Source organism: Homoserinibacter sp. YIM 151385, assembly GCF_027912415.1.
Classification (GTDB): domain Bacteria; phylum Actinomycetota; class Actinomycetes; order Actinomycetales; family Microbacteriaceae; genus Schumannella.
In genome coordinates this window covers 905,199-1,018,934 of the sequence record NZ_CP115175.1, presented here as the reverse complement: position 1 = coordinate 1,018,934, position 113,736 = coordinate 905,199, and the positions used below count along the sequence as shown (strand labels likewise).

General features: G+C 72.4%; 107 protein-coding genes, 1 tRNA gene and 3 rRNA genes (2 of these 111 running past the window's edge). 86 read left to right on the top strand and 25 right to left on the bottom strand.

From position 1 onward, the window contains the following. Positions 1-190: the final stretch of a GDSL-type esterase/lipase family protein gene (locus tag OF852_RS04900; RefSeq protein ID WP_271120686.1), read on the top strand. Its footprint begins 1,832 nt before the window's first position; the window shows 190 of its 2,022 coding nt (coding positions 1,833-2,022); its start codon lies off the left edge, out of view; its stop codon occupies positions 188-190. On the opposite strand, the gene OF852_RS04895 is transcribed toward OF852_RS04900, so the two are convergent. Beyond that, entirely contained in the window at positions 163-867 is a 705-nt protein-coding gene (locus OF852_RS04895) for a response regulator (protein WP_271120685.1), read from the bottom strand. The genes OF852_RS04900 and OF852_RS04895 overlap by 28 nt on opposite strands. After that, positions 864-2,486: a sensor histidine kinase gene (locus OF852_RS04890; RefSeq protein ID WP_271120684.1), complete on the bottom strand. Its 1,623-nt coding sequence runs from the start codon at positions 2,484-2,486 to the stop codon at positions 864-866. The genes OF852_RS04895 and OF852_RS04890 overlap by 4 nt, the downstream gene beginning before the upstream one ends. 65 nt (positions 2,487-2,551) lie before the next feature. On the opposite strand from OF852_RS04890, the gene OF852_RS04885 reads away from it, so the two are divergent. From OF852_RS04885 to OF852_RS04870, 4 genes are all read left to right on the top strand, one after another. Next, complete coding sequence (locus OF852_RS04885) at positions 2,552-3,970, top strand: cation:dicarboxylate symporter family transporter (protein ID WP_271120683.1); 1,419 nt, start codon at positions 2,552-2,554, stop codon at positions 3,968-3,970. 82 nt (positions 3,971-4,052) lie between these two features. Continuing rightward, entirely contained in the window at positions 4,053-4,670 is a 618-nt protein-coding gene (locus OF852_RS04880; RefSeq protein ID WP_271120682.1) for a CE1759 family FMN reductase, read from the top strand. A 297-nt stretch (positions 4,671-4,967) separates the two neighbouring features. Beyond that, positions 4,968-7,259 (top strand): polyribonucleotide nucleotidyltransferase, encoded by a 2,292-nt coding sequence (locus OF852_RS04875; protein WP_271120681.1) that lies wholly within the window; start codon positions 4,968-4,970, stop codon positions 7,257-7,259. Positions 7,260-7,506: 247 nt separating this feature from the next. Then, positions 7,507-8,502 (top strand): aldo/keto reductase, encoded by a 996-nt coding sequence (locus OF852_RS04870; protein WP_271120680.1) that lies wholly within the window; start codon positions 7,507-7,509, stop codon positions 8,500-8,502. A gap of 37 nt (positions 8,503-8,539) precedes the next feature. Here the strand turns inward: OF852_RS04870 and OF852_RS04865 are convergent, their stop codons facing one another. Continuing rightward, the gene (locus OF852_RS04865; protein WP_271120679.1) at positions 8,540-9,133 is read right to left on the bottom strand and encodes a TetR/AcrR family transcriptional regulator; all 594 of its coding nucleotides are present in this window, start codon (positions 9,131-9,133) and stop codon (positions 8,540-8,542) included. A gap of 178 nt (positions 9,134-9,311) precedes the next feature. On the opposite strand from OF852_RS04865, the gene OF852_RS04860 reads away from it, so the two are divergent. Continuing rightward, the gene (locus tag OF852_RS04860; protein WP_271120678.1) at positions 9,312-10,664 is read left to right on the top strand and encodes a M16 family metallopeptidase; all 1,353 of its coding nucleotides are present in this window, start codon (positions 9,312-9,314) and stop codon (positions 10,662-10,664) included. A gap of 23 nt (positions 10,665-10,687) precedes the next feature. Further along, positions 10,688-11,290: a histidine phosphatase family protein gene (locus OF852_RS04855; RefSeq protein WP_271120677.1), complete on the top strand. Its 603-nt coding sequence runs from the start codon at positions 10,688-10,690 to the stop codon at positions 11,288-11,290. A gap of 1 nt (position 11,291) precedes the next feature. On the opposite strand, the gene OF852_RS04850 is transcribed toward OF852_RS04855, so the two are convergent. Next, on the bottom strand, positions 11,292-11,753 hold the full coding sequence (locus tag OF852_RS04850) for a GNAT family N-acetyltransferase (RefSeq protein WP_271120676.1): 462 nt from the start codon (positions 11,751-11,753) through the stop codon (positions 11,292-11,294). A gap of 31 nt (positions 11,754-11,784) precedes the next feature. On the opposite strand from OF852_RS04850, the gene dapB reads away from it, so the two are divergent. Next, positions 11,785-12,540, top strand: a complete 756-nt coding sequence (dapB, locus tag OF852_RS04845; protein ID WP_271120675.1) for a 4-hydroxy-tetrahydrodipicolinate reductase — start codon at positions 11,785-11,787, stop codon at positions 12,538-12,540. Beyond that, on the top strand, positions 12,537-12,980 hold the full coding sequence (locus OF852_RS04840) for a tetratricopeptide repeat protein (RefSeq protein WP_271120674.1): 444 nt from the start codon (positions 12,537-12,539) through the stop codon (positions 12,978-12,980). The genes dapB and OF852_RS04840 overlap by 4 nt, the downstream gene beginning before the upstream one ends. Here OF852_RS04840 and OF852_RS04835 read toward each other — a convergent pair. Genes OF852_RS04835 through OF852_RS04820 form a run of 4 tightly spaced genes read right to left on the bottom strand, consistent with a single transcriptional unit; the run spans position 12,955 to position 15,194 of the window. Further along, the gene (locus tag OF852_RS04835; RefSeq protein ID WP_271120673.1) at positions 12,955-13,872 is read right to left on the bottom strand and encodes a TIGR01777 family oxidoreductase; all 918 of its coding nucleotides are present in this window, start codon (positions 13,870-13,872) and stop codon (positions 12,955-12,957) included. The genes OF852_RS04840 and OF852_RS04835 overlap by 26 nt on opposite strands. Next, entirely contained in the window at positions 13,872-14,297 is a 426-nt protein-coding gene (locus OF852_RS04830) for an OsmC family peroxiredoxin (RefSeq protein WP_271120672.1), read from the bottom strand. The genes OF852_RS04835 and OF852_RS04830 overlap by 1 nt, the downstream gene beginning before the upstream one ends. Before the next feature lie 28 nt (positions 14,298-14,325). Further along, entirely contained in the window at positions 14,326-14,790 is a 465-nt protein-coding gene (locus OF852_RS04825; RefSeq protein WP_271120671.1) for a DUF4395 domain-containing protein, read from the bottom strand. Then, positions 14,787-15,194: a TlpA family protein disulfide reductase gene (locus tag OF852_RS04820; protein WP_271120670.1), complete on the bottom strand. Its 408-nt coding sequence runs from the start codon at positions 15,192-15,194 to the stop codon at positions 14,787-14,789. The genes OF852_RS04825 and OF852_RS04820 overlap by 4 nt, the downstream gene beginning before the upstream one ends. 84 nt (positions 15,195-15,278) lie before the next feature. On the opposite strand from OF852_RS04820, the gene thyX reads away from it, so the two are divergent. From thyX to dapF, 15 genes are all read left to right on the top strand, one after another. Beyond that, positions 15,279-16,022: an FAD-dependent thymidylate synthase gene (gene thyX, locus OF852_RS04815; RefSeq protein WP_271120669.1), complete on the top strand. Its 744-nt coding sequence runs from the start codon at positions 15,279-15,281 to the stop codon at positions 16,020-16,022. 543 nt (positions 16,023-16,565) lie between these two features. After that, complete coding sequence (locus OF852_RS04810) at positions 16,566-17,078, top strand: endonuclease domain-containing protein (RefSeq protein WP_271120668.1); 513 nt, start codon at positions 16,566-16,568, stop codon at positions 17,076-17,078. A 127-nt stretch (positions 17,079-17,205) separates the two neighbouring features. Further along, positions 17,206-18,183, top strand: coding sequence for a 4-hydroxy-tetrahydrodipicolinate synthase (gene dapA / locus OF852_RS04805; protein ID WP_271120667.1), 978 nt, complete (start codon positions 17,206-17,208; stop codon positions 18,181-18,183). Positions 18,184-18,191: 8 nt separating this feature from the next. Next, a complete protein-coding gene (locus OF852_RS04800; RefSeq protein WP_271120666.1) occupies positions 18,192-19,868 on the top strand; it encodes a ribonuclease J in 1,677 nt (558 codons plus the stop codon). A 67-nt stretch (positions 19,869-19,935) separates the two neighbouring features. Beyond that, positions 19,936-20,628, top strand: coding sequence for a hypothetical protein (locus OF852_RS04795; RefSeq protein ID WP_271120665.1), 693 nt, complete (start codon positions 19,936-19,938; stop codon positions 20,626-20,628). A 62-nt stretch (positions 20,629-20,690) separates the two neighbouring features. Further along, positions 20,691-23,459 (top strand): FtsK/SpoIIIE family DNA translocase, encoded by a 2,769-nt coding sequence (locus tag OF852_RS04790; RefSeq protein ID WP_271120664.1) that lies wholly within the window; start codon positions 20,691-20,693, stop codon positions 23,457-23,459. Positions 23,460-23,493: 34 nt separating this feature from the next. Continuing rightward, positions 23,494-24,090, top strand: a complete 597-nt coding sequence (pgsA, locus tag OF852_RS04785; RefSeq protein ID WP_271121115.1) for a CDP-diacylglycerol--glycerol-3-phosphate 3-phosphatidyltransferase — start codon at positions 23,494-23,496, stop codon at positions 24,088-24,090. Next, positions 24,087-24,578, top strand: a complete 492-nt coding sequence (locus OF852_RS04780) for a CinA family protein (protein WP_271120663.1) — start codon at positions 24,087-24,089, stop codon at positions 24,576-24,578. Before pgsA ends, OF852_RS04780 begins: the two co-directional genes overlap by 4 nt. A gap of 147 nt (positions 24,579-24,725) precedes the next feature. Next, the gene (locus OF852_RS04775) at positions 24,726-25,046 is read left to right on the top strand and encodes a helix-turn-helix domain-containing protein (protein ID WP_271120662.1); all 321 of its coding nucleotides are present in this window, start codon (positions 24,726-24,728) and stop codon (positions 25,044-25,046) included. Positions 25,047-25,116: 70 nt separating this feature from the next. Further along, entirely contained in the window at positions 25,117-25,341 is a 225-nt protein-coding gene (locus tag OF852_RS04770; RefSeq protein ID WP_271120661.1) for a DUF3046 domain-containing protein, read from the top strand. A gap of 349 nt (positions 25,342-25,690) precedes the next feature. After that, positions 25,691-26,770: a recombinase RecA gene (gene recA, locus OF852_RS04765; RefSeq protein WP_271120660.1), complete on the top strand. Its 1,080-nt coding sequence runs from the start codon at positions 25,691-25,693 to the stop codon at positions 26,768-26,770. A gap of 353 nt (positions 26,771-27,123) precedes the next feature. Further along, positions 27,124-27,585: a regulatory protein RecX gene (locus OF852_RS04760; protein ID WP_271120659.1), complete on the top strand. Its 462-nt coding sequence runs from the start codon at positions 27,124-27,126 to the stop codon at positions 27,583-27,585. 31 nt (positions 27,586-27,616) lie between these two features. Continuing rightward, positions 27,617-29,146 (top strand): tRNA (N6-isopentenyl adenosine(37)-C2)-methylthiotransferase MiaB, encoded by a 1,530-nt coding sequence (gene miaB / locus OF852_RS04755; RefSeq protein WP_271120658.1) that lies wholly within the window; start codon positions 27,617-27,619, stop codon positions 29,144-29,146. After that, positions 29,143-30,081, top strand: a complete 939-nt coding sequence (gene miaA / locus OF852_RS04750; protein WP_271120657.1) for a tRNA (adenosine(37)-N6)-dimethylallyltransferase MiaA — start codon at positions 29,143-29,145, stop codon at positions 30,079-30,081. The genes miaB and miaA overlap by 4 nt, the downstream gene beginning before the upstream one ends. Further along, positions 30,078-30,965: a diaminopimelate epimerase gene (gene dapF, locus OF852_RS04745; protein WP_271120656.1), complete on the top strand. Its 888-nt coding sequence runs from the start codon at positions 30,078-30,080 to the stop codon at positions 30,963-30,965. Before miaA ends, dapF begins: the two co-directional genes overlap by 4 nt. Here the strand turns inward: dapF and OF852_RS04740 are convergent. Beyond that, the gene (locus OF852_RS04740) at positions 30,932-31,573 is read right to left on the bottom strand and encodes a class I SAM-dependent methyltransferase (RefSeq protein WP_271120655.1); all 642 of its coding nucleotides are present in this window, start codon (positions 31,571-31,573) and stop codon (positions 30,932-30,934) included. The two genes, dapF and OF852_RS04740, sit on opposite strands and share 34 nt — an antisense overlap. A gap of 44 nt (positions 31,574-31,617) precedes the next feature. Here OF852_RS04740 and hflX point away from each other — a divergent pair, with 44 nt between their 5' ends. From hflX to OF852_RS04720, 4 genes are all read left to right on the top strand, one after another. Further along, positions 31,618-33,189 (top strand): GTPase HflX, encoded by a 1,572-nt coding sequence (gene hflX, locus OF852_RS04735; RefSeq protein ID WP_271120654.1) that lies wholly within the window; start codon positions 31,618-31,620, stop codon positions 33,187-33,189. 181 nt (positions 33,190-33,370) lie between these two features. Then, complete coding sequence (locus OF852_RS04730; RefSeq protein ID WP_271120653.1) at positions 33,371-34,405, top strand: methylenetetrahydrofolate reductase; 1,035 nt, start codon at positions 33,371-33,373, stop codon at positions 34,403-34,405. Beyond that, complete coding sequence (metE, locus tag OF852_RS04725) at positions 34,402-36,714, top strand: 5-methyltetrahydropteroyltriglutamate--homocysteine S-methyltransferase (protein ID WP_271120652.1); 2,313 nt, start codon at positions 34,402-34,404, stop codon at positions 36,712-36,714. Before OF852_RS04730 ends, metE begins: the two co-directional genes overlap by 4 nt. 46 nt (positions 36,715-36,760) lie before the next feature. Continuing rightward, on the top strand, positions 36,761-37,495 hold the full coding sequence (locus OF852_RS04720; RefSeq protein WP_271120651.1) for a DUF4184 family protein: 735 nt from the start codon (positions 36,761-36,763) through the stop codon (positions 37,493-37,495). Here the strand turns inward: OF852_RS04720 and lexA are convergent. Beyond that, entirely contained in the window at positions 37,492-38,169 is a 678-nt protein-coding gene (gene lexA, locus OF852_RS04715; protein ID WP_271120650.1) for a transcriptional repressor LexA, read from the bottom strand. The two genes, OF852_RS04720 and lexA, sit on opposite strands and share 4 nt — an antisense overlap. A 249-nt stretch (positions 38,170-38,418) precedes the next feature. Here lexA and OF852_RS04710 point away from each other — a divergent pair, with 249 nt between their 5' ends. From OF852_RS04710 to OF852_RS04685, 6 genes are all read left to right on the top strand, one after another. Further along, positions 38,419-38,832, top strand: a complete 414-nt coding sequence (locus tag OF852_RS04710; RefSeq protein ID WP_271120649.1) for a LysM peptidoglycan-binding domain-containing protein — start codon at positions 38,419-38,421, stop codon at positions 38,830-38,832. Between the two features lie 43 nt (positions 38,833-38,875). After that, on the top strand, positions 38,876-39,955 hold the full coding sequence (locus OF852_RS04705) for a histidinol-phosphate transaminase (protein ID WP_271120648.1): 1,080 nt from the start codon (positions 38,876-38,878) through the stop codon (positions 39,953-39,955). Between the two features lie 10 nt (positions 39,956-39,965). Continuing rightward, positions 39,966-40,571: an imidazoleglycerol-phosphate dehydratase HisB gene (gene hisB, locus OF852_RS04700; protein WP_271120647.1), complete on the top strand. Its 606-nt coding sequence runs from the start codon at positions 39,966-39,968 to the stop codon at positions 40,569-40,571. Further along, the gene (gene hisH, locus OF852_RS04695; RefSeq protein ID WP_271120646.1) at positions 40,572-41,207 is read left to right on the top strand and encodes an imidazole glycerol phosphate synthase subunit HisH; all 636 of its coding nucleotides are present in this window, start codon (positions 40,572-40,574) and stop codon (positions 41,205-41,207) included. A gap of 82 nt (positions 41,208-41,289) precedes the next feature. Next, on the top strand, positions 41,290-42,039 hold the full coding sequence (gene priA, locus OF852_RS04690) for a bifunctional 1-(5-phosphoribosyl)-5-((5-phosphoribosylamino)methylideneamino)imidazole-4-carboxamide isomerase/phosphoribosylanthranilate isomerase PriA (RefSeq protein WP_271120645.1): 750 nt from the start codon (positions 41,290-41,292) through the stop codon (positions 42,037-42,039). A 13-nt stretch (positions 42,040-42,052) separates the two neighbouring features. Beyond that, positions 42,053-42,805 carry an SseB family protein gene (locus OF852_RS04685; RefSeq protein ID WP_271120644.1) on the top strand — a complete coding sequence of 251 codons (753 nt, stop codon included), beginning with the start codon at positions 42,053-42,055 and terminating at the stop codon, positions 42,803-42,805. Here OF852_RS04685 and OF852_RS04680 read toward each other — a convergent pair. Continuing rightward, a complete protein-coding gene (locus OF852_RS04680) occupies positions 42,802-43,182 on the bottom strand; it encodes a DUF1844 domain-containing protein (protein WP_442908648.1) in 381 nt (126 codons plus the stop codon). The genes OF852_RS04685 and OF852_RS04680 overlap by 4 nt on opposite strands. A 187-nt stretch (positions 43,183-43,369) precedes the next feature. On the opposite strand from OF852_RS04680, the gene infC reads away from it, so the two are divergent. From infC to OF852_RS04590, 18 genes are all read left to right on the top strand, one after another. After that, positions 43,370-44,020 carry a translation initiation factor IF-3 gene (infC, locus tag OF852_RS04675; RefSeq protein WP_271120643.1) on the top strand — a complete coding sequence of 217 codons (651 nt, stop codon included), beginning with the start codon at positions 43,370-43,372 and terminating at the stop codon, positions 44,018-44,020. Next, positions 44,013-44,207 (top strand): 50S ribosomal protein L35, encoded by a 195-nt coding sequence (gene rpmI, locus OF852_RS04670; protein WP_271120642.1) that lies wholly within the window; start codon positions 44,013-44,015, stop codon positions 44,205-44,207. Before infC ends, rpmI begins: the two co-directional genes overlap by 8 nt. Before the next feature lie 26 nt (positions 44,208-44,233). Further along, positions 44,234-44,617, top strand: a complete 384-nt coding sequence (gene rplT, locus OF852_RS04665) for a 50S ribosomal protein L20 (RefSeq protein ID WP_271120641.1) — start codon at positions 44,234-44,236, stop codon at positions 44,615-44,617. A 103-nt stretch (positions 44,618-44,720) separates the two neighbouring features. Beyond that, on the top strand, positions 44,721-45,524 hold the full coding sequence (locus OF852_RS04660) for a TrmH family RNA methyltransferase (RefSeq protein ID WP_271120640.1): 804 nt from the start codon (positions 44,721-44,723) through the stop codon (positions 45,522-45,524). 82 nt (positions 45,525-45,606) lie between these two features. Further along, positions 45,607-46,350 (top strand): amino acid ABC transporter ATP-binding protein, encoded by a 744-nt coding sequence (locus tag OF852_RS04655; RefSeq protein ID WP_271120639.1) that lies wholly within the window; start codon positions 45,607-45,609, stop codon positions 46,348-46,350. A gap of 48 nt (positions 46,351-46,398) precedes the next feature. Continuing rightward, a complete protein-coding gene (locus tag OF852_RS04650; RefSeq protein WP_271120638.1) occupies positions 46,399-47,271 on the top strand; it encodes a glutamate ABC transporter substrate-binding protein in 873 nt (290 codons plus the stop codon). 86 nt (positions 47,272-47,357) lie between these two features. Continuing rightward, positions 47,358-48,002 carry an amino acid ABC transporter permease gene (locus OF852_RS04645; protein WP_271120637.1) on the top strand — a complete coding sequence of 215 codons (645 nt, stop codon included), beginning with the start codon at positions 47,358-47,360 and terminating at the stop codon, positions 48,000-48,002. Beyond that, positions 47,999-48,952, top strand: coding sequence for an amino acid ABC transporter permease (locus tag OF852_RS04640; protein ID WP_271120636.1), 954 nt, complete (start codon positions 47,999-48,001; stop codon positions 48,950-48,952). Before OF852_RS04645 ends, OF852_RS04640 begins: the two co-directional genes overlap by 4 nt. Before the next feature lie 31 nt (positions 48,953-48,983). Then, the gene (pheS, locus tag OF852_RS04635) at positions 48,984-50,030 is read left to right on the top strand and encodes a phenylalanine--tRNA ligase subunit alpha (protein ID WP_271120635.1); all 1,047 of its coding nucleotides are present in this window, start codon (positions 48,984-48,986) and stop codon (positions 50,028-50,030) included. Further along, positions 50,030-52,507, top strand: coding sequence for a phenylalanine--tRNA ligase subunit beta (gene pheT / locus OF852_RS04630; RefSeq protein WP_271120634.1), 2,478 nt, complete (start codon positions 50,030-50,032; stop codon positions 52,505-52,507). Before pheS ends, pheT begins: the two co-directional genes overlap by 1 nt. A 228-nt stretch (positions 52,508-52,735) precedes the next feature. After that, positions 52,736-53,779: an N-acetyl-gamma-glutamyl-phosphate reductase gene (gene argC, locus OF852_RS04625; RefSeq protein ID WP_271120633.1), complete on the top strand. Its 1,044-nt coding sequence runs from the start codon at positions 52,736-52,738 to the stop codon at positions 53,777-53,779. Next, positions 53,776-54,933, top strand: a complete 1,158-nt coding sequence (gene argJ / locus OF852_RS04620; protein ID WP_271120632.1) for a bifunctional glutamate N-acetyltransferase/amino-acid acetyltransferase ArgJ — start codon at positions 53,776-53,778, stop codon at positions 54,931-54,933. Before argC ends, argJ begins: the two co-directional genes overlap by 4 nt. After that, a complete protein-coding gene (argB, locus tag OF852_RS04615) occupies positions 54,930-55,862 on the top strand; it encodes an acetylglutamate kinase (protein ID WP_271120631.1) in 933 nt (310 codons plus the stop codon). The genes argJ and argB overlap by 4 nt, the downstream gene beginning before the upstream one ends. Beyond that, a complete protein-coding gene (locus tag OF852_RS04610; protein WP_442908647.1) occupies positions 55,859-57,118 on the top strand; it encodes an acetylornithine transaminase in 1,260 nt (419 codons plus the stop codon). The genes argB and OF852_RS04610 overlap by 4 nt, the downstream gene beginning before the upstream one ends. Beyond that, the gene (gene argF / locus OF852_RS04605) at positions 57,115-58,041 is read left to right on the top strand and encodes an ornithine carbamoyltransferase (protein WP_271120630.1); all 927 of its coding nucleotides are present in this window, start codon (positions 57,115-57,117) and stop codon (positions 58,039-58,041) included. Before OF852_RS04610 ends, argF begins: the two co-directional genes overlap by 4 nt. After that, positions 58,038-59,198 carry a heparan-alpha-glucosaminide N-acetyltransferase domain-containing protein gene (locus OF852_RS04600; protein ID WP_271120629.1) on the top strand — a complete coding sequence of 387 codons (1,161 nt, stop codon included), beginning with the start codon at positions 58,038-58,040 and terminating at the stop codon, positions 59,196-59,198. Before argF ends, OF852_RS04600 begins: the two co-directional genes overlap by 4 nt. 25 nt (positions 59,199-59,223) lie before the next feature. Then, positions 59,224-60,624, top strand: a complete 1,401-nt coding sequence (gene argH / locus OF852_RS04595; protein ID WP_271120628.1) for an argininosuccinate lyase — start codon at positions 59,224-59,226, stop codon at positions 60,622-60,624. A gap of 8 nt (positions 60,625-60,632) precedes the next feature. Continuing rightward, complete coding sequence (locus OF852_RS04590) at positions 60,633-61,244, top strand: DNA-3-methyladenine glycosylase (RefSeq protein ID WP_271120627.1); 612 nt, start codon at positions 60,633-60,635, stop codon at positions 61,242-61,244. A 62-nt stretch (positions 61,245-61,306) separates the two neighbouring features. Here OF852_RS04590 and OF852_RS04585 read toward each other — a convergent pair whose 3' ends face one another. Both OF852_RS04585 and OF852_RS04580 read right to left on the bottom strand, forming a co-directional pair. Beyond that, positions 61,307-61,882, bottom strand: a complete 576-nt coding sequence (locus OF852_RS04585; protein WP_271120626.1) for a hypothetical protein — start codon at positions 61,880-61,882, stop codon at positions 61,307-61,309. Further along, positions 61,879-62,508, bottom strand: a complete 630-nt coding sequence (locus OF852_RS04580; protein ID WP_271120625.1) for a DNA-binding protein — start codon at positions 62,506-62,508, stop codon at positions 61,879-61,881. The genes OF852_RS04585 and OF852_RS04580 overlap by 4 nt, the downstream gene beginning before the upstream one ends. Before the next feature lie 125 nt (positions 62,509-62,633). On the opposite strand from OF852_RS04580, the gene OF852_RS04575 reads away from it, so the two are divergent. The 15 genes from OF852_RS04575 to OF852_RS04505 all read left to right on the top strand — a co-directional run bounded on the left by OF852_RS04575 (position 62,634) and on the right by OF852_RS04505 (position 82,097). Next, on the top strand, positions 62,634-63,524 hold the full coding sequence (locus tag OF852_RS04575) for a DUF817 domain-containing protein (RefSeq protein WP_271120624.1): 891 nt from the start codon (positions 62,634-62,636) through the stop codon (positions 63,522-63,524). Between the two features lie 9 nt (positions 63,525-63,533). Further along, positions 63,534-64,838 (top strand): tyrosine--tRNA ligase, encoded by a 1,305-nt coding sequence (gene tyrS / locus OF852_RS04570; protein WP_271120623.1) that lies wholly within the window; start codon positions 63,534-63,536, stop codon positions 64,836-64,838. A 95-nt stretch (positions 64,839-64,933) separates the two neighbouring features. Further along, positions 64,934-66,580 carry a hypothetical protein gene (locus OF852_RS04565; RefSeq protein ID WP_271120622.1) on the top strand — a complete coding sequence of 549 codons (1,647 nt, stop codon included), beginning with the start codon at positions 64,934-64,936 and terminating at the stop codon, positions 66,578-66,580. 555 nt (positions 66,581-67,135) lie between these two features. Next, positions 67,136-68,661: ribosomal RNA gene (locus OF852_RS04560) — 16S ribosomal RNA — on the top strand. 423 nt (positions 68,662-69,084) lie between these two features. Then, a 23S ribosomal RNA gene (locus tag OF852_RS04555) occupies positions 69,085-72,200 on the top strand. A gap of 107 nt (positions 72,201-72,307) precedes the next feature. Further along, positions 72,308-72,424, top strand: a 5S ribosomal RNA gene (gene rrf / locus OF852_RS04550). The 16S, 23S and 5S rRNA genes sit together here, the layout of an rRNA operon. 857 nt (positions 72,425-73,281) lie before the next feature. Beyond that, a complete protein-coding gene (locus OF852_RS04545; protein WP_271120621.1) occupies positions 73,282-73,953 on the top strand; it encodes a hypothetical protein in 672 nt (223 codons plus the stop codon). Further along, positions 73,928-74,956, top strand: coding sequence for an HAD-IIA family hydrolase (locus tag OF852_RS04540; protein ID WP_271120620.1), 1,029 nt, complete (start codon positions 73,928-73,930; stop codon positions 74,954-74,956). The genes OF852_RS04545 and OF852_RS04540 overlap by 26 nt, the downstream gene beginning before the upstream one ends. A 4-nt stretch (positions 74,957-74,960) precedes the next feature. Then, entirely contained in the window at positions 74,961-75,128 is a 168-nt protein-coding gene (locus OF852_RS04535; RefSeq protein ID WP_271120619.1) for a hypothetical protein, read from the top strand. Beyond that, positions 75,121-75,939 (top strand): TlyA family RNA methyltransferase, encoded by an 819-nt coding sequence (locus tag OF852_RS04530; RefSeq protein WP_271120618.1) that lies wholly within the window; start codon positions 75,121-75,123, stop codon positions 75,937-75,939. The genes OF852_RS04535 and OF852_RS04530 overlap by 8 nt, the downstream gene beginning before the upstream one ends. 119 nt (positions 75,940-76,058) lie before the next feature. After that, entirely contained in the window at positions 76,059-76,985 is a 927-nt protein-coding gene (locus OF852_RS04525; protein ID WP_271120617.1) for an NAD kinase, read from the top strand. Continuing rightward, positions 76,982-78,706, top strand: coding sequence for a DNA repair protein RecN (recN, locus tag OF852_RS04520; protein ID WP_271120616.1), 1,725 nt, complete (start codon positions 76,982-76,984; stop codon positions 78,704-78,706). The genes OF852_RS04525 and recN overlap by 4 nt, the downstream gene beginning before the upstream one ends. A 160-nt stretch (positions 78,707-78,866) precedes the next feature. Next, the gene (locus tag OF852_RS04515) at positions 78,867-80,555 is read left to right on the top strand and encodes a CTP synthase (protein WP_271120615.1); all 1,689 of its coding nucleotides are present in this window, start codon (positions 78,867-78,869) and stop codon (positions 80,553-80,555) included. Then, positions 80,555-81,136 (top strand): NUDIX domain-containing protein, encoded by a 582-nt coding sequence (locus tag OF852_RS04510; RefSeq protein WP_271120614.1) that lies wholly within the window; start codon positions 80,555-80,557, stop codon positions 81,134-81,136. Before OF852_RS04515 ends, OF852_RS04510 begins: the two co-directional genes overlap by 1 nt. Then, the gene (locus tag OF852_RS04505) at positions 81,120-82,097 is read left to right on the top strand and encodes a site-specific tyrosine recombinase XerD (RefSeq protein ID WP_271120613.1); all 978 of its coding nucleotides are present in this window, start codon (positions 81,120-81,122) and stop codon (positions 82,095-82,097) included. The genes OF852_RS04510 and OF852_RS04505 overlap by 17 nt, the downstream gene beginning before the upstream one ends. A 28-nt stretch (positions 82,098-82,125) precedes the next feature. On the opposite strand, the gene OF852_RS04500 is transcribed toward OF852_RS04505, so the two are convergent. Continuing rightward, positions 82,126-82,908 (bottom strand): NAD-dependent epimerase/dehydratase family protein, encoded by a 783-nt coding sequence (locus OF852_RS04500; protein ID WP_271120612.1) that lies wholly within the window; start codon positions 82,906-82,908, stop codon positions 82,126-82,128. A 93-nt stretch (positions 82,909-83,001) separates the two neighbouring features. Here OF852_RS04500 and OF852_RS04495 point away from each other — a divergent pair, with 93 nt between their 5' ends. The 10 genes from OF852_RS04495 (at position 83,002) to OF852_RS04450 (ending at position 93,875) form a co-directional block, all read left to right on the top strand. Then, the gene (locus OF852_RS04495) at positions 83,002-83,892 is read left to right on the top strand and encodes a ParA family protein (protein WP_271120611.1); all 891 of its coding nucleotides are present in this window, start codon (positions 83,002-83,004) and stop codon (positions 83,890-83,892) included. Next, positions 83,876-84,745: a segregation and condensation protein A gene (locus OF852_RS04490; protein WP_442908646.1), complete on the top strand. Its 870-nt coding sequence runs from the start codon at positions 83,876-83,878 to the stop codon at positions 84,743-84,745. Before OF852_RS04495 ends, OF852_RS04490 begins: the two co-directional genes overlap by 17 nt. Further along, complete coding sequence (gene scpB, locus OF852_RS04485) at positions 84,735-85,376, top strand: SMC-Scp complex subunit ScpB (RefSeq protein ID WP_271120609.1); 642 nt, start codon at positions 84,735-84,737, stop codon at positions 85,374-85,376. Before OF852_RS04490 ends, scpB begins: the two co-directional genes overlap by 11 nt. Then, a complete protein-coding gene (locus tag OF852_RS04480; protein ID WP_271120608.1) occupies positions 85,373-86,152 on the top strand; it encodes a pseudouridine synthase in 780 nt (259 codons plus the stop codon). Before scpB ends, OF852_RS04480 begins: the two co-directional genes overlap by 4 nt. Next, the gene (locus OF852_RS04475; protein ID WP_271120607.1) at positions 86,149-87,240 is read left to right on the top strand and encodes a prephenate dehydrogenase; all 1,092 of its coding nucleotides are present in this window, start codon (positions 86,149-86,151) and stop codon (positions 87,238-87,240) included. The genes OF852_RS04480 and OF852_RS04475 overlap by 4 nt, the downstream gene beginning before the upstream one ends. A 28-nt stretch (positions 87,241-87,268) precedes the next feature. After that, positions 87,269-87,970: a (d)CMP kinase gene (cmk, locus tag OF852_RS04470; protein ID WP_271120606.1), complete on the top strand. Its 702-nt coding sequence runs from the start codon at positions 87,269-87,271 to the stop codon at positions 87,968-87,970. Between the two features lie 8 nt (positions 87,971-87,978). Continuing rightward, on the top strand, positions 87,979-89,520 hold the full coding sequence (der, locus tag OF852_RS04465) for a ribosome biogenesis GTPase Der (RefSeq protein ID WP_271120605.1): 1,542 nt from the start codon (positions 87,979-87,981) through the stop codon (positions 89,518-89,520). Between the two features lie 106 nt (positions 89,521-89,626). After that, a complete protein-coding gene (locus tag OF852_RS04460; protein WP_271120604.1) occupies positions 89,627-91,372 on the top strand; it encodes a DUF1800 domain-containing protein in 1,746 nt (581 codons plus the stop codon). 13 nt (positions 91,373-91,385) lie between these two features. Then, positions 91,386-92,783, top strand: coding sequence for a DUF1501 domain-containing protein (locus OF852_RS04455; protein ID WP_271120603.1), 1,398 nt, complete (start codon positions 91,386-91,388; stop codon positions 92,781-92,783). An 81-nt stretch (positions 92,784-92,864) separates the two neighbouring features. Next, positions 92,865-93,875: a Wzz/FepE/Etk N-terminal domain-containing protein gene (locus OF852_RS04450; RefSeq protein ID WP_271120602.1), complete on the top strand. Its 1,011-nt coding sequence runs from the start codon at positions 92,865-92,867 to the stop codon at positions 93,873-93,875. A 10-nt stretch (positions 93,876-93,885) separates the two neighbouring features. Here OF852_RS04450 and OF852_RS04445 read toward each other — a convergent pair whose 3' ends face one another. Together OF852_RS04445 and OF852_RS04440 are read right to left on the bottom strand one after the other, a co-directional pair. After that, entirely contained in the window at positions 93,886-94,764 is an 879-nt protein-coding gene (locus tag OF852_RS04445; protein ID WP_271120601.1) for a hypothetical protein, read from the bottom strand. Next, complete coding sequence (locus tag OF852_RS04440) at positions 94,761-95,885, bottom strand: Gfo/Idh/MocA family protein (protein WP_271120600.1); 1,125 nt, start codon at positions 95,883-95,885, stop codon at positions 94,761-94,763. The genes OF852_RS04445 and OF852_RS04440 overlap by 4 nt, the downstream gene beginning before the upstream one ends. 123 nt (positions 95,886-96,008) lie before the next feature. On the opposite strand from OF852_RS04440, the gene OF852_RS04435 reads away from it, so the two are divergent. From OF852_RS04435 to OF852_RS04420, 4 genes are read left to right on the top strand one after another with little or no spacing between them, the layout of a single operon-like run. Further along, positions 96,009-97,349, top strand: coding sequence for a phenylacetate--CoA ligase family protein (locus OF852_RS04435; protein ID WP_271120599.1), 1,341 nt, complete (start codon positions 96,009-96,011; stop codon positions 97,347-97,349). Then, positions 97,342-98,292 (top strand): glycosyltransferase family 2 protein, encoded by a 951-nt coding sequence (locus OF852_RS04430; protein ID WP_271120598.1) that lies wholly within the window; start codon positions 97,342-97,344, stop codon positions 98,290-98,292. The genes OF852_RS04435 and OF852_RS04430 overlap by 8 nt, the downstream gene beginning before the upstream one ends. Beyond that, positions 98,292-98,741, top strand: a complete 450-nt coding sequence (locus OF852_RS04425; protein WP_271120597.1) for a UDP-N-acetylglucosamine--LPS N-acetylglucosamine transferase — start codon at positions 98,292-98,294, stop codon at positions 98,739-98,741. Before OF852_RS04430 ends, OF852_RS04425 begins: the two co-directional genes overlap by 1 nt. Further along, positions 98,738-99,310 carry a glycosyltransferase gene (locus OF852_RS04420; RefSeq protein WP_271120596.1) on the top strand — a complete coding sequence of 191 codons (573 nt, stop codon included), beginning with the start codon at positions 98,738-98,740 and terminating at the stop codon, positions 99,308-99,310. Before OF852_RS04425 ends, OF852_RS04420 begins: the two co-directional genes overlap by 4 nt. Here OF852_RS04420 and OF852_RS04415 read toward each other — a convergent pair. The 8 genes from OF852_RS04415 to pcp form a co-directional block, all read right to left on the bottom strand. Next, positions 99,230-100,846, bottom strand: a complete 1,617-nt coding sequence (locus OF852_RS04415; RefSeq protein ID WP_271120595.1) for a lipopolysaccharide biosynthesis protein — start codon at positions 100,844-100,846, stop codon at positions 99,230-99,232. The two genes, OF852_RS04420 and OF852_RS04415, sit on opposite strands and share 81 nt — an antisense overlap. After that, positions 100,839-102,200, bottom strand: a complete 1,362-nt coding sequence (locus OF852_RS04410; RefSeq protein ID WP_271120594.1) for an O-antigen ligase domain-containing protein — start codon at positions 102,198-102,200, stop codon at positions 100,839-100,841. The genes OF852_RS04415 and OF852_RS04410 overlap by 8 nt, the downstream gene beginning before the upstream one ends. Beyond that, on the bottom strand, positions 102,197-102,934 hold the full coding sequence (locus tag OF852_RS04405) for a CDP-alcohol phosphatidyltransferase family protein (protein ID WP_271120593.1): 738 nt from the start codon (positions 102,932-102,934) through the stop codon (positions 102,197-102,199). Before OF852_RS04405 ends, OF852_RS04410 begins: the two co-directional genes overlap by 4 nt. Before the next feature lie 2 nt (positions 102,935-102,936). Next, the gene (locus OF852_RS04400; RefSeq protein ID WP_271120592.1) at positions 102,937-105,828 is read right to left on the bottom strand and encodes a fibrinogen-like YCDxxxxGGGW domain-containing protein; all 2,892 of its coding nucleotides are present in this window, start codon (positions 105,826-105,828) and stop codon (positions 102,937-102,939) included. Between the two features lie 14 nt (positions 105,829-105,842). Then, positions 105,843-106,454 (bottom strand): hypothetical protein, encoded by a 612-nt coding sequence (locus tag OF852_RS04395; RefSeq protein WP_271120591.1) that lies wholly within the window; start codon positions 106,452-106,454, stop codon positions 105,843-105,845. A gap of 61 nt (positions 106,455-106,515) precedes the next feature. Then, entirely contained in the window at positions 106,516-106,983 is a 468-nt protein-coding gene (locus OF852_RS04390; RefSeq protein ID WP_271120590.1) for an adenylyltransferase/cytidyltransferase family protein, read from the bottom strand. After that, positions 106,983-108,512: a sugar transferase gene (locus OF852_RS04385; protein ID WP_271120589.1), complete on the bottom strand. Its 1,530-nt coding sequence runs from the start codon at positions 108,510-108,512 to the stop codon at positions 106,983-106,985. Before OF852_RS04385 ends, OF852_RS04390 begins: the two co-directional genes overlap by 1 nt. 506 nt (positions 108,513-109,018) lie before the next feature. Continuing rightward, positions 109,019-109,672: a pyroglutamyl-peptidase I gene (gene pcp, locus OF852_RS04380; RefSeq protein ID WP_271120588.1), complete on the bottom strand. Its 654-nt coding sequence runs from the start codon at positions 109,670-109,672 to the stop codon at positions 109,019-109,021. A 114-nt stretch (positions 109,673-109,786) separates the two neighbouring features. On the opposite strand from pcp, the gene OF852_RS04375 reads away from it, so the two are divergent. Beyond that, a tRNA-Pro gene (locus tag OF852_RS04375) sits at positions 109,787-109,860 on the top strand. A gap of 784 nt (positions 109,861-110,644) precedes the next feature. On the opposite strand, the gene OF852_RS04370 is transcribed toward OF852_RS04375, so the two are convergent. Then, positions 110,645-111,790 (bottom strand): DUF4062 domain-containing protein, encoded by a 1,146-nt coding sequence (locus OF852_RS04370; protein ID WP_271120587.1) that lies wholly within the window; start codon positions 111,788-111,790, stop codon positions 110,645-110,647. A 220-nt stretch (positions 111,791-112,010) separates the two neighbouring features. On the opposite strand from OF852_RS04370, the gene OF852_RS04365 reads away from it, so the two are divergent. The 4 genes from OF852_RS04365 to OF852_RS04350 form a co-directional block, all read left to right on the top strand. Then, the gene (locus OF852_RS04365; RefSeq protein WP_271120586.1) at positions 112,011-112,379 is read left to right on the top strand and encodes a sulfate permease; all 369 of its coding nucleotides are present in this window, start codon (positions 112,011-112,013) and stop codon (positions 112,377-112,379) included. A gap of 11 nt (positions 112,380-112,390) precedes the next feature. Further along, the gene (locus tag OF852_RS04360; protein ID WP_271120585.1) at positions 112,391-112,603 is read left to right on the top strand and encodes a hypothetical protein; all 213 of its coding nucleotides are present in this window, start codon (positions 112,391-112,393) and stop codon (positions 112,601-112,603) included. A 145-nt stretch (positions 112,604-112,748) separates the two neighbouring features. Further along, the gene (locus tag OF852_RS04355; RefSeq protein WP_271120584.1) at positions 112,749-113,705 is read left to right on the top strand and encodes an AAA family ATPase; all 957 of its coding nucleotides are present in this window, start codon (positions 112,749-112,751) and stop codon (positions 113,703-113,705) included. Beyond that, positions 113,702-113,736, top strand: partial view of a S8 family peptidase gene (locus OF852_RS04350; RefSeq protein WP_271120583.1) — the 5' portion only. It continues 2,581 nt past the right edge of the window; the window shows 35 of its 2,616 coding nt (coding positions 1-35); its start codon is at positions 113,702-113,704; its stop codon lies beyond the right edge, outside the window. Before OF852_RS04355 ends, OF852_RS04350 begins: the two co-directional genes overlap by 4 nt.

Here is a 113,736-nt window from a genome sequence, read left to right as displayed (position 1 = left end):
CGACGGCGACGTCGACCCGATCGAGCCGCAGCTGACGCTCCCGGCGTGGATGTGGACGCACGTGCGCCCGTGGGCGGGCCGCCGCATCCGCGGCCGCACGGCGGGCGACGGCCGCGTCGCGAAGCACGACGCGCTCGTGCCGGTCGGCCCCGCGGACGGGGCTCAGCGCTCGCCGGTGCGCCAGCGGTAGGTCAGCTCGGGGCGGCCGGGCCCGCCGTAGCGCGGCGCGCGCCGCGCGAGGCCGAGGTCGGAGAGGTGCTCGAGGTACCGGCGCGCCGTGACGCGCGAGAGCGCGAGCGCGCCGGCCAGCTCGGAGGCCGTGACCGCCGTCGCCGCCGTGCGGAGCCGTGCCGCGACCGCGTCGAGCGTCTCGCTCGAGAGCCCCTTCGGCAGCGCCGTGCGCGCGGGGGCGTGCAGCGAGGCGAGCAGCTCGTCGACCTCCTGCTGGGTGGCCGCGCCGCGCACCGCCTCCAGACGCTCGCGGTGGCGCGCCGCCTGCTCCAGCCGGTCGCGGAACGCGGCGAAGTCGAAGGGCTTGATGAGGTACTGGATCGCGCCGAGCGACATGAGGGTCTGCACGGCCTCGAGCTCGCGCACGGCGGTGACGGCGACGATGTCGACCGAGGAGCCCTCCGCCCGGAGGCGTCGCGCCAGGTCGATCCCCGAGGCGTCGGGGAGGGTGAGGTCGAGGAGGACGAGGTCGATGCCCGCGCCCGGCGCCGACTCGCTCGCCGCCGCGATCGCCTGGTGCGCGGCGCCCGCGCTGTGCGCGATGCCGGCGAGCTCGAAGCCGGGCACGCGCGCGAGATAGCCGGCGTGCGCCTCGGCGGTGAGCGGCTCGTCGTCGACGACGAGGACGCGGATCACGGGGCGCCGCCCGAGGGCAGCGAGACGAGCACGCGGGTCGGCCGACCCGGCAGGAAGCCGACCTCGCCGCCCTCCGCCTCGACGAGCGCGCGCACCACCGCGAGGCCGATGCCGTGCTCGCCGCCGGCCGCCGCATCCCCGCGCTTGCTCGTCGCCCCCGCGAGGAAGGGGTCGCCGCCCTCGGCGGGGTCGAGCTCGGGGGCGACGCCGGGGCCGCTGTCCTCGATCTCGATCCCGATGCGGCCGCCCTCGTCGCGGATCCGCAGCACGACGGCGCGCGGCGCGGGGCCGCGCAGCGCCGCCTCGATCGCGTTGTCGAGGAGGTTGCCGAGGATCGACACGATCGCCGCGGGCGGGAGCGGCAGGGATGCGGCGGGCGCCGACTCGACGCGGAGCTCGATCCCGCGCTCCGCGGCCTGCGCCGACTTGCCGAGGAGGAGCGCCGCGAGCACCGGGTCCTCGACGCGGCCGAGCACGGCGTCGGTCAGCTGCTGGCCGGCGCGGCTCGCGGAGGCGACGAGCTCGACCGCCTCGGCCGTGCGCCCGAGCTCGAGGAGCGAGACGATCGTGTGGAGGGTGTTCGCGTGCTCGTGCGCCTGGGCGCGGAGCGCGTCCGTCATGGTCCGCACCGACTCCAGCTCGCCGACGAGATGCTGCAGCTCGCTCTGGTCGCGCAGGGTCATGACGGCGCTGCCGCCGCCCGTGCCGGGCGCGCCGCCGGGCGGGGCGGCCGCCTCCTGGTTGACGAGGAGCACGCGGCCCGCCGCCGAGTGCGCCTCCTCGACGGCGCGCCGCCCCGTGTCCAGGATCGCGCGGACGGGCCCCTCGATGCCGAGCTCCGCCGCGGTGCGCGGCTGCGGCCGCTCGGGCGCCGGCGGGAGCCCGAGCAGGTCGGCCGCCTCGTCGTTGTAGAGCAGGATGCGGCGCGTGCCGTCCGTGAGGACGACGCCCTCGCGCACGGCGTGCAGCACCGACTCGTAGAACTGCACCATGTTCTGCAGCTCCGCCCCCGAGAGCCGGCCCGTCGCGCGCCGCACCTCGCGACCCGTGAGCCAGGCGGCGAGCCCGCCGATCGCGACGACGAGGACGGCGACGAGGGCGACGAAGGGGAGCCGGGGCAGCACCTGGGTCGAGACCCGATCGGTCGTGACGCCCGCCGAGACGATCCCGAGGAGCTCGCCGTCGCGCTCGATCGGCACGACCGCGCGGACGCTCGGGCCGAGCGTGCCCGTGTAGGTCTCGGTGATCGATCCGCCACGCTGCGCGGCATCGATCGTGCCGCGGAACGGCCGCCCGATCTCGGCCTCGTCGGGGTGGGTGTAGCGGATGCCGTCCGGCGACATGATCGTGACGAAGTCGACGCGGTCCTCGGCCACGACCCCGAGCGCGAAGGGCTGGAGTGCCGCCGTCGGGTCGGGGCCGTCGAGCGCCGCCAGCACGGCCGGGTCGACCGCGATCGTCTCGCAGATCGCGAGGCTGAGCTCGGCCGCGTCCTCGTCGGCGCCGCGCCGGGCGTCGAGCACGAGGAGGAGGGCGATCGCGCCGCCGATGACGAGGACGGCCGCGAGCTGGACGAGGATCGCGCGGCCCGCGATCGACCAGCCCCGTCCACGCGCCATCCGCTCGCCTTCGACCAATATGACCACAACTTCCATGCCGCAGGGCCCGGGAGCACGCTGGGGCGATGGCAACGACGCTACAGGCACTGCGGCGCATCGACCGCAACCACTACCTCTACATCGCGGTGATCGTCGCGGTGATCGCCGGGTCGATCGTGGGCATCGCCGCCCCCGAGTTCGCGACCGCCCTCGAGCCCATCGGCAAGGGCTTCGTGGCCCTCATCAAGATGATGATCGCGCCGGTGATCTTCTGCACGATCGTGATCGGCGTCGGCTCGATCGCGAAGGCCGCGACGGTCGGGAAGGTCGGCGGCCTGGCCCTCGGCTACTTCATCGTCATGTCGACCTTCGCGCTCGCGATCGGCCTCGTGGTCGGCAACCTCATCCACCCGGGTGAGGGGCTCGACATCGCGGGCGCCTCGTACGAGACGGAGGGGGAGGCGACGTCGACGACCGACTTCATCCTGGGCGTCATCCCCGTGTCCCTGTTCTCCTCGCTCGTCGACGGGAGCATCCTCCAGACCCTCTTCGTGGCGCTCCTCGTGGGCTTCGCGATCCAGGGGCTCGGCGAGAAGGGGAGGCCGGCGCTCGCCGCGGTGAAGAGCCTCCAGGCGATCGTCTTCCGCATCCTCTCGATGGTGCTCTGGCTCGCGCCCGTCGGCGCGTTCGGCGCGATCGCGGCGGTCGTCGGCAACACGGGCGCGGGGGCGCTCGTGAGCCTCGCGACGCTCATGGCCGGCTTCTACATCACCTGCGTCCTCTTCATCGTGGTGGTCCTGGGCACGCTGCTGCGGCTCGTCACGGGCGTCAACATCTTCAAGCTCATGAAGTACCTCGGCAAGGAGTATCTGCTCATCGTCGGCACCTCCTCCTCGGAGGCGGCGCTCCCGCGGCTCATCGCGAAGATGGAGCACGTCGGCGTCTCGAAGCCGGTCGTCGGCATCACGGTGCCGACGGGCTACTCCTTCAATCTCGACGGCACCGCGATCTACCTCACGATGGCCTCGCTCTTCATCGCGACCGCGATGGGCACGCCGCTCTCGATCGGCGAGCAGATCGGGCTCCTCGTCTTCATGATCATCGCCTCGAAGGGCGCGGCGGGCGTCACGGGCGCCGGGCTCGCGACCCTCGCGGGCGGCCTGCAGACCTACCGCCCGGATCTCGTGGACGGCGTCGGCGTCATCGTCGGCATCGACCGCTTCATGTCGGAGGCGCGCGCGCTCACGAACTTCACGGGCAACGCGGTCGCGACGCTCCTCATCGGCCGCTGGACGGGCGAGATGGATGCGGCGAGGGTGAAGACGGTCCTCGACGGGGGCGATCCCTTCGACGAGGCGGCCTTCGCGTCGCGTGAGGTGCACGCGGAGGGGGAGTCGGCGACGGAGATCGCGCCGAGCACCCGCCGCGAGGTCCCGGAGCGGCCGGAGACGCGCGATCTCGAGACCATCGTCGGCGTCGAGCGCGAGGAGCGGCGCGGCCGCTGAGCGGGAATAGCCGCGGCTCCGCTCGGGTTGATCCGGGTATCCATGCAGACGCATGGACTGCATCCCCGATCGGAGTCGCCCCATGTCCCCGCGCACCATCGCCGTCGTCGTCGCCGCCGGGCTCTCGACGCCCTCCTCGACCCGGCTGCTCGCGGACCGGCTCGGGCAGGCGACGGCGCGCGCGCTCGCCGTCGCGGGGGAGGACTCGCGCATCGAGACGATCGAGCTGCGCGAGCTCGCCCACGACGCCGTCGACCGGCTGCTCACCGGCTACCCGACGCCGCGCCTCGCGGGGGCCGTCGAGGCCGTCACGGGCGCCGACGCCCTCATCGCCGTCACCCCCGTCTTCACGACCGGCGCGAGCGGCATCTTCAAGACCTTCGTCGACGGGATCGACCCGGAGGCGCTGCGCGGGATGCCGACCCTCCTCGCCGCGACCGGCGGCACCGAGCGCCACTCGCTCGCGATCGACTACGCGCTGCGGCCCGTCTTCGCCTACCTCGGCGCGAGCATCGCGTCCACGGGCGTCTACGCGGCGTCGCAGGACTGGGGCTCCGCCGAGGCCTCGGCGGCGCTCGGCCGTCGGATCGACCGCGCGGGCGGCGAGCTGGCCGAGCTCGTGCTCCGCGCGCCCGCCCGCGTCGCGACGGACCCTTTCGCGCTGCCGGCCGGCTTCGACCCCTCCGGCGTCGCCGCCTGATCGGCCGGGGCGCTCGCCGTCGCCGCGGCGGGCGCGCCGCACCCGCATCCTCGCCCCCCGAGGCCCCGCGCTGATACCATGGCCGAGGCCGCCGACCGGCGGCCGAACCATGGAGCAGACCGGCTCGAAGCTGGTCAGTGGTGGTGGTCCCCCGAGCGCGCGAGATCGCGGACGGTGGGTTTCGACTGTTGACCAGAGGCTTGCAGAGCCCGTCCGCCGCTCGCATGAGCACGTCGGCATGCTGAGCCGCGCGACGACTTCCCGCCCCTGCTCCTCGGCAAGAAAGAGGAGAGACCTATGGAAGGTCCCGAGATCAAGTTCGCCGAGGCCGTCATCGACAACGGCCGCTACGGCACCCGCACCGTCCGCTTCGAGACCGGCCGCCTCGCGCAGCAGGCCCAGGGGGCCGTCGCCGCCTACCTCGACGAGGACACCATGCTGCTCAGCGCCACGAGCGCCGGCAAGCACCCCCGGGAGGGCTTCGACTTCTTCCCGCTGACCGTCGACGTCGAGGAGCGCTCCTACGCCGCCGGCAAGATCCCCGGCTCGTTCTTCCGCCGCGAGGGCCGCCCCTCCACCGAGGCGATCCTCGTCTGTCGCCTCATCGACCGGCCCCTGCGCCCGTCCTTCGTCGACGGCCTCCGCAACGAGGTCCAGATCGTCATCACGGTCCTCTCGATCGCGCCCGACGAGTTCTACGACGCGCTCGCGATCAACGCGGCCTCCGCCTCGACCCAGATCTCGGGCCTGCCCTTCAGCGGCCCGATCGCGGGCGTCCGCCTCGCGCTCATCCCGAGCTCGAGCGGCGACCAGTGGGTCGCGTTCCCGAAGCACTCGCAGCTCGCCGACGCCGTCTTCGACCTCACGGTCGCGGGCCGCGTCGTCAAGAACGCGGACGGCACCGAGGACGTCGCGATCATGATGGTCGAGGCCGAGGCCACCGAGCAGAGCTGGGACCTCATCCAGGGCGGCGCGACGAAGCCCGACGAGGCCGTCGTCGCCCAGGGCCTCGAGGCCTCCAAGCCCTTCATCGCCGCGCTCGTCAAGGCGCAGGAGGAGCTCGCCGCGCAGTCGGCGAAGGAGATCCGCGAGTACCCGGTGTTCCTCGCCTACAGCGACGAGGCCTTCGCCGCCGTCGAGGCCATCGCGAAGGACGAGCTCACCGCGATCTACCAGATCGCCGACAAGACCGAGCGCCAGAACCAGGATGACGCCCTCAAGGAGCGCGTGAAGCTCGCGATCCAGGAGAAGGTCGACGCCGGCGAGCTCGGCGGCGACGTGCCGCCCATGGTCTCGGGCGCCTACAAGTCCGTCACGAAGAAGATCGTGCGCGGCCGCATCCTCACCGACGGCGTCCGCATCGACGGCCGCGGGCTCGCGGACATCCGCGCGCTCGACGCCGAGGTGCAGGTCATCCCGCGCGTCCACGGCTCCGCGATCTTCCAGCGCGGCGAGACCCAGATCCTCGGCGTCACGACGCTGAACATGCTCAAGATGGAGCAGCAGATCGACTCGCTCTCGCCGGTGACGAAGAAGCGCTACCTGCATCACTACAACTTCCCGCCGTACTCGACCGGCGAGACCGGCCGCGTGGGCTCGCCCAAGCGCCGCGAGATCGGGCACGGCTTCCTCGCCGAGCGCGCCCTCGTGCCGGTGCTCCCGAGCCGCGAGGAGTTCCCCTACGCGATCCGTCAGGTGTCCGAGGCGCTGTCCTCGAACGGCTCGACCTCGATGGGCTCCGTCTGCGCCTCGACGCTGTCGCTGCTCAACGCGGGCGTGCCGCTCAAGGCGCCCGTCGCGGGCATCGCGATGGGCCTCGTCTCCGACGAGGTCGACGGCGAGACCCGCTACGCGGCGCTCACCGACATCCTCGGCGCGGAGGACGCGCTCGGCGACATGGACTTCAAGGTCGCCGGCACCTCCGACTTCGTGACGGCGATCCAGCTCGACACGAAGCTCGACGGCATCCCGTCCTCCGTCCTCGACGGCGCGCTCAAGCAGGCGAAGGAGGCCCGCACGGCCATCCTCTCGGTCCTCAACCAGGCGATCGACGGCCCGGACGAGATGGCCCCGACGGCTCCGCGCGTGATCTCGGTGAACATCCCGGTCGACAAGATCGGCGAGCTCATCGGCCCCAAGGGCAAGACGATCAACGCCATCCAGGACGAGACCGGCGCCGAGATCTCCATCGAGGAGGACGGCACCGTCTACATCGGCGCGACCGACGGCCCCACGGCCGAGGCGGCCCGTGCCCGCGTCCTCGCGATCGGCAACCCGATCAACCCCGAGGTCGGCGAGCGCTTCCTCGGCACGGTCGTGAAGATCGCCTCCTTCGGCGCCTTCGTGTCCCTCATGCCGGGCAAGGACGGCCTCCTGCACATCAGCGAGGTCCGCAAGCTCGCGGGCGGCAAGCGCGTCGAGAACGTCGAGGACGTCCTCTCGGTGGGCCAGAAGCTCCAGGTCGAGATCACGAAGATGGACGACCGCGGCAAGCTGTCGCTCGCGCCCGTCGTCGAGGAGACCGAGGGCGGCGACACCGAGGGCTCCTCGGCGGCCGCCGCCGGTCCCGAGGCGCCGGCCGAGGGCTGATCCGCAGCGCTCACGACGGAGGCCGTCCCGCATCGCGCGGGGCGGCCTCCGTCGCGTTCGGGAGCGGGATTCCGCGAGCGGCACTCAGAATGATGAAGATTCATAACGATTCGGTGCGTGCGCGCGTGGCGCGCCTCGCACCGGGGCTAACCTGCTCGCAACGGGACCGATCGGGGGAGGGGATGTGGAGCAGTCCGGCGCAGTCGACGCCTCGCGCGATCCCGCGCGGGCCGCGTCCGCAGGCCCCGTGAGCTCCGCCGCCGAACCCCGCCCGACGACCGCCGAGACGACCGCGATCGTGCGCGGACCGGGCGGCGCCCCGCGTCGCCGGATCGGCGCCTCGCCGCTCGAGGTGTTCCCGCTCGCGCTCAGCGCGAAGGCCTTCGGCTGGACGGCGACGACGGCCGCGACCGACCGCATCCTCCACCGCTACGTCGAGCACGGCGGCAACTTCGTCGACACCGCCGACAGCTACGCGAGCGGCCGCAGCGAGATCATGATCGGCACCTGGATGCGGAACGCCGGCAACCGGGACGAGCTCGTGCTCGCGACGAAGATCGGCAAGAGCGCCGAGCACCCCGGCCTCGGCGCCGCGGCCGTGCAGGGGGCCGTCGAGGCCTCGCTCCGCCGGCTCGGGACCGACCGCATCGACCTGCTCTACCTCCACATCGACGACGAGTCGGTCGAGTTCGACGAGACGCTGCTCGCGGTCGACAAGCTGATCCGCGCCGGGAAGGTCCGCTGCTTCGGCGGCTCCGACCACACGGGCGACCGGCTCTTCGAGGCCCGCATCGCCTCCGCCCAGCTCGGCGTCGCGCAGATGGTCGCGCTCCAGAACGAGTACAGCCTCGTGCGGCGGAAGCAGTACGAGCGGGATCTCGCCCGCGTCGCGGCGAGTCAGGGGCTCGGCGTCATGCCGCGCTTCGCGATCGCGCACGGATTCCTCTCGGGGAAGTTCCGCACGCGCGCGGCCGTGCGCCAGAGCCCGCGCTCGCGCGAGCTCGCGCCGCACCTCACCCGCGGCGGGCTCAAGGTGCTCGGGGTGCTCGACGAGCTCGCCGTGGAGCTGGACGCCTCGGTCGCGACGGTCGCGCTCGCCTGGCTGCTCACGAAGCCGCACGTGGTCGCGCCGGTCGTCTCGGCCTCCGAGCCCGAGCAGGTCGTCGACCTCGCCGCCGCCGCCGAGCTGCGCCTGCGCCGCCACCACGTGACCGCGCTCGACCGCGTCAGCGCCTGGGCCTAGCGGCCCCCTCGTCCTTCCGCGCGTCGAGCGGGGGCGATCAGGCCCGCGCCTCCGCGATCGCGCGCTCGAAGGCGCGCGTCAGCGCGGCGCCGGCCGCGATGGGGTCGCCCGCGTACGCGCCGCTCATGGCGCCGTCGCGCGCGAGCACGAGGTCGTCGGCGGCATCCCCGGGGAGGTCGTGGCCGAGCTCGCGCAGCAGCTCCGCGAGCTCGGCGGCGAACCAGTCGCGGTGCGCGGTCACGACGGCGCGCACGGGGTGCGCGCGGTCGGGGAACTCGGCGGCCGTGTTGAGGAAGGCGTCGCCGCGGAAGCCCGCCCGGTCGAGCTCCGCGAGCGTGGCGCCGAGGAGGGCGCGCACGGCGGCTTCGGCATCCCCGTCGGCGGCGCGCCGGACGAGCGCGTCGGCCTCCTGGCGGTGCCGGTTGCGGACGTAGTCGAGGACGAGCCGCTCCTTCGCGCCGTAGTGCTTGTAGAAGGTGGCCTTCGTCACGCGCGACTCCTGGATGAGCCGGTCGATGCCGACGGTGCGGATGCCCTCGTCGGTGAAGAGGCGATCCGCGGTCTCGAGGATGCGAAGCTTCGCCGGGGCGGGCGGCCTGGTCGCGGTCGGGGCGAGCAGATCTGCGGTCATGGTGGGCTCCTGATCGTCATTCGGGTTGACGTCGCCGCGCTCAGGCAGGTGTCGGGTCGCGGTCCTTGAGGGTACCGCGATGAGGACAGACAGACTCGTCTGTCAGCACATCGGCGTGCCCCCAGTTGGAGGGTCGCGACGCCCATCCGGGGGGTGCCGATGACGTAGGCTCGACTCGATGAACGGCGCTGTCGGACTGCCTCTCGATCTGCCGGAACTGGCCTTCGAGGCCTCCGGCGGATCCTCCATCCGCCGGACGGTCCTGCCGAGCGGGGTCCGCATCCTCAGCGAGCGGATGCCGGGTGCGCAGAGCGCGACGGTCGGCTTCTGGGTCGCGGTCGGCTCGCGCGACGAGCAGCCCGAGAGCGCCGGATCCACGCACTTCCTCGAGCATCTGCTCTTCAAGGGCACCGGGGGCCGCAGCGCGCTCGACATCGCGGTCGCCTTCGACGAGGTCGGGGGCGAGCACAACGCGCTCACCGCGAAGGAGCACACCTGCTACTACGCGAAGGTGCGCGACGGCGATCTCGAGATGGCGGTGCGCGTCCTCGCCGACATGTTCACCTCCTCGACGCTCGACCCGGACGAGTTCGAGCAGGAGCGCGGCGTGATCCTCGAGGAGCTCGCGATGGCGGAGGACGACCCGGGCGATGTCGCGGGGGAGCGCTTCTTCGAGGCGGTCTTCGGCGCCCACCCGCTCGGCCGCCCCATCGGCGGGAGCCCCGCCTCGATCGCCGCGGTCGACCGCGACTCCGTCTGGGCCCACTACCGTGCGCAGTACGGGCCGCGGGATCTCGTCGTGACCGTCGCGGGCTCGGTCGACCACGGCGCGCTCGTCGCCTGGGTCGAGGATGCGCTCACCCGGGCCGGCTGGGATCTCGGCATCGAGGCCGCACCCGTCGCGCGACGCGCACCGCGGGCCGAGCCGTTCGCGGGCGCGGGCCGCCGCGCGATCGTCCGCCGGCCGCTCGAGCAGGTCGCGCTGATCCTCGGGGTCGAGGGGCTCGCGGCGGGCGACGAGCGCCGCAGCGAGCTCGCGGTCCTCAACTCGGTGCTCGGCGGCGGGATGTCGTCGAGGCTCTTCCAGGAGATCCGCGAGCGCCGCGGCCTCGCCTACTCGGTCTACTCCTTCGCCGCCGGCTACAGCGACACCGGGATCATGGCGCTCTCGGCCGGCTGCTCGCCGCAGCGGGCGGAGGAGGTCGCGCAGCTCATGGTCGACGAGTGGCGCCGGCTCGCCGAGTCCGGCATCACCGAGGAGGAGCTGCGTCGCGCGCGCGGCCAGCTCGGCGGTGCGGCCGCCCTCGCGCTCGAGGACTCCGACACCCGCATGTCCCGACTCGGCCGCAGCGAGCTCGCGCTCGGCGAGTTCCTCGACCTCGACGAGTCGCTGCGGCGCCTCCACGAGGTCGGCGCCGGGCAGGTCCGCGCGCTCGCGGCCGAGCTCCTCGCGCGCCCCCGCTCGATCGCCGCCGTCGGCGCCCTCGACGACGACGCCCTCGCAGCGCTCGACGACGACGTCGCAGCGTGACCCCGACAGGAAGCCCCAGCACCATGTCCCGCTACCTCTACCTGGTCCGGCACGGCGAGCAGCAGGATGCCGAGCACGGCCTCCCCGACGGCCCGCTGAGCCCCCGCGGCGTCCGCCAGGCGACCCTCCTCGCGGAGCGGCTCGGCGGCGTCCCCTTCGACGGCGCGTGGACCTCGCCGCTCCAGCGCGCGCAGGAGACGGCGCGGATCATGACGGCCCGCATGCCCGCGATCGAGCCGGAGCCCTCGGCGCTGCTCATGGACTGCATCCCCTCCGGGCCGACGTCCGACATGCCGCACGCCTTCGAGTCCTTCTTCGGCGGCGTGACGGAGGAGGAGATCGAGGCGGGCGAGGCGCAGATGGCGGATGCCGTGTCGGAGTGGCTGACGCCCTCGCGCGAGGACCGCCACGAGCTCCTCATCACCCACAACTTCGTGATCGCGTGGTTCGTGCGCGAGGTGTTCGGGGCGGCGCCGTGGCGCTGGATGGGCGTCAACCAGGCGAACGCGGGTCTCACGATCATCCGCGTGCGCTCGGCGAAGCCGCCCGTGCTCATCACCCACAACGATCTCGGCCACCTGCCGACGGAGCTGCGCACCGGCCTGCCGGTCGAGCAGCCCTACTGAGCTAGAGCGGCTTGCGGTACCAGTCGGTCGCGTTCGGGTTGTCGTTGTAGGGCTCGGTCGACTCGTAGCCGCTCGCGCGGTACAGCCCGCCCGCCGCCGCGAGGCTCCGGTTCGTGTCGAGCACGACCTCCGTCGCGCCGAGGCCGGCGGCGAGCCGCTCCAGCTCCGAGAGCAGCACCCGCCCGAGCCCGCGTCCGCGGGTGCGCGGCTGGAGGTAGAGGTGCTTCACCTCGGCGCGCCCGGGGGAGAGCAGGCGGATCCCGCCGCAGCCGACCGGGCCGAGCTCCTCGTCCTCGACGAGCAGGAACACCCCGCGCCCGCCCTCGAAGGCGGCGGGGTCCGGGAAGGTCGTCCGGTACTCGCCCTGCTCGGCGGGGAAGCCGCGGGCGCGGTCCGCGAAGTACTCGGCGAGCAGCGCGTGGGAGGCCGGATCCGCGGGGGAGGCGGGGCGCATCGAGACCATGCCCCAAGGCTAGGGCCCGTAGCATGGGGGCATGGTCTCTCGGGTCGCCGTCGTCGGCGCGAACGGTCGGATGGGGCGGCTCGCCGTCGGGCTCGTCGAGCGGGAGCCCGACCTGGCGCTCCACGCCGCGATCGGCTCGCAGGACGACCCCGAGCGGATGGCGGGCGCCGACCTCGTCCTCGACCTCACGGTGCCGCAGGTCTCGCCCGGGGTCGTCGACCGCGCGCTCGAGCACGGCATCCCCGCCCTCGTCGGCACCTCCGGCTGGTCGGCGGAGCGGCTCGCCGGTCTCGAGCGCCGCATCCCCGAGGGCCTCGGCGTCATCGTGATCCCCAACTTCTCGGTGGGCTCGGTGCTCGCGACGCGCTTCGCGGCGGAGGCGGCCCGGTACTTCGAGTCGATCGAGATCGTCGAGGCCCATCACGCCGGCAAGGTCGACTCGCCCTCCGGCACCGCCGTCCGCACCGCCGAGCTCATGGCGGCGGCGCGCGGCGAGCTCGGGCCGGTCGACGCCCCGCACTCCGATCAGCGCGCCCGCGGCCAGCAGGTGGCGAGCATCCCGATCCACAGCCTCCGCCTGCGGGGCGTGCAGGCGCGTCAGGATGTGCACTTCGGCGGCGAGGGCGAGGTGCTGACCCTGACGCACGAGACCCTCTCGCCGAGCTCCTACGAGGCGGGCATCCTGCTCGGGCTGCGCTCGCTGCCGGCGGCGCGCGGCCTCACGGTGGGGCTCGGGGCGCTGCTCGACGCGGCCGCCGCCCAGGCTCCCGGCGCCGCATCCTCGTGAGGACCCGACTCGCGGCGCTCGGCATGGGCGGCCTGCTGCTGCTCTACCTGCTCTTCTCCGGCTACTACGCGAGCATCCTGTTCTCGGTCGGCGAGCCGGTGGCGATCGCGATGGGCGCGGCGCTGCTGCTGCTGGCCGTGCTCGGGATCCTGGCGCTCGTGCTCGAGATCCGCTTCGGCCTGGGCGCGGAGCGGCTCGGACGCCGGCTGGAGACGGAGGGCGGCCTCCCCGGGGAATCCCTCCCCGCGGCGCCGAGCGGCCGGGTCGATCGCGCCGCCGCGCGCGAGGCCTTCCCCGCGTATCAGCGGGCGGCCGAGGCCTCTCCCGAGGACTGGCGCGCCTGGTTCCGGCTCGCGCTCGCCTACGATGCGAGCGGGGATCGGCGCCGCGCGCGCTGGGCGACCCGCCGCGCGATCAGCCTCGAGCGCTCGTCGCGCTGAGCGTCCGGGCGACCGCCTGCTCGATCGTCGCATCCTGCCAGCGGAAGCCGTCGGCGATCAGCCGCGTCGGCCGCACCTCCATGCTGTCGAAGAGCAGCCGCCGCCCGCCCTCGCCGAGCAGCGCCTCGACGGGTGCGCGCGGCGCGATCAGCAGGTGCGGCCGGTGCTGCTGCCGGGCGAAGGCGCGGGTGACGCGCTCGCTCGTCGCGGGCTCCGGTCCCACGAGGTTCACGGGGCCGGCGAGCTCCGAGCGGAGGAGATGGCGGATCGCGGCCGCCTCGTCGCGCAGCGAGATCCAGGGCCAGTGCTGGCGCCCCGAGCCGAACCGCGTGCCCAGGCCGACGCGGCTCAGGATCCGCACGGGCGCCATCCCGCCCCCCGTTGCGACGACGACACCGGAGCGGAAGGTGACCACGCGGGTCGCGTCGGGCACCTCGTGGGCGGTGGCCTCCCACGCGGCGACGAGCTGGGGGAAGAAGCCGGTGCCGGGCGCCGAGTCCTCGTCGAGCCGCTCGCCGGGGCGGTCGCCGTAGAACCCGACCGCGGAGGCGCTGAGCAGCACCGCCGGCGGCCGCTCGGCCGAGCAGATGGCGGCGGCGAGCGTGCGCGTCGGCTCGATCCGGGAGTCGGCGAGCTCGCGCCGGTAGGCGGGCGTCCACGGCAGGCGTCCGACGCTCGCGCCGGAGAGATTCACGACCGCGTCGACGCCGTCGAGCACGGCCGGGTCGAGGGGGCGCACGCCCGGCTCCCAGCGGACCTCCTCCGACGACGTCGGCGGCCGCCGCACGAGGCGCCGCACCTCGGCGCCCTCGGTGCGCAGCTGTCGCTGCAGCTCCTGCCCGACGAGGCCGGAGGCGCCGGAGACGAGGACCCGCAGACGGTCGGCCATCATCAGGCCAGGCTCGCCTCGAGCGTGATGGGGATGCCGGCGAGCGCGGCCGAGACGGGGCAGCCCGTCTTGGCCTCCTCGGCGATCCTCGCGAAGTCGGCCTCCGAGATCCCGGGGATGCGGGCGCTCACGAGCAGGTGGCTGCCGGTGATGCCCTCGCCGGGCTGGAAGGTCACGGCCGCGGTCACCTGGAGGCTCTCCGGCGGGGTGCCGTTGCCGGCGAGCGCGTGCGAGAGCGCCATCGAGAAGCAGGCGGAGTGCGCGGCGCCGAGGAGCTCCTCGGGGTTCGTGCGGCCGGCCTCGCCCTCCGAGCGCGCGGCCCAGGTGACGGGGAACTCGGCGGCGTCCGAGGAGTCGAGGGAGGTCGTGCCGTGGCCCGCGGCCAGGTCGCCGAACCAGAGGGTCGTGGCTTCGCTCGTGACGGGCATGGCATCCTCCTCGATCCGGAGCTCCAGCCTATGCCGCGGTCACGCCGCGGCGCACCCGGGAGATGATGAGGTGGATGCGGCAGCCGACGCAGAGGCCGAAGACCGCGTTGAGGAAGGCCGCGAGGAAGACGAGGGATCCGGCGGCGATCGAGGCGGGCGCCGGGGCGAGGAGCGCGCCCAGAATTCCGGCCAGCGTGATGCCGAGGCCCAGGCGCTGCGCGAAGGTCGGCGGGCGCGGGTCCTCGCGCTCGGCGGGCGATGCGAGCCGGGGCTGCACGAGCACGCGGTAGAGGATTCCGAAGGGGTTGCGCTGGACGCCGCCGAGGGCGCCCGCGGCGAAGGCGGCCGCGAGCACGGCGAGCACCGAGACGGCGGCGACGAGCGCGCCGGCGGTCGCGAGGCCCACGACGGCGAGCGCGAGCACCGCCGTGACGGCGGCGCCGAATCGGGGTCCGCGCGGGTCGATCCCGGCGGGGGTGCGGTCCTCGGTCATGGTGCGTCCAGCCTCTCGATCGCGTCCTCGACGGCGTCCGGTCGGGCGGGCCCGCCGATGCGGGAGCGGACGGCGCCGTCCGCGTCGAGGATCAGGGTGGTGGGGGTCTGCAGCACCCGGAGCCGTGCGACCAGCTCGGGGTGCTCGTCGACGTCGAGCTCGACGTGCCGGATTCCGGGGCGGCGCTCCGCGATCGTCCCGAGCAGGCGCGCCGTGCCGGGGCAGCTCGCGCAGGCGGCGCTCGAGAGCTGCAGCAGCGTGCCGCGCTCGCCGAGCGGGACCTCGAGGATGCGCTCGCCCGCCGCGGCGGGCCGGAGCCGTCCGTCGCGGTGCCGCACCCGCAGGCCGATCACGGTCGCGCCCGCGAGGAGCGCGACGATCACGAGGAGCGGCGCCAGGTCCATGCCGAGACGCGAGACCGGCCCGGCTCGTCGCGGTCCCGTGTGTCCGACTATGACGTGTCGGGGGCCGGCGATATCGTGGCGACCGTGCCCGATGCCAGCGAGACCCGCGAGCCCGTCTTCCGTTCCGACATCGCCGTCGAGCTGGTGCGATCCAGTGCCGCCGACGCCGACGTCCTCTTCGCCGCCCGCGTTTCGACGCAGGGCGAGCAGACCCTCGAGAAGGCCGCCGCCGGCACCGAGGCCGGCGAGCGCGACAAGGGCCTCATCAACTACCTCATGCGCGACCGCCACGGCTCGCCCTTCGAGCACAACTCGATGACCTTCTACGTGCAGGCGCCGATCTTCGTCTTCCGCGAGTTCATGCGCCACCGGATCGCGTCCTACAACGAGGAGTCGGGCCGCTACCGCGAGCTGCGCCCCGTCTTCTACGTGCCCGGCGCCGAGCGCCGCCTCGTGCAGGTCGGCAAGCCGGGCGCCTACGTCTTCGAGGAGGGGAGCCCCGAACAGAGCGAGCTCGCCGTCCGCGAGGCGACCGCGGTCTCCCTCGAGGCCTATGCCTCCTACCAGCGGATGCTCGAGGCCGGCATCGCGCGCGAGGTCGCGCGCATCGTCCTCCCGCTCAACCTCTACTCCTCGATGTACGTGACGATGAACGCGCGCTCGCTCATGAACTTCCTCTCGCTGCGCACGAAGCGCGAGGACTCGCACTTCCCCTCCTTCCCGCAGCGCGAGATCGAGATGGCGGCCGAGCAGCTGGAGGAGGCCTGGCAGCGCCTCATGCCGCTGACCCACGCCGCCTTCCAGGCGAACGGCCGAGTCGCCCCCTAGTCCCTGGAGCCGCCTCCGCCTTCCCGTTGTGCAGGAGATCCGCGGATCGTGAGCGCTTGAGAGCGTCGAGCATGCGCCGCTCCTGCGAAACGGCAGGTGCCAGGGCGACATACCCTCCTCCACAACCCCCGCGGCGGGGGATGCGTCCACAGATCGAGCGGTTCGGTCGGGCCGGGACACCGGTCCGGCGAGGCTCATGGTGTGTCGGTGCTTCGAGCGATCAGGTTGCTCGGCGGCGTGGCGCGTGCCTGCGAACTCGGTGATGCGGGGTTCGGCCCCGGTGCGCTGCGCGCCGCCGTCGCGCACGGCGACGTCGTCCGACCGCGGAAGGGCTGGTACGTCGACCCGCGACTCGGCCCTGAGGCCATCGCCGCGGTGCGCGTCGGCGGATCGCTCGCCTGCCTGAGCGCCGCCGGGCATCACGGCCTCTGGCTCCGAAATCGGCCGCCCCTGCATGTGGAAGTCCCGGCCGATTCCGCCAGGCTCCGGACCCCGCGCGATCGCCGCCTCCGACTCGCGCAGTCCGCCGATCGGGATGCGGTGGTGGTCCACTGGAGCGGGTCGACGACTCGGGGCATCCAGTCGGTCCCGGACTGCCTCGTCTCGATGGCGAGCTGCGCGCCCAAGGCCGACTTCTTCGCCGCGATGGAGTCGGCGATCCTGAGCCGCGTCCTCCCTGCGTCCGCGCGAGCGGATGTCGTGAGCCGGATCCCCGGTCGGCTGCGTCGAGTCGCGATCCGGACCGGGGCGGAGTCGGAGAGCGGGACGGAGTCGCTCCTGAAGCTCGCCATGATCGAGCGCCGGATCCCCTTCCGGCAGCAGGTGCCGATCGACGGGGTCGGCCGCGTCGACTTCGTCATCGGGGAGCGGCTGATCGTCGAGGCCGACAGCCGGGAGTACCACTCTGACGCGTATCGAGATCGTCGACGCGACGCGGAGGCCAGCATCGCCGGCTATCGCACGCTCCGGTTCATGTACGGGCAGGTGGTGCACGAGCTGTCGCACTGCCTCATGGCGCTCGAAGCTTCGATCGCTCGCGGCGATCATCGCGCCTGACGGCATCCCCCACTCCCGTTGTGCAGGACTTCTGACGTCGAAGCACAGTCGGAACGGCGCAGGAGCCGAGAACTCCTGCACAACGGCTGGATCGGGGGCGACACCCGCACCCGATAGCCTGTACGACGTGTCGACGCCAGAGAACCCCTTCGGACAGGTGCTCGTCGCGCTCGTGACCCCGTTCACGGCCGACGGCGAGGTGCACTGGGGCGACGTCGAGAAGCACATCGACCGCGTCATCCAGGACGGCGCCGACGGCATCGTCGTGACCGGCACCACGGGCGAGACGAGCACCCTCACCGACCCCGAGAAGATCCGCCTCGTCGAGGTCGCGAAGGATGTCTCGGCGGGTCGCGCGAAGATCATCACGGGCGGCGGCTCGAACGAGACGGCGCACGCGATCGAGCTCTACCGCAAGAGCGAGCAGGTCGGCGCCGACGGCATCATGATCGTCACGCCGTACTACAACAAGCCGACGCAGGCCGGCATCCTCACGCACTTCCGCATGGTCGCCGACTCGACCGACCTCCCGGTGCTGCTCTACGACATCCCGGGCCGCACGGGCGTCCCGATCCGCTACGAGACGATCCTCCGCCTCGCGAAGCACCCCAACATCCTCGCGGTGAAGGATGCGAAGGGCGACCTCAGCGAGGTCAGCCGCGTCCTCAACCAGACCGACCTCATGTACTTCGCCGGCGACGACGCGAACGCGCTGCCGACCCTCGCGATCGGCGGCACCGGCCTCATCGGCGTGACCGCGAACATCGCCCCGCGCCCGTACCGGACGATGGTGGATGCCGTGAACACGGGCGACCTGCGCGCCGCGACCGAGGCCCACCAGACGCTCGAGCCGCTCGTGCGCGCCACGATGACGCACGTGCCCGGCACGGTCGCGGCGAAGTACATCCTCCACGGCCTCGGCCGCATCACCTCCCCGCGCGTCCGGCTCCCGCTCGTCGGGCCGGAGGAGTGGGAGGCGGCGCAGATCGAGGACGAGATCGACCTCGTGAAGCACATCCCGGGCGTCGACTTCTCCAACTTCCGCCCCGACCGCAACGCCGCCGCCGGCGGCGCCCTGCCCAAGGTCGCGGGCACGACACGCTGAAGGACCGCATGCCCCAGGACGTCTACGACCCGCCCGCACTCGCCCCCGGAACGCTCCGGGTGATCCCGCTCGGCGGGCTCGGCGAGATCGGCCGCAACATGACCGTCTACGAGATCGACGGCAAGCTGCTGATCGTCGACGTCGGCGTGCTCTTCCCCGAGGAGCACCAGCCGGGCGTCGACCTGATCCTCCCCGACTTCACGCCGATCCGCGACCGCCTCGACGACGTCGTCGGCGTCGTGCTCACGCACGGCCACGAGGACCACATCGGCGCGGTGCCGTACCTCCTGAAGCTCCGCCAGGACGTCCCGCTCCTCGGCTCGGAGCTGACGCTCGCGCTCATCCAGGCGAAGCTCAAGGAGCACCGCATCCAGCCGGTCTCGCACGTCGTCCGCGAGGGCGGCACCGAGCGGATGGGGCCCTTCGAGCTCGAGTTCGTGGCGGTCAACCACTCGATCCCGGATGCGCTCGCGGTCGCGATCCGCACGAAGGCCGGCCTCGTGCTCCACACGGGCGACTTCAAGATGGACCAGCTGCCGCTCGACGAGCGCATCACCGACCTGCGCGCTTTCGCCCGCCTCGGCGAGGAGGGCGTGGACCTCTTCCTCCCGGACTCCACGAACGCCGACGTGCCGGGCTTCACGGCCCTCGAGCGCGACATCGGCCCGGTCATCGAGGGCGTCATGGCGAAGGCGCGCCGCCGCGTCATCGTCGCGAGCTTCTCGAGCCACGTCCATCGTGTGCAGCAGGTGCTGGATGCGGCGGCCGCGAACGGACGCCAGGTCGCGCTGATCGGGCGCTCGATGGTCCGCAACATGGGGATCGCGGCGGAGCTCGGCTACCTGCGCGTGCCGGACGGCATCCTCATCGACAGCAAGAAGGCGATGAACCTGCCCGACGACGAGGTCGTCTTCATGAGCACGGGCTCGCAGGGCGAGCCGATGGCGGTCCTCGCGCGCATGGCCAACCTCGACCACCAGATCGAGATCGGCGAGGGCGACACCGTCATCCTCGCCTCGAGCCTCATCCCCGGCAATGAGAACGCCGTCTACCGCGTCATCAACGGGCTCATGAAGCTCGGCGCGAAGGTCGTCCACAAGGGCAACGCGAAGGTGCACGTCTCGGGCCACGCGGCGGCCGGCGAGCTCCTCTACTGCTACAACATCCTGCAGCCGACCAACGTCCTCCCGGTGCACGGCGAGACCCGTCATCTCACGGCGAACGCGGCCCTCGCGATCGAGACCGGCGTCCCGGCCGCGAACACCTTCATCGGCGAGAACGGCCTCGTGATCGACATGACGGACGGCGTCGCGGACGTCGTCGGCCAGCTCGATCTCGGCTACGTGTACGTCGACGGCTCGACGGTCGGCGAGATCACGGACGCCGACCTCAAGGACCGCCGCATCCTGTCCGAGGAGGGCTTCATCTCGATCTTCCTCGCGATCGACAAGCAGACGGGCCGCGTCATCGTCGGTCCGGAGATCCAGGCGCGCGGCTTCGCGGAGGATGCGGAGATCTTCGACGACATCCGCCCGAAGATCCTCCAGGCGCTCTCGGAGGCGGCCGCGAACGGCACGCGCGACCAGCACGGGTACACGCAGGTGGTCCGCCGCACGGTCGGCCGCTGGGTGAACACGAAGCACCGTCGCCGCCCGATGATCATCCCGGTGGTCATCGAGGCGTGACCGGATCGTGATCGACACGTGAAGGATGCGTGATCCCCGCGTCCTCGAGGGCTGACAGGATTCGGACATGAGCCGCGCTCCGATCCCCGTCCCCGTCGTCGGCGTCCTCGCCGCCACCGCGCTCCTCGCCGGATGCACCGCGGCGCCGCCGGCGGCTCGACCCGCACCCGATCCCGCGCCGAGCGCGAGCACGGCGCCGAGCCCGACGCCGAGCCGCCCCGCGACCGGGGACCTCGTGCTCGGCCCCGGCGGCTTCGCGGCGCTGCCGCTCGGCACGCGTGCCGCGGATCTCGATCCCGCGACCGCCATGGCGAGCTTCGACCCCGAGGCCTGCCCGGGAGCCGTCGCCGGCTACGAGGGGCTCTGGGCGGTCGACCCGTCGTACGCCGCCGAGAACCCGTTCGGCCCCGACACCGCCTTCGCGGTCGCCGGCGTCGACGACGTCATCACCCGCATCGACCTGTACAACGGGGATGTCGCGGTCGAGGGCGGCCTCCGGGTCGGCGACGCGCGCGCCGACGTCGAGGCGGCCTACCCCGACGCCGAGCAGCTCGTCCACGGGGGCGGGGTGTCGACCGTCTACCTCGTCCCGGGTGACGGCGGCGTCCTGCAGATCGAGGTCGCCGGCGACGACGAGCGGTACTGGGCCGACTCCGCGACCGAGCCCGGGCACGTCTTCGCGGTCCGGGCCGTCACCGCCGACACGGAGCCCTACGGCATCGCCGGCTCCGACAACGTGCTGGGAGACTGCCCGCTGTAGCCATTCCCGCGGCGCGCGCCCCGCCTCCCGGCGAGCGCGCGAGCCGCGGGTACCGTGACCGCATGGCCACGAGCACACGGTCGAAGAACGGGCGTGCCCGCACGGGGTCGGCCCCTGCCCGCACGTCCAGGAGCGCGAAGGCGCCCGCGAAGACGCAGGCGACGAAGCGCTACACGGCCAAGCAGCAGCAGGTCCGCATCGAGGACGAGGGCCCCGGCATCCTCACCTCCGCCTGGCTCGGGCTCGCGCACGTCGTCGGCGGCGCGGCGCGGCTCTTCGGCAAGGAGTCGCTGGAGAAGGACGAGCGCCGCGACGGCGTGCCGTTCCTCCTCGTCCTCCTCGCGGTCGCCGGCGCGGTCGTCGAGTGGTTCAACCCGCGCCACGAGGTCGCGATCGCCCTCGACGCCTTCACCTTCGGCGGGCTGCTCGGCCGCGTCGCCTTCGCGCTGCCGGTCATCATGCTCGTGTTCGCCGTCTGGCTGTTCCGGCATCCCTCGAGCGTGCACGACAACACCCGCATCGGCATCGGCCTGGGGCTCATGCTCACGAGCATCTCGGGCATCTGCGCGCTCGCGGGCGGCACGCCCCAGCCGGACGACGGGATGCCGGTCCTGGCCCGCGCGGGCGGCATCGTCGGCTGGGTGGTCACCCAGCCCTTCGTCGCGCTCTCGGCGCCGTGGGCGGCCTGGCCGCTCGTCTGCCTCGTGCTCGCGCTCTCGCTGCTCATCATCACGAAGACGCCCCCGAACCGCATCCCGAGGCGGCTCCACGAGCTCTACGCCTACCTCTTCGGCGCGCAGCTGCCCGAGCCGGCGGAGAAGCCGGAGCGCGGCGGCCGCGACGCGGATGCGCCCGCCGACGAGCACCTCGACGCCTTCAGCGACCTCGGCCTCGACATGGAGGACGAGAGCTCGATGCCGTGGTGGCGCCGCGGCAAGAAGCGCGAGGAGAAGGCCTTCGACCAGGTCATCGCCGACGAGCAGGCGACCGACGTCGTCGCCCCGCCGGCGTCGGCGCAGGCCGCGGCGGCGGCCGCCGAGGTCCCGGCGTTGTCGAGTCCCGAGGGCGGGTTCGGGATCGAGCTCCTCGAGGAGCTCGTGAAGGCCGAGGATGCCGTGAAGCGTTTCACGGGCGAGGTCGAGACGGGCGCGACGGCGATCCGGGAGGACGCGCCGCAGGAGGCGCTCGAGACGAGCGAGGCCCCGCGTCTCGCCCCGAAGCCCGCCTCCTCGCCGAAGCGCCCCTACCGGCTGCCCGCGGCCTCCGTGCTCGCGGCGGGGACGCCGCCGAAGGCGCGGACCGCCGCGAACGACGAGATCATCGCCGCCATCACGAGCGTGCTCGGCCAGTTCCAGGTGGATGCGAAGGTCACCGGCTTCACGCGCGGGCCGAGCGTCACCCGCTACGAGATCGAGCTCGGCCACGGCGTCAAGGTGGAGCGCGTGACGGCGCTCGCGAAGAACCTCTCGTATGCGGTCGCCTCGAACGAGGTCCAGATCCTCTCGCCGATCCCGGGCAAGAGCGCGATCGGCGTCGAGATCCCGAACCGCGACCGCGAGATCGTCTCCCTCGGCGACGTGCTGCGCTCGGGGGCGGCGGCGAAGAGCCAGCACCCCATGACCATCGGCCTCGGCAAGGACGTCGAGGGCGGCTTCGTCGTCGCGAACCTCGCGAAGATGCCCCACCTCCTCGTCGCGGGCTCGACGGGATCCGGCAAGTCGAGCTTCATCAACTCGATGATCACGAGCGTGCTCATGCGGGCGAAGCCGGCCGAGGTGCGCATGGTGCTCATCGACCCGAAGCGCGTCGAGCTCTCCGCGTACCAGGGCGTGCCGCACCTCATCACGCCCATCATCACGAACCCGAAGAAGGCGGCCGAGGCGCTCCAGTGGGTCGTGAAGGAGATGGACATGCGGTACGACGACCTCGCGTCGTTCGGCTTCCGCCACATCGACGACTTCAACCGCGCCGTCCTCGCCGACGAGATCAAGCTGCCGGAGGGGTCCCAGCGCACGCTCCAGCCCTACCCCTATCTGCTCGTCGTCGTCGACGAGCTCGCGGACCTCATGATGGTCGCCCCGCGCGACGTCGAGGACTCGATCGTGCGCATCACGCAGCTCGCGCGCGCCTCCGGCATCCATCTCGTGCTCGCGACGCAGCGGCCCTCGGTCGACGTCGTGACGGGGCTCATCAAGGCGAACGTGCCGAGCCGCCTCGCCTTCGCGGTGTCCTCCATGACGGACTCGCGCGTCATCCTCGACCAGCCGGGCGCCGAGAAGCTCATCGGGCAGGGCGACGGCCTGTTCCTGCCGATGGGCGCCTCGAAGGCGATCCGCACGCAGGGCGCCTGGGTGCAGGAGGCCGAGATCAACGAGGTCGTCAAGCACGTGACGGAGCAGGCGCGCCCCGAGTACCGCGACGACGTCGCGGCGGTCGTGGAGAAGAAGGAGATCGACGCGGACATCGGCGACGATCTCGAGCTGCTGCTCGCGGCGGTCGAGCAGGTCGTGAACACGCAGTTCGGCTCGACCTCGATGCTCCAGCGGAAGCTCCGCGTCGGCTTCGCGAAGGCGGGGCGGCTCATGGACCTCATGGAGTCGCGCGAGATCGTCGGCCCCTCGGAGGGCTCGAAGGCGCGCGACGTGCTCGTCACGCCCGAGCAGCTGCCCGGGATCCTCGCGACGCTCCGCGGGGAGCCGGCGCCGGGCGGGTCGGCCGCCGCCGCGGGTCCCGCAGCGCCGGTCGATCCCGTCGAGGCCATGACGAGCGGCTATCCTGAGGAGGACGGCCCCTCGGACGAGGACGCCTGGAACCTGACCGGCAGGGAGTGACCGCATGGCGCTCTCGGAGCCCCGTCCCAATCCGATGCGAGGCCGCGTCGCCCGCAACGGCGACACGCAGGCCAGCCTCGGCAACGTGGCGAACATCGTCACGATCGCGCGCATCCTCATGGCGCCCGTCTTCATCTGGCTGCTCCTCGCGGATGCCGGCGAGCTCGGCGTGCTGCGCTGGGTCGCGGCGGGCCTCTTCGTCTTCGCGATCGTCACGGACTCGGTCGACGGCCTCCTCGCGCGCCGCCAGAACCTGGTGACCGACTTCGGCAAGCTCGTCGACCCGATCGCCGACAAGGTCCTCATCGGCGGCGCACTCGTCGCGCTCGTGATCCTGCGCGAGCTGCCCTGGTGGGTCGCCGCGCTCATCCTGGTGCGCGAGATCGGCATCACGGTGTTCCGCTTCATCGCGCTTCGCGACCGGGTGATCGCGGCCTCCGTCTGGGGCAAGCTCAAGACGGTCGTGCAGGCGGTCGCGATCTCGCTCGCCCTGTTCCCCTTCGCGCTCCTGCTCGGCTCCTGGGTCGACATCGCGAACCTCGTGCTCATGTCGCTCGCGGTGGTGCTGACGGTCGGCAGCGGGATCGAGTACCTCGTGGCGGCGGCCCGCGCGGGGCGCTCGCGCGCGTGAGCGCCGAGTCGCTCGTCGCCGCGCTCGCGGCGCGGGGGATGACGCTCGCGGTCGCGGAGTCGCTCACCGGCGGGCTGGTGGCCTCCTCGATCATCGCCGTGCCGGGGGCGTCGCAGGTGCTCCTCGGCGGCGTCGTCGCCTATGCGACGGCGCTCAAGCGGGATGCGGTCGGGGTGGATGCGGCGCTGCTGGAGCGGGAGGGCGCCGTCCACCCCGAGGTCGCCGCCCAGCTGGCCGACCGGGTCCGCGGCGCGCTCGCGGTCGACGGCCGCCCGGCGGATGCCGGCATCGGCACGACGGGCGTCGCGGGTCCGGCTCCCCAGGACGGCCGCGCGCCGGGCACGGTGTTCGTCGCGGCGGCGGCGGGGGAGCGCGTCGTCGTCGAGGAACTCGAGCTGCACGGCTCGCGTGCGGAGATCCGGGCGGCGGCGGCGGCGGCGGCGCTCGAGCTGCTCGAGCGGGCCCTCGATCCGGGGTCTGTGGAATAGGCCCGGTTTCGATCACGTTACAGGCAGCGGGTTCACACGCCCCGCCCAGTCCGAGCCGGTTACAGTTGCTGCATCCGACGGGGGTAGGGTGGGCACCCCGCACCCGCGGCCCGCGGGCCGCACCCGACGCGCAGAAGGAGGATCACCATGATTCTGGTTCGACAGGAGATCGGCGACGTCCTCCGCGATGTCCGCCTGCAGAAGGCCATGACCCTGCGCCAGGTCGCCTCCCGCGCGAGCGTCGCGCTCGGCTACCTCAGCGAGGTGGAGCGCGGCCAGAAGGAGGCGTCGAGCGAGATCCTCGCCTCGGTCGCCGAGGCCCTCGACACCCCGATCTCGTTGATCATGCGCGAGGTGGGCGACCGCCTCGCCGTCATCGAGGGCGTCGACACGGTCTCGCCGGTCGTCCCCGACGTGCTCCCCGACGAGCTCGTGGCCGAGTTCGACGCCGACCTCGCGGTCCGCTGAGCCGTCCCGCCATCTCCTCGATGCCCCGGTCCCGGCCGGGGCATCGCCGTCTCCGCTCGAAGGGCCGCGCGTGAAGATCAGCGAGTTCCGCCGCGCCGTCGACGACGAGTTCGGCGCGGGCTTCGGGCGCGTGCTCGTCCGCGACTCGGTGCTCGCGGATCTCGGCGACCGCACACCCGAGGAGGCGCTGGAGGCGGGACTTCCGGCGCGCGAGGTGTGGCTCGCGCTCTGCCGCTCCCGCGACGTGCCGGTGGACCGCCGGCACGGCGTCGGGCTCCCGGATCCGCGGAGCTGAGCCGCTCGCTCCGGACCGAGCCCCGGGTGCGCGTTCGAATGCGCCGACACGCCGACGCGCCGCTGCTCGAACATCTGTTCGCATCGGAGTAGTCTCCTCAACAGGTCGAGATTCCGTCGCTCCTCCACGGTTCGCGGGTCGCCCGGCATGGATGTCGGTCGCCCCCCGTAGCGTCTGGAGCGTCGGAAGCAGACCACCGCACCGCACCGGAGAGACCGCCAGTGATGCCTGGAGGAGGATCCGGCTCGATGCGGCAGCCCTGTCCCGAACCCGAGCGCCCGGCACCATCGGCGCGAGGCGGGCGGACAGCCGATGGGCGCACCACCACGACAGACGAAGGAGACCCCTCATGCCCAATCCCGCAGACCGCGAGAAGGCCCTCGAGACCGCACTCGCCCAGATCGACCGGCAGTTCGGCAAGGGCACGGTGATGCGACTCGGCAGCGACGAGCGCGCGCCGGTCGCCGTGATCCCCACGGGCTCCGTCGCGCTGGACGTGGCCCTCGGCATCGGCGGGCTCCCGCGCGGCCGCATCATCGAGATCTACGGCCCGGAGTCCTCCGGAAAGACGACGCTGACGCTCCACGCGATCGCGAACGCGCAGCGCAACGGCGGGATCGCCGCCTTCATCGACGCGGAGCACGCGCTCGACCCCGAGTACGCGAAGAAGCTCGGCGTCGACATCGACGCGCTCCTCGTCTCGCAGCCCGACACGGGCGAGCAGGCGCTCGAGATCGCCGACATGCTCGTGCGCTCGGGCTCGATCGACCTCGTCGTCATCGACTCGGTCGCGGCGCTCGTGCCCCGCGCGGAGATCGAGGGCGAGATGGGCGACAGCCACGTCGGCCTCCAGGCGCGCCTCATGTCGCAGGCGCTCCGCAAGCTCACGGGCGGACTGAACCAGACCCAGACCACGATGATCTTCATCAACCAGCTCCGCGAGAAGATCGGCGTGTTCTTCGGGAGCCCCGAGACCACCGCGGGCGGCAAGGCGCTGAAGTTCTACGCCTCGGTCCGCCTCGACATCCGCCGCATCGAGACCCTCAAGGACGGCTCGGACGCGGTCGGCAACCGCACGCGCGTCAAGGTCGTGAAGAACAAGATGGCGCCGCCCTTCAAGCAGGCGGAGTTCGACATCCTCTACGGCGTCGGGATCTCGCGCGAGGGCAGCCTCATCGACTACGGGGTCGAGCACCTCATCGTCAAGAAGTCGGGCGCCTGGTACACCTACGACGGCGATCAGCTGGGGCAGGGCAAGGAGAACGCCCGCAACTTCCTCATCCAGAACCCCGACATCGCGGCCGACATCGAGCGCAAGATCCTCGCGAAGCTCGGCGTCGGCGGCGCGGTGCCGGTCGAGGAGCCCGGCGAGGCGAACGTCGAGTCGATCAGCGGCAAGCTCGCGGCCCGCAAGGCCGTCGGGGAGTAGCCGACATGGATTCGGAGCGTGCCGACGGGGGTCTCGCCCCCGTCAGCTACCTGCCGGGTGCGCGTCCCCCCGCAGCGTCCCCGTCGGCCGCTCCGAGCTCCGAGCACCCCTCGCTCGGCCGGCGCGACGGCGCGGGAGGGCGAGCCGCCGATGCGGCGTGGGCGGTCCCGGGCCAGGAGCCGCGCCGTGGCCGGCTCCGGGCGGTCGACCAGGCGGAGTCCTCGCCCGGCTCCGCGCTCGGAGCGGAGCTCTCCGCCGATGAGCCCTCCGTCGAAGAACTCCGGGCCGAGGAGCGGGAGGCCCCCGGCCCCGAGGACCCTGATGCCGCCGCGCATCGGGCTGAGCGCATCTCCATGAGCGCACTGACCCGCCGGGGGCTGTCGCGCCGAGAGGTCGAGCGCACGCTCGCGACGCGCGATCTCGCGCCCGAGATCGTCGAGTCGGAGGTCGAGCGGCTCGAGCGCGTCGGGCTCATCGACGACATGGCGCTCGCGCAGCAGCTCGTCGGCACGCTGCAGGAGCGCAAGGGGCTCGGCCGCTCGGCCATCGCCGCGGAGCTCACGCGGCGCCTCGTGTCGCCCGCTGCGATCGAGTACGCGCTCGAGCTCGTGGAGACCGGCGACGAGCTCGCCCGGGCACGCGAGATCGCCGAGAAGCGCGCCGGGCAGCTCCGGCACCTCGACCGCGAGGTCGCCGAGCGCCGGCTCTCCGCCTTCCTCATGCGGCGCGGCTACGGCGGCAGCACCGTCCGCGCCGCCGTCGACGCCGCGCTCCCGAAGCGCGGTGCGAACGGCACGCAGGTCCGGTTCCGATAGCAGCGAGCCCCGCACGTAGAATCGGGCCACCATGACCCTTCTCGAGCAGAGCACGCCGACCGCCGACGGCACCGGGCGCACCTACGAGGTGCGGACCTTCGGATGCCAGATGAACGTCCACGACTCGGAGCGGCTGAGCGGCTCGCTCGAGGCGGCCGGCTACGCGCGGGCCGGCGCCGGCCAGGAGGCCGACGTCGTCGTCATCAACACCTGCGCGGTGCGCGAGAACGCCGACAACAAGCTCTACGGCACCCTCGGCCACCTCGCCGCCGTGAAGCGCGAGCACGAGGGCATGCAGATCGCGGTCGGCGGCTGCCTCGCGCAGAAGGACACGTCGACCATCGTCGAGAGGGCGCCCTGGGTGGATGTCGTCTTCGGCACCCACAACATGGGCTCGCTCCCGGGGCTCCTCGAGCGTGCCCGCCACAACGGCGAGGCCCAGCTCGAGATCCTCGAGTCGCTCGAGGTCTTCCCGTCCACCCTCCCGACCCGGCGCGAGTCGGCGTCCTCCGGCTGGGTCTCCATCTCGGTCGGCTGCAACAACACCTGCACCTTCTGCATCGTCCCCGCGCTCCGCGGCAAGGAGAAGGACCGCCGCCCGGGCGACATCCTCTCCGAGATCCAGCTGCTCGTCGACGACGGCGCGATCGAGGTCACGCTCCTCGGCCAGAACGTCAACTCCTACGGCGTCGAGTTCGGCGACCGACTCGCCTTCGGCAAGCTGCTCCGCGCGGCGGGCGCGATCGAGGGGCTCGAGCGCATCCGCTTCACGAGCCCGCATCCGGCGGCGTTCACCGATGACGTCATCGAGGCGATGGCCGAGACGCCGAGCGTCATGCCCCAGCTCCACATGCCGCTCCAGTCCGGCTCCGACCGCATCCTCAAGGCCATGCGGCGCTCCTACCGCTCGGAGCGCTTCCTCGGGATCCTCGAGCGCGTGCGCGAGCGCATCCCGCACGCCGCCATCACGACCGACATCATCGTCGGCTTCCCCGGCGAGACCGAGGAGGACTTCGAGGAGACGATGCGCGTCGTCGAGGCCTCGCGCTTCGCCTCCGCCTTCACCTTCCAGTACTCCATCCGCCCCGGCACGCCGGCGGCGACCATGGACGACCAGGTGCCGAAGGCGGTCGTGCAGGCGCGCTACGAGCGGCTCACGGCGCTCCAGGACCGCATCTCGGCGGAGGAGAACCAGTCCGTGGTCGGCCGCGAGGTCGAGGTGCTCGTCGCGCCCTCCGAGGGGCGCCGCGACGGCGAGACCCAGCGGCTCTCGGGTCGTGCCGAGGACAACCGCCTCGTGCACTTCGAGCTCACGCCCGGCAGCATCGCCCCCCGACCCGGCGACGTCGCGACCGTGCGCATCAGCCGCGCCGCGCCGCACTACCTGATCGCCGACTCGGCCGACGGCGCGCCCATCCCGGTCCGCCGCACCCGTGCAGGCGACGCCTGGGATCGCGCCGAGGCCGAGAGCTGCGCCGTTCCGGCCGCCCCCGCCGGCGGCACCGCGAGCGGCGCGCGCAGCGTGAGCCTCGGCCTTCCCGGCCTGCGTCCCTCCTCGTGACGGCCCGCGGGGAGGCGCTGCCGCTCATCGCGATCGTCGGCGCCACCGGCACCGGCAAGAGCGAGCTCTCCCTCGACCTCGCCGAAGCCCTCGCCTCCCGCGGCCACGCCGCCGAGATTGTCAACGCCGACGCCATGCAGCTCTACCGCGGCATGGACATCGGCACGGCGAAGCTCCGCGAGCCCGAGCGGCGCGGCATCCCGCACCACCTGCTCGACGTGCTGGAGCCGGTCGAGGAGGCGAGCGTGGCCCGCTATCAACAGGTCGCCCGCGCGACGATCGAGGGCATCCTGGCCCGCGGCGCCGTGCCGATCATGGTCGGCGGCAGCGGCCTCTACGTCTCGAGCGTCGTCTACGACTTCCGCTTCCCGGGCACCGACCCCGAGGTGCGCGCCCGGCTCGAGGCCGAGCTCGAGGAGCTCGGCCCCGGTGCCCTCCACCAGCGGCTCCGCACCATCGACGCCGGGAGCGCCGAGGCGATCGGCCCCCACAACGGCCGACGGCTGGTGCGCGCCCTCGAGGTCGTCGAGCTCACCGGCACCTCGGTCGGCGGCGGGCTTCCGAGCGAGTCGGCGCTGTGGCGCCGCACCGCGACCATCGGGCTCCGGCTCGAGCGCGCCCCGCTCGTCGAGCGGCTCGACGCCCGCGTCTCGAGGATGTGGAGGTCGGGGCTCGTGGGCGAGGTCGAGGCGCTGCGGCCGGCCGGCTTCGGCGTCACCGCATCCCGGGCGATCGGCTACGCGCAGGCGCTCCTCCAGCTCGACGGGCTGCTCAGCGAGCGCGAGGCGGTGGAGCGCACCGCCGCGCTCACGCGCCGCTACGCGCGACGGCAGGTCGGCTGGTTCGGCCGCTACCGCGACACGAGCTGGATCGCGGCCGACGACGAGGCCCGCGTCGGCCTCGCGACAGCGGCGGCGCTAGCCTTGATGCCGTGACGAGCGCACTCCGATTCACCAAGGGCCACGGCACCGGCAACGACTTCGTGCTGCTCGTCGACGCCGACGGCGAGCGGCCGCTGAGCCGTGCGCAGCTCGCCTACCTGGCCGACCGGCGCTTCGGCATCGGCGGCGACGGCGTCATCCGCGCGGTCCGCTCGGCCGCCCTCGACGAGCCGGCGGCGCGCGCCGCGTCGGAGGCGGGCGCGGAGTGGTTCATGGACTATGTGAACGCCGACGGCAGCCCCGCCGAGATGTGCGGCAACGGCATGCGCGTCTACCTCGAGCACCTGCTCGCCGAGGGGCTCATCGAGCTCGCGGTCGGCGAGACGGCGGCGATCGGCACCCGCGGCGGAGTGCGCCAGGTGCGACGCGAGGCGGGCGGATCGGCCGTCGACCTCGGCCGCTGGGTCGCGGTCGACGGCGAGCCGACCGTGCAGGCGCTCGGCCTCCAGGTCGCGCGCCCCGGTCAGCCGATCGACGTCGGCAACCCGCACATCGTGGTCGCGCTCGCGAGCGACCTCGAGCTCGACGGCCTCGACCTGCACCAGGCGCCCCTCGTGGACCCCGCACCCGTCGACGGCGCGAACATCGAGTTCGTGGTGCCCGCCGATCCGCTCGTCCTCGACGGCGTCGGGCGCATCCGGATGCGCGTCCACGAGCGGGGGAGCGGCGAGACGCTCTCCTGCGGCACCGGCGCCGCGGCGGCGGCCCTCGCCACGCGCCTCTGGGCGGGCGCGGGCGCGCCCGACGCCTGGCAGGTCGAGGTCCCCGGCGGCACGGTCGGCGTGCGCGTCATCCCCGATGAGGCGGGCGATCGCGTCGAGCTGAGCGGACCGGCCGAGCTCGTCTACTCGGGCGAGATCGCGCTGCCCGAGCTCTGACCGCGTCGCCTGGCCCGCAGCACGCGGTAGCCCTTGTTCGTCGCGGCGCGCGAGACGGCCAGCTCCTCGGCGAACCGCGTCTGCATCCAGCGCTGGAGCGAGTCGGAGCCGAGGTTGCGCTGCACGACGAGCCAGGCGTCGGAGGCCTCGTCGAGGCGCGGCAGCCAGGTCTCGAGGAGGCTGTGGAGCTCGTTCTTGCCGACCCGGATGGGCGGATTCGACCAGATCGTCCGGAAGACGAGGTCGGCGGGAACATCCCGGGCGAGCACGGCGTTGACGTTGTGGAGACCGAGCGAGTCCGCATTGCGCCGCACGAGCTCGAGCGCCCGCTCGTTGACGTCGACCGCCCACACGGTCGCGCGAGGGGACTCGAGGGCGAGCGACAGGGCGATCGGCCCCCAGCCGCAGCCGAGGTCCAGCAGGTTCCCGCCCGGCGGCGGAGCCGGCACGTTCTGGAGCAGCACCTGGGTCCCGGTGTCGATGCGGTCGGGGCTGAAGACGCCGCCGGCGGTCACGAGCTCGCGCTCGGCGCCGGCCAGCCGGACGTGGACGGTGCGGGTGACGAGGGCACCGGACGGCTGTGCCGTGAAGTAGTGCTCGCTCGCCATGCAAGAGAACCTATCGAATACGGGTGGCTAGGGTGAGACCTGAGATGACGATCGACGACGACGCACGTCCCGAGCGGGACCCACTGGACCGCGTGCTGGCCAACGAGCAGGCGCGGGCCGTCGGGGTGTCCCGATTCGGCGCGGGCAGCGGTCAGCGCGCGAGCGCCCTGCAGGACGACTCGGCCTACGAGGAGGACCGCGACGGCGCGCAGCTGGAGCGCGAGGAGCGTGCCGCGCTGCGCCGCGTCGCCGGGCTCTCGACCGAGCTCGAGGACGTCACGGAGGTCGAGTACCGCAAGCTCCGCCTGGAGAACGTGGTGCTCATCGGCGTGTACTCGGGCGGCACCCTCGAGGACGCGGAGGTCTCGCTGCGCGAGCTCGCGGCCCTCGCGGAGACGGCCGGCGCGGTCGTGCTCGACGGCCTCCTCCAGCGGCGCCCGCACCCCGACCCCGCGACCTACATCGGCCGCGGCAAGGCGCAGGAGCTCGCGGACATCGTGCAGGCGGTCGGCGCCGACACGGTCGTCGCCGACACGGAGCTCGCCCCGAGCCAGCGTCGCGCGCTCGAGGATGCCGTGAAGGTCAAGGTGATCGACCGCACGGCCGTGATCCTCGACATCTTCAGCCAGCACGCGAAGAGCCGCGAGGGCAAGGCGCAGGTCGAGCTCGCGCAGCTCGAGTACCTGCTGCCGCGCCTCCGCGGCTGGGGCGAGTCGATGTCCCGTCAGGCGGGCGGCCAGGTCGGCGGCGCGGGAGCCGGCATGGGCTCGCGCGGCCCAGGTGAGACGAAGATCGAGCTCGATCGCCGGCGCATCCACCAGCAGATGTCGAAGCTGCGCAAGCAGATCAAGGGCTTCGCGCCGGCTCGCGAGGCGAAGCGCGCGAACCGCGACCGCTTCGAGATCCCGAGCGTCGCGATCGCGGGCTACACGAACGCCGGCAAGTCGAGCCTGCTCAACCGCATGACGAAGGCGGGCGTGCTCGTCGAGAACGCGCTCTTCGCGACCCTGGACCCGACGGTGCGCCGGACCTCGACCCCCGACGGCCGCATCTACACGCTCGCCGACACGGTCGGCTTCGTGCGCAACCTCCCGCACCAGCTCGTCGAGGCCTTCCGCTCGACGCTCGAGGAGGTCCGGGACTCCCAGGTCATCGTGCACGTCGTCGACGGCGCGCACCCGGATCCGGCGGCCCAGCTCTCGACCGTGCGCGATGTCATCGGCGAGGTCGACGCCCGGGATCTCCCGGAGCTCGTCGTCTTCAACAAGAGCGATCTCCTCGACGAGGATGCTCGGCTCCTGCTCCGCGGGCTCGCGCCGGACGCCATGTTCGTCTCGGCCCGCACCGGGGAGGGCGTGGAGGCGCTCCTCGACCGGATCGCGGAGCTCCTGCCGCAGCCGGACACCGAGCTCGAGCTCCTCGTGCCCTACGACCGCGGCGACATCGTCTCCGCGGCGCACGACGGCGCCCGCGTCCTCGAGACCGCGTACGAGGAGGAGGGCACGCGCCTCAGCCTCCTCGCGACGGCGGCGCAGGCGGCGCGCCTGCAGTCGATGGTCGACGAGGTCGCGGCGGCGCCCTCGGCCGCGTCCTCCGCGGCGGCTCCGGCCGACTGAGCGCAGCGCTGCGATCCGACACTCGACGGAGTGTCACATTGCGCAACCTGGCTGGATCCGCCCTCCCGAGCGATCTACCGTGGTGCTCCGACGATCCGCGCCCCCGCGGTGAGCGCAACAGCCGAGCCCGGCACCTGCCTCGTGTCGCACGACATCCGTGCGCCCTGAGAGAGGAGCCCCCGTGGCCGCATTCGAGCTGGACGAGGAGCGCGGCGACCGCGCCGCCCAGGCCGACGGCGCCGACGCGGCGGGGGAGCCCGCCTGTCCCGGGCGCACCTTCTCCTTCGAGCTCTACCCGCCGCGCACCCCCGCCGCGGAGGCCGGCCTCTGGTCGACGCTCCACCGGCTCGTGGCGGCCGGCCCCGAGTTCGTCTCGGTGACCTTCGGCGCCGGAGGCGGGACGCGCGACCGCTCCCTCGAGGTCCTCACGCACCTGCTCCGCGAGACCTCGGTGAAGCCGATGGCGCACCTCACCTGCGTCGGCTCCTCCTACGCCCAGGCCAGCCGCCTCATCCGCGAGTTCCTCGACGCCGGCGTCACGAGCTTCCTCGCGCTGCGCGGCGACCCGCCCGCGGACGCTCCCCCCGGCGAGACCGGGCTCGGGGATCTCGGCTCCGCCGGCGAGCTCGTGCAGCTCATCCACCGCGTCCAGAAGGAGCGCGTGCCCTTCGAGGAGCTCGACGTGCCGGGCGCCCCCGGCGCGAAGCGGCTCGCGAAGGGCGAGAAGGTGATGATCGCGGTCGCGGCCTTCCCGACCGGCCACCCGCGCTCCCGCTCGAGGGCGCAGGACATCGACACCCTCCTCGCGAAGGAGGCGGCGGGCGCGAATCTCGCGATCACGCAGCTCTTCTTCGAGGCCGACGACTACCTCGGCTTCGTGCAGCGGGCACGGGAGGCGGGGGTGCGGATGCGCATCCTGCCCGGCATCATGCCCGTGCTCTCCGCTCGTCGCCTGCACCGCATCGTCGAGCTCACCGGCGAGGCGCTCCCGGAGCAGCTCCTCCGCGACCTCGAGCGCGCGGACGAGCCGGAGGCCGTGGGGATCGCCCACGCCGCCCGGCTCGGTGCGCGACTGCTCGAGGGCGGCGCGCCCGGCCTCCACCTCTACACGTTCAACCGCGCCGAGGCGCCCCTCGCGGTGCTCCGCGAGACGGGGCTCCTCGACGACGCACCGACCCCGTCCACCCCCGCCCATCTCGTGAAGGACCCCGCATGACCACCGCACCCGCCCTCCCCTCCGGCACGATCCTCGGCTACCCGCGCATCGGCCGGCATCGCGAGCTCAAGCGCGCCGTCGAGGCCCGCTGGTCGGGCTCGATCGACGCCGCCGAGCTCGAGTCCCGCGCGGCGTCGCTCCGCCGGGCGACGCGCGAGCGGCTCGCCGAGCTGGGCCTCGCCCGTCACGGCTCCGCGATCCCGGAGTCGTTCTCCTTCTACGACCAGGTGCTCGACGCGGCGCTCGCGGCGGGCATCGTGCCGGAGCGCTTCGCCGATCTGCAGGACGAGCGCGGCGCGGTCGACGTCGACGGGCTGTTCGCGATCGCGCGCGGCGACGAGCGGCGGGCGCCGCTGGAGATGACGAAGTGGTTCGACACGAACTACCACTACCTGGTGCCCGAGATCGGGCCCGCGACGCCGTTCCGGGCGGTCGCGGATCGCGCGGTCGCGCTCGTCGCCGAGGCGCGGGAACAGGGGTTCACGACGCGGCCCGTCCTCGTGGGGCCCGTGACGCTCCTCGCGCTGAGCAAGGCGGCCGAGGGCTCGCCGTCGGGCTTCACGCCGCTCGACCGCGTCGCCGAGCTCGTGCCGGTCTACCGCGAGCTCCTCGCGGCGCTGGCCGAGGCGGGGGCCGAGTGGGTGCAGATCGACGAGCCGGCGCTCGTGAGCGAGTCGCTCGGGGTCCCGCGCGAGCGGGTGGTCGAGGCCGCGCGCGCGGTCTACGGCGAGCTCGGGCGGGACCGTCCGATCGGGATCCTCGTCGCGGCGCCGTACGGCGAGCTCGGCGACGCCTTCTCCGTCCTCACCGCCGCGCCGATCGACGCCGTCGCGCTCGACCTCGTCCGCGGCGCCGTCCCGGAGGGCGTGCACACGCCGCTCCAGCTCGTCGGCGGCGTCGTCGAGGGGCGGAACGTCTGGCGCGGGGATCTCGCGGCGGCGGCGGACCGGCTGGAGGCGCTGCGCGCGGTCTCGCCCCGTGTCGTCGCGGGCACCTCGACGAGCCTCCAGCACGCACCGCACACGCTCGAGGACGAGTCGGAGCTGGACGGCCGCCTGCGCTCCTGGCTCGCCTTCGCGGACGAGAAGGTCGGCCAGGTCGCGGCACTCGCCCGCGGGCTCGACGAGGGCCGTGCGGCGATCGCCGGCGAGCTGGAGGCCGCGACGGCCGCGCTGGCGGACCGCCGGGCGGCACCCGGGGTCCGGGACGGCGGGGTCCGGGCGCGCGCCGCATCCCTCCCCTCCGACGCGGCCGACCGCGGCGACCTCGACGGGCGCCGCGCCGCGCAGGCGGCGTCGCTCGCGCTGCCCGAGCTGCCCACGACCACGATCGGCTCCTTCCCGCAGACCGGGGAGATCCGCCGGGCGCGCGCGGCGCACGCCCGCGGCGAGCTCGACCGCGCGGGCTACGAGGCGTTCCTCCGCGCCGAGATCCGCGAGGTCGTCGCGCTCCAGGAGCGGCTCGGCCTCGACGTCCTCGTGCACGGCGAGCCCGAGCGCAACGACATGGTTCAGTACTTCGCCGAGCACCTCGACGGCTTCGCGGTCACGCAGCACGGCTGGGTGCAGTCCTACGGCTCCCGCGCGACACGGCCGTCGATCCTCTGGGGCGACGTCGCGCGCCCCGAGCCGATCACGGTCGCGTGGTCGAGCTACGCGCAGTCGCTCACGTCGAAGCACGTGAAGGGGATGCTGACCGGCCCCGTCACGATCCTCGCCTGGTCCTTCGTGCGCGACGATCAGCCGCTCGGCGAGACGGCGGAGCAGGTGGCGCTCGCGCTGCGCGACGAGATCGCCGACCTCGAGGCGGCCGGCATCCGGATCGTCCAGGTCGACGAGCCGGCGCTCCGAGAGCTCCTGCCGCTCCGCCTCGCGGCGCAGCCGGCCTACCTCGACTGGTCGGTGCGCGCGTTCCGCCTCGCGACGGCGGGCGCCGCCCCCGCGACGCAGATCCACACGCACCTCTGCTACTCGGAGTTCGGCGCCGTGATCGACGCGATCGACGGGCTGGATGCGGATGTCACCTCGATCGAGGCGGCGCGCTCCCGCATGGAGGTGGTCGACGACCTCGAGCGCTCCGGGTTCTCGCGAGGGATCGGCCCGGGCGTCTACGACATCCACTCGCCGCGGGTGCCGGGCACGGAGGAGATCTCGGAGCTCCTCGAGACGGCGGCGCGGGCGATCCCGGCCGATCGCCTGTGGGTCAATCCCGACTGCGGTCTCAAGACCCGCGGCTACGAGGAGACGGTCGCCTCGCTCGAGCATCTCGTCGAGGCCGCGCGTCGCGTGCGCGAGGGCGTCCGGGTCTGACGCGATCCCCGGCATCCTCCCGTCCTGCGTGGGGGAGGATGCCGGGGTGCCCTTCACCCCGAGCCACGCCGCCGCGGCGCTCCCGTTCCTCCGCTCGGGGCTGCCGCCCGCGGCGCTCGTGCTCGGCACGATGGCGCCCGATCTGCTCTACTACGCGCCGATCGAGGTGCCGCGGGGCCTGAGCCATTCGCTGCTGGGCGCCGTCACGCTGGACCTCGCGCTCGCGCTCCTGCTGTTCGGGGTCTGGCGCGGCTGGCTGCGCGATCCCGTCGCCGACCTCCTGCCCGCGCCGCTGCGGGTGCGCGTGCCGCCCGCGCGCCGTCGGGTCGCGGCTCGGGAGTGGCTCCCGGCAACCGGGGCGGCGCTCATCGGGATCGCCACCCACCTCGGCTGGGACGCATTCACCCACCGCGGCGCGGTCGCGTCGGCGCTCGGGCTCGAGCGCGAGGTGCTCGGCCTGCCGATCACCTCGCTGCTCCAGCACGGCTCGACGGTCGCGGGCGCGCTCGTGCTCGTCGCGTGGGCCGTCCACCTGGTTCGGAGGACGCCGCGCGCGGAGCCGGCCTCGCCGTCGCGTCTCGGGGCGCGGTCGCGCGCGGTCGCGCTCGGCGCACTGCTCGGGCTGTTCGCGACGACCGCGCTCCTCGTCTGGGCCGCGGGAGGCCTCCGGGTGGAGCCGCAGCTCGTGTTCCGCGTCGCGACGACCGCGGTCGGCGTGCTCGTGCTCGGCACGGCGGCGTACGCGGCGTGGTGGCGGCTGGTGCCGCGGGGGCGCGGCTAGACCGCCCGGAGGACCGCGACGACCTTGCCGAGGATCTCGGCGCCGTCGCCGGGGATCGGCTCGAACGCCGAGTTCCGGGGGAGGAGCCAGGTGTGACCGTCCCGACGGCGGAAGTCCTTGACGGTCGCCTCGCCATCGATCATGGCGGCGACCGTCTCGCCGTTCTCGGCGGTGCGCTGCTGCCGGACGACGACCCAGTCGCCGTCGCAGATCGCGGCGTCGATCATCGACTCGCCGACGACCTTGAGCATGAAGAGCTCGCCCTTGCCCACGAGCTGCCGGGGGAGCGGGAACACCTCCTCGACCTGCTGGTCGGCGGTGATCGGGATGCCGGCGGCGATGCGGCCGACGAGCGGCACCATGGCCGCGTCCCCGACGGGGGCGCTCGACTCGGCGTCCTCGGCCTGCGGGAGGTCGATGAGCACCTCGAGCGCGCGCGGCCGGTTGGGGTCGCGGCGGAGGTAGCCGGAGAGCTCGAGCTGCTTGAGCTGGTGCGTGACGCTCGAGAGGGAGGCGAGCCCGACTGCGTCGCCGATCTCGCGCATGCTCGGCGGGTAGCCGCGGGTCGAGACGGAGCGCTGGACGAACTCGAGGATGGCCTGCTGCTTCTCGCTGAGGCTCGTGCGGCGGCGGGTGCCCCCTGCGCCCTGGCCGGCTGGGCCCTGGTCGGTCATCGCGTCTCCAATGTCGGTGGCTCGTGATCTCGTATCTCTCGAACAGTCGAAACTGTATCCGCCGATGCGGGTGCAGGCAAACATCTGTTCGAGCGTGTCGCCCGGATTGCCGGGCGAGCCGGCCCGGATCCTCGCAGATCCGGGCCGGGGCTTGAACATATGTTCGATCGAAGCTATGTTCGAGACCACGGATCCAGTCCGGCCTCCCGGCCGAGCGCCGGACCGGATCCGTCCAACCAGGAGGCGACCATGACCAGCACGGCGATCACGACCGGTACGGCGATCACGAGCAGCACGGCGATCACGAGCACGGCGACCGGCAGCGCGGCGACCCGCGCCAGCACCGGCGGCACCCCGCGCCTGCGCATCACGCGCCGCGGCCGCGTCGTCCTCGGTGCCCTCGTGGTGCTCCCGGTGGCGGCGCTCCTCGCGGGGCTCGGCCTCATGAACGCCGGCTCGGCCGTCGCGAGCGTCGAGCCCGGCGCCGAGCTGTCCTACGTGACGGTCATGTCGGGCGACTCGCTGTGGGAGCTCGCCGAGGCCATCGAGCCCGAGGGCGACACCCGGACGCTCGTCGACGAGCTCGTCGCGCTCAACCGCCTCGACGGCGGCGCCCTCGAGGCCGGCCAGCGCATCGCGATCCCGGCGCGGTACGACTCCTGAGCCGGGGCGCGGCGACGCCGCGCGAGCGCTCTAAAATCGTCGGGTGACCTCGCTCGCCGACCTCCCCATCCGCGACGACCTCCGCGGCCAGACGCCCTACGGCGCCCCGCAGCAGCAGGTGCGCTACGCGCTCAACGTCAACGAGAACACCCACCCGATCCCGGAGGACGTGGCCCGCCACATCGTCGAGGCGATCGCGCGCGCGGTCCTCACGGTCAACCGCTACCCCGATCGTGAGTTCACCGTCCTCCGCGAGCACCTCGCCGCCTATCTCGGGCACGGCCTCCAGCCCGCCTCCGTCTGGGCCGCGAACGGCTCGAACGAGATCATCCAGCAGCTGCTGCAGGCCTTCGGCGGCCCCGGCCGACGCGTCCTCGGCTTCCCGCCCACGTACTCGATGCACTCGATCATCGCGGCCGGCACCGGCACGGAGTGGGTCGCGGCCGAGCGCGACGCCGACTACCGGATCTCGCCCGAGACGGCGGTCGCCGCGATCGAGCGCGAGGATCCGGACCTCGTCTTCCTCTGCTCGCCGAACAACCCGACCGGCACCCCCCTGCCGCTCGAGACGATCGAGGCGGTCTACGGCGCGAGCCGCGGCATCGTCATGGTCGACGAGGCCTACGCCGAGTTCGCGCCCGCCGGGCAGCCGAGCGCGCTCACGCTCCTCGCGGGGCGCGAGCGCCTCGTCGTCTCGCGCACGATGAGCAAGGCCTTCGCCTTCGCCGGGGCCCGCGTCGGCTACCTCGCCGCCGACCCGGCCGTCGTCGACGCGCTGCGGCTCGTCCGCCTCCCGTATCACCTCTCCGCCCTCACGCAGGCGGCCGCCGTCGCGGCGCTCGAGCACGCGCCGACGATGCTCGCGATGGTCGACGAGATCGCGGCCCAGCGGGATCGCATGGTCGCGGAGCTGGGCGCGCGCGGCTACACGGTCTGGCCGAGTCACGCCAACTTCGTGCTCTTCGGCGGGCTCGCGGACGCGCACGCGGTCTTCGAGGCGCTGCTCGCGCGCGAGGTCCTCATCCGCGACACCGGCATCCCCGGCCACCTCCGCGTCACGGCCGGCACGGCCGAGGAGACCACCGCCTTCCTCGCGGCGCTGGCCGAGGTCGACCCTCGGTAGGATCGTGGCCATGAGCTCCCAGCGCGTCGCGCGCATCACCCGCGAGACCAGCGAGTCGAGCATCGACCTGACGCTCGACCTCGACGGCACCGGCCGCTCCGACATCCAGACCACGGTGCCCTTCTTCGACCACCTGCTCACCGCGTTCTCGAAGCACTCGCTCGTCGACCTCGCGGTCCGTGCCTCCGGCGACACCGAGATCGACGTGCATCACACGGTCGAGGACACCGGGATCGCGCTCGGCACCGCGATCCGCCAGGCGCTCGGCGACAAGTCGGGCATCGGCCGCTACGGCGATGCGCTGGTCCCGCTCGACGAGGCGCTCGCGCGTGCCGTCGTCGACGTCTCCGGGCGCCCGTACCTCGTGCACGGCGGCGAGCCGGCGGGCTTCGAGCACCACCTCATCGGCGGCCACTTCACCGGCTCGATGGTCCGGCACGTCCTCGAGGCCATCGCCTTCAACGCGGGCCTCACGATCCACGTCGAGGTCCTCTCGGGCCGCGACCCGCACCACATCGCGGAGGCCGAGTTCAAGGCCCTCGCGCGCGCCTTCCGCGCCGCCGTCGAGCCGGACGCCCGCGTCGTCGGCATCCCCTCGACGAAGGGCGCGCTCTAGGTGTCGGCGCGCCCATCGGTCGTCGTCCTCGACTACGGCTCCGGCAACATCCACTCGGCCGCGAAGGCGATCGAGCTCGCCGGCGCCGAGGTCGAGGTCACGCGCGATCGCGCCGCCGTCATGGCCGCAGACGGCCTCTTCGTGCCCGGCGTCGGCGCCTTCGAGGCGGTCGTGACGGCGCTCGAGGCGGTGCGCGGCGGCGAGCTCATCGAGCGGCGCCTCGCGGGCGGCCGCGCCGTCATGGGGGTCTGCGTCGGCATGCAGGTCATGTTCGAGGGCAGCACGGAGCGCGGCGCCACGACGGCGGGCCTCGGCGAGTGGCCGGGGGAGGTCCGCGAGCTGCGCGCCCCCGTCCTGCCCCACATGGGCTGGAACTCGGTCGCGCCGGATCCGGCCTCCGCGCTGTTCGCGGATCTCGCCGAGGAGCGCTTCTACTTCGTGCACTCCTACGCCGCGACCGACTGGAGCCTCGAGGTCATGCCGCCCTTCCCCGAGCCGCGGCTCACCTGGGCCGAGCACGGCGAGCGGTTCCTCGCGGCGGTCGAGAACGGGCCCCTCTCGGCGACCCAGTTCCACCCCGAGAAGTCGGGCGAGGCGGGCATCCGGCTGCTCGCGAACTGGCTCGGGACGCTGTGATCGGAGCCGTCCACCAGGTGCGCTACGCTCTGAATCTTGTGTGCGGGCGCCGACCCGCAGGAAGCACGGACATCACCACGCCATGACCGAGTTCAACAAGGCTCCCGCCCTCACCCTCCTCCCCGCGGTGGACGTCGCAGACGGCAGGGCCGTCCGGCTCACGCAGGGCGAGGCCGGCTCGGAGACGAGCTACGGCGATCCCATCGAGGCGGCCGACGCCTGGGCGTCCGACGGCGCCGAGTGGATCCACCTCGTCGACCTCGACGCCGCCTTCGGCCGCGGCAGCAACCACGCGATCATCAAGCGGGTCATCAAGAGCGTCCCGCGTCGTGTGAACATCGAGCTCTCGGGCGGCATCCGCGACGACCGCACCCTCGAGGCGGCGCTCGCGACGGGCGCCAAGCGCATCAACCTCGGCACCGCCGCGCTCGAGAACCCCGAGTGGGCGGCGCATGTCATCGCCGAGTACGGCGAGGCGATCGCGATCGGCCTCGACGTCCGCGGCACGACGCTCGCGGCGCGCGGGTGGACGAAGGAGGGCGGCGACCTCTGGGCGGTCATGGACCGCCTCGAGAGCGCGGGATGCTCGCGCTACGTCGTCACGGACGTCACGAAGGACGGCACCCTGCGGGGCCCGAACCTCGAGCTGCTCCAGCAGGTCATGGACCGCACCCACAAGCCCGTCATCGCCTCCGGCGGCGTCGCGAGCCTCGACGACATCGCGGCGCTGCGCGAGCTCGTCCCCCAGGGGCTCGAGGGCGCGATCGTCGGCAAGGCGCTCTATGCGGGCGCCTTCACCCTCGCTGAGGCGATCGACGTCGCGAGCGACTAGCCGGACGGCGCACGTGGCCTCCGCCGACTCCGCCGGGATCCCTTTCGAGGGGCGGGCGTTCCACCCGAACCCGCTCGCGGGCGACGACGGCGGCGCCGATCCGCGCCTGCTCGAGGCCCTCCGCCGCTTCCGACTCCGCGAGACGGGGGAGCGCGAGGTGCTCGCGGCGCTGCGCGGCGCCCGTCTCCTCGTGCCGCTGCTCGCCCATCGCGGCGAGGAGGGGGTCGGCGCGCACGGGCAGCTCGTCGACAAGACGCAGGAGCTCGCGATCGTGACCGTCACGGCCGCGGACGGCCGCGCCGTCCTCCCCGCCTTCTCCTCCGTGGAGACGCTCCAGCGCTGGAACCCGCAGGCGCGGCCCGTGCCGGTGGATCCGGCGCGCGCGGCCCTCGCAGCGGCCTCCGACGGCACGGAGCTGCTCGTGCTCGACCCGACCTCCGAGACGGAGTTCGCCCTCCGCCGCTCGGCGCTCCGAGCGCTCGCGACGGGGGAGGCCTGGGTGCCGCCGGTGGAGGACGCGGCCGTCCTCGCGGCATTCCGGGCCCCTGCCGCCGCCGAGCGCGCGGTGCTGGGACTCTCGCTCGCGCAGGGCGACCCCTCGGCGCGGCTGCTCGCCCCCGAGGTCCTCGTGGAGCTCTCGCTCGCCCCGGGCCTCGACCGCGCCGCGCTCGATGCGCTCCTCGCGCGGCTCCAGGCGGCGTGGGCCGCGGAGGCGGTCGTCGCGGAGCGCGTCGACTCGATCGGCGTGCGCCTGCGCCGCGCCTAGGTGACGGGTCCCGTCCACTTCTCGCCGGCGCCCTTGCCGATCTCGTCGGGGAACGGCGAGGCCTCGCGGAAGGCGAGCTGGACGGAGCGGAGCCCGTCGCGCAGCGCCCGGGCGTGGTGATCGCCGAGGTGGGGCGCCGACGCGGTCACGAGTCCGGCCAGCGCATCGATGAGCTTGCGCGCCTCGTCGAGGTCGAGCTCCTGATCGGGGTCCTCGGCGAGACCGCACTTCACGGCGGCGGCGCTGAGCAGGTGGACGGCCACGGTGTTGATGACCTCGACGGCGGGCACGTCCGCGATGTCGCGGACCTCCTCGTCGACGCTCAGATCGACCAGGTCGGGGGCGGTCTCGTCGACTCGGGGATCGTGCTCGCTCACACGCGGCCTCTCTGCTAAACTCATGCGGGCTCCGGGGCCAGTTCCCGGAAACGAAAGTGGAGAGATCCCACCCGTCGACCGCATCATCAGGTTACCGGGTCCAGTTGATCGGCCGATCCAGGCCGATGGCGCACTCCGCCGGAGCGATTCCGGTCGAACAGGGTGCCGGTCAGCTCGCTTTCGTGCCATGAATCTCACGAAGGAGCGACGCATCAGCGATCCCAGAACGAACGAGCGCATCCGCGTTCCCGAGGTCCGACTCGTCGGACCTGCCGGCGAGCAGGTGGGTGTCGTCCGGATCGAAGACGCACTGAAGCTGGCGCAGGAGGCGGATCTCGACCTGGTCGAGGTGGCCCCCAACTCGCGCCCGCCGGTGGTCAAGATCATGGACTACGGCAAGTTCAAGTACGAGGCTGCGCAGAAGGCCAAGGAGGCCCGGCGCAACCAGGCGAACACGATCCTCAAGGAGGTCCGTTTCCGCCTGAAGATCGACAAGCACGATTACGAGACGAAGATGAAGCGCGCGGTCGGCTTCCTCGAGGCGGGCGACAAGGTCAAGGCCATGATCCTGTTCCGAGGCCGCGAGCAGTCGCGACCGGACCAGGGCGTCCGGCTGCTGCAGCGCTTCGCCGAGGATGTCGCCGAGTACGGCTCGGTGGAGTCCAACCCGACCATCGACGGTCGCAACATGGTCATGGTTATCGGCCCGCTGAAGAACAAGGCGGAGGCGAAGGCCGAGGCGAATGCGCGACGCGCCGAGAGCAAGGCCCGGGCCCCGAGGCCCGAGCAGGACGAGGCCGACACCGCGGCCGAGACAGAGGAAAAGAACAATGCCTAAGCAGAAGACGCACTCCGGCGCCAAGAAGCGGTTCCGGGTCACCGGGTCCGGCAAGGTCGTGAAGCAGGGGTCCGGCATGCGCCACAACCTCGAGAAGAAGTCCTCACGACTCACCCGCCGCCTGAACGGCGACGTGGTCCTGGCTCCCCAGGACGCGAAGGTCATCAAGAAGCTCCTGGGCAAGTGACCCGGATCCCGAAGAAGGACTGAGAAATGGCAAGAGTCAAGCGGGCGGTCAACGCCCACAAGAAGCGTCGGGTCATCCTGGAGCGCGCCGAGGGCTACCGCGGGCAGCGGTCGCGCCTCTACCGCAAGGCCAAGGAGCAGGTCACCCACTCCCTCGTCTACGCGTACCGCGACCGCCGGGCCAAGAAGGGCGAGTTCCGCCGCCTCTGGATCCAGCGCATCAACGCCGCGGCGCGTGCGAACGGCCTCACCTACAACCGCCTGATCCAGGGACTGGGCATCGCGGGCATCGAGGTCGACCGCCGCATCCTCGCGGAGCTCGCGGTCAACGAGCCGGCGACCTTCGCCGGTCTCGTCGAGGCGGCGAAGGCGGCGCTCCCGAGCGACGTCAACGCGCCCGCCGCGAAGTAGTCGCGCACCCGCATCGAGACGACGGCGCGCATCCCCGGACGGGGATGCGCGCCGTCGCCGTTTCGTCACGGGATGTTCGCATGCCGCGGCTAGCATCCAGAGCATGATCGACAATCCGCGGTCGCCGCGGGTGCGGGCCGTCGCCAAGCTCGCGAAGCGCTCCGCCCGCAGCGAGACGGGACTCTTCCTCCTCGAGGGGCCGCAGGCCGTCTCGGAGGCGGTCGACTTCGGCGACGAGCTGCTCGTCGACCTCTTCGCGACGCCGGCGGCGCGCGAGCGGCACGGCGAGCTGCTCGCGGCGGCCGAGCGTCGAGGCGTCGAGACGGAGACCGTCTCGGAGGCCGTGCTCGCGGCGATGGCCGACACGGTGACGCCGCAGGGGGTCGTCGCGGTCGCCCGACAGCTCTCCTCCTCGCTCGACGAGATCCTCGCCGCGAGCCCGCGCCTCGTCGCCGTCCTCGAGGAGATCCGGGATCCCGGGAACGCCGGCACCATCATGCGGGCGGCGGATGCGGCGGGCGCCGACGCGGTGCTCCTCACGGGCCGCAGCGTCGACGTCTACAACCCGAAGGTGGTGCGCTCGACGACGGGCTCCCTCTTCCACCTCCCCTTCGCGCAGGGGCTCGAGCTCGAGCCGACGCTCGCGAGGCTGCGGGACGCCGGTCTCCAGGTGCTCGCGGCCGACATCGACGGCGGCGACCTCCTCGAGCTCCGCGGCCGCGGGATGCTCGGCGCGCCGACGGCCTGGCTGTTCGGCAACGAGGCGCGCGGGCTGCTCGACGAGCACGTGGCGCTCGCCGATCAGGCGGTCACGGTGCCGATCTACGGTCGTGCCGAGTCGCTCAACCTCGCGACGGCGGCCTCGGTCTGCCTGTACGAGAGCGCCTTCGCCCAGCGATCCGCCTGAGCCGGACCGCTTTGCGTTACGCCTCGGTTACGTTTCGCGCGCCCGTTTGACCCTGAATCGGGGCACATGGTTGAGTCGGTCCATGCCCGCAGAGCCGCTCGTCGTGATCGACCATGTCAACAAGCACTACGGCGAGCTCCACGTCCTGAAGGACATCCACACGAGCGTCGCGCGCGGTGAGGTCGTCATCGTGATCGGGCCCTCCGGCTCGGGCAAGTCGACGCTCTGCCGCACCATCAACCGCCTCGAGACGATCGACGAGGGCTCCATCGCGATCGACGGGCAGCAGCTCCCCGCCGAGGGCGCGGCGCTCGCGCGCCTCCGCGCGGACGTCGGCATGGTGTTCCAGTCCTTCAACCTCTTCGCGCACAAGACGGTGCTCGAGAACGTGACGCTCGGCCAGATCAAGGTCCGCAAGCGCTCCAAGGCGGAGGCCGAGAAGCGCGCCATGGAGCTCCTCGAGCGGGTCGGGGTCGCGAATCAGGCGGCGAAGATGCCCTCGCAGCTCTCGGGCGGCCAGCAGCAGCGCGTCGCGATCGCCCGCGCGCTCGCGATGGACCCGAAGATCATGCTCTTCGACGAGCCGACCTCCGCCCTCGACCCCGAGATGATCAACGAGGTCCTCGCGGTCATGGAGGATCTCGCGAAGGAGGGCATGACGATGATCGTCGTGACCCACGAGATGGGCTTCGCGCGCAAGGCCGCGGATCGCGTCATCTTCATGGCCGACGGCGAGATCGTCGAGGAGGCGGAGCCGGAGACCTTCTTCACCGCCCCCCAGAGCTCGAGAGCGAAGGACTTCCTCTCGAAGGTCCTCACCCACTGATCCCAGCGGGTCGAGGCACGACGGAACACACAGCACAGGAGACGACGAATGAGACTGAAGAAGAGCCTGGCTGTCGGCGCCATCGCGGCGATCGGCATCCTGGGACTCGCGGCGTGCACCGACTCCGGCGCGGGCGAGGCGGGCCCGGAGACCGAGGTCGAGCAGCAGGAGTTCGAGGCCGGCACGACCATGGCCGAGCTGCAGGAGGCCGGCACGATCACGATCGGCACGAAGTTCGACCAGCCGCTCTTCGGCCAGGTCGACGCGGACGGCAAGCCGCAGGGCTTCGACGTGGAGATCGGCAAGATCATCGCCGCGAAGCTCGGCATCGAGTCCGACAAGATCAAGTGGGTCGAGGCGCAGTCCGCGAACCGCGAGCCCTACATCGAGGCCGGTCAGGTCGACATCGTCATCGCGACCTACACGATCAACGACGAGCGCAAGGAGATCATCTCCTTCGCAGGCCCGTACTACGAGGCCGGTCAGGACTTCCTCGTCCTCGCGGGCAACCCCGACGGCATCGAGAGCGTCGACGACCTCGAGGGCGAGCCGGTGTGCACCGTCCAGGGCTCGACCTCCGAGGCGAACATCGCGGAGGTCACCGACGACATCACCGCGCTCGGCGGCTACGCCGAGTGCCTCGAGCCGCTCCGCCAGGGCTCGGTCAAGGCGCTGACCACGGACAACGTCATCCTCGCGGGCCTCGCGGCCCAGAACGAGGGCGAGTTCGAGGTCGTCGGCAACCCCTTCACCGAGGAGCCCTACGGCATCGGCCTCGCGAAGGACGACACCGACTTCCGGGACTTCATCAACGACGTGCTCGAGGACTCCTACGAGGACGGCTCCTGGGTGGACGCGTGGGAGAAGACCGCGGGGACGGTGCTCGACACGCCGGAGCCCCCGGCGGTCGACCGCTACTGACCATCCCAGCCTGACGGCCCGCCCGGACCCCGATCCGGGCGGGCCGTCCCGGGCCCTGGCGCCCTCGAAGCACAGAAGGAGGTGTCGTGGACACCGTCATCGCGTTCCTGCCCCAGCTCGGGCAGGCGTTCCTCGTGACGCTGCGGCTGCTCGTCGTCTCGGCGCTCGGCGCGTTCGTGATCGGCACCGTGATCGCCGCGATGCGGATCTCGCCGGTGGCCGCGTTCCGCGTCTTCGCGACGGGGTACACGGAGCTGATCCGCAACATCCCGCTGACGCTCGTGCTCTTCTTCTGCGCCTTCGTGCTGCCGTACCTCGGCGCCGAGACGGACTACATCCTCCTCGCGACGATCGGCCTGACGGTCTACACCTCGCCCTTCATCGCGGAGGCGGTCCGGTCGGGCGTCAACGGCGTCGCGATCGGGCAGGCGGAGGCGGCCCGCGCGGTCGGCCTGAGCTTCGGCCAGACGCTGACGCTCGTCGTGCTGCCGCAGGCGGTGCGGATGGTGATCCCGCCGCTCATCAACGTCGTCATCGCGCTCACGAAGAACACCTCGGTCGCGGCCGGCTTCGGCGTCATCGAGATGGTGGCGCAGTCGCGCCGCATCATCCAGCTCCAGGGCGACGCGATCGCGGTCTTCATCTCGATCGCGCTCCTGTACCTCCTCATCACGATCCCGCTGGGCCGCTTCGCGGACCAGCTCGAGAAGCGCGTGGCGGTGTTCCGATGAGCAGTGTCCTCTACGACGTCCCGGGTCCGAAGGCTCGGCGGCGCTCCCTCATCATCTCGATCGTCGGCGGTCTCGCCATCCTCGGCGGACTCGTCGCGCTGGTCATGTTCCTCGCCGCGCCCCGCGTGAACGCGGGCGGCGTCGAGATCCCCGGCATGCTCGACCCCAGCCGGTGGGACATCGTGCTCGACCGCGCCTTCTGGCGCACCGTCTGGCGCGGCCTCCAGGGCACGCTGCAGATGGCGGGCGTCGCGGCGGTCCTCGCGATCGCCTTCGGCATCCTGCTCTCGATGCTGCGCACGGCGCGCACGGCGGCGGTCCGCATCCCGGCGGTCATCGTCCTCGAGTTCTTCCGCGGCATGCCCGTGCTGCTGCTCATGCTCTTCACGCTCCTCGTCTTCTCGACGGGCACGTACTGGGCGGGCGTCGCGGCGCTCGCGCTGTACAACGGCGCGATCATCGGCGAGGCGCTCCGCGCGGGCGTCGCGGCGCTGCCCAAGGGGCAGCGGGAGTCGGGGCTCGCGATCGGCCTGACGCCGCTGCAGACGCGCTTCCTCATCGAGTTCCCGCAGGCGTTCCGCCAGATGCTGCCGATCATCATCGCGCAGCTCGTGGTGCTCCTGAAGGACACCTCGATCGCCTACATCATCAGCTACCCCGAGCTCCTCGGCGTGTTGACGAAGCAGGCGCCGACGACGTTCGGCTCGAAGTACCTCTACACGTTCTTCTTCGTCACGCTCTTCATCTACCTCGCGATCAACCTCCTCCTCTCGTGGGTCGCGCGCTTCCTCGCCCGGCGCACCGCCTCGGGCGCGAGAGGCGGTCGCGGCGGGCGCAAGGCGGCCCGCGTCGTCGCGCAGCTCGGCGGCGCCGGGATGACGGGGGCGAGCGATCCGCTGAACCCGCCGGCGTCGCCCCCGACCGACGGCTCCGGCGGCACGGGACGGTAGCCGGGCGGCGCCCGTCCCGCCGCTAGACTCGATGCTCGTGTCCGACCCCACGCAGATCACCGACCGGGCGGTCCAGGATGCGGTGGAGTCCGCGCTGACGGCGATCGCCGCGGCGCACGACTCCGCCGCGCTCAAGGCCGCCCGCACCGCCCACGCCGCCGAGGCCTCCCCGCTCGCGCGCTTCAACGCCGCGATCCGCGAGCTGCCCGGCGAGCAGAAGGCCGCCGCCGGCAAGCTCGTCGGCCAGGCCCGGGCGCGGGTGAACCAGGCGCTGCAGGCGCAGGAGCAGGTCGTGCTCGAGGCGGAGGAGCGCGCCCGCCTCGACTCGGAGTCGGTGGACGTGACGGCCGTCGCCAGCCGCCGCCGCCCCGGCGCCCGCCACCCGCTGAGCCTGCTCATGGAGCAGATGGGCGACATCTTCGTCGGCATGGGATGGGAGATCGCGGAGGGGCCCGAGCTCGAGCACGAGTGGTTCAACTTCGATGCGCTGAACTTCGACGAGGACCACCCGGCGCGCGCCATGCAGGACACCTTCTTCGTCGACCCGGTCGAGCGGCACCTCGTGCTGCGCACGCACACGAGCCCCGTGCAGATTCGCTCGCTGCTCACCCGCGAGCTGCCGGTCTACGTCGTGGCGCCCGGGCGGGTCTACCGCACCGACGAGCTCGACGCGACCCACACCCCGGTCTTCCACCAGCTCGAGGGCATCGCGATCGACCAGGGCCTCACGATGGCGCACCTCCGCGGCACGCTCGAGCACCTCGCTCGCGCGATGTTCGGCGAGGGCGCGCAGATCCGCCTCCGTCCGAACTTCTTCCCCTTCACCGAGCCGAGCGCCGAGATGGACGTCTGGCAGCCGAACGCGAAGGGCGGTGCGCGCTGGGTGGAGTGGGGCGGCTGCGGCATGGTCAACCCGAACGTGCTCCTCGCCGCGGGCATCGACCCCGAGGTCTATCAGGGCTTCGCCTTCGGCATGGGGATCGAGCGCACGCTCCAGTTCCGGAACGAGATGAACGACATGCGCGACATGGTCGAGGGCGATGTCCGCTTCTCGGAGCAGTTCGGGATGGTGGTCTGATGCGCATCCCGCTGAGCTGGCTCCGCGAGTGGGTCGACCTCCCGGAGGACGCGAGCCTCGAGCACCTCCACGCGGCGCTCGTGCGCGTCGGCTTCGAGGAGGAGGACGTGCACGTCTTCGGCGTCGAGGGACCGGTCGTGGTCGGCAAGGTCCTCGGCTTCGAGGAGGAGCCGCAGAAGAACGGGAAGACGATCCGCTGGTGCCAGGTTGATGTCGGCGAGGACGAGCCCCGCGGCATCGTCTGCGGCGCCGGCAACTTCCTCGTCGACGACAAGGTCGTCGTGACGCTCCCGGGTGCGGTGCTGCCGGGTCCCTTTCCGATCGCGGCGCGGAAGACCTACGGGCACGTGTCCGACGGCATGATCGCCTCGGCGAAGGAGCTGGGGCTCGGCGAGGATCACGCGGGCATCCTGCGGCTCGTCGAGCTCGGCATCGACGCGGCCCCCGGCGCGGATGCGATCCAGCTGCTCGGCCTCGCGGACGCGGCGGTCGAGATCAACGTGACGCCCGACCGCGGCTACGCCTTCTCGATCCGCGGCGTCGCGCGCGAGTACTCGCATGCGACCGGCGCGGCCTTCCGCGACCCCGCGCTCGTGGCGATCGAGGACGGCGAGGGCTTCCCGGTGGAGATCCGGGACGAGGCGCCGATCCGCGGTCGCGCGGGCTGCTCCGTCTTCACGGCCCGGGTCGTGCGCGGCATCGATCCCGCGCGTCCCACACCGCCGTGGATGCGCGCCCGGCTGCAGCTCGCCGGCATCCGCTCGATCTCGCTCGCGGTGGACATCACGAACTACGTCATGCTCGAGCTCGGCCAGCCGATCCACGGCTACGACCTGGAGAAGCTCGCGGGCGGACTCGTGATCCGCCGTGCGGAGCCGGGCGAGGAGCTCGTCACCCTCGACGGACGGCGGCGGACGCTGGATCCGGCGGATCTCGTGGTCGCCGACGACTCCGGCGCCGTCGGGCTCGCGGGCGTCATGGGCGGCGAGTCGACCGAGATGTCGGAGACGACGCGCGACGTGCTCGTGGAGGCGGGGATCTGGGATCCGGTCACCATCAGCCGCACGGTCCGTCGGCACAAGCTCCCGAGCGAGGCCGCGAAGCGCTACGAGCGCGGGATCGACCCCGCCGTGTCGCGCGCGGGCGCCGCGCGCGTCGTCGAGCTGCTCGTGACCCTGGCCGGCGGCACCGCGGATCGGCTCGGCGCCGTCTACGACGCCTCGGCCCCCGCGGCGCGGATCGAGCTCGACGCGCGGGCTCCGGAGCGCCTCGTCGGCGTCGACTACGCGCGCGAGGAGGTCGTCGGCTCGCTGCGGCTCATCGGCGCCGAGGTCGAGGAGCAGGGCGACCGGCTTCTCGTGACGCCGCCGAGCTGGCGCCCGGACCTGACGGATCCGGCGACGCTGATCGAGGAGGTCGCCCGCATCACGGGCTACGACCGGATCCCCTCGGTGCTCCCGGTCGCGCCCCCGGGTCGCGGCCTCGCACGCGAGCAGCGCCTCCGCCGCCAGGCCGTGCAGGCGCTCGCCGACGCCGGCGCCGTCGAGGTGCTCGCGTACCCCTTCGTCTCGCAGGCGACGCTCGAGCGCTTCACGCCGGGTGAGCGCGGTGTGCAGCTCGCGAACGCGCTCGACGCGCAGGTGCCGTTCCTGCGGCGCACGCTGCTGCCCGGCATGCTCGAGATCGCGCGCCGCAACCTCGGTCGCGGCCTCACCGACCTCTCGCTCGTCGAGCTCGGCACGGTGTTCCTGCCCGAGCGGGATGCGGCGCACGGCACCGACGGCATCCCCGAGGGCGCCGCGCGCCCGGGCGACCAGGTGCTCTCGGAGCTCGAGGCCGGCATCCCCGCGCAGTCCTGGCGGGTGGGCACGCTCGCGCTCGGCGAGTCGCGCGCGAAGCAGCCGGGCGCGGCGGCGGAGCCCGCGGGCCTCGCCGACGCGCTCGACTCGGTCCGCATCCTCGCCCGCTCGGTCGGCGCCGAGGTCCGCGTCGTGCAGGGCTCGCATCCCGCGCTGCACCCGGGGCGGACGGCGTCGATCCTGGTGGGCGAGGAGGTCGTCGGCGTCGCCGGCGAGCTGCTCCCGTCGCTCGCGGCCGAGCTCGACCTGCCCCGCATCGTGGCGCTCGCCGAGGTCGACCTCGACCGGCTGGTGGCGCTCGCGCCGAGCGAGCTCCGCGCGCGGCCGATCGGGACGCTGCCGGCGGCGACGCAGGACCTCTCGCTCGTCGTCCGCGCGGAGGTCCCCGCGGGCGAGGTGCTCGCGTCGGTGCGCGAGGGCGCGGGCGAGCTGCTCGAGGCGATCTCGCTCGTCGACGACTACCGTGGCCGAGGACTCGAGGAGGGCGAGAAGTCGCTCACCTTCGCGCTCCGCTTCCGCGCGGCCGACCGCACGCTCACGGCCGCGGAGGCGAGCGAGGCGAAGCTCGCCGGTCTCGCGCTCGCGACGGAGCGACACGGCGCGACGCTGCGCGAGTAGCGCGATGCGGCCCGGCGGGCGGGCGGCGGCCGCCCGCCGGATTCGCCCCGCGCCCGCCGAGCGCAGTAGGGTGATCCTCGTGGACACCGCATTCGAGGGCTTCCGGGGCGCTGAGCTCCGCCTTCGCCGTGCGCGCCGAATCGGGGCGTCGTCCCGCCGCTGACCCCTGGGTCTCGCGCGACGACGCCGGCTCCGTTCCGTCCCCGTCGATCACCCCAAGGAAGCGCCATGTCCCTCTCCGTCGCCGTCGCCGGCGCGAGCGGCTACGCCGGCGGCGAGCTGCTCCGGCTCCTCGCCCAGCACCCCGAGCTCGAGGTGCGCACGGTCACCGCGCACTCGAACGCCGGCCAGCCGCTCCTCGCCGTCCACCCGCACCTCGTGTCCTTCGCGGACCTCGTGCTCCAGCCGACCGCCCCCGAGGTCCTCGCGGGACACGATGTTGTGTTCCTCGCCCTCCCGCACGGCGCCTCGGGCGCGCTCGCGGCACAGCTCCCGGACGACGTGCTCGTCCTCGACTGCGGCGCCGACCATCGCCTCGAGCGCGCGTCCGACTGGGCCGACTACTACGGCGGCGAGTGGGCGGGCTCCTGGGCCTATGGCCTCCCCGAGCTCATCACGCCGGGCGGCCGTCGGCGCGACGAGCTCGCGGGCGCCCGTCGCATCGCGGTCCCGGGCTGCAACGTCACCTCGATCACCCTCGGCCTCCAGCCGGGCATCGCCGCCGGCCTGATCGAGCCGGTGGATCTCGTGTCGGTCCTCGCGGTCGGGCCGAGCGGCGCGGGTCGCGCGCTCAGGGCGAACCTGCTCGCGAGCGAGATCCTCGGCTCCGCCTCCGCGTACCAGGTGGGCGGCGTCCACCGGCACACGCCCGAGATCGTGCAGAACCTCCGCACCGCGGGCGGTGGTGAGCCGACCATCTCCTTCACCCCCGTCCTCGTGCCGATGTCGCGCGGCATCCTCGCGACCTCGACGGCGCGCCTCGCGCCGGGCGCCGACGCGTCCGCGGTGCGCGCCGCCTGGGAGGCCGCCTACGCCGAGGAGCCCTTCGTGCACCTGCTGCCCGAGGGCGCGTTCCCCGCCTCCGGGGATGCGACGGGCGCGAACACCTGCCTCGTGGGCCTCGCGGTCGACGAGCGCGCCGGCCGCGTCGTCGCGGTGAGCGCGATCGACAACCTCGTGAAGGGGACCGCCGGGCAGGCGATCCAGGCCGCGAACCTCGCGCTCGGCCTCCCCGAGACGCTCGCCCTCCCCGTGAACGGAGTCGCCCCGTGACCGTCACCGCAGCACAGGGCTTCGAGGCGGCCGGCGTCGTCGCGGGCCTCAAGTCGAACGGCGCCCTCGATCTCGCCCTCGTCGTGAACCGCGGGCCGCTCAAGTCGGGCGCCGCCGTCTTCACCTCGAACCGCGCGAAGGCGAACCCCATCCTGTGGTCGGAGCAGGTGATCCAGGACGGCACGGTCGACGCGGTCGTCCTCAACTCGGGCGGCGCGAACTGCTTCACCGGCGCGGAGGGCTTCCTCACGACCCATCAGACGGCGGAGGCGGTCGCGGCGCGGGTGCCCGGCGTCTCCGCGGGCGACGTCCTCGTCTGCTCGACGGGCCTCATCGGCGAGCAGCTGGACCGCGAGCGGCTGGTCTCGGGCGTCACCTCGGCGGCGGCGCGCCTGTCGGCGCAGGGCGGCGAGGATGCCGCGCGCGCGATCATGACGACCGACTCCCGCCCGAAGACGGCCGTGCACCGGGCGCCCTCGGGCTGGACGATCGGCGGGATGGCGAAGGGGGCGGGCATGCTCGCGCCGGGCCTCGCGACGATGCTCGTCGTGATCACGACGGATGCGGTCCTCGACGGCTCGCAGCTCGATGAGCTGCTCCGCGCCGCCACCCGGGTGAGCTTCGACCGACTCGACAGCGACGGCTGCATGTCGACGAACGACCAGGTCACGCTGCTGGCGAGCGGCGCGAGCGGCATCCAGCCGGATCGGGAGGAGTTCCGGGCGGCGCTCGCGCGTCTCTGCATCGAGCTCTCCCGGCAGCTCCAGTCGGACGCCGAGGGCGCGAGCCACGACATCGAGATCGAGATCGTCGGCGCCTCGAGCGAGGACGACGCGGTCGAGGTGGGCCGCTCGATCGCGCGCAACAACCTCTTCAAGGCCGCGATCTTCGGCAACGACCCCAACTGGGGCCGCGTCCTCGCCGCGATCGGCACGACCTCCGCCGACTTCGACCCCTACTCGGTCGACGTGTCGATGAACGGCGTGCGCGTCTGCTCGGCGGGCGCGCCGGATCGTCCGCGAGACGAGGTCGACCTCGCGCCGCGCGCCGTCCACGTGCTCGTCGACCTCAAGGCGGGGCTCGAGCACGCCACGATCCTCACGAACGACCTCACCCACGACTACGTCCACGAGAACAGCGCGTACAGCTCATGAGCACCGAGGACCCCGGATTCGAGACTGCGCCGGTAAGCCCGGTCGCCGACCGCATGGCGGGCGCCGAGGCGAAGGCGCTGACCCTCGTCGAGAGCCTCCCGTGGCTCAAGCGCTTCGCGGGCGAGACCGTCGTCGTGAAGTTCGGCGGCAACGCCATGGTCGACGAGGCGCTGCAGCGCGCCTTCGCGGAGGACATGGTCTATCTGCGGCATGTCGGCATCCGCCCGGTCGTGGTGCACGGCGGCGGCCCGCAGATCTCGGCCATGCTCGAGCGGCTCGGCATCGCGAGCGAGTTCACGGGCGGCTACCGGGTGACGACGAGAGAGGCGATGGATGTCGTGCGCATGGTCCTCACGGGCCAGGTCAGCCGCGAGCTCGTGAGCCTCATCAACGAGCACGGCCCGCTCGCCTCCGGCATCTCGGGGGAGGACGCGGGGCTGTTCCGCGGCCGCCGGCGCGGGGTCGTCGTCGACGGCGAGCTCGTCGACATCGGCCAGGTCGGCGACGTCGTCGAGGTGGATCCGGCGGCGGTGCTCGCCGAGCTCGAGGCCGGCCGCATCCCGGTCGTCTCCTCGATCGCGCCCGACCTCGACGAGCCGGGCGCCTCCCTCAACGTCAACGCGGACTCCGCGGCGGCGGCCCTCGCCGTCGCGCTGGGCGCGGCGAAGCTCGTGGTCCTGACGGATGTGGCGGGGCTCTACCGCGACTGGCCCGATCGCGACTCCCTCGTCTCGGTGATCGACGTGCGCGAGCTCGCGGCCCTGCTGCCGTCGCTCGAGAGCGGCATGATCCCGAAGATGGCGGCGTGCCTGGAGGCGGTCGAGGGCGGCGTCGCGAAGGCGGCGATCATCGACGGCCGTCGGCCGCATTCGATCCTGCTCGAGATGTTCACGGACGCCGGCATCGGCACGGAGGTGGTGCCGGCATGAGCGGCGCGGAGACGACGGACCAGACCGGGACCGAGGGGGCCGCACTGGCCGAGCGCTGGCACGAGGTCATCATGCGCTCGACGCCGGCACCCTGGCTGGTGCTCGAGCGCGGCGAGGGCGCCCATGTGACGGATGCCGACGGGCGCGAGTACCTCGACTTCCTCGCCGGGATCGCGGTCAACGCCCTCGGTCACGCCCATCCGGTCTTCGTGGATGCCGTGGCGCGGCAGGCCTCCGCCGTCGCGCACGTCTCGAACTACTTCGCGACCCGGCCGCAGATCGCCCTGGCGGAGCGGCTCTGCCGGCTGTCCGGCGGCTCGCGCGTGTTCTTCGGCAACTCCGGGGCGGAGGCGATCGAGGCGGCGCTGAAGCTGGCCCGCCTGACCGGGCGGCCCCGCATCCTCGCGCTCGAGAACTCGTTCCACGGGCGCACGACGGGCTCGCTCGCGCTGACCGGGAAGCCGGCGCTCCGGCGCGACTTCGAGCCGCTCATGCCGGGGATCGAGCACCTCGACTCGGAGATCGCCTCCCTCGAGCGGGCGATCGGGCCGGACGTCGCGGCGCTGTTCCTCGAGCCCATCAAGGGCGAGGCCGGAGTCGTGCCGCTCTCCGACGAGTACCTCCGCGCCGCGCGCGAGCTCACGAGCCGCCACGGCGTCCTCCTCGTGGTCGACGAGATCCAGACGGGTGCCGGCCGCACGGGGGAGTGGTTCGGCTTCCAGCACGCCGGGATCACGCCCGACGCGATCACGCTCGCGAAGGGCATCGGCGGCGGCGTCCCGATCGGCGCCCTCGTGACCTTCGGCGCGGCGAGCGAGCTCTTCCAGACCGGGCATCACGGCTCGACCTTCGGCGGCAACCCGCTCGCGACGGCGACGGCGGATGCCGTCATGGCCGAGATCGAGCGCGCCGACCTCGTGGGCAACGCGCGCCGCCGCGGGGAGCAGCTCGGGGAGGCGATCCTCGGGCTGGAGTCGCCGCTCGTCGGCGAGGTGCGTGGGCGAGGGCTCCTCCTCGGCATCGGGCTGACGGAGCCGGTCGCGGCGCGCATCGCCTCGCACGCCCTCCAGGCGGGGCTCATCGTCAACGCGCCGAACGAGACGAGCATCCGCCTGGCGCCGCCGCTCACGATCGGCGACGCCGAGATCGGGGAGTTCCTCGAGCGCTTCCGCACCGCCCTCCATGCCACGATCCGCGAGCGCGACGAGCACATCGCGCGCACCGCCGCCCACGACGACGAAGGAGCCGAGTCATGACCCGCCACTTCCTCCGCGACGACGACCTCACGCAGGCCGAGCAGTCCGAGATCCTCGACCTCGCCGAGCGTCTCAAGGCGGACCGCTGGTCGGCGACGCCGCTCGCGGGCCCGCAGACGGTCGCGGTCATCTTCGACAAGTCCTCGACGCGCACGCGCGTGAGCTTCGCGGTGGGGATCGCGGATCTCGGCGGCAGCCCGCTCGTCATCTCGACCGCGAACAGCCAGCTCGGCGGCAAGGAGACGCCCTCCGACACCGCTCGCGTGCTCGAGCGGATGGTCTCGGCGATCGTGTGGCGCACCTACGCCCAGTCGGGGCTCGAGGAGATGGCGGCGGGTACGCGCGTGCCGGTCGTGAACGCCCTGAGCGACGACTTCCACCCCTGCCAGCTCCTCGCCGACCTCCTCACGATCCGCGAGCACAAGGGCGCCCTCGCCGGGCTCACGGTCACCTTCCTGGGCGACGGCGCGAGCAACATGGCGCAGAGCTACCTGCTCGCGGGCGCGACGGCGGGCATGCACGTGCGCCTCGCCTCGCCGGCCGAGTTCGCCCCCTCGGATGCGGTCGTCGCGGACGCCGATCGCCGAGCGCTCGAGACGGGCGGCTCGGTCGTCCTGTACACCGACCCGCAGGAGGCGGTCGCCGGTGCGGACGTCGTCGTCACCGACACCTGGGTGTCGATGGGCAAGGAGGACGAGAAGGCGCACCGCGTCGCGACCTTCGGCGGCTACCAGGTCACCGAGGAGCTCATGACGCTCGCGAAGCCGGATGCGGTCTTCCTCCACTGCCTCCCCGCCGATCGCGGCTACGAGGTCGAGGCCTCCGTCATCGACGGGCCGCAGAGCGTCATCTGGGACGAGGCGGAGAACCGCCTCCACGCGCAGAAGGCGCTCCTCGTCTGGCTCCTCGAGCGGGTGGGGTGACCGGGGCGGCGCTCGCGACGCCGTCCGCGGGATGGGCGGCGGCGATCCGCGCGCGCCTCGCCGCCTTCGGGCGCCCGCCTCGGATCCTCGGGGTGGATCTGGCCCGCGGCCTCGCCGTCCTCGGCATGTTCGGGGCGCATGTCGGCGTGACGGCCGAGGAGCTGGATGCGACGCGGCCGGAGACCTGGACGGCGATCGTCGACGGGCGCTCGGCGATCCTCTTCGCGCTCCTCGCGGGCGTCTCGATCGCGATCCTCTCGGGGGGCGCGGCGCCGGTCCGGGGCGAGGCGCTGCTCCGCGCGCGCCTGCGGGTCCTCGCGCGCGGCGGCACGGTGCTCCTCCTCGGCCTCCTGCTCGAGCTGCTCGGCACGGGCGTCGCCGTCATCCTGCCCGTCTACGGCGCGCTCTTCGTGCTCTCGGTGCTCGTCCTCGGCGTGCGGGTGCGCTGGCTGCTCGCCGGCTCGGCCGCGCTCGCGCTCCTCGCCCCGGTCGCGGTGACCCTGGTCGGGCCGGACACCGCGGGCAGCCTCGACCCGCTGCTCCTCGGCGTCTACCCGGTGCCGATCTGGATGTCCTTCGTGCTCACGGGGATGGCGGTCGGCCGCCTCGATCTCCGGTCCCTGCGCGTCCGCGTCATGCTGGCGGTCGCCGGCCTCGCGCTGATGGGGCTCGGCTACGGCCTCGGGGGCGCGCTCGCGGCGAGTGCGGCGGGGCCCTTCGGCGCCGCGCAGACGACGGGTCCAGGATCGGAGGCGCTCGAGCGCCTCGGCGCGCTGCTCACGATCGCGCCTCACTCGGGCAGCCCCTTCGAGGTGCTCGGCTCGACGGGCTTCGCGCTCGCGGCGCTCGCGCTCTGCCTCGCGATCGCGCGGTCGCTGCGCTGGCCGCTCCTCCCGCTCGCGGCGCTCGGCTCGATGCCGCTCTCCGCCTACATCGGGCACCTCCTCGCGATCGCGGCGCTCCTCGGGACGGCGGGGACGCAGGAGGACCAGTCCGCGTGGCTCGCCTTCTCGGCCGTGGCGCTCGCCGCCTGCGCGCTGTGGATGGTGCTCCTCGGCCGCGGGCCCGTGGAGCGCCTCCTCGCGCTCGTCGCCGACCTGGCCTCGGGGGATGCCGCGCGGCGGCTCCGGCGCGGCGACCCCGGCTCGCGACTCTAGACTTCTCGACGGAAAGGCAGCACTCATGGCATCATCCGGCGCGCTCTGGGGCGCCCGCTTCGCGGACGGCCCCTCGCCCGAGCTGGCGGCGCTCAGCCGCTCGACCCACTTCGACTGGTCCCTCGCGGCCTACGACATCCAGGGGTCCCGAGCCCACGCGAAGGCGCTCGCCGCGGCGGGCTTCCTCGACGCGGACGAGCTGCGGCGCATGCTCGAGGCGCTGTCGGAGCTGCTCGAGGGCGTCGAGTCGGGGCGCGTCCGCCCGCTCGAGTCCGACGAGGACGTGCACTTCGCGCTCGAGCGCGAGCTCGTCGCGATCGCAGGCCCCGAGCTCGGCGGCCGCCTCCGCGCCGGGCGCAGCCGCAACGACCAGATCGCGACCCTCGGCCGCCTCTACCTCCTCGACCACGCCGCGACGATCGCGCACCTGGTCACGCAGCTCGTGGATGCCATCGCCGCCCAGGCGGCCGCCCACGAGGGCGCCGTCATGCCCGGCCGCACCCACCTCCAGCACGCGCAGCCGGTGCTGCTCGCACATCACCTGCTCGCGCACGCGTGGCCGCTCGTCCGCGACCTCGAGCGCCTCCGCGACTGGCGGGTGCGCGCAGCGGAGTCGCCGTACGGCGCGGGCGCCGTCGCAGGCGGCGCGCTGGGCCTGGACCCCCGTCCGATCGCGGCGGAGCTCGGCCTCGGCGAGCCCATGCCCAACTCGGTCGATGCGACCTCGAGCCGGGACGTGACGGCGGAGTTCGCGTTCATCGCGGCGCAGATCGGCATCGACGTCTCCCGCTTCGCGGAGGAGATCATCCTCTGGGCGACGCGCGAGTTCCGCTTCATCCGCCTCCACGACGCCTTCTCGACGGGCTCGTCGATCATGCCGCAGAAGAAGAACCCGGATATCGCGGAGCTCGCGCGGGGCAAGTCGGGTCGGCTGATCGGCAACCTCAGCGGCCTCCTCGCGACCTTCAAGGCGCTCCCGCTCGCGTACAACCGCGACCTCCAGGAGGACAAGGAGCCCGTCTTCGACTCGGTGGAGACCCTCGAGGTGCTGCTCCCCGCCTTCACCGGCATGGTGGCGACGCTCGAGTTCGACACGGACCGCATGGCGGAGCTCGCTCCGCAGGGCTTCTCGCTCGCGACGGATGTCGCCGACCACCTCGTGCGCCGGGGCGTGCCCTTCCGCGAGGCGCACGAGATCTCGGGCGCGCTCGTCCGGCTCTGCGAGGCGCGCGGCATCGAGCTCGACGAGCCGAGCGACGAGGACTACGCCTCGATCGATCCCCGTCTCGACGGCTCGGTCCGGGCCGTCCTCACGGTCGAGGGCTCGATCGCGAGCCGCTCGGGCGTCGGCGGCACCGCGCCGGAGCGGGTCGCGGAGCAGCTCGCCCTCCTCACGGAGCGGGTGCGCGCGCTCGCGGCGGGCTGAGCCGTCAGATGACGGCCGCCGAGCTCGCGGCGTTCCTCGCCCGCCCCGCGACGGAGGTCGCGCCCCGCCTGCTCGGCGCGGTGCTCCGCGGCCGCGGGGCGGCGGTGCGCCTCACCGAGGTGGAGGCCTACCTCGGCGTCGGCGAGGACCCGGGCTCGCACGCGCACCGCGGCCGGACGCCGCGGACCGCACCCATGTTCGGGCCGCCCGGGCACCTCTACGTGTACCTCAGCTACGGCATGCACGCCTGCGCGAACATCGTGTGCTCGCCGGATGGCGCGGCCTCGGCGGTGCTGCTGCGCGGCGGCGAGATCGTGGAGGGGCGGGATGCGGCACGCGCCCGGCGCAGCACCTCGCGGGAGGACGCGGATCTGGCCCGCGGCCCGGCCCGGCTCGCGACGGCGCTCGGGCTGACCCTGGCCGACTCCGGCGCGAGCGCCCTCCACGAGCCCTTCGCGCTGGAGCTGCCGGCGGTCCCGGTCCCGGACTCCCGGATCCGCTCGGGCCCGCGCACGGGCGTCTCGGGCGACGGCGGCCTCGACAGCTACCCGTGGCGCTTCCGCATCGACGCCGACCCCACCGTCTCGCCCTACCGCGCACACAGCCCGCGCCGCCGCTGACGCCGCCTCCGCCGCTCGAGGAGCGCCCGCGAAGCGGACGCGTGTCGAGACCCGGCCGACCCCTACCCGAGCAGTCCGGACGGCGCGATCGCGAGTCCCGCGCAGGCGCCCGCCCAGAGCATGCTCGCGAGCGTGCCGATGATGAACCGCTCGCGCGCCTCCGCGCTCTCGAGGTCGGAGAACCGGCCGAGCCCCTTGATCGCGATGACGGCGGCGGCGATCTCGAGCCGGCCGAGCACGACGGCCGCGACGATGGCGGTCCGCTCGAGGTAGCCGACGGCGGCGCCGCCGCGCAGCACCTCGACCCGCGCCTCGCCGCTCTCCCGCTTCGCGAGGATCATGATCCCGCCGTGCTTCCCGCGCGGTGCCGGCTCGCCCCGCTCGGCCCAGTCGAGCACGAGGCTCGCGGCGGGGGAGCCGGCGACGATGCCGAGCAGCGCGAAGGCGAGCGACAGCACGGCGCCCCACGCGGGCGCCGGCGCGAGCGGCTGCGCGTCGAAGACGAGCAGCAGCACCCCGAGCACGATCGGCACGGCGCCGAGCAGCGCCGCGAGGGGCCGCCTCGCCCGGGGGAGGGCGAGCGCGAGGGCGATGGATGCGATGACGAGCGCGAGCTGGACGATCCAGAGTGCGGTCACGGGGTCTCCTCCTCCTGGACGACGCCGACGGTGCGCTCGGCGGCGTCGAGCAGCCGCTCGAGTGCGGCGCGCGCGGCGTCGTCGGTGCGCAGCTGCGCGGTCCGGGCCCGCTGGCTGACGGCCTGCGGGGTGATGGCGAGCCGCCGGGCGGCCTCCTGCTGGCTGATGCCCTCGGCGAGGAGGTCGTGCAGCTCCCAGCCCTCCTCGCTCCGCCGCTCGCGCTGGAGCAGGAGGAGGTCGATGAGCGGCTCGAGGTCGGCGTCGCGGTGGGCGGCGCCGTCGGCGATCCGGAGGCGGAATCGGCTGGGCCGCCGCTTCGCCTGCTCGACGGCCTCCCGCGCGAGCACGAAGGCCTCGCCGGCGCCGGCGCGCGTGCTGTCGGGGAGCGGGGTCCGCACAGGGCCGATCCCCAGGCCGATGCTCCAGTGCTCGTCGCGCGCGAGCTCGAGGACGAGGTCGAGGGCCGCGCGCGGGGCGTTGACGATCGCCTGTACCTCGTCGCCGGCGGTGCGCTCGGGCGGCAGGGGGAGGTGCTCGCCGCCGACCCGGCGGAGCGCGGCGAGCGCCCCCTCGACGAGGTCGGCGCCGCGTCGGCTCCCGATCTGGTCGGCCGTGATGACGTACATGACTCCTCCAGGCCTCTGGCTTGATTCCGCGATATCAAGGCTAAACCCTTCACTTCTCGTGATCAAGGCCCGAGCCCTGAGGGCGCTCGCCGCCGTCGCCCAGCGCACGAGGGGAGGATGCCGGCATGGTGCGATTCACCCCCGTCGAGCAGCGCATCGACGCGCTCGCCCACCGGCTCATCGACGCCGCGCCGGCCGATGGGCTCCGTCGCGTCCTCGTCGCCGTCCTCGTCTTCGGCGCGAAGCAGGCCTGGGCCTGCCTGTTCGGCGCGCTGCTCCTCGTCGCGATCCTCGCCTCCCGCCTCTGGTACCCCGAGGGTGCGGCGCTCGCCCGCAACGACGCCCTCACCCTCGCGGCGGTCGCGATCCAGGCCGGCATGCTCCTCGGCCGCCTCGAGACGCTCCGCGAGCTCCGGGTGATCCTGCTCTTCCACCTCGTCGGCACGGCGATGGAGCTCTTCAAGACCGACGTCGGCTCCTGGACCTACGACGGCGAGGGCGTGCTGCGGATCGCCGGCGTCCCCCTCTTCAGCGGCTTCATGTACGCCGCGGTCGGCTCCTACATGGTGCGCGTGGTCCGGCTCTTCGACCTGCGATTCGAGCGCTACCCGCCGCGCTGGGCGACGGCGATCCTGGCGGCGCTCATCTACGCGAACTTCTACACCCACCACTGGCTGCCGGACGCCCGATGGGTCCTCATGGCGGCGGTGGTCGCGCTCTGGTGGCCGACGACGATGCACGTGCGCGTGCTCCGCCGCACGTTCCGGCTCCACATCCTGGCCTCCTTCCTCGGCGTGGCGCTGTTCATCTGGCTCGCCGAGAACCTCGCGACCTGGGGCGGAGCCTGGGCATACCCCGATCAGCTGGCGGGATGGCAGCCGGTGGGCGTCGCGAAGCTCGGCTCCTGGTTCCTGCTCATGATCATCTCGGTCGTGCTCGTGACCTGGGTCGCGCCGCCCGAGGGGCCGGATCGGGATGCGGCGGCCGCGCCCGGCGGCATGGGCCCGAGCCGGTAGTCTTGCCGGGTGCACGACCCCGCAGACCAGCTCGCCGAGCCCGCGCTCGACCCGGCTTTCGAGGACGTCTGGGAGGAGCTCGTCTGGCGCGGGCTGGTCCACGTCTCGACCGATCCGCAGGAGCTCAAGGCCCTGCTCGCCGGGGAGCCGATCGCCTACTACTGCGGCTTCGACCCGACGGCGCCGAGCCTGCACCTCGGCAATCTCGTGCAGCTGCTCACGATGCGCCGCATCCAGCTCGCCGGCCACCGGCCCTTCGGGCTCGTCGGCGGCTCGACGGGGCTGATCGGCGACCCCCGCCCGACGGCGGAGCGCACGCTCAACGCGCCGGAGACGGTGACGGAGTGGGTGGGCCGCCTGCGCGCCCAGGTGGAGCGCTTCCTCGACTTCGGGGGCGCGAACCCGGCGACGATCGTGAACAACCTCGACTGGACGGCGCCGCTCTCGGCGATCGACTTCCTGCGCGAGGTCGGCAAGCACTTCCGGGTCGGCACGATGATCAAGAAGGATGCCGTGAGCGCCCGCCTCAACAGCGAGGCCGGCATCAGCTACACCGAGTTCAGCTACCAGGTGCTCCAGGCGATGGACTTCCTCGAGCTGCACCGGCAGCACGGCGTCGTGCTGCAGACGGGCGGCAGCGACCAGTGGGGCAACCTGGTCGGCGGCACGGATCTCATCCACCGGGCGGAGGGGCGCTCGGCGCACGCGCTCGGCACCCCGCTCATCACGAACAGCGACGGCACGAAGTTCGGCAAGAGCGAGGGCAACGCCATCTGGCTGGACGCCGAGATGACGAGCCCGTACGCCATGTACCAGTTCTGGCTCAACACGGACGACCGCGACGTCGCGACCCGGCTCAAGATCTTCACCTTCCTCGACCGCGCCTCGATCGAGGAGCTCGAGCGCGCCGTCGAGGCGGAGCCGTTCCGGCGGGCGGCCCAGCGCGCGCTCGCCTTCCAGGTCACCGCGACGGTGCACGGCGAGGCGGCGACCCGCGCGGCGGTCGCCGCGAGCACCGCCCTGTTCGGGCAGGGCGATCTCGCGGCGCTCGATCCCGCGACGCTGCGGGCGGCGGTCGCGGAGCTCCCGAGCACGACGGCCCAGCCCGGCGCCAGCGTCGCGCAGCTGCTCGTCGACACGGGCCTGACGTCGAGCCTGGGGGAGTCGCGACGCGCGATCCAGCAGGGCGGGGTCTCGGTCGACAACGCGAAGGTGACGGCGGAGGATGCCGTGCTGGGCGAGGCGTCCCTCCCGGGCGGGGTCGCGATCCTGCGCCGCGGCAAGCGCACCCTGGCGGGCGTCGTCCTGGGCTGATGCCCCCCGAAGACGCGCCACGCGGGGGCCGTCGGCGTCGCCGGTCCGTGACATTCCTCACATAGCATGGCCGCGGAGAGCGAACGGCGGGGAGCATGCACGAGACCTCAGGCGAGTGGAGCACGGACGACGCGGGATCGAGCGCGCCCCCGGAGCGCGGGTCGATGCCATCCTTCGGCTCGGTCCGCGATGTGGATGCGGCGCCCGTCGTCGGCGACCCGGCGCCGTGGCTGAGCGCCCCGCCGCCCGTCCCGGATGCGCCGCACGCGCCCTTCTCCGGCGAGGCGGCCGCCGCCTCGCCCGTCGAGCCCGCCGACCGTGCGCCGTCGCCCGCCCCCTTCTCGGCGGCGCCGCACGCCGCGACGCCCGATCCGGCCCCCTTCGGCGGCGCCGTCTTCCCGCCGCAGCCGACGCCCGATCCGGCCCCGAGCTTCTTCGACGCGCCGCCGCCGTCGTTCCCGCCGCCCTTCGCCGCGGAGTCCGCGCCGGCGCCGGCCGCACCGACGGCCCCGGCCGTGCACGACTGGGATGCGGCGACCTTCGCCGCCTTCGCCGCACCCGAGCAGGCAGCGCCCGAGCAGGTGGCACCTGAGCAGATCGCGCCTGAGCCGAGGAGCCAGGAGCCCGCGGGGCAGGCGCCGAGGGCCGTCGAGCCCGCTGCAACGCGCCCTGCGCCCGCCGAGCCGATCGCGCCGGAGCCGGCCTTCGCGGTCGCGCCGCCCGAGCCCGGGCGCATGCCGGGGCCGGCGGCCGCGACGCCCGCCGCCCCGCTCTCCCCACCCGCGCCGGCACTCTCGCCCGCCGACGAGCTCCCGCTCGAGACGGCCGCGATGCCGGTCCCGCTCGAGGAGCCGGCCTCGCCCGAGACCGGCTGGCATCTTCCCGCCGAGGCCGGGGCATTCGTCCGGGCGCCGGCGCCGACCGAGGCGCTCGCGGCCGAGGAGGCCCAGAGCCTCGCGGTCTTCGACGAGCTCTTCGAGGAGGGCGAGCCGCGGTCGGAGGTCGCGGCACCCCTCGCCGCACCGCTCGCGCCCGACCCCGCTCCGGCGCCGCAGCCTCCCGCTGCGCCGATCGCCGCCGCCTCCGCGTCGTCGCCAGCTCCCGCAGCCGGTGGCGCCCGATCCCGCGATGAGCCCGCGCCGTCGGGCTTCGCCTTCGGCCTCACGCCGTCGGTCGAGGTCGACGACGGCCGGCCGACGCAGGCCGATCGGCTTTCGGTCGTCTTCTCGCTGCTGCTCCCGCCGATCGGCGTCGTCTACAGCGCGACCCGCGGGGTGATGAGCCGCCGCCGTCGAGGTTTCGTCCCGAAGGTCGTCGCGATCTCCGCGGTGCTCGGCGTCGTGATGTCGGGCGCCGCCGCCGCCGGCGGCGCCGTCGCCGCGGGAGCGATCTCGGATCAGCTCGCGCACGACGAGGTGGTCCGGGCGAGCGCCGCCTTCTGCGGAGCGGTCGAGCAGGATCCTTCGTTGCTGTCCGCCGATCTCGGCTGGCCGGCGGTCGAGGGCACGGTCCGGTCCTCGATCCGGGCGATGGACGCGTTCGGCGAGCGCTGGACCGCGGTCGCCGCGATCTCGCCCGAGCCGGTCGCGGCCGCGGCCACCCAAGTGGCCGACGCCGGCGCCGCGATCCGCGAGTCCGTCGCCGCGAGCCGGACGATCGAGGACGCCGCGAACCGGGACCGGATGAGCGCGCTCGCCGCGCGCGGCACGCTCGTCGCCTGGCAGCGCAGCTACTGCCCGTGACCGCGAGGCCCGGAATCTCGGGGGAGTTGGTCGCGACACGCCCGGGATGCACCGCGATTTGGCGAGTGCCTGGCCCCTGCGTAAAGTAATCACTCGTCACCCCAAAGGTGCGGGAGAGCGGAAGGCCTGAAGGCCTCGCCCCCGGCCTCAAGAGGGACCAACTCCAACCAGGCGAAAGCCAGCCAGCAGGTTCAACTTGCACCGGCTTGGGCATCGACCTAGGATGGGGAATCCATCGCCAGACGCGGTCTCAGGATCGCGGCGAGTCGGTTTGACAGAGACCGACGCGGTGGTAAGTTAGGACAGTTGCCCTGAGACAGAAGCCGAGAGGCTGACGATCAGGAGCGTCCGATCCTTGAGAACTCAACAGCGTGCACTATGTCAAATGCCAAATTACCTCGTCGGCTGATCTGATCAGTCGTAGAGATTCCTTTGGATTGACGGATTGTCAGTAGACAATCCTTTAGTCAGATCAACTCGTCGCAGCCCACCGATTTTCCTCGGCAGCTGCGGCACACGATGTGCCGGCCAGTTCGCTGGTCGTGCAATCAAACATTTACGGAGAGTTTGATCCTGGCTCAGGATGAACGCTGGCGGCGTGCTTAACACATGCAAGTCGAACGGTGAAAGAGGGAGCTTGCTCCTTCTGGATCAGTGGCGAACGGGTGAGTAACACGTGAGTAACCTGCCCTTGACTCTGGGATAAGCGTTGGAAACGACGTCTAATACCGGATACGAGCTTCGGAGGCATCTCCAGGAGCTGGAAAGAACTTCGGTCAAGGATGGACTCGCGGCCTATCAGCTAGTTGGTGAGGTAACGGCTCACCAAGGCGACGACGGGTAGCCGGCCTGAGAGGGTGACCGGCCACACTGGGACTGAGACACGGCCCAGACTCCTACGGGAGGCAGCAGTGGGGAATATTGCACAATGGGCGCAAGCCTGATGCAGCAACGCCGCGTGAGGGACGACGGCCTTCGGGTTGTAAACCTCTTTTAGTAGGGAAGAAGCGAAAGTGACGGTACCTGCAGAAAAAGCACCGGCTAACTACGTGCCAGCAGCCGCGGTAATACGTAGGGTGCAAGCGTTATCCGGAATTATTGGGCGTAAAGAGCTCGTAGGCGGTTTGTCGCGTCTGCTGTGAAAACTGGAGGCTCAACCTCCAGCTTGCAGTGGGTACGGGCAAACTAGAGTGCGGTAGGGGAGATTGGAATTCCTGGTGTAGCGGTGGAATGCGCAGATATCAGGAGGAACACCGATGGCGAAGGCAGATCTCTGGGCCGTAACTGACGCTGAGGAGCGAAAGCGTGGGGAGCGAACAGGATTAGATACCCTGGTAGTCCACGCCGTAAACGTTGGGCGCTAGATGTGGGGACCATTCCACGGTTTCCGTGTCGCAGCTAACGCATTAAGCGCCCCGCCTGGGGAGTACGGCCGCAAGGCTAAAACTCAAAGGAATTGACGGGGGCCCGCACAAGCGGCGGAGCATGCGGATTAATTCGATGCAACGCGAAGAACCTTACCAAGGCTTGACATATACGAGAACGGGCTAGAAATAGTCAACTCTTTGGACACTCGTATACAGGTGGTGCATGGTTGTCGTCAGCTCGTGTCGTGAGATGTTGGGTTAAGTCCCGCAACGAGCGCAACCCTCGTTCTATGTTGCCAGCACGTCAAGGTGGGAACTCATAGGAGACTGCCGGGGTCAACTCGGAGGAAGGTGGGGATGAAGTCAAATCATCATGCCCCTTATGTCTTGGGCTTCACGCATGCTACAATGGCCGGTACAAAGGGCTGCAATACCGTAAGGTGGAGCGAATCCCAAAAAGCCGGTCTCAGTTCGGATTGAGGTCTGCAACTCGACCTCATGAAGTCGGAGTCGCTAGTAATCGCAGATCAGCAACGCTGCGGTGAATACGTTCCCGGGCCTTGTACACACCGCCCGTCAAGTCATGAAAGTCGGTAACACCCGAAGCCGGTGGCCCAACCCTTGTGGAGGGAGCCGTCGAAGGTGGGATCGGTAATTAGGACTAAGTCGTAACAAGGTAGCCGTACCGGAAGGTGCGGCTGGATCACCTCCTTTCTAAGGAGCACTGCACTCCTCGGAGTGACAGAGCCACACTGAGACGATCGTTCTCAGGTGGAGCTCATGGGTGGAACATTGACATAGGCCTCGGGCTGAACCTCGAGATCCAAGTACGTCCCTCGGGACAGGAACGGATCGACAGGGGAGGCGCGGGGCATGCACGCTGTTGGGTCCTGAGGGACCGGACATCGCCGGCTTGCCCGACGATGACGACTCTCTGGACTTCGGACGCTGCGGCTTGATGCCGCAGCCGACGGAGTACCGCCCGTATTTTGAGAACTACACAGTGGACGCGAGCATCTTAGATTCGCGATCGAGCTCTTCGGAGCGCGATCGAGAGTCAATGATGATCTGATTTATAGATCATTGGTCAATCTCCGCAGCCTTCGAGCTGCGGCGATCGATTCTGAATACTCATGTAGTCAAGTTTCTAAGAGCAAACGGTGGATGCCTTGGCATCTGGAGCCGAAGAAGGACGTAGCAATCTGCGATAAGCCTCGGGGAGCTGATAAGCGAGCCCTGATCCGAGGATGTCCGAATGGGGAAACCCCGCTGGGCGTACTTGTGCGACCCAGTGACTCCCGCCTGAATATATAGGGCGGGTAGAGGGAACGTGGGGAAGTGAAACATCTCAGTACCCACAGGAAGAGAAAGCAACCGCGATTCCGTTAGTAGTGGCGAGCGAAACCGGAACAGGCCAAACCGATCATGTGTGATAGCCGGCAGGCGTTGCATGGTCGGGGTTGTGGGACTCTCACGAACTTCTGCCGAAGTTCACGTTGACATGCGCGATATAGACGAACGGCATTGAAAGGCCGACCACAGTGGGTGCCAGTCCCGTAGTCGAAATGTCGCGCAGCGGCGGAGATCATCCCAAGTAGCACGGGGCCCGAGAAATCCCGTGTGAATCTGCGAGGACCACCTCGTAAGCCTAAATACTCCCAGATGACCGATAGCGGACAAGTACCGTGAGGGAAAGGTGAAAAGTACCCCGGGAGGGGAGTGAAATAGTACCTGAAACCGTTTGCTTACAAACCGTTGGAGCCTCCCTAGCAGGGGTGACAGCGTGCCTTTTGAAGAATGAGCCTGCGAGTTAGTGGTATGTGGCGAGGTTAACCCGTGAGGGGCAGCCGTAGCGAAAGCGAGTTCGAATAGAGCGAATGAGTCGCATGCCCTAGACCCGAAGCGAAGTGATCTATCCATGGCCAGGCTGAAGCGACGGTAAGACGTCGTGGAGGGCCGAACCCACTTGGGTTGAAAACCGAGGGGATGAGCTGTGGATAGGGGTGAAAGGCCAATCAAACTTCGTGATAGCTGGTTCTCTCCGAAATGCATTTAGGTGCAGCGTTGCGTGTTTCTTGCCGGAGGTAGAGCTACTGGATGGCCGATGGGCCCCAAAAGGTTACTGACGTCAGCCAAACTCCGAATGCCGGTAAGTGAGAGCGCAGCAGTGAGACGGTGGGGGATAAGCTTCATCGTCGAGAGGGAAACAACCCAGACTACCGACTAAGGCCCCTAAGCGTGTGCTAAGTGGGAAAGGATGTGGAGTTGCAGAGACAACCAGGAGGTTGGCTTAGAAGCAGCCACCCTTGAAAGAGTGCGTAATAGCTCACTGGTCAAGTGATTCCGCGCCGACAATGTAACGGGGCTCAAGCACACCGCCGAAGTCGTAGGATTCGCATATTTGGTAGGCCTTCGTGGTCCAGCCGTGCGGATCGGTAGGAGAGCGTCGTGTGGCGAGTGAAGCGGCGGAGTGATCCAGCCGTGGACGCTACACGAGTGAGAATGCAGGCATGAGTAGCGAAAGACATGTGAGAAACATGTCCTCCGAAAGACCAAGGGTTCCAGGGTCAAGCTAATCTTCCCTGGGTAAGTCGGGACCTAAGGCGAGGCCGACAGGCGTAGTCGATGGACAACGGGTTGATATTCCCGTACCGGCGAAGAACCGCCCAAGCTAATCCAGTGGTGCTAAGAGTCCTAATCCGGTTGACGGATCCCTTCGGGGTGAAGCTGCCGGCCTAACGCTCGACCCCATGCTGGTGCGGCTAGCGTATTAACAGGTGTGACGCAGGAAGGTAGCCGAAGCCGGGCGATGGTTGTCCCGGTGCAGGTGCGTAGGGGGAGAGATAGGCAAATCCGTCTCTCATATACCCCGAGACACTCGAGCGGAGTCGTAAGACGAAGTCGGTGATCCTATGCTGCCGAGAAAAGCATCGACGCGAGGTTCCAGCCGCCCGTACCCCAAACCGACTCAGGTGGTCAGGTAGAGAATACCAAGGAGATCGAGAGAATCGTGGTTAAGGAACTCGGCAAAATGCCCCCGTAACTTCGGGAGAAGGGGGGCCTAAGGCGTGATCGGACTTGCTCCGTGAAGCGCTGCAGGGCCGCAGAGACCAGTGGGAAGCGACTGTTTACTAAAAACACAGGTCCGTGCGAAGTCGCAAGACGATGTATACGGACTGACGCCTGCCCGGTGCTGGAAGGTTAAGAGGAGAGGTTAGCTTCGGCGAAGCTTTGAATTTAAGCCCCAGTAAACGGCGGTGGTAACTATAACCATCCTAAGGTAGCGAAATTCCTTGTCGGGTAAGTTCCGACCTGCACGAATGGCGTAACGACTTCCCAGCTGTCTCAACCGCGAACTCGGCGAAATTGCACTACGAGTAAAGATGCTCGTTACGCGCAGCAGGACGGAAAGACCCCGTGACCTTTACTACAGCTTGGTATTGGTGTTCGGTGCGGCTTGTGTAGGATAGGTGGGAGACTTTGAAGCGGGCACGCCAGTGTTCGTGGAGTCATTGTTGAAATACCACTCTGGTCGCTCTGGATGTCTAACTTCGAACCGTAATCCGGTTCAGGGACAGTGCCTGGTGGGTAGTTTAACTGGGGCGGTTGCCTCCCAAAAAGTAACGGAGGCGCCCAAAGGTTCCCTCAACCTGGTTGGCAATCAGGTGTCGAGTGTAAGTGCACAAGGGAGCTTGACTGTGAGAGTGACGGCTCGAGCAGGGACGAAAGTCGGGACTAGTGATCCGGCAGTGGCTTGTGGAAGCGCTGTCGCTCAACGGATAAAAGGTACCTCGGGGATAACAGGCTGATCTTGCCCAAGAGTCCATATCGACGGCATGGTTTGGCACCTCGATGTCGGCTCGTCGCATCCTGGGGCTGGAGTAGGTCCCAAGGGTTGGGCTGTTCGCCCATTAAAGCGGTACGCGAGCTGGGTTTAGAACGTCGTGAGACAGTTCGGTCCCTATCCGCTGCGCGCGTAGGAAATTTGAGAAGATCTATCCCTAGTACGAGAGGACCGGGATGGACGAACCTCTGGTGTGTCAGTTGTTCCGCCAGGAGCACCGCTGATTAGCTACGTTCGGAACGGATAACCGCTGAAAGCATCTAAGCGGGAAGCCGGCTTCAAGATGAGATTTCCATCCCTTCGGGGGAGAGGCTCCCAGCCAGACGACTGGGTTGATAGGCCGGATGTGGAAGTGGGGACTAAAGACCCATGAAGCTGACCGGTACTAATAAGCCGATAACTTGATAACACAGTATTCAAATGCTGCTTGCGTCCACTTTGTGGTTCTCGATTTACGGTCGGGAGCTGCGATTCAGATCATTCGATCTGTCCGCAAACGACACAAATCAATAGTGTTTCGGCGGCCATAGCGAAGGGGAAACGCCCGGTTACATTCCGAACCCGGAAGCTAAGACCTTCAGCGCCGATGGTACTGCGAGGGGGACCTCGTGGGAGAGTAGGACACCGCCGGACTTCTTTGTGAGATGGCCACCCAGCAATGGGTGGCCATTTCGCGTTAACAGGCATCGCATGCGCGCTGCCCACGCCGAGACAGGAAGATCCCCATGAGCGACGACGAGCGTTCCGAGCGCGACCGGCGTGAGCCGCGCCGCGACCGTCCGCAGCGAGACGGGGGCCGACCCGCGCGCCGAGACGCGCAGCGCCCGGGCCGTGACGGCGACCGTCCGCGGCGATCGGGCACGCCGCGCGACGACGAGCGCCGTCCGTTCCGCGGAGGCGATCGCGCGCCGCGCGACGGAGATCGTCCGTTCCGTAGCGGAGATCGTCCGCAGCGCAGCGGCGACCGGAACTTCCGCCAGGGCGGTTCCCGTCCGCAGCGTGATGGGGATCGTCCGTTCCGCGGTGGTGATCGGGACTTCCGCGACCGTGGTTCGCGTCCGCAGCGGGACGGGGATCGTCCGATTCGCGGCGGTTCGCGTCCGCAGCGTGACGGGGATCGCCCGTACCGCGGTGGGGATCGACCGCAGCGCTCGGGTGACCGTCCCCTCCGGAACGGAGATCGGCCCCAGCACTCGGACCGGCCGTTCCGTGGTGGGGATCGCTCGCAACGCGATGGCGGCCGTCCGGTCCGTGGCGGGGATCGGCCGCAGCGCGACGGCGACCGCCCGTTCCGTGGCGGTGGGGACCGGCCGTGGCAGCAGCGCGAGCGCGTCTCGGGCCCGCCGCGCGATCCCGATGAGGTCCGTCCGCGTCACGACGACCCGGAGCTGCCCGAGGACGTCAGCGCGCGGGATCTCGACAAGGGCGCCCGCGCCGAGCTCAAGACGCTGAGCAAGGACAACGCCGACGGCGTCGCGAAGCACCTCGCGATGGCGGCTCGCCTGATCGACGAGGACCCGGCGCTCGCGCACCGCCACGCCCTCGCCGCATCCCGCCGCGCCGGCCGTGTCGGCGTCGTCCGCGAGACCGTCGCGATCACGGCGTATGCGACCGGCGACTTCGCGCTCGCGCTCCGGGAGCTGCGCACCCACCGCCGCATCAGCGGCAGCAACGACCAGCTGCCGCTCATGGTCGACTCCGAGCGCGGTGTCGGCCGACCCGACCGCGCCCTGGAGCTCGGCCGCTCCGTGCCGCGCGCGCAGCTCGACGTCGCGGTGCAGGTCTCGCTCGCGATCGCGATGTCGGGCGCGCGTCTCGATCTTGAGCAGCCGGAGGCGGCGCTCGGCGAGCTGCAGATCCCGCAGCTCGACCCCGACCGCGCCTTCAGCTGGAGTCCCGCGCTGTTCGCCGCCTACGCGACCGTGCTGGAGGAGCTCGGGCGCGGCGAGGAGGCCGCGGAATGGCTGGCGCGCGCGGAGCGCGCCGAGGCGGCGCTCGACGATGCCGCTGCGGCCGACGAGGACGAGACGGTCGACGTGGTCGAGGAGGAGGGGCCGGAGGCTGACGAGGTCGAGGCGATCCCGGCGCAGCCGGACGAGCCGTCCGCCTTGCCGGTCGAGCGAGAGGACGACGCGGATGCCGTTCCGTCGGACGAAGACTGAGCCGACCCCGCTCGACGGCGTCGATCTGGTCCTCGCGGATCTCGACGGCGTCGTCTACAAGGGTCCTCACGCCATTCCGCACGCGGTCGAGAGCCTCGAGCGCGCCGCCGATGGGCGACGTGTCGGCTACCTCACGAACAACGCCTCGCGCACCGCCGCCTCGGTCGCGGGGCACCTCGCCGAGCTCGGGCTGAGCGTCACGGCGGACGATGTCGTGACCTCCCCGCAGGCCGCGGTCGTGCTCCTCGCGGATCTCGTGCCGGCGGGCTCCCGCATCCTCGTCGTCGGGGGCGACGGGCTCGTCGACGAGGTCGAGAAGGCGGGCTTCGCGGTCACGCGCTCCGCGCTCGACGAGCCGGCCGCCGTGATCCAGGGCTTCGCGCCGCACGTCGGCTGGACGGATCTCGCGGAGGCGTCCTTCGCGCTCGCCGGCGGCGACGACGGCATCCCGTGGGTCGCGACGAACACGGACTGGTCGATTCCCGTCGAGCGGGGCATCGCGCCCGGCAACGGCACGCTCGTCTCGGCCGTGCACAGCGCGGTCGGCCGCCTGCCCGTCGTGGCGGGCAAGCCGGAGCTCGCGATCTTCGAGGCCGCGACGCGGCGTTTCGGCGCGAGCAGCCCCCTCTTCATCGGCGACCGCCTCGACACCGACATCCTCGGCGCGAACCGGGCCGGCATGCGCTCGGCGCTCGTGCTCACCGGCATCGACCAGGCGAAGCAGGTGCTCGCGGCGGACGCGAGCATGCGCCCGACGATCATCCTCGGCGACCTCCGCGAGCTGCACGAGCCGTATCCGGCGACCGTCGAGTCCAGCTCGCGCCGGAGCGGCGTGCGGCGCTTCACGGTGCGGGATGCGGTGGTCGAGCTCGAGGGACGCGAGGTGCGGCTCGCCGAGCGCGGGGATGCGGAGGTCGACGTCCTCCGTGCGGGCGCCGCGGCGATCTGGGGCTCCGGTGCCGCGATCTACGCGCTCGAGGTGGACGAGCACCTCTACGCTTGAGCGCATGAGCGATGAGCAGCGCGAGCACCGCGAGGGCGCCGACGACGGACTCCTGCCGCGGCTGCGCGTCATCGAGGACCAGGTGCTCGGCGATCGAGCCGCCGCGTATGCACAGCTGCACGAGGAGCTCCGGTCGCGGCTCGAGGCAGGCGACGCGCGCCGGGATGGCTGAGCCGGCGCCGCGGCGGCTCGACGTCGAGCTCGCGGCCCGCGGTCTCGCCCGCTCGCGGGCGCACGCAGCCCAGCTCCTCGCGGAGGGGGTCGTCCGGCTCGACGGGGCGGTGGTGCGCAAGGCGGCGCTCCGCGTCGGGGACGGGCACGAGCTCCGGCTCGCCGTCGACGACCGCTACGTGAGCCGCGGCGCGCGCAAGCTGCTCGCCGGGCTCGAGGCGACGGGGATGGAGCTCGGCGGACGGCTCGTGCTCGACGTCGGCGCCTCGACGGGCGGCTTCACGCAGGTCGCGCTCGAGCGCGGCGCGCGCGAGGTGATCGCGCTCGACGTCGGCCGCGACCAGCTCGCGGCGGTGCTGCGCGAGGATCCGCGCGTCCGCGTCGTCGAGGGCGTCAACGCACGAGAGCTGGACCGGGAGCGCCTCGCCGCGGCCTCGGGCACCGCCGAGGCGCCCGGTGCGGTCGTCGGTGACCTCTCGTTCATCTCGCTCCGGCTCGTGCTGCCCGCGCTCCGCCCGCTCGCGGCGGCGGACGCCGACTGGCTGCTGCTCGTGAAGCCGCAGTTCGAGGTGGGCCGAGGCGGCATCCGAGGCGGGATCGTGCGGGATCCCGGGCACCGCGCATCGGCGATCGCGGGCGTGCTCGAGGCGGCGGAGTCGCTCGGACTGCTCGCGGGCCATGTGCTCGAGTCGCCCATCGCGGGCGCGGACGGCAACCGCGAGTACCTCGTGAGATTCCACGGCGAGGACGGACCGGGGCGTCCCGCCGCGGCGTGGCGCGCGCGGATCGCGGAGCTCGCGGCCGAGCGCTGAACGCCTCCTCCACAGGCCGGATCCTCCGGCATCCCTCCACGTCCCATGCGGTTCCCGGCGCGCGCCGGGCGTCGATCCGACAGAATGGGGGAGCACCATCCCCGAGCGAGAGGACGTCGATGACGGAGGACGCGCGCCACATCCTCGTGGTCGCCCACACCGGTCGCGCCGACTCGCTTGAGGCGGGGGTCGCCGTGTGCCGGCGGCTCGGTGCCGCGGGGCTCGTGCCCGTGCTCTCGGCGGACGAGCGCGCGGATCTGCTCGCGGCCGACCCGGGGCTCGGCGAGGTGCGCTCGCTCGAGGAGGTCGGGGTCGAGGCGCTCGAGCTCGTCATCGTCCTCGGCGGCGACGGCACGATCCTGCGCGCCGCCGAGCTCTCCCGGGGCGGCTCGGCGCCGCTCCTCGGGGTGAACCTCGGGCACGTCGGCTTCCTCGCGGAGCGCGACCGCGAGGAGCTCGACGAGACGGTCGACCGCGCGCTCGCGCGCGACTACGCCGTCGAGGAGCGCATGACGATCTGGGTGCGCGTGAAGCACGAGGACTCGGTCGTCTACGAGACCTGGGCCCTCAACGAGGCGACCGTCGAGAAGGCGAGCCGCGAGCGCATGATCGAGGTGCTCGTCGAGGTCGACCAGCGCCCCCTCTCCACCTTCGGCTGCGACGGCGTCGTCTTCGCGACCCCGACCGGCTCGACCGCCTACTCCTTCTCGGCCGGCGGTCCGGTCGTCTGGCCGAGCGTCGAGGCGCTGCTGCTCGTGCCGCTGTCGGCGCACGCGCTGTTCGCCCGCCCGCTCGTGGTGGGCCCCGAGTCCTCGCTCGGCGTCGAGCTGCTGACCCGCACGCGCGCCTCCGCCGTCCTCTGGTGCGACGGCCGCCGCGCCTTCGAGGTGCCGAGCGGCGCGCGCATCGTCGTGCGGCGCTCCGAGGAGCCGGTGCGCCTCGCGCGGCTCACGCCGGGGCCCTTCACGGACCGCCTCGTGAACCGATTCAACCTCCCCGTCGACGGCTGGCGCGGACCGCTCGAGGGCGAGGGCGCGACGACATGATCGAGGAGCTCAGCATCCGCGATCTCGGCGTCATCGGCCAGGCCTCGCTTCCGCTCGGCCCCGGCTTCACCGCCATCACCGGCGAGACCGGCGCCGGCAAGACCATGGTCGTGACGGCGCTCGGCCTGCTGCTCGGGGAGCGCTCCGACAGCGGCGCGGTGCGCCAGGGCGCGGGGGAGGCCGTCGTCGCGGGGACCTGGGAGGTCTCGGCGCACGGCGAGGCGGCATCCCGCGCCCGCGAGGCCGGCGGCGAGCTCGACGAGTTCGGCGAGGGCCGCGCGGCGCTCATGCTCTCCCGCTCGGTCGCGGCGAACGGCCGCAGCCGCGCCGTCGTGGGCGGGCGATCCGCGCCCGTCGGGGTGCTCCACGAGATCGGCGGCGGGCTCGTCGTGGTCCACGGCCAGTCCGATCAGATCCGCCTCCGCTCCGCGAGCGCCCAGCGCGAGGCGCTCGACCGCTACGCGGGCGAGGAGCTGCGTGAGCGGCTCGCCGAGTACCGGCAGGTGCACCGGCGCTGGCAGGAGGCCCGCGGCGATCTCGACGTGCTCGTCGCGGAGCAGGATGCCCGGGTCCGCGAGGCGGCGGAGCTGCGCGCCGCGATCGAGGAGATCGAGCGCATCGATCCGAAGCCGGGCGAGGACCGCGAGCTCGGGGAGCGCGCCGAGCGGCTCGGCAACCTCGAGGAGCTGCGGCTCGCGGCGGGCGAGGCGCTCGCGGAGGTCTCGGGGCAGGGCGCCGGCGACGCCGCGCCCGAGGGGCCGCTCGACGCCGCATCCCTCGTCGAGTCGGCGCGTCGCGCGCTCGATCGCGTCGCCGCCCATGACCCGGCGCTCGCGCCGGCGGCCGAGCTGCTCGCCTCCGCCTCGTACACGCTCGCCGAGGCCTCGACCGAGCTGGCCGGCTACCTCGACGGCCTCGACGCGGACCGCAGCCGGGAGCTCGAGCTCGTCAACGAGCGCCGGGCCGAGCTCGCGGGGCTCGCGCGCCGGCACGGCGAGGGCGGGCTGGAGGCCGCGATCGAGCTGCTCGAGCGCGGCAGCGCGCGGCTGCTCGAGCTCGACGGCGACGGCGACCGCATCGAGCAGCTCGCCGCCTCCGTCGAGGCGGACCTCGCGGAGGCCCGGCGGCTCGCCGAGCTGCTGAGCGCGCTCCGCATCGCGGCCGCCGAGCGGCTCGGCGCGGCCGTGACCGCCGAGCTCGCGGCGCTCGCGATGCCGGATGCGGTGCTCCAGGTGCGGGTCTCGCCGCAGGAGGAGATCGGCGAGCACGGCCGCGACCAGATCGAGCTGCTGCTGCGTCCGCATGCGGGCGCCCCGGCCCGGCCGCTCGCGCGCGGCGCCTCGGGCGGCGAGCTCTCGCGGGTCATGCTCGCGATCGAGGTCGTGCTCGGTGCGAGCGACCCCGTCCCGACCTTCGTCTTCGACGAGGTGGACGCGGGCGTCGGCGGCGCGAGCGCCATCGAGATCGGGCGGCGCCTCGCCCGCCTCGCGCAGAGCTCGCAGGTCATCGTCGTGACGCACCTGGCGCAGGTCGCCGCCTTCGCCGGCAACCACCTGACCGTCGTGAAGGACCGCGACGGGGCGATCACGGCATCCAGCGTCCACCGCCTCGAGGGCGAGGAGCGCGTCGCCGAGATGGCGCGGCTGCTCAGCGGCCTCGCCGAGAGCGAGAGCGGACTCGACCACGCGCGGGAGCTCCTCGCCCTGCAGGAGACCGTGTGAGGGCCCGAACGGGCATGATCGGCTCGTGCCCGCGAGGTGCTCGCGCTCACCTCACGCGGAGGGCCCCGATCCGCAACGCGCCCGACGGCGTCTCCACGCGACACGGAGCGCCCCGAGTCGGATACGATGAAACCCCGTGGTGAACAATTCCTCTGCGGCCGTGACCAAGCACATCTTCGTGACCGGGGGCGTGGTCTCCTCGCTCGGCAAGGGCCTCACCGCCGCCAGCCTCGGCAACCTCCTCACCGCCCGCGGACTGCGCGTCGTGATGCAGAAGCTCGACCCCTACCTCAACGTCGACCCGGGCACGATGAACCCGTTCCAGCACGGCGAGGTGTTCGTCACCGACGACGGCGCCGAGACGGACCTCGACATCGGGCACTACGAGCGCTTCCTCGACATCGACCTCTCGCAGGCCGCCAACGTCACCACGGGGCAGATCTACTCGAACGTCATCGCGAAGGAGCGCCGCGGCGAGTACCTCGGCGACACCGTGCAGGTCATCCCGCACATCACCGACGAGATCAAGCGCCGCATGCGCCTCCAGGCGCAGCCCGGCCCCGACGGGGAGCCCGCGCCCGACGTCATCATCACGGAGATCGGCGGCACCGTCGGCGACATCGAGTCGCAGCCCTTCATCGAGGCGGCGCGCCAGGTGCGCCACGAGCTGACCCGCCGCAACGTCTTCTTCGTCCACGTCTCGCTCGTGCCCTTCATGAACGCCTCCGGGGAGCAGAAGACGAAGCCGACGCAGCACTCCGTCGCCGCGCTCCGCTCGATCGGCATCCAGCCGGACGCGCTCGTGCTCCGCAGCGACCGCCCGGTCTCGGAGTCGAACCGGCGCAAGATCGCGCTCATGTGCGACGTCGAGGAGCAGGCGGTCGTCAACGCGGTCGACGTGCCCTCCATCTACGACATCCCGAACATGCTCCACTCGCAGGGGCTCGACGCCTACCTGATCGAGCAGCTCGGGCTCGGCGAGTCGGAGGTCGACTGGACCGGGTGGGAGTCGCTGCTCGAGACCGTCCACGACCCCAAGCACGAGGTGACGATCGGCCTCGTCGGCAAGTACATCGACCTGCCCGACGCCTACCTGTCGGTGACCGAGGCGCTCAAGGCGGGCGGCTTCGCGAACCAGGCGAAGGCGGTCATCCGCTGGATCCCCTCCGACGAGTGCGAGACGCCCGAGGGCGCCGCCCGCAACCTCTCCGACGTCGACGGCATCTGCGTGCCCGGCGGCTTCGGCGTGCGCGGCATCGAGGGCAAGCTCGGGGCGCTCCGCTTCGCGCGCGAGAACGGCATCCCCACGCTCGGCCTGTGCCTCGGCCTCCAGTGCATGGTGATCGAGTACGCGCGCCACGAGGCGCAGCTGCCCGGCGCCTCCTCGAGCGAGTTCGACCCCGACACCGAGTTCCCCGTGATCGCCACGATGGCCGAGCAGGTCGACATCATCTCGGGCGGCGACCTCGGCGGCACCATGCGCCTCGGCCTCTACGAGGCGGCGCTCGCCCCCGGGTCCGTCGTCGCCGAGACCTACGGCGCCGAGAGCGTCCACGAGCGCCACCGCCACCGCTACGAGGTCAACAACGCGTACCGCGACCGCATCGCGGCGGCGGGCCTCAGCTTCTCCGGCACCTCGCCCGACGGCACGCTCGTCGAGTTCGTCGAGCTGCCGCGCGAGGTGCACCCGTACTACGTCGCGACGCAGGCGCACCCCGAGCTCCGCTCGCGCCCGAACCGCGCGCACCCGCTCTTCCGCGGGCTCGTGCAGGCGGCCCTCGAGCGCCAGCGGGCCTCGCGGCTCTTCGAGGTGCAGGAGTCCGGCGCCGAGACCCCCGTCGAGGCCTGATGGATCTCGACGGCGTCCGGGACGGCGAGCTCCGCGACCACGCGGATCCGGCCGAGATCGTCGAGAGCGAGCGGGCCTTCGCCGGGAAGGTGTGGGACATCCGGCGCGACCGCTTCCGCTTCGGCGGGAACGAGCTCGTGCGCGAATACGTCGAGCACCCCGGCGCCGTCGCCGTGCTCCCCATGGACGAGCAGGGGCGCGTGCTCCTCATCAACCAGTACCGGCATCCGGTGCGCAGCCGCGAGTGGGAGCTGCCGGCCGGCCTCCTCGACGTCGAGGGCGAGCCGCCCCTCGAGGCCGCGCGCCGCGAGCTCGCCGAGGAGGTCGACCTCGAGGCCGCGGACTGGAGCGAGCTCGTGCGCTTCGCGACCTCGCCGGGCGGCAGCGACGAGGTGCTCCACGTCTTCCTCGCCCGCGGCCTGCGCGACGCCCCCGACACCTTCGCGCGCGCCGAGGAGGAGGCCGAGATCGTGACCCGCTGGGTGCCGCTCGAGGAGGCCGTCGCGGCCGTCCTCGACGGGCGGCTGGCGAACTCGATCCTCATCATCGCGGTGCTCGCCGCCCATGCCCGCCGCAGCTGAGCCAGACGGCGGCCGCGCGCCGCATCCCGCCCTCGCGCGCCAGCTCGAGCGCTACCTCCGGCACGTCTCGATCGAGCGCGGGCTCTCGCGCCACACCGCGGAGGCCTACCGCCGGGATCTCGGCGCGCTCCTCGACGCGCTGCCCGCGGACCCGGGCGCCGGCATCCCCGAGCTCCTCACGGCGGAGGCGATCGCGGGGTACCAGCGCTCGCTCCGCGACGGGCCGGGCGCGCTCGCGGCCTCGAGCGTCGCGCGCGTGCTCTCCTCGATCCGCGGCTTCACGCGGTTCCTCGTGGAGGAGGGCGAGCTCGCGGACGACCCCGCCGCCGACGCGCGACCGCCGAAGCAGCCGCGCCGCCTCCCCGAGACGCTCTCGATCGCGCAGGTCGAGCGGCTGCTGGGCGCGTGCGACGGCGACGACCCGGTGCGCCTGCGCGATCGCGCCCTGCTCGAGCTGCTCTATGCGACGGGCGCCCGCATCTCGGAGGCGGTCGCGCTGGATGTCGACGACCTCGTCGCGGGGGAGGCGGAGGACGGCGGTCGCACCGCCGCCGAGCTCGTGCGGCTGCGCGGCAAGGGCGGGAAGCACCGCATCGTGCCCGTCGGCCGCTTCGCGCGGGATGCCGTCAACGCGTACCTGGTGCGCGCGCGGCCCCGCCTCGCCGCGCGCGGCGTCGCCGACCCGGCCCTCTTCCTCGGCGCCCGCGGTGCGCGGTTCTCGCGGCAGAGCGCCTGGCTGTCGATCCGCGCCGCCGCGGAGCGCGCCGAGCTCGACCTGGAGCTCTCGCCGCACTCGCTGCGCCACTCGTTCGCGACGCACCTGCTCGAGGGCGGCGCCGACGTGCGGGTCGTGCAGGAGCTGCTCGGGCACGCGAACGTGCAGACGACGCAGATCTACACGCACGTCACGGCGGACGCCCTGCGCGACGCCTACACGGTCGCGCACCCGCGAGCGCGCTGAGCGCGGGCGCGCTGTCGCGGGCCTCGCCTCAGTCCATCGGCTCGCCGAGCGGCCACCGTGTGAAGGGATGGCCGACGTGCTCGGGGAGGTCCGCCTCGAGATCACCCCTCCGGCTCGCGTCGTCCTGCGGCTCGTAGCCGATCGCGCGACCGGGCCCCAGGTCGAACCAGGGCGCCCCGCCCGCCGAGACGCCCCACACGATCCGGTGACCCGGCTCCTCGAGACGGCTCACGGCATCCACGAGCCGGGCGGCGTCGTCGGGCGAGAACCAGGCCACGCGGTCGCGCGCGGCGTCGTCCGGCGCGGCGGTCGCGTTGACGATGCGGGCCGAGACGACCGAGAGGCCGTGCTGGTCCGCGAAGACCGAGCCGAGCGCCTCGAGCGCCGCCTTCGAGACGCCGTAGTAGCTGTCGGGCCGGGGGAGGAGCGGCCCCGGGGCGGCGGTCGCCTCGAGGCCCGCGAAGCCGACCGCATGGATGCTGCTCGCGAGGAGCACGCGGCGCACGCCCTGCCGCACGGCCGCCTCGAGGACGGCGCGGGTGCCGTCGATGTTGGCCGAGAGGATGTCGGCCCAGGCGCGCTCGGCGCGGAACGCCGCGAGATGCACGAGGAGGTCGGCGCCCGCGAGCGCGCCGTCGAGCGCCGCGTCGTCGAGGATCGAGGCCTCGACCGCCGTCTCGCCGTCGCCGGCCGGCGTCGGGAGCGGTGCCGTGTCGAGGAGGCGCAGCCGCCATCCCCGGGCGAGGAGCCTCGGACGCAGCAGCGAGGCGATCTCGCCCGAGCCGCCCGTGATGACCGCCGTGATCGCCATGCCGCCACGCTACCCGGGCGTGCGCAGACCTTCGACCTCAGCTTGAAGCGAGTCGGCCGGGCGCCTCGCGGGGCGCGACCTAGACTCGTCGGCATGACGGCGAAGCGGAACGATGTGGCCGAGCTCCCCGGGCTCGAGGCCGCCGCGGCGCTGGGCCCGACGGGCCGCCCGCGCACCGCGTTCCCGGTGCCCGAGCCGCTCGACTCGCACGGCCCGGCGCGCATCATCACCCTCTGCAACCAGAAGGGCGGCGTCGGCAAGACGACGACGACCATCAACCTCGGCGCGAGCCTCGCCGGCTACGGACGCCGCGTGCTCGCGATCGACTTCGACCCGCAGGGCGCCCTGAGCGCCGGCCTCGGGGTCCCGAGCCACGACGTCACGACGATCTACGACCTCATGCTCGGCACCTCGAAGGACGTCGAGGGCGCGATCCACCAGACCTCGACGCCCGGCCTCGACGTGATCCCGGCGAACATCGACCTCTCGGCCGCCGAGGTGCAGCTCGTCAACGAGGTGGCGCGCGAGCAGATCCTCGCGCAGGTGCTCCGCAAGGTGAGCGACCGCTACGACGTCATCCTCATCGACTGCCAGCCCTCGCTCGGCCTGCTCACGGTCAACGCGCTCACGGCCGCGCACGGCGTCCTCATCCCGCTCGAGTGCGAGTTCTTCGCGCTCCGCGGCGTCGCGCTCCTCGTCGAGACGATCGACAAGATCCGCGACCGGCTCAACCCGGCGATCCGGCTCGACGGCATCCTCGCGACCATGTACGACGCGCGCACGCTGCACTCGCGCGAGGTGCTCGAGCGGGTCGTCGACGCCTTCGGCGACGACGTGCTCGAGACCGTCATCGGGCGCACCGTCAAGTTCCCGGACGCCTCGGTCGCGGCGACCCCGATCCTCGCCTTCGCGCCCGAGCACAGCGCGGCGGAGGCGTACCGGCAGCTCGCACGGGAGCTGATCCACCGTGGCGCCGCCGCCTGAGGCCCCCGCCTCGGCGGATCCGGTGACCGCGCCCGCCGATGCGGCGGCCGCGGCCGAGACGGTCGTCGACGAGCCGGGCTTCCGGCTGCGCCTCGACAACTTCGAGGGGCCCTTCGACCTCCTGCTCTCGCTCATCACGAAGCACGAGCTCGACATCACCGAGGTGTCGCTGAGCCGTGTCACCGACGAGTTCATCGGCTACCTCAAGGGCCTCGAGACGGAGGAGGAGCTCGATCAGGCGAGCGAGTTCCTCGTCGTCGCGGCCACCCTCCTCGACCTCAAGATCGCGGGGCTCCTCCCGCGCGGCGAGCTCGTCGACGCGGAGGACGTCGCCCTGCTCGAGGCGCGCGACCTGCTGTTCGCCCGCCTCCTCCAGTACCGGGCCTTCAAGGAGGCCGCCGCCTGGTTCGGCGGGCACCTCGACGCGGAGTCGACGCGCCACACCCGCTCGGTGCGCCTCGAGGACCGCTTCCGGCGGCAGACGCCCGAGCTCGTCTGGACGCTCGGCCCCGAGGACCTCGCCGCGCTCGCCGCCCTCGCGATGGCGCCGCGCGAGATCCCCACGGTCGGGCTCGACCACCTCCACGCCCCGCTCGTGAGCATCCGCGAGCAGGCGGCGCACGTCGTCGGCCTCCTCCGCGCGGGGCAGCCGCTCACCTTCCGGCACCTCGTGGCGGGCGCGGAGCTGCGCGGCGTCGTCGTCGCGCGCTTCATCGCGGTGCTCGAGCTGTATCGTCATGCGGCGGTCTCCTTCGAGCAGCTCGAGCCGCTCGGGGAGCTCACGATCCGCTGGACCGCGCAGCACTGGAACGACGATCAGCTTGCGAACCTGGGAGCCGACTATGACGGATGAGGACCTCGCCGCCGGCGTGACCGCGACGGAGCCCGCCCCCGAGGCCGAGGAGTCGACCGCGCCCGTCCGCGCCCCGCGCACGCCGGACGAGCTCGACCGCGCCATCGAGGCGATCCTCATGGTCGTCGACGAGCCGCAGGGCGTCGTCGCGCTCGCGACCGCGCTCGACAGCCCGGTCGCGGCCGTGCGCGAGAGCATCGCGCGCCTCGTCGCCGACTACGCGGGGGAGGCGGGCGGGCCGGTCCGCGGCTTCGAGCTGCGGGAGGTCGGCGGCGGCTGGCGCGTGTACGTGCGCGCCGAGCACGACCAGGTCGTGAAGGACTTCGTCCTCACCCAGAACCCGACCCGTCTCTCGCAGGCGGCCCTCGAGACCCTCGCCGTGATCGCCTACCGGCAGCCGATCAGCCGCGGCGCGATCGCCGCGATCCGCGCCGTCAACGTCGACTCGGTCGTGCGGACGCTGCTCGGCCGCGGCCTCATCACCGAGTCGCACACCGACGTCGAGACGGGCGCGATCCACTACGCGACGACCGAGCTGCTGCTCCAGCACCTCGGCATCAACTCCCTCGACGAGCTGCCGCTCATCTCGCCGCTCCTCCCCGACGGCACCGAGGGATTCGAGGAGCGATGAGCGGCGAGGGCGGGCTGCCGCAGGGCGAGCGGCTGCAGAAGGCGATGGCCGCGGCGGGCGTCGCCTCCCGACGCGTGAGCGAGCAGCTCATCGCCGAGGGGCGCGTCGAGGTCAACGGCGAGGTCGTGACGGAGCCGGGACGGCGGATCGACACCGCGGTCGACCTCCTCTCGGTCGACGGCCAGGCCGTGCAGCTCGACCCCGGCAAGCGCTACATCATGCTCAACAAGCCGCGCGGGGTCGTCTCCTCGCTGCGCGACGAGCAGGGGCGCCCGGACCTGCGCGAGTACACCGAGCGCTACGAGGAGCGCCTCTACAACGTCGGCCGCCTCGATGCGGACACGACGGGGCTGCTCGTCCTCACGAACGACGGCGAGCTCGCGCACGTGCTCGCGCATCCCTCCTTCGGCGTCGAGAAGACCTACATCGCGACCGTGCGCGGGCTCGTGAGGCCGCAGACGCTCCGCACCCTCGAGCGCGGCATCGAGCTCGAGGACGGCCCCATCCGCGCCGACCGCGCGCGGCTCGTCGGCGAGCCCTCGCAGGGGCGGAGCATGGTCGAGCTGACCCTCCACTCCGGCCGCAACCGGATCGTGCGCCGCATGATGGCCGAGGTCGGGCACCCCGTGCAGGAGCTGGTCCGACGTCAGTTCGGTCCGCTGCACCTCGGGACCCTCGGCGCGGGCCGCACCCGCGACCTCACTAAGCTCGAACTCGGCCAGCTGCTCACGGTCTCGCGGGCAGGCACCGAGGAGAAGCAGGGCAGGACGACATGACGGAGCGCCGGCTCGCCCAGCAGGTGCGCATCGTCGGCAGCGGGCTCCTCGGCGCGAGCATCGGCCTCGGGCTCCGCGAGCACGGCGTCGACGTCGTCCTCGACGACGCCTCGCCCTCCGCGCGGCGTCTCGCGATCGACTACGGCGCGGGGCGCGCCCCGGCCGAGGACGACGCCCCCGGGGTCGTGGTCGTGGCCGTGCCGCCGGATGTGACCGCCGCGGTCGTGCAGGCGGAGCTCGAGCGCTTCCCCGATGCGCTCGTCACGGACGTCGCGAGCGTCAAGCTGCAGCCGCTCGAGGAGCTGCGCGCGCGGGGTGCCGACCTCTCGCGCTACCTCGGCAGCCACCCCATGGCCGGCCGCGAGCGCGGCGGCGCCGTCTCGGCGCGTGCCGACCTCTTCGCGGGACGCCCCTGGATCCTCGCCGGCCACGACGGGATCGCCTACCGCCGGGCCGCCGCCCTCGAGGACCTCGTCCTCGATCTCGGCGCGATCCCGGTCGAGATGGACGTCGCCGAGCACGACCGCAGCGTGGCGCTCGTCTCCCACGCCCCCCAGCTCGTCGCCTCCCTCCTCGCCGCCCGACTCCGCGACGGCGCCGACCGCGCGCTCGGCCTCGCCGGGCAGGGACTGCGGGACACGACCCGCATCGCCTCGAGCGATCCCGCGCTCTGGGTCCAGATCCTCGCCGCGAACGCCGACGCCGTGCGCGAGGTGCTCGAGCCGCTCCGCGCCGAGCTGGATGCCGTGATCGGCGCCCTCGGGGACATCGAGGCGCCCGGCGCCCGCCGCGTCCTCGCCGAGGCGATCGCCCACGGCAACGCCGGCGTCGGCCGCATCCCCGGCAAACACGGCCAGGACCGGCGCTTCGCGAGCCTCACCGTCAAGATCGACGACACCCCCGGCCAGCTGGCGCGGCTCCTCACCGAGATCGGCGAGGAGGGCGTCAACATGGAGGACCTGCGCCTCGAGCACTCGCCCGGCGCCCAGCTCGGCTTCGCCGAGATCGCCGTCGTCCCGGACGCGGCGGCGCGCCTCGCCGAGGCGCTCACGGCGCGCGGCTGGTCGCTCGTCGAGGCCGGCCGCTGACCCCGGCGACCCCACCATCAGGAGACCCATGAGCAGCACGGATGCCAGCACCGCAGACGCCCCCCGACCCGTCGTCGTCGCGATCGACGGACCCGCCGGCAGCGGCAAGTCGAGCGTGAGCCGTGCGGCGGCGCGCGCGCTCGGCTACGACTTCCTCGACACGGGCGCCGGCTACCGGGCGCTCGCGTGGCGCTCGCTCGACCTCGGCATCGAACTCGAGGACGCGGACGCCGTGCGTGCCGTGCTCGGCGGGTTCCGCTACGACGTGGAGCCCGGCGCGGACGGCGCCCGGGTGCACGTCGAGGGTCGGGAGGTCACGGAGGAGATCCGCGAGCCGCGCGTCTCCGGCGTCGTGAGCCTCGTGGCGCGCGTCCCCGAGGTGCGCGAGGCGCTCAACGTGCAGTTCCGCCGGCTCATCCGGGAGACCCCGCGGCCGGGGATCGTCGTCGAGGGGCGCGACATCACGACCGTCGTGGCGCCGGATGCGCAGGTGCGGATCCTGCTCACCGCCGACGAGGAGGTTAGAATCGCCCGACGCGCGAAGGAGCTCTCGCCCGAGCAGGCCGCCACGGCCCGCCAGCTGAGCGAGCGCGACCGGCAGGATGCCGGCGTCGTCGACTTCCTGACGGCGGCCGAGGGCGTCACGACCGTCGACTCGACCGAGCTCGACTTCGATGAGACCGTGCAGGCGGTCGTCGAGCTCGTGCGCCGGGCGGCGCAGAAGGACTAGAGGACACCATGGACGACCGCGAGCAGAGCGGGACCGGCGAGGCCGAGTTCCGCGAGCCCGAGGAGAGCGCCGAGGCGCTCGTCACCCGGCTCGAGACGATCGACGACGACGCGGCCGAGCGGCGTGCCGCATCCCTCCGCGCGGGGCTCGACGACTTCGAGCTCGACGAGGAGGACCTCGAGCTGCTCGAGGGCGCCGAGCAGGGGCCCGAGGGCATCACCTACCTCCCGGCGCTGCCGGTGCTCGCGATCGTCGGAAGGCCGAACGTCGGGAAGTCGGCGCTCGTCAACCGCATCCTCGGCCGCCGCGAGGCCGTCGTCGAGGACAAGCCGGGCGTGACCCGCGATCGCGTCACCTACAAGGCCGAGTGGCTCGGCCGCCGCTTCTCGCTCGTCGACACGGGCGGCTGGGAGCCCGATGCGCAGGGCATCAACGCCTCCGTCGCCGCCCAGGCGGAGGTCGCCGTCGATCTCGCGGACGCGGTGCTGTTCGTCGTCGACATCAACGTCGGCGCGACCGCGACCGACGAGCACGTCGTGCGGATGCTGCGCGCCTCCCGCAAGCCCGTCATCCTCGTCGCGAACAAGTCCGACGACGCCGTCAAGGACCCGCAGGCCGCCGAGCTCTGGGGCCTCGGCCTCGGCGAGCCGTGGCCGCTCTCGGCCCTCCACGGCCGCGGCGTCGCCGACCTCCTCGACCACGTCATGACCGTGCTGCCCGAGGTCTCCGCGGTCGCGAAGCAGGAGATCGGCGGGCCGCGCCGCGTCGCGATCCTCGGTCGGCCGAACGTCGGCAAGAGCTCGCTGCTCAACAAGGCCGCGGGGGAGGAGCGCGTCGTCGTCAACGAGCTCGCGGGCACGACGCGCGACCCGGTCGACGAGCAGGTCGAGCTGGCTGGGAAGATCTGGACCTTCGTCGACACCGCGGGCATCCGCAAGCGCGTGCACCTCCAGCAGGGTGCCGACTTCTACGCCTCGCTCCGCACGAGCGCGGCGCTCGAGAAGGCGGAGGTCGCGGTCGTCGTCATCGACGTCACCGAGCCCGTCTCGGTGCAGGACCTGCGCATCATCGACCTCGTGCTCGAGTCGGGCCGCGCGCTCGTCATGGCCTACAACAAGTGGGACCTCCTCGACGACGACCGCCGCCGCTACCTCGAGCGGGAGATCGAGCAGGATCTCGCGCACGTCGCCTGGGCGCCGCGCGTCAACATCTCGGCGCGCACCGGCCGGCACCTCGAGAAGCTCGTGCCCGCGCTCGAGCTCGCGCTGCAGAGCTGGGACACCCGCATCCCGACCGGCAAGCTCAACGCGCTCATCGCGGAGCTCACGGCGGAGCACCCGCACCCCGTGCGCAGCGGCAAGCAGCCGCGCGTGCTCTTCGGCACGCAGGCCTCGACGCGCCCGCCGACCTTCGTGCTCTTCACGACCGGCTTCCTCGACCCGCAGTACCGCCGCTTCATCACGCGGCGCCTGCGCGAGGTGTACGGCTTCGAGGGCACCCCCATCGAGGTCAACATGCGCGTGCGGGAGAAGCGCAAGCGCGAGCGCTAGGCCCTCGCGCCCGTCGCCCGCCCCGTCCGGCCCCTCCCGCTCGGGGGGTGTACCGGCGCGGTCTCCTCCGGGTACGGTGTGCTCACCGGAGCGGAAGGGGGACCGCGTGACCGAGTCGAGCACGAGCGCGTCCCGTCGTGCCCTGCTGGGGCTCGGCGGCGTCGCCGCGCTCTCCGCGCTGGCCTCGCAGGCATCGGCCGCCTCCGCCGCGCCGCTCGCCGCCGCACCGGCATCCGCGCCCGCGCCGGCCTCCGCCTCCCGACCGCCGGCCTCGCCCCGCGCCGTCGCCTTCCGCCCCATGCTCGGCGGCGGGCCGTCGACGGCGGATGAGAGCGCGGCGCTCGGCATGCCGGCCGCGGCGGCCGCCGAGGTGCCGGTCGGGAAGCAGTACACGACCTTCCGCGCCGCGGCGCTCGCCGCCCGCCGCACCCCCACCCCCCTCTTCGACGCCGGCACCGCGAAGTCGCACCTGCTGCGCCGCGCGACCTTCGGCCCTCGCGCGAAGGACGTCGCCGACCTCAAGAAGCTCGGCATCGACGGCTGGCTCGAGCGCCAGCTCAACCCGACGAAGATCGCCCAGACGGACGCCGCCGCCTGGACCTCGTTCCCGCTCGCCTTCGGCTCGAGCGCGAAGATCCTCGCGAACAGCAAGGACTACAGCTGGGACGGGATGCTGCAGACCTGCTACGCGGCGCTCGGCCTGCAGGTCTTCTCGAACCGCCAGCTCTTCGAGATCACGGTCGACATCTTCGCCAACCACCTCCACGTCCCGATGCCGGGCGAGCAGTGGGCGACCGGCCCCGACTACCTCAAGAACGTCATCCGCAAGCACGCCTTCGGCAAGTACTCGAGCATGCTGCGCGCGGCGATGAAGCACCCGGCGATGCTGAGCTACCTCAACAACGACGAGTCGCGGAAGGCCCACGTCAACGAGAACCTCGGGCGCGAGCTGCTCGAGCTCCACACGGTCGGGATCGCGGGCGGCTACACCGAGGACGACGTCAAGAACAGCGCGCGCATCCTCTCGGGCCGCTCCTGGGAGGGCTGGCTCGAGCGCTACCGCTCGACCTACGGGCAGTACCGCTACAAGGCAAACGACCACTACGTCGGCGCCGTGAAGGTGCTCGGATTCACGCACGAGAACGCGAGCGCGAGCGGCGGCGAGGCGGTCGGCGACGCCTACCTCGATTACCTCGCCCGGCACCCCGCGACGGCGCAGAAGATCGCCCGCAAGATCGCCGTGCGCTTCGTCTCCGACTCGCCGAGCAGCGACCTGGTGAACCGTCTCGCGGCCGTCTATCTCAAGCACGACACCGACATCCGCCAGGTCGTGCGCGCCGTGTTCCTCTCGAGCGACTTCTGGTCGGCGACGGGGATGCGGATGCGGCGCCCGCTCGAGGACGCGGTCGGCGCGGCGCGCGTGCTCGGCGTGACGCGCGGCACCGACGTCAAGAAGGCGCTGAGCCACCTCTACTGGTCGCTCAACGAGTCCGGGCAGACGCCGTACGGCTGGATGCCGCCCAACGGCTATCCGGACGTCGCGGCCGCCTGGCTCGGCGCGGGCGCCATGATCAGCCGCTGGAACGTGCACCGGAACTTCATCTGGTGGGGCTACGCCTTCGGCCGCACCGAGGCCCACAAGCTCGTGACCCAGACCACGACCATGACCGCCGACGCCTGGCTCCGCGCGATCTCGACGAAGCTCCTCGGCGTCCCCATGAGCGAGGCGCACCGCCGGGCGGTGCTCGCCGGCGCCGACCTCCGACCGGGGGATGTCATGCGCAGCCACTGGTGGAAGTCGGGTCGCGCGGTCGCGCTCGTGCTCGACTCCCCGTACTTCCAGCTCCGCTAGCCAGGAGGATCCGATGAGCGAGACCGTGAGCGCGCAGGACGACGCGATCCTGCGATCCATGCACCCCGACTGCACCGACTGGCAGACGCTCGGCCCGACGACTCGCGACGCCGCCATCCGCGCCGTCGCCGCGGGCGCCGAGCGCGAGAAGCACCAGCGCAAGGCGGCCTGGTCGAAGGGCTTCAACCGCCGCACCTTCCTCAAGGCGGGCATGGGGGTCGGCGTCGCGGCGCTCGGCTCGCAGCTCGTCACGAGCCGCGTCTCCTACGCCTCGGCGGCGACGCCCTCGAACGGCACCCTCGTCGTCATCTTCCTCCGCGGCGGTCTCGACGGGCTCTCGCTCCTCGTGCCCGACAACGACCCGTACCTCCTCAAGAAGCGGCCCGGCATCCTCGCCCGGAGCAGCGCGACGAACCAGCTCATCCCGATGGGGCGCGGCTTCGGCCTGCACCCCTCGATGAAGCCGCTGAAGCCGCTCATCGACCGCGGGCAGCTCGCGGTCGTCCCGGCGGTCAGCACGCCCGACCTGACGCGCTCGCACTTCCAGGCGCAGGACTGCCTCGAGCGCGGCTCCTCGAACTCGCTCACGACGGGCTGGCTGGATCGCGTGCTCGAGGCGGCGGGACCGGGGACGACCTTCCGCTCGGTCGCGGTGGGCGGCACCCTGCCCCGATCGCTCATGGGCGAATCGAGGTCGCTCGCGATGCGGGATCTCGACAGCCTCAAGATCAACGTCGACGCGCGCGAGGTCGGCGTCACGCGCGACGCCCTCGAGCGGCTCTACACGGGGCTCGACCACCCGATCGCGGCCCAGGCGGAGCTCGTGCTCTCCGCCCTCGACACCGCGAAGGCGATCCGCGACGCCCGCCCCGCGGCGCCCGCCGTCGTCTACCCGGAGAACAGCAACTTCGCCGACGCCCTCGCCTCGCTCGCCGAGCTCATCAAGGCGGGCGCCGGGGTCCGCGTCGCCTGCATCGACGTCGGCGGCTGGGACACGCACACCGGGATGGGGACGGTCGACGGCGGCGACATGAAGCGCCAGCTCGACGACCTCGCGGCGTGCCTGCGCGCCTTCACCGACGACCTCGGCGCCGACCACCTCGGGAACACGACGGTCGTCACGATGAGCGAGTTCGGGCGCCGCGTCGAGCAGAACGCGAGCGGCGGGACCGACCACGGGCACGGCGGCGCGGTCCTCGTGCTCGGCGGCGGGGTCAGCGGCGGCGTCAAGGGCCGCTGGGACGGGCTCGACGACGCGAAGCTCGCGAACGACGAGGGCGACATCCCGGGCTGGAACGACTACCGCGACGTGCTGACGGAGGTCGTGACGACGCGCCTCGACATCAGCCAGGGCGCCATGTCGAGCGTCTTCCCGTCCTGGAGCCCGAGCGCGATCGGGGTCATGGCCTAGGCCGTGCGCGAATCGGCCCGATCCGGCGTTCCCGAGCGGGGCTCGCGTCAGTAGACTGGCGCGACCCGAACGGAGTCCCCCATGGTCGAGCCCGCAGCCCCCCTGACCCTCGACGAGGCGGCCCGGCGCGTCGTACGCGAGCGCCGCCTCCTCATCGCCGTCATCCTCGTCGCCGTGCTCGCCGCCGGCGTGATCGGCTTCCTCTGGCCGAGCCGCTACGAGGCGACCGCGACGCTGACGGTCGAGCCCGTCGCCGTCGTCGACCCCGGCTCGAGCGCGACCGTCAACATGGAGACCGAGCGCGTCGTCGCGACCTCGACCGAGGTCCTGGGGCCGGCCGCCGAGTCGCTCGGCGGCACGAGCCCCGAGGCGCTCGCGGGCGCGCTCGAGGTCCTCGTGCCCCGCGGATCCCAGGTCCTGGAGTTCACGGTCACGGATGCCGTCCCGGCCCGCGCCGCGGAGGCCGCGAATGCGATCGCCGAGTCCTACCGCGAGCAGCGGGTCGCGAACGCGGAGGGCATCGTCCAGCAGGCGGAGTCGAATCTGACGGACCGGATCGCGGAGCTCGAGGCGCGCCTCGACGGGACGGCGGACGACAGCGCGACCGCACGATCGCTCGAGCTCCAGATCCAGACGCTCCAGGAGCGGCTCGCGCTCGTCGTCTCGAACACCTTCTATCCCGGCAGCGTCGTGAGCCCCGCGACGACGCCGACGGACGCGACGAAGCCGTCGATCCTCATCTTCCTCGCGGGCGGAGCGTTCCTCGGGCTGCTCGTCGGCGTCTTCGCGGCGCTGCTGCGGCGCCGGCCGGAGGATGCGGTGCCGGCGCCGGCGCCGGCGCCCGCACCGGCTGCGGCGACCCCGGCGGCCGCGGAGGCGGACGCCGCCGCGTCGGTCACGGCGTCGCCCGCGGCCTCGCCCGAGGCTCCGGCGGCCGAGCCCGAGGCGGGCAAGGCGGCGGGGAAGCCGGCTGAGGGCGAGCCGGCGCCCGCGCCCCGTGCGACGCCCGCGAAGCGCGCCCCCGCGAAGCGCACCGGCGGGACGACCGCGAAGCGTCCGAGTCGCGGCGCGTCGAAGCCCGGGCGCTCCTGAGCGGTGCCGCTCAGCCGGCGGGCCAGAGCTCGCGGGCGATGCCCGCCGTCGAGCGGATGTTGCCGTGCGAGGAGGCGCCGAAGACGACCGCCTCGATCTCGGGCCGGTCCCGCACCCACTCGAATGCCTCGCGCGGCGCGATCGCACCGGAGGCGAGCACCGACATCGCGATCGGCCGGAAGCGCCGCTCCGCGAGCGCGCGCTCGTAGCCCTCGATGCCGCCCGCCATCCGGAAGCCGATCGCGTTCATGTTCGCGCAGACGATCGGGTTCTCGACGCCCGCGCGGTCGAGCTCGTCGAGGAGCATCGGGAGGTTCATCGTGATGAAGCCGGGCTCGGCGCCGTAGCGGGTGCGGACGTGCTCGGCGAAGATCCGGAACGCGTCCGTGAAGCCGAGGCCGAGCAGCAGGTCGACCACGACGTTCTGCAGGAAGATCACCGGCGTCGAGAGCCCCTCGAACATCCGCATCTCGCTGTCGACGAGCACCGTGACGATGCCCTCGATGTCCTTCGCCGCGAGCGAGCGCCCGGACCGCAGCGCGGTGCTCAGCAGGCCCTCGCTCGGCATGAACCGCCTGAGCGCGCCGAGCATGCCGTCCTGCGTCACCGCGTTGGCGTACTTGTGGGCGTAGGGCATGCAGGGATAGAAGCGGTAGTCGGGGTAGCGCTCGGGGTTCCGGCGCACGTGGTCCGCGATCTCGGCGATCCGCTCGTGCGTCGTGCACATGAAGGTGCGGATGCCCTCCGCGTAGGCGGCGTCGAGGACCTCGACGATCGCCTCGGTCGACTGGAAGCGCATGGCCTGTGCGCGCGCCTTCTCCTCCGACATGTGGTTCACGCCGAAGAACTGGTTGTCGCCGAAGAGGAGGCGGTCGATGGGCGCGCTCACGACGCGCTCCTCGCCGCGCGGCGGAACAGGCCGCGTCGGGGGGTCGGCGCCGCGGCGCCGGCCGCCGCGAGACCGCCGGCCGGGAGCGAGGCGGACTCGGCGGCGGTGCCGGCCTCCGCATCCCGGAGGATGCGATCGATCACCCGGTCGGTCACGGCGGCGCTCGCGAAGGAGCTCTCGCCCGGGCGGCCCGCGGCGACCGCGCGGACGAAGTCGTCGAGCTGGGCCGAGTACTCCTCCCCGCGGAGATAGAACCAGACGGGCTCGGTGAGCTCGGTCGTGTAGCGCACGTTCCAGCCCGGCGAGTAGCCCTCGACGGCGGGTGCCGTGTCGCGGAGGTAGACCTGGATCTCCTGGCGGTCGGCGACGATGCGGCCCGCCGAGCCCCAGACGCTGAGCTTCGTCGTCATCTTGCGCTGCGACTCGTCGGACCAGTTGACCGAGAGCTGGGCGGTGACGCCGCCCGGCCAGCGCAGCGTGCTGTAGACCTCGTCATCGGTCTCGGCCGAGAAGATGCTGCCGAGCACGGAGCCGCGCGCCGACTCCGCCTCGCCGAAGCACCAGGCGAGGAGGTCGAGCGGGTGGGCGGCGTAGTCGTAGAGGCAGCCGCCGCCGACGCCGCGCCGGCTGCGCCAGGTCGAGCCCTTCGGCTTCAGCACGACGGGGCCGTAGGACTCGGCGAGCGCGTGCGACACGGTGCCGATCGCGCCGGCCTCGAGCAGGCGGTGCAGCTCGCGGAAGGCGCCGACGAAGCGGTTGTGGTACCCGACCGCCGTGACCAGCCCGCGCTCCTCGGCGAGACGCGACAGCTCGGTCGACTCCTCGCCGGAGAGGGTCAGCGGCTTCTCGCAGAAGACGTGGATGCCGCGCTCGATCGCCGTGCGGACGAGGGCCGCGTGGGAGGCCGTCGGCGTCGCGATGACGATCGCCTCGGGCCGGGCCTGATCGAGCATGCGCTCCACGTCGGTGAAGGTCGGCAGGCCGGTGTACTTGCCGAGCACGTCGAGGACGTAGGCGGCGGAATCGCAGACGCCGACCACGCGGACATCCGGGTGCGCTCGGACCATCGACAAGTGGGACAAGCCCATCTTGCCGACGCCGACGAGGGCGACGTCGACCACGGGTTCTCCATTCGGGGGAGTGCGGCCGCTGGGGGTGACGGCCGGATGACATGGAGTTTACTCAAGAACGTCCTCCGGGTATACAGTTCATCCACGAGGGGGCTCGACGCGAGGAGGTGCGCTGTGACCGCCCGGACCCCCCGGCTGCTCTGGGAGCTGAAGTCGCGGCTCGCGCAGGGCCCCGTCCGCGCCGCATCGCGGGCCATGATCGAGGCCGAGCGACTCGATCCCGAGCTGCTGCGACAGCGGTCGATCGAGCGCGGCATGGCCCTCGCGCAGCATGCCGCCGAGACGGTGCCCTTCTACCGCGAGCTGTATGCCGCCGTCGGCATCGGACCAGCCGAGCTGCGCGATCCCGAGGTCTTCGATCACCTCCCGACCGTCGACAAGGCCACGCTGCGCGAGGCGGGTGACGCCGTGCTCGACCCCGCACGCCCCGCCTCCGATCGCCTCCCCTCTGCGACAGGCGGCTCGACCGGGCAGCCGCTGCTCGTCCGCCACGACCGACGCGCGCCCACCGCCGCCATGTGGTGGCGTGTCTACGGGTGGTGGGGCGTGCACCCCGCCGACGACCATGCCTTCGTGCAGCGCGATCGGCGCTCCGCCGCGGCCCGGCGGCGCGAGCGTCTCGAGTGGTGGCCGAGCCGGCGCACCGTGCTCGACGCCACCCGCATGACGCCCGCCGCGATGGACGCGTTCCTCGACGAGCTCGCGGAGCGACGCACGGCGCTCCTCAACGGCTACGTCGGGGGCGTCCACGAGCTCGCGCGTCACGCCGCCGAGCGGGGGCGCCGCATCCCCGGGCTCCGCGCCGTCGGCATCACGGCGGCACCCGCGACCGCCGCCCAGCGCGCCGAGATCGAGGCCGCGCTCGGGGCGCCCGTGCACGATCAGTACCGCTCCGCCGAGGTCCCGTGGATGGCGGCCGAGTGCGCCGAGCGGGAGGGCCTTCATGTGCTCGCCGACCATCGCATCCTCGAGATCCTCGCGGCGGACGGCCGCCCCGCGGCGCCCGACGAGACGGGGGAGGTCGTCGTCACCGATCTCGCGAACGGCGTCCAGCCGATCATCCGCTACCGCCTCGGCGACCGCTCGGCACTGCTCGACGGCGTCTGCGCCTGCGGGCGCACGCTGCCGCGCATCCGCGCCGTCGAGGGGCGCGTGAGCGACGTGCTCCGCCTGCCCGACGGGCAGCGGATCGCGGGCGGCCTCACGGGGCTCTTCAACGCGCGACCGGATGCCGTGAGCCAGTTCCAGATCGTGCAGTCGGCCGACCGCTCGGTGCGGATCGACTGGCGGCCCGGGGCCGCAGCGGACGCCGAGGCGGTCGTCGAGGAGGCGGTCGCCGAGCTGCGCCGCATCGTCGGGGGTCAGGTGCCGGTCACCGCCCGTCGCGCCGAGCAGCCTATCGCGCACGACGGCGGCAAGTCGCGCGTGATCCGATCGGAGGTCGTCGATGTCTGAGTCCGCGCCGCAGCCCGCCGCCCGGCCCGCCGAGCACCCCGGCGTCACGGTCGTCGTGCCGACGCACGACCGGCCCGAGCTCATGGCACTCGCGGTGCGGAGCGTGCTCGAGCAGGATCACGAGGGGCCGATCGAGGTCGTCATCGTCTTCGACGCGGCCGAGGTGTGCATCCCCGAGCTCGTGGTGCCCGCCGGCCGCTCGATCCGCGGGGTGCCGAACAGCCGGACCCGTGGCCTCGCCGGAGCCCGCAACACCGGCATCCTCGAGGCCACGACGGAGCTCGTCGCCTTCCTCGACGACGACGACGTCTGGCTGCCGGCCAAGCTCCGGCGGCAGCTCGAGCGGCTCCGCGACGATCCCGCCGCGCTCCTGGTCGGCACCGCGATGCTCGTCGACGACGGCGAGCGGATCCACGAGCGGCTCGTCGGCGCCGAGCTCGTCGAGCGGCCGCAGCTCATCGCGAACCGGCTCCCCGGCCTCCACTCCTCGAGCCTCCTGTTCCGTCGCGAGGCGCTCCTCGGTGAGCTCGGCCTCATCGACGAGGAGCTGCCGATCAGCTACGGCGAGGACTACGACATCCTGCTCCGCACCGCCGCGATCGCGCCCGTGCGGGTCGTCGACGAGCCGCTCGTGAAGGTGCGCTGGACGGGGGAGTCGCACTTCATGGGGAAGTGGGCGAAGTACGCCGAGGCGCTGCGCTACCTGCTGCGCAAGCACCCCGACTTCCTCGACGCGCCTAGGCCGCTCGGCCGCATCCAGGCGCAGGTCGCCTTCGCGCTCGCGGCGAGCGGGCAGCCCGCGGTGGCGCGGCGCTGGGCCAGACGCGCCCTCCGCAACGATCCGCGGCAGCTCAAGGCGGCGATCGCGATCGCGATCTCGCTCCGGCTCGTGACGCCGGATCGCGTCGCCCGCGTCGCGCGGCGCTTCGGCAAGGGGATCTGATGCGCGTGCTCATCGTCTGCTCCTCGGGCGGGCACCTCACGCAGGCGCTCGCCCTGCGGCCGTGGTGGGGCGCGCACGAGCGGCGCTGGGTGACCTTCCCCGTCGAGGACGCCCGCTCGCGCCTCGCCGAGGAGGACGTCGTCGAGTGCCACTACCCGACGGTGCGGAACCTGCCGAACCTCATCCGCAACGTGGGACTCGCGCGTCGGGTGCTCCGCGAGTTCCGGCCCGACATCGTGCTCTCGACGGGCGCCGCGATCGCGCTCCCCTTCTTCGCGCAGGCGCGCCGACATGGCGCGGCGACGGTCTACATCGAGCCCGTCGACCGCATCGCCCGGCCGTCGCTCAGCGGCCGGCTCACCTACCCGTTCGCGGACCGCTTCCTCGTGCAGTGGCCGCAGCTGCGCGAGCACTATCCCGGTGCCGAGGATGTGGGGATGATCCTGTGACCGAGCCGCTCGTCGTCGTGAGCGCCGGCACCTACCATCTGCCGTTCACGCGGCTCATCGAGTGGGTCGAGCGGTGGACGGCCGCGCATCCCGAGGCGCGCGTCGTCGTGCAGCACGGGCCGACGAGACCTGTCGCGGGGGCGGAGAACCACGAGATCCTGCCGTACTCGGCGCTCCTCGAGCTGTGCCGTGCGGCGGATGCGGTGGTCCTCCAGGGCGGGGCCGGCGGCATCATGGACCTCCGCGCGCTCGGTCGGCGGCCCATCGTCGTGCCGCGGGTGCCGGTCGACGACGAGGTGGTCGACGACCATCAGCTGCGCTTCGCGGAGGTCGCGGACTCGCTCGGGCTCATCCACATGGCGCTCGCGGAGGAGGAGCTGCACGCGGCGCTCGACGGCGTGCTCGGCGGCACCCTCCCGAGCGCCGTGTCGGCGGAGGTCGAGGTGCCGGGTATTGGGACGGTCGCCGCGATGCTCGCGTCGCCGCCGTCAGCCCTGCCTCGCCGCGAGCGCGGACGGCGGCTTCGTCGGAGCGTCCGCGGGATCCTCGCCGACCGCCGCGGGCGCTGAGGGCTCGGGAGGGATGCCGCCGCCGTCGGCGGTGTCGCGGTCGCGCCGGCCGAGGAGCGAGTGCAGCACGCGGTCGAGGCCGAGGCGCCGTCGGAGCAGCCAGAGCACGAGCAGGTAGGGCACGGCGAGGGCGGCGAGCGCGAGCAGGGCGCGCCACGGGCTCGCCCCGACGAGGGGTCCGAGCAGGAGACCGGGACCGCCGACGAGCACGAGCGGGATCGCGGCGGGGAGGAGCAGGCGCCCCGGCTCGAGCCGCACGCGCATCCTCCGATGCACCTGCCAGGCGGCGAGCCCGAGATCGACGAGCATCGCGGCCGTCCAGGCGATCGCGGCGCCCCACAGCCCGATGAGCGGGAGGAGGGCGAGGTTCGCCGCGACGGCGACCGCGAGCGCCGCGGCCTTGTTGCCGAGCTGCCACGAGGCATGCCCGCCCTGCAGGAGCACGCTCTGCAGCATCCCCGTCGAGCTCTGGACCATGGCCGCCACGGCGATGACGGCGAGGACGCCCGCGCCCGCGGCGAACTCGGGGCCGAAGACGGCGAGGACCGCGGGCGCGAAGACGGCGAGACCCAGGTAGAAGGGCCAGGCCATGAGGATCATGACGCGGGTGACGGCCGTATGCAGGCGGCTCGCCTCGGCGACGTCGCCGAGGGCGAGGAGCGTCGAGATGCGGGGTGCGACGGCGATGCGCATCGCGCGGTCGACGACCTGCCCGGCGCGCACGCTCCGCGTGACGACCGCATAGACGCCGGCGGCCGCGGGGGAGGCGATGGCGGCGACGAGGAGCACGTCGGCCCACTCGGCGGCGGTCTCGAGCGCCGCGCCGACGCCGCGCGCGGAGCTGAAGCGCCAGAACTCCCGTGCGTGCGCGCCCGTCGAGCCGCGCGCGGCGCGGCGCTCGCGCCAGTCGCGCAGGAGCGGGCGGACGAGCAGGGCGATCGTGACGAGGAGCACGAGCGGGACGGGTGCGAGCCAGGCCGCGACCGCCGTCTGCGAGCCGAGTCCGAGGGCGAGCGCCGCGAGCACGGCGCCGAGGCGCGCGAGCGGCAGCAGCACGCTCTGCAGCAGCGTGAAGGCGGCGACGCCGTTGACCATGCGGGTGACGGTGTGGAGCACACCCATGGCCGCGGCGATCACGAGATAGGGGGCGAGGATGCGGAGGAGCTCGGCGAGGCGGCCGTCTCCGCCCAGCGCCCCCGCGAGCTGCTCGGCGGCGAGCCAGACCGCGAGCCCCGTGAGCGCGGAGGCGACGAGGACGGGCAGCACGGCGACGAGCGCCGTGCGCCAGAGCTCGCCGCGCGCGCCGACGGCCCGCTGCTCGGCGACGACGCGCACGATCGCGCTGTTCGTCCCGAGCTTGAGGGCCTGCGTGATCACGGTGAAGACGGCGACCGCCTGGAAGAAGCGGCCCGTGCCCTCCGCGCCCGCGCCGTTGCCGAGCACGACCGCGAGCGCGAGGGCGGCGAGCGCGGCGACCGCCGAGCCGACCAGGCTCGTGAGCCCGCCGCGGGCGAGGGACTCCCGGCGCTCAGGCACGCGAGCCCCCTGCCTCGGGGATCGCGCGCGGGCCGTGCCACCACGCGGATGCCGGGTCGGCGCGCTCGCGGAGGAGGACCGCGAGGACCAGCCCGATCGTGAGCATGTGCCGGTCGAGCCCGTAGTAGGTGCTCATGGCGAGCGCCGCGACGACGCTCGCATGCAACCACAGCCCGGTGTCGTCCGGGACGCCCCACGTGCGCGCGATCCCGCCGACGAGGAACCAGAGGAGCAGCGCGAGGCCGACGAAGCCGAAGCAGAACATCGCGTTCCACACCATCCCCTGCGTGCCGACGGAGATCTCGCTCCAGGTGGAGGGCCGCGGGGCGCCCCAGCCGAGGACCGGCGACTCGAGGGTCCGCCGCAGCGTCTCCTCGTAGAGCAGCGAGCGCCCCTCGGTCGTGTCGACGGTCTCCTGACGGTTCACGATGGCCGCCGCGAAGCCCGACAGCACGAGGAGCAGGGCCATGCCTGCGGCGAGGATCGCGACCGCGAGCACCTGCGCGAGGGCGCCGCGCGCGAGCGCCCGGACGAGCACGTAGGCGACCGCGATCGCGACGCCGACGAAGAGGCCGCGGTTGCTGCTCGCGATCGCGGGCGGGACGGCGGCGAGCGAGCCGAGCACGACGACGAGCACCGAGCGGGAGCTCCGGCGCAGCGCCGCGTTCGCGACGGCGACCGGTGTCAGGATCGCCATGGCCGCGCCCCAGCCGTTCGTGTAGGCGTACGGCGCCGAAGGGCGCACGAAGGGCTCCTCGGCGCCCCACGGCGTCTGCACCTCCGCGAAGGGCGGGAACACGAGGTCGCTGACGTACTCGTTCTCGCGGATCGCGGAGGGCAGGAGCTGGCCGATGGTCTGGGTGAGCGTGATCTCGGGCCAGAGCACGCCGAGCCAGCCCCCGAGGATCACGAAGACCCAGGTGAAGGTGAGGCCCGCGACGATGCGCCGGAGGGTGAGGGTGGTGGCGGCGCTCACGACGTAGAGCAGGATGACCGCGATCGAGGCGAACTGCGCGAAGCGCACGCCGAAGCCGATCATGCGGCCCATCGAGTCGAGCATGAGCGCGCAGGGGACCATCCACACGACGAAGGCGATCCAGGGCATGATCCCGGGCGGCACGGAGACCCGCCGGAGCGTGAGGAGCGCGGCCATCGGGAGCGCCATGACGACGCTCGCGAAGGGGAGCATGCCGAGCGCCCACCACACGGGCATGCCCCAGAGCAGGACGAGCACGGGCCACGCGGGCAGGGGCCGCGCAGCGGCGGGGGCGGCGGGGGCGCTCGCCGAGGTGGCGGGAGCGGGCCGGGGCGCGCGCGCGGCGACACGCCCCGGCCGGGTGAGCGCGGTGCTCATGCCGCGGCGAGCGCCCGGTACTTGCGCCGGACGGAGGCGGCCGCGGCCGCGAGGGTGAGGAGGAACAGCCCCGCGTACCCGGCCGTGAAGAGCACCGGCACCGCGAGCAGGGGGACGAGGAGGTAGAGGAACGCGGTGTCGAGCGGCAGCTTCACGACCGAGACCCACCAGGGTGCGTGCTGCGGGCTCGCGGGCGCGGGGGCGCCGAGCTTCTCGGCGAGCGTCTGCGCGAAGAACCAGCCGGAGGCGAGTGCCGCGAAGGCGAGGGCGAGCCCGGAGACCCAGAGGGGCTCGCCCTCGCGCAGCAGGGCGGCCGCGAGCGCGAGGTGCACGGCGGGCAGCCGGATCGCGTCGACGACGTGATCGAGCCACTCGCCGGCGACGCTCGAGGCGCCGGTCAGACGCGCGAGCTGGCCGTCGGCCGAGTCGAGCGCGTAGCCGAGGAGCAGGAGCGCGGCCGCGATCGTCGACCACAGCCACTCGTGCGGCGCGACGAGGATGACGGCGAGCCCGGCAGCCGAGGCGAGCCCGCTCAGGACCGTCACCGCGCTCGGCGTGAGCCTCGCGACGGCCGCGGCCGCCGCGAGCTCCCGGCCGAGGGCCCGGTTCACCCAGCGGAGATAGGCGGGAACGCCGTAGCCGGGCTTCTGGTGCGCGCGCAGGCGCGCGGACGCCTCCCGCCGCGTGAGCCGCGACGGTGAGGCGCCCGCATGCCGGGCGGTGTCGATCGCCACCGTCAGCCCCGGGTCGCGGTGAGCGCGAGGTCGAACGACACGCTGGGCGTGCTGCGGTAGTTGAGGTGCGTCGAGGCGGCGATCGTGTTCGCGCCGTCGACGAGCACCCCCGCCGGGATCTCGAAGACCGCCGTGTTCGCGGCGGCCGAGGCGAAGCTCGGCGCGGCGCTCGCGTAGCTGTTCTGCGTGAGGGTGCCCGCCGGGAGGTTGCGCCGACCGATCTCCTGGCCGTTGACGTAGACGACGACGCCGTCGTCCGCGCGCACGGTGACCTTCGCGCCGCTCAGCTCGGCGGCATCCTCGACCTGGACGGTGCGCACGAACTGCGCGCTGAGCGGTCTCGGCGTCGGCGCGCCGACCGTGAGGTCGGTGCCGACCGCACCGCCCCAGCCGAGGACCGCGGGGGCCTCGGGCCAGGCGCTCGCGTCGAAGCCGGCCGCGTTCCAGCCCGCGGGCCAGGCGGCGGAGTCGAAGCGCCAGTGCCAGCTCGAGCCGGTCTCGATGAGGGTGACGGCCTCGGGGTCCGGCTCCGGCTCGGGGTCGGGTGCGCTGAGCTGCAGCTTGGTGGTCGAGGCGGAGCGGTTCTGCCCCGCATCCACGGCGCGGACGAAGAAGCGGTCGCTCGGGACCGCCTCGGCGACCTGGAAGCTCCGGGCGGTCGTCGTGCCGATGACGCGGTCGTTCCGCAGCACCTCGTAGCCGGTGACGGCGCGGTCGTCGCTCGAGGCGCCCCAGCTCAGCGTCGCGCCCGCGCCCGACGCCGTGATCGCGGGCGAGCCCGGCCGCGTCGGGGCCTGCGTGTCACGCGCCCGGAATCGGGCGAAGCCGCCCGACCACTGGTTCGCCTCGCCGGCCCGGACCGAGCGGCTCAGGTCGCCGCCCGCCCAGAGCGTGCCGCGCGAGTCCTGGAACAGCGCCCAGACCCCGAAACCGCGCCGCGCCTGCATGAGCGGGGCGAAGTCCTGCGCGTAGGTGCCGCTCGCCGTGTCCCAGGCCCCGAAGAGGCTGATCTTGTCGGCCTGCGTCCACCCGGTGCCGACGCCGTCCCAGGTGTAGGCGTTCGAGTAGACCCAGTCGCCGCAGTGGCAGCCGCCGAAGACGAGGCCGCCGTCTCGGGAGGCCTCCACGGCCTGGAAGTCGCCGCCGGCCTTCGTGATGAAGCCGGTCTGCCGCTGGAAGCCCTGCCGCTCGTAGCCGAAGAGGCTGTGCTCCGAGCCGCCGAGCCAGACCTTGCCGCCGGCCTCGGCGACGCCGAGCTGCCAGATGTTGCCGGCGTAGTCGGCGCCCGGCTTGCTGAACTGCGGCAGCCAGACCGGCTGGACGACGGGCGCCCCCGCGGTCGTCTGGATCGCCGTGCCGGAGGGCGTGAAGACCTGCCCGCTCTGCTTGAAGTAGCCGGAGAAGTAGGCGCGGTCGCCGGCCTTCGCCGCCTCGACGCCGACCGAGGTCCCGTTGAGGAGCGGGTTCCACGAGCCGTCCGGGACCCCGGTCCGCACGTTGACGCGCCCGCCGTTCCAGGCGCTCGCCGCCTGCCCGTTCGGTCGGACCCAGTGCGTGAAGGCCCCGGAGAGGTAGAGCCAGTCGCCCTCGATCGACATGCCGCGCACGCTCGCGACGCCGCCGGTGTTGCGGTGCTGCACGTCGAGCTGCCAGCCGGTCGAGGTCGCACCCGTCGCGGGGTCGAGGATCACGAAGGGCGAGCGGGCCTGGCCGTTCACCTGCGTGAAGGCGCCGCCAACCGCGAGACGCCCGTCCGGGAGCGCGGCGAGCGCCTTGACCTGCTCGTTGAGGACGGGACGGAAGCCCGGCTTGAACTCGCCCGTGTCGACGTCGAAGGCGGCGAGATAGCGCTGCTCGACGCGGTCGGCACCGGCCTCCGTGCGCTGGACGTAGCGGAAGTTGCCGCCGACGAAGACCGTGTTCCCCACCTGGGCGAATGCCTGCACCTCGGTCGAGAGCTCCGAGTCGCGTCCGTTCGCGAGGCCCTGCACGCCCCACGTCGTGGTGATCGCCTCGCTCTCGGGGAGCGGGGTGCGCTCGATCGCCGTCGTGCCCGCGTCCTGGATCGCCGGATACGCGAGGTCGGCGGTCATGAGACGCGGCCGCAGCATCATCTGGGCGAAGGGTCGCGCGTTGCCGCCGCCGTTCGTCGAGGAGTAGAGGTAGGTGGAGGCCGAGTTCGTTCCGGTGACGCTCGCCCCGTAGGCGAGTCCGCCGACATAGGCCTGCGCCTGCGGTGCGTTCGTGTCGACGCGGCGGAAGGCGTTGTCGCCGCCGAAGCTGTTCGTCTGGCCGCCCGAGCCCGTGAGGCCGTCGAAGGTGTAGCTCGCGACGCGGTGCTCGGCGCCGAAGGTCCACACCCAGCGGTCGCGGCTCTGGTACTTGAACCGGACCTCCTGCCAGGCGGTGCCGGCGGCATCCCGCGCCCGGCGGATGCGGATGCCGTCCGTCAGCGAGTCGACGCGGCGGTTGTCGAGGAGTGCGTCGACCGTGCGCGACGGCAGCTGGGCGACCGCGAAGGCCCCCGTGCCGCTCGGGGTGTTCCGGATCGCCGCCGGCGTGCGCAGACCCTGGTACTGCGGCTTCCAGCCGTCGCGGCCGCGGGCGATGAGGACCCATCCGCCGCCCTCCGTCTCCTGGTCGCAGTAGAACTGCTGCGGCGCGACGAGGGCGGGGGTGACGAGCCAGTAGACGCCGCTGGGCGCCGCCGGGTTGAGCTGCTTGATCTCCCAGCAGGACGCCGCGGCCGTCTGCGAGGTCATCCCGTCGGGCGCGGGGGCGGCGCTCGCCGCCGCGGGGGCGGCGAGCAGCCCGCCGATGACGGCGGCGGTCGCGGTGAGCGCGAGCGCGGCGCTGCGCAGGCGACGGGTCGGGGATGCGGTGCGAGGGATCATGGGCATTCTCGCTCTCAGGAGCAGTTCGGGTTCCGGGATTCGGTGTCGGGGAGCTCATGCGTCACGAGCTTCCAGCGGCCGTCGAGGTACTGGGCGCCGTAGCGGTGGAGCACGGGTCGGTTGGGGCGGTACATCGCCTCCGCGAGGGAGCGGCCGGCGCCGTCGAGGACGTCGATGCCGCTGACGTCGACGCAGACGTCGAGGGTCATCGCCGCGGGGCGCTCGTCGAGGTCGACGTCGCGCACCGCGATCCGGGTCACGCGGGCGGAGCCCGTCTGGGTGTAGCCGAGGTCGGCGCGCTCGGCGGCGAGCGCCTCGATCTCGCCGCGGACGAAGCCGTCTGCGAGCTCGCCGACGTCGCCGGGCCCGGCCTCCGGATCCGCGGCGACGGCGTCGCCGAGCGCGAGGAGATCATCGACCGCCGCGCCGGCCTGCTTCGCGGCCGCCGACTCCTCGGCGTCGAGCTCGCGGCCCGGCTCCTCGGGCTCGGGCGCGGGCGCCGGGATCCGGCTCGTGCGAGGCTCCGGTTCGGCGGTGGACGCCGTCGTGGGAGTCTCGTGCGGCGGCATGGTCCCCAGGGCGATCCCGATACCGCCCATGACCGCCGTCAGCGCGACGACTCCCACGACGGCTGCTCGGGTGGCTGGTCGCGCGGGCCGTCGTCGCCCCGCGCGCTCCTCGGCGGGCTCAGTCATGCTGGCCCGCCATCGCCTCGGCGAGCACCGGCCGGCGCCCGCCCTGCTCGAGCAGCTCGAGGCTGCGGCGCAGCTTCGTGCTCGAGGTGGACATCGTGTAGGGGAAGTAGACGACCTGCACGCCGACCGCGGACATCTCGCGCTCGATGCGGCGGCCCTTCTCGGTACCGCGCCAGTCGTCCCCCTTGAAGAAGACGTCGAAGCGGAGCCGCTCCCACATCCGGAGCTTGTCCTCGTCCTCCGCGACCGCCTCGTCGACGACGTCGATGTGCCGGACGATCTCGAGGCGCTCCGCGAGCGGGACGATGGGGCCGCGCCCCTTCGTCGCCTCGAGCCGCTCATCGCTCACGACCCCGGCGATGAGCCGATCGCACCGGGATCGCGCGTGCCGGAGGATGTTGAGGTGGCCGACGTGGAACAGGTCGAAGCCGCCCGCCGCGTAGCCGACGATCTCGGACATCAGTAGGCCCCCGATCCCGTGACGATGACGCGGGCGGTGCGCCACATGATCATGAGGTCGCCGGTGATGGACCAGTTCTCGACGTAGTAGAGGTCGAGCCGGACGCTCTCCTCCCAGCTGAGGTCGGAGCGGCCGTTGACCTGCCACATGCCGGTGAGGCCGGGCTTGATGTAGAGGCGCCGGTGCACGTGGCTCTCGTAGCCGTCGACCTCGCGCTGCAGCGGGGGGCGGGGGCCGACGAGGCTCATGTCGCCGACGAGCACGTTCCAGATCTGGGGGAGCTCGTCGAGCGAGTACTTGCGCAGGATCCGGCCGAGGCGGGTGACGCGCGGGTCCTGGCGCATCTTGAACAGCACGCCCGCGCCCTCGTCCGCGTCGAGGAGCTCGCCGAGGCGGGTGTCGGCGCGGTCGACCATGGAGCGGAACTTCAGCATCGTGAAGGTCTCGCCGTTCCGGCCCACGCGCTCCTGACGGAAGACCGCGGCACCCGGGCTGTCGAGCCGGATCGCGATCGCGATCGCGGCGAGGAGCGGCGCGAGGAGGAGCAGCGCGAGGGCGGCGAGCGCGATGTCCATCGCCCGCTTCACGAGGTGCTTCGCGCCGGAGAACTGGGGGAGCTCGACCTGCACGAGCGGCAGGCCCTCGACGGGGCGGAAGTGGATGCGCGGTCCGGCGACGTCGGTGAGGCTCGAGGCGAGCACGAGCTGCGTCGAGCCGCCCTCGAGCGCCCAGCTCAGCCGCCGGACGTAGTCGCGGTCGCCGACCGGCTCGCCGACGACGACGACCGCGTCGGCGCCCACGCGGTGGGCGGCGCCCGCGACGTGCTCGAGATCGGCGAGGCGGGCGATCGATCGGCCGCCGATCTCGATCCGTCCGCCGGGGAGGTCCTCGTCGGTCGCGGCGCCGACGACGAGGTAGCCGGCACGGCGCCGGCGCTCCATGCGCCCCACGACGTAGGCGACCTCGTCGGCGCTGCCGACGACGAGCGCGGTCGAGAGGTAGCGGCCCTCGCGGCGCTGGACGCCGAGCCAGAGGCGCCAGATCCAGCGGGTCACGAGCAGGGAGGTGATGCCGATCGCGAAGAGGGCGAGGTAGCGCTGGAGCTCGGTGTGCAGGTCGAGCACCGCGAGCCCCGAGGCGACGAGCGCGAACGCGACGACGGTCGCGCGGGCGACCCGTCGATACTCGGTCGCGCCGACGCCGACGATGGAGGCCTCGCGGGTGCGGCTGGAGGCGAGGACTCCCAGCCAGCCGACCGCCACCACGACCGGGAGGCTCCACTCCAGGCCGGTGATGGGGGCGGTCGACCGACCGGGCTCGATGACGAGCCGGCTCGCCCACGAGCCGGCGACCGTCACGAGCATGATGACGAGCAGGTCGCTGACCGCGAGAAGCCGCCGGTAGCGGGCATCCCAGTGCGGGCTGCTCGTCGTCGTGATGCGCCGCGCGTGCGAGCGGGCGCCGTCGAGGGTCGCCGACAGGTGGCCGGCGAGGGAGGCGGTGGTCCGGGGGGCGTCGTGCGCGGTCATGGCGTCGCGTCCGGGCTGGGGAGCCCGGGAACGCGCGCGGTGCCGTGCTGGGTGTCGGGGTCGACGAGATGCATCGGGCGGTGTCCTGGGTAATCGGGGGACCAGGGGATGACGGAGGCTGGGGTTCTCCGGCGGGGGCGGGATCAGGGTTCGGGGTGCGCAAGCCCGGCCGCGACGGGGGATCGCGACCCGGTTGTGTCACTCGAGCCGACCGTGGGGGGCGGTGGATCAAGCGGTACCAGGTACCTTGCGTCGGGGAAGTGTGGGCGTCTTCCGGAGCATCCGATGCTGATATCGAGCACCGGGTGGACGGGGGTGTCCAATCGGTGCCGACCTGGGAACTATGCCCCCATCCGGGGGGTGCCGTCAAGCCTTATCTCGTGGAATGTTCGAATTTCTCCGAGGGTCCGTGTGATGGCGATCTGTCGTCGATCGGGTAGACCGAGCGTTCCTCGCCTCGCGAGACAATCCCAGATCAGGGTCGGGTTGCGGCGCGGGTTCGCCGCTCAGTGCTCGCGCCCGGCGGACTCCCGGAGGTCCTCGCGGCGCGTGAGCGAGATCTCGAGCGCGATCCGCACCCCCGTCGCGATCCGCTCGAGGGGGAGGGTCGGGATCCCGGGCCCGGACCCCGTATCAGGAGTCGCCGGGACGTGCAGGAACCCGGTCCGCGCGTCCGGTGCGAGCCCGTCCAGCCCGGGCAGCGAGTAGAGCACGTGGTTGCAGACGTAGGTGCCGGCCGTGTTCGAGACCTCGGACGGGATGCCGGCCTCCCGGATCGCGGCCGCGATCGCCTTCACGGGCAGCGTCGCGAAGCGCGCGGCCGGGCCGTCCGGCTCGATCCGCTCGTCCACCGGCTGCGCGCCGTCGGCATCCGGGATCCGCGCGTCCTCGAGGTTGATGCCGACGCGCTCCGGCGTGATCGCGGCGCGGCCCGCGGCCAGCCCGACCGCGATCACGAACTCGGGGCGGAGTCGCGCGACGGCCTCCGCGAGCCGCGCGCGTGAGCCGGCGAAGGAGACGGGGAGGCGCAGCGTCTCGAGCCGCGCGGGGCCCGACCAGTCCCGCGCGACGAGCTCCACGGCATCCCAGGACGGGTTCCGGGTCGCGCCGTCGAAGGGCTCGAAGCCGGTGAGGAGCGCGGTCGGCCGGGTGTCGGGCATGCCCCGACGCTACGCGACGACCGCACCGCCCGCCCGTCGCGCCGAGGATGTCCTCGGGCCGGCGCGGGAGGCGCTAAGCTTGCTGATCGTGCCGGTCCGCCGGCGCACAAGCCACGGGCTGTGGCGCAGCTTGGTAGCGCACTTGACTGGGGGTCAAGGGGTCGCAGGTTCAAATCCTGTCAGCCCGACGTAAGAGCCCAGGTGAGAGTAAGTTTCTCGCCTGGGCATCTGTAAGTCCGGGATTGTTTTCCGTGGCCCCCCTCTTGCCCCCGGTGCTCTCGCGGGTGGTCGTCTGTGGACGGCCGCGCCGCCCCGGACCTGCTTCCTGTGGATATGGGGACCAAGAGAGGGGACCAGAACGCTTCCGGGAGCACTCCCTGTTGCGCCCCGGGTCTAATGGAGGCTCCTGATATCCCGAAAGAGATGAGGAGCATGCCGAATTTGAAGAAGTATCCGCTCGAGTTGAGGGAGCGGGCTGTGCGGCTGGTTCTGGCCGCTCGTGACGAGGATGGCGGCCGCAGGGGTGCGTGCACGCGCGTCGGGCACGCGCCACGCCCTCGATGAGCGGCGTGAGGTGATGGAGCAGCGAGCCGACGCCGTCCTCGACACCGCTCTCGACCAGGGCGCCGCCTGGACCACACACCCCTTGGTACACGACCGCGGACGGCAGGCCAGCGGCGGGCGTGGCACCAGCAGACCAGGACGGTCGCGGCCTACCGCGACCGCTACGGCATCACCGACGACAGGCCCCTGGGTGCCCTGCCCGCATCGACCGCGCAGAAGACCGACGCCGCCCGCGCGAAGACCGCCCTCGACCACGCCAGCCGAATCATCAACAGCGCGGATGAGCCCACGACGCGTCGCAAGCAGGAGCGGGACCCGCTCAGTCTGTAATCACATGAACCTGAAGCAGGCTTGTCCGATCCGCAAGACCCACACCAAGCAGGTCCATCCTCTGAGCAAACGTCTCGATCACAGGCCCGTCACGGTGCCGTCGATCGAAACGGGGGCTGGGTCGGGTTCGTTCACATAGACCTGCGGAGGGGTCCAGGTGGCCCGTAGCCGTCGCGCGCCCTGATGGGAGGGGCCGAGCACGAACGAGTCGATCCTGGACGCGGCCTGGTCGGTGATCAGCCGCTCAGCGAACAGCAGGCGGGCCACCGGCCGCAGGACGCTGTCGTCCAGGCCCAGTCCCCGCAGTGGCGCCAGGGGATCGATCGGCCGCGCCATCCACCCCATCTGCTGACCGAGCAGCGAGGTGCCGAAGAGCCCGTCGGACAGCGCCCGCTGCCCGACCTCGTCGGCCGAGATCCCGTTGATGGAGGCGCGCATGGTCGAGCCTCGCTGCTCCTGGGTGACCAACGTCAGCCGTTCCTCATGACCGATCGTCGAGACGGTTCTAGTGGATAGCTCCACGATCTGCACCGGCAGCGCGGTATGAGGGGAGGCGAACGGGACACCGCCGGCCCGGTTGTCCCGCAGCCGCACCAGCTCGGCATGGACCGCGTCGCTGCGCACCGCCGCGGTGAGCGAGATCGTCTTCCCGTCGTTGGTGATCTCTCGCGCACGAAATAACGTCCGGCCCACCCGCACCCACGGCGCCAGCTCCTCCGCAGCCAACTCCTCCAGACGACGCCGCACCCGCCGACCGAGGTCGTCCGGGTCACTCCACGGACTCGTCGTGTACAGGTTGCGGGCACCCTGGATCAGATCGCGCTGCGCACCGTCCATCGCCCCGCCGGTCTCGCCGTGCACGAACAGACACAGCCGCAGGCCGTTGCGCTCGGCCTCCAAGAACTCCGCATGCGTGGCCGAGTACCCGTCGGGCATCCGCACGCCGTAACGCGAACCCCACATGCCCACGTAGACATCAGAGCTGCGAACACCGGAGAGGTAGGCCTGCTCGGCCGAGACGTCCTGTGCTCCGAGATCCTCGAACATCACCGCCGTCGCCCCGACCGACTCGATCGCTGCCCGCACCGCGGCCCGCTCGTCGGGCATGTCGGTGATCAGGCTGGACACGAACACCCGCCGCCCGCTCGCCCACGCCCGCACATCCTCCCTGGTGGCAGCCAGGGAGGCCGAGCGCTGGTCAATCAGCAACGACGCATCCTCCATGCCTCAAGTCCATCACGGACACGTCCAGACGCGTAGCGCACACGCGAGCGTTGGGGCGGGCAAGCTCGCCTTGCCTCTTCCGGGTGTCTGCGCGGCGTCGTAAACTGGCTGCCGAGGCGGCCTCTTATGCGGCGCTGTCGCTCCTTGCGACCGTATGACCTTCCCGGGAATGGGCGGTCCTTTCAGGTTCTTGTCGCCGAACCTTTGAAGAGGTCTGTCCATGCTCCGACTCATCTGGGCTCTCAGTGTCCACACCCGCTACTTCCTGCGCCGCTACATGCCCTCCAACATCCTGCTCGACGCCATCCGCACTCGCCGCGGACTGCGTTGGAGCCTTCCGGAGATGCTGCTGGCAATCCCGTACCTGTACGCCGCGAACCTCTGCGTGCAACTGATCGAGGGCGGCGGTCCCGGGTGGCTGCACCTGCTCGTGCTGCTGTTCATCTACGACGCGATGAAGTTCGCCATCATGGGACCGGTCAGCCTCGTCCACCTGCTCCGTGCCCGCCTTCGCGAGCACGCCGCACGCCGCCGTGAGCAGCGTGCCGACCCCCCGGCTCATGGTCGCCGCGTAGGAGGGGGTGTGTGATGGGCGCGTACGTGAAGAAGATCGCCCGGCGCCGCTACGACGAACGACAGTTCACCGTCCGCGCGGTGCACCGTGACCCGCCCGACCTGCACAAGCTTTGCGAAGCCCTGATCCGCCTCACCCTGCAAGAGGTCGGCCAGTCACGGGCACACCACCGCGCAGATGAGGTTCCCGAGACCTACCCGAGCCCCGTACAGCCGGACTCAGCACGAGAGAATGACTGAGCCCCGGCGACATGACCGAGGTCGGAGGTCCACCGGGGCTTGCGATTTTCAGGGTAGCCGCGGTGTCGGCGAGGCTCGCTAGCCTCAGAGCCGCCGCCGGTAAAGTGGGTAGCGAATGACGGCGGGCGACTGAGGGAGGCAGACCATGGCGCGTGCGGACCTGCTTCTCGACCTCGTCGAGGCCGAGCGTCGTGGCGATCGAGACCGTTTCCGCGTCCTCGTCGAAGCGGTGATCGCTGAGGAGCGAGCCAACCAGCATCATCTCGTCGCCGACCGCCTGTCCGAGCTGATCACCACCACCGGACAGAGCGCCCCGCGTGATGACCGCGCCGCAGCCATGCGTGACCTGGTGCAGGAGATCGTTCCTCATCGACGCCTGGACGAGCTGGAGCTTGCTCCGGTCCCGCACCGGGTCGTCACCGAGCTGATCGAGGAGCAGAAGCGCGCCGAGCTGCTGCGCAGCTACGGGATCGAGCCCCGCAATCGACTGCTGCTGTCCGGCCCGCCGGGCAACGGCAAGACTAGCGTCGCCGAGGCCATCGCCTCGGAGCTGATGCTGCCGTTCTACGTCATCCGCTACGAAGGGGTTGTATCAAGTTTCTTGGGTGAGACCGCGGCACGGCTCGACAACGCCTTCGAGTTTGCCCGCACCCGCCGCTGCGTGCTGTTCTTCGACGAACTCGACACCATCGCCAAGGAACGATCAGACGAGCACGAGACCGGGGAGATCAAGCGGGTGGTCTCGACCCTGCTGCTCCAGATCGACCAGCTCCCTCCGCACGTCCTGCTGGTAGGGGCGACCAACCACAGCGAACTTCTCGACCGGGCCGCGTGGCGGCGCTTCCAAATTCGCGCTGAACTCGAACCGCCCAGTCGTGCACAGGCCACCCGCTTCCTGGAACGCCTCGCCGCCCGCTTGGGCGGCGACCTCGGATTCGCCCCCCGGACCCTCGCGGACAAGCTCGCGGGAGCAAGCTTCTCCGAACTGGAGGAGTTCGCGTTGGACGTGCGCCGTAGAGCCGTGCTCGAACTGCCCGACAGCAACCTCCGGCGGATCGTCCAGGAACGTCTTGAGCACAGGCGAGATCAGGCGGCGGGGTGACCGCGGAGCGCCGGCCGCTCCTGGCGTTCGG

Coding starts and splice junctions, on each gene's coding strand:
- OF852_RS04835 (WP_271120673.1), bottom strand. CDS start 13,872: ATGATGGCCGACCGTCTGCGGGTCCTCGTCTCCGGCGCCTCCGGCCTC.
- OF852_RS04390 (WP_271120590.1), bottom strand. CDS start 106,983: ATGTCCGAGATCGTCGGCTACGCGGCGGGCGGCTTCGACCTGTTCCAC.
- OF852_RS04505 (WP_271120613.1), top strand. CDS start 81,120: ATGCCCGCCGCAGCTGAGCCAGACGGCGGCCGCGCGCCGCATCCCGCC.
- OF852_RS04855 (WP_271120677.1), top strand. CDS start 10,688: ATGTCCCGCTACCTCTACCTGGTCCGGCACGGCGAGCAGCAGGATGCC.
- lexA (WP_271120650.1), bottom strand. CDS start 38,169: ATGACCGACCAGGGCCCAGCCGGCCAGGGCGCAGGGGGCACCCGCCGC.
- pcp (WP_271120588.1), bottom strand. CDS start 109,672: ATGCCCGACACCCGGCCGACCGCGCTCCTCACCGGCTTCGAGCCCTTC.
- OF852_RS04825 (WP_271120671.1), bottom strand. CDS start 14,790: ATGACCGAGGACCGCACCCCCGCCGGGATCGACCCGCGCGGACCCCGA.
- OF852_RS04365 (WP_271120586.1), top strand. CDS start 112,011: ATGCTCCGACTCATCTGGGCTCTCAGTGTCCACACCCGCTACTTCCTG.
- der (WP_271120605.1), top strand. CDS start 87,979: ATGGACGACCGCGAGCAGAGCGGGACCGGCGAGGCCGAGTTCCGCGAG.
- OF852_RS04875 (WP_271120681.1), top strand. CDS start 4,968: ATGGAAGGTCCCGAGATCAAGTTCGCCGAGGCCGTCATCGACAACGGC.
- OF852_RS04795 (WP_271120665.1), top strand. CDS start 19,936: ATGAGCCGCGCTCCGATCCCCGTCCCCGTCGTCGGCGTCCTCGCCGCC.
- OF852_RS04385 (WP_271120589.1), bottom strand. CDS start 108,512: ATGACCGCGCACGACGCCCCCCGGACCACCGCCTCCCTCGCCGGCCAC.
- OF852_RS04830 (WP_271120672.1), bottom strand. CDS start 14,297: ATGCCCGTCACGAGCGAAGCCACGACCCTCTGGTTCGGCGACCTGGCC.
- OF852_RS04355 (WP_271120584.1), top strand. CDS start 112,749: ATGGCGCGTGCGGACCTGCTTCTCGACCTCGTCGAGGCCGAGCGTCGT.
- argH (WP_271120628.1), top strand. CDS start 59,224: ATGGCATCATCCGGCGCGCTCTGGGGCGCCCGCTTCGCGGACGGCCCC.
- rplT (WP_271120641.1), top strand. CDS start 44,234: ATGGCAAGAGTCAAGCGGGCGGTCAACGCCCACAAGAAGCGTCGGGTC.
- recN (WP_271120616.1), top strand. CDS start 76,982: ATGATCGAGGAGCTCAGCATCCGCGATCTCGGCGTCATCGGCCAGGCC.
- argF (WP_271120630.1), top strand. CDS start 57,115: ATGACCCGCCACTTCCTCCGCGACGACGACCTCACGCAGGCCGAGCAG.
- rpmI (WP_271120642.1), top strand. CDS start 44,013: ATGCCTAAGCAGAAGACGCACTCCGGCGCCAAGAAGCGGTTCCGGGTC.
- OF852_RS04610 (WP_442908647.1), top strand. CDS start 55,859: ATGAGCGGCGCGGAGACGACGGACCAGACCGGGACCGAGGGGGCCGCA.
- OF852_RS04495 (WP_271120611.1), top strand. CDS start 83,002: ATGACGGCGAAGCGGAACGATGTGGCCGAGCTCCCCGGGCTCGAGGCC.
- OF852_RS04575 (WP_271120624.1), top strand. CDS start 62,634: ATGGTGCGATTCACCCCCGTCGAGCAGCGCATCGACGCGCTCGCCCAC.
- OF852_RS04790 (WP_271120664.1), top strand. CDS start 20,691: ATGGCCACGAGCACACGGTCGAAGAACGGGCGTGCCCGCACGGGGTCG.
- argB (WP_271120631.1), top strand. CDS start 54,930: ATGAGCACCGAGGACCCCGGATTCGAGACTGCGCCGGTAAGCCCGGTC.
- miaB (WP_271120658.1), top strand. CDS start 27,617: ATGACCCTTCTCGAGCAGAGCACGCCGACCGCCGACGGCACCGGGCGC.
- recA (WP_271120660.1), top strand. CDS start 25,691: ATGCCCAATCCCGCAGACCGCGAGAAGGCCCTCGAGACCGCACTCGCC.
- OF852_RS04885 (WP_271120683.1), top strand. CDS start 2,552: ATGGCAACGACGCTACAGGCACTGCGGCGCATCGACCGCAACCACTAC.
- cmk (WP_271120606.1), top strand. CDS start 87,269: ATGAGCAGCACGGATGCCAGCACCGCAGACGCCCCCCGACCCGTCGTC.
- priA (WP_271120645.1), top strand. CDS start 41,290: ATGACCGAGTTCAACAAGGCTCCCGCCCTCACCCTCCTCCCCGCGGTG.
- OF852_RS04480 (WP_271120608.1), top strand. CDS start 85,373: ATGAGCGGCGAGGGCGGGCTGCCGCAGGGCGAGCGGCTGCAGAAGGCG.
- OF852_RS04660 (WP_271120640.1), top strand. CDS start 44,721: ATGATCGACAATCCGCGGTCGCCGCGGGTGCGGGCCGTCGCCAAGCTC.
- OF852_RS04850 (WP_271120676.1), bottom strand. CDS start 11,753: ATGGTCTCGATGCGCCCCGCCTCCCCCGCGGATCCGGCCTCCCACGCG.
- OF852_RS04710 (WP_271120649.1), top strand. CDS start 38,419: ATGACCAGCACGGCGATCACGACCGGTACGGCGATCACGAGCAGCACG.
- OF852_RS04590 (WP_271120627.1), top strand. CDS start 60,633: ATGACGGCCGCCGAGCTCGCGGCGTTCCTCGCCCGCCCCGCGACGGAG.
- argC (WP_271120633.1), top strand. CDS start 52,736: ATGTCCCTCTCCGTCGCCGTCGCCGGCGCGAGCGGCTACGCCGGCGGC.
- hisB (WP_271120647.1), top strand. CDS start 39,966: ATGAGCTCCCAGCGCGTCGCGCGCATCACCCGCGAGACCAGCGAGTCG.
- OF852_RS04865 (WP_271120679.1), bottom strand. CDS start 9,133: ATGACCGCAGATCTGCTCGCCCCGACCGCGACCAGGCCGCCCGCCCCG.
- OF852_RS04545 (WP_271120621.1), top strand. CDS start 73,282: ATGGCGGCTCGCCTGATCGACGAGGACCCGGCGCTCGCGCACCGCCAC.
- OF852_RS04430 (WP_271120598.1), top strand. CDS start 97,342: ATGTCTGAGTCCGCGCCGCAGCCCGCCGCCCGGCCCGCCGAGCACCCC.
- scpB (WP_271120609.1), top strand. CDS start 84,735: ATGACGGATGAGGACCTCGCCGCCGGCGTGACCGCGACGGAGCCCGCC.
- OF852_RS04400 (WP_271120592.1), bottom strand. CDS start 105,828: ATGATCCCTCGCACCGCATCCCCGACCCGTCGCCTGCGCAGCGCCGCG.
- OF852_RS04525 (WP_271120617.1), top strand. CDS start 76,059: ATGACGGAGGACGCGCGCCACATCCTCGTGGTCGCCCACACCGGTCGC.
- OF852_RS04455 (WP_271120603.1), top strand. CDS start 91,386: ATGAGCGAGACCGTGAGCGCGCAGGACGACGCGATCCTGCGATCCATG.
- OF852_RS04580 (WP_271120625.1), bottom strand. CDS start 62,508: ATGTACGTCATCACGGCCGACCAGATCGGGAGCCGACGCGGCGCCGAC.
- OF852_RS04760 (WP_271120659.1), top strand. CDS start 27,124: ATGAGCGCACTGACCCGCCGGGGGCTGTCGCGCCGAGAGGTCGAGCGC.
- OF852_RS04500 (WP_271120612.1), bottom strand. CDS start 82,908: ATGGCGATCACGGCGGTCATCACGGGCGGCTCGGGCGAGATCGCCTCG.
- OF852_RS04425 (WP_271120597.1), top strand. CDS start 98,292: ATGCGCGTGCTCATCGTCTGCTCCTCGGGCGGGCACCTCACGCAGGCG.
- hflX (WP_271120654.1), top strand. CDS start 31,618: ATGACGATCGACGACGACGCACGTCCCGAGCGGGACCCACTGGACCGC.
- OF852_RS04450 (WP_271120602.1), top strand. CDS start 92,865: ATGGTCGAGCCCGCAGCCCCCCTGACCCTCGACGAGGCGGCCCGGCGC.
- OF852_RS04640 (WP_271120636.1), top strand. CDS start 47,999: ATGAGCAGTGTCCTCTACGACGTCCCGGGTCCGAAGGCTCGGCGGCGC.
- pheS (WP_271120635.1), top strand. CDS start 48,984: ATGCTCGTGTCCGACCCCACGCAGATCACCGACCGGGCGGTCCAGGAT.
- OF852_RS04410 (WP_271120594.1), bottom strand. CDS start 102,200: ATGAGCACCGCGCTCACCCGGCCGGGGCGTGTCGCCGCGCGCGCGCCC.
- OF852_RS04535 (WP_271120619.1), top strand. CDS start 74,961: ATGAGCGATGAGCAGCGCGAGCACCGCGAGGGCGCCGACGACGGACTC.
- dapB (WP_271120675.1), top strand. CDS start 11,785: ATGGTCTCTCGGGTCGCCGTCGTCGGCGCGAACGGTCGGATGGGGCGG.
- OF852_RS04860 (WP_271120678.1), top strand. CDS start 9,312: ATGAACGGCGCTGTCGGACTGCCTCTCGATCTGCCGGAACTGGCCTTC.
- OF852_RS04880 (WP_271120682.1), top strand. CDS start 4,053: ATGTCCCCGCGCACCATCGCCGTCGTCGTCGCCGCCGGGCTCTCGACG.
- pgsA (WP_271121115.1), top strand. CDS start 23,494: ATGCGAGGCCGCGTCGCCCGCAACGGCGACACGCAGGCCAGCCTCGGC.
- OF852_RS04530 (WP_271120618.1), top strand. CDS start 75,121: ATGGCTGAGCCGGCGCCGCGGCGGCTCGACGTCGAGCTCGCGGCCCGC.
- OF852_RS04890 (WP_271120684.1), bottom strand. CDS start 2,486: ATGGCGCGTGGACGGGGCTGGTCGATCGCGGGCCGCGCGATCCTCGTC.
- OF852_RS04565 (WP_271120622.1), top strand. CDS start 64,934: ATGCACGAGACCTCAGGCGAGTGGAGCACGGACGACGCGGGATCGAGC.
- infC (WP_271120643.1), top strand. CDS start 43,370: ATGAATCTCACGAAGGAGCGACGCATCAGCGATCCCAGAACGAACGAG.
- OF852_RS04655 (WP_271120639.1), top strand. CDS start 45,607: ATGCCCGCAGAGCCGCTCGTCGTGATCGACCATGTCAACAAGCACTAC.
- OF852_RS04370 (WP_271120587.1), bottom strand. CDS start 111,790: ATGGAGGATGCGTCGTTGCTGATTGACCAGCGCTCGGCCTCCCTGGCT.
- pheT (WP_271120634.1), top strand. CDS start 50,030: ATGCGCATCCCGCTGAGCTGGCTCCGCGAGTGGGTCGACCTCCCGGAG.
- OF852_RS04740 (WP_271120655.1), bottom strand. CDS start 31,573: ATGGCGAGCGAGCACTACTTCACGGCACAGCCGTCCGGTGCCCTCGTC.
- OF852_RS04475 (WP_271120607.1), top strand. CDS start 86,149: ATGACGGAGCGCCGGCTCGCCCAGCAGGTGCGCATCGTCGGCAGCGGG.
- OF852_RS04775 (WP_271120662.1), top strand. CDS start 24,726: ATGATTCTGGTTCGACAGGAGATCGGCGACGTCCTCCGCGATGTCCGC.
- OF852_RS04800 (WP_271120666.1), top strand. CDS start 18,192: ATGCCCCAGGACGTCTACGACCCGCCCGCACTCGCCCCCGGAACGCTC.
- OF852_RS04540 (WP_271120620.1), top strand. CDS start 73,928: ATGCCGTTCCGTCGGACGAAGACTGAGCCGACCCCGCTCGACGGCGTC.
- OF852_RS04650 (WP_271120638.1), top strand. CDS start 46,399: ATGAGACTGAAGAAGAGCCTGGCTGTCGGCGCCATCGCGGCGATCGGC.
- OF852_RS04820 (WP_271120670.1), bottom strand. CDS start 15,194: ATGGACCTGGCGCCGCTCCTCGTGATCGTCGCGCTCCTCGCGGGCGCG.
- OF852_RS04510 (WP_271120614.1), top strand. CDS start 80,555: ATGGATCTCGACGGCGTCCGGGACGGCGAGCTCCGCGACCACGCGGAT.
- metE (WP_271120652.1), top strand. CDS start 34,402: ATGACCACCGCACCCGCCCTCCCCTCCGGCACGATCCTCGGCTACCCG.